The sequence below is a fragment of the Streptomyces sp. NPDC048392 genome, assembly GCF_043200575.1.
In the GTDB taxonomy this organism is placed as follows: domain Bacteria; phylum Actinomycetota; class Actinomycetes; order Streptomycetales; family Streptomycetaceae; genus Streptomyces.
The window spans coordinates 171,293-284,255 of record NZ_JBICYB010000003.1 but is presented as its reverse complement, the minus strand read 5'-3'; the positions used below and the strand labels follow the sequence as shown (position 1 = coordinate 284,255).

103 protein-coding genes and 3 pseudogenes (2 of these 106 cut by a window edge) are annotated in these 112,963 nt (G+C 72.4%); 79 read left to right on the top strand and 27 right to left on the bottom strand.

Annotated features, from left to right (window positions below; translation table 11 throughout):
- The 3 genes from metH to ACGFYH_RS07530 all read left to right on the top strand — a co-directional run.
- Positions 1–899, top strand: partial view of a methionine synthase gene (gene metH / locus ACGFYH_RS07540; RefSeq protein ID WP_393802179.1) — the 3' portion only. It extends 2,614 nt beyond the left edge of the window; the window shows 899 of its 3,513 coding nt (coding positions 2,615–3,513); its start codon lies beyond the left edge, outside the window; the stop codon is at positions 897–899.
- Between the two features lie 194 nt (positions 900–1,093).
- The gene (locus ACGFYH_RS07535; protein WP_393802178.1) at positions 1,094–1,795 is read left to right on the top strand and encodes an HAD family hydrolase; all 702 of its coding nucleotides are present in this window, start codon (positions 1,094–1,096) and stop codon (positions 1,793–1,795) included.
- A 444-nt stretch (positions 1,796–2,239) separates the two neighbouring features.
- Positions 2,240–3,844, top strand: coding sequence for an ABC transporter substrate-binding protein (locus ACGFYH_RS07530; protein WP_393802177.1), 1,605 nt, complete (start codon positions 2,240–2,242; stop codon positions 3,842–3,844).
- 109 nt (positions 3,845–3,953) lie between these two features.
- Here ACGFYH_RS07530 and ACGFYH_RS07525 read toward each other — a convergent pair whose 3' ends face one another.
- Positions 3,954–4,625: a response regulator gene (locus tag ACGFYH_RS07525; RefSeq protein ID WP_393802176.1), complete on the bottom strand. Its 672-nt coding sequence runs from the start codon at positions 4,623–4,625 to the stop codon at positions 3,954–3,956.
- 14 nt (positions 4,626–4,639) lie between these two features.
- Positions 4,640–5,662, bottom strand: a complete 1,023-nt coding sequence (locus ACGFYH_RS07520; RefSeq protein ID WP_393802175.1) for a RecB family exonuclease — start codon at positions 5,660–5,662, stop codon at positions 4,640–4,642.
- A gap of 329 nt (positions 5,663–5,991) precedes the next feature.
- On the opposite strand from ACGFYH_RS07520, the gene ACGFYH_RS07515 reads away from it, so the two are divergent.
- The 3 genes from ACGFYH_RS07515 to ACGFYH_RS07505 all read left to right on the top strand — a co-directional run bounded on the left by ACGFYH_RS07515 (position 5,992) and on the right by ACGFYH_RS07505 (position 9,471).
- A complete protein-coding gene (locus ACGFYH_RS07515) occupies positions 5,992–7,698 on the top strand; it encodes a site-2 protease family protein (protein ID WP_393802174.1) in 1,707 nt (568 codons plus the stop codon).
- A 59-nt stretch (positions 7,699–7,757) separates the two neighbouring features.
- Complete coding sequence (locus ACGFYH_RS07510) at positions 7,758–8,660, top strand: tRNA (adenine-N1)-methyltransferase (protein ID WP_393802173.1); 903 nt, start codon at positions 7,758–7,760, stop codon at positions 8,658–8,660.
- A 223-nt stretch (positions 8,661–8,883) separates the two neighbouring features.
- Entirely contained in the window at positions 8,884–9,471 is a 588-nt protein-coding gene (locus ACGFYH_RS07505) for a hypothetical protein (protein ID WP_393802172.1), read from the top strand.
- 73 nt (positions 9,472–9,544) lie between these two features.
- Here the strand turns inward: ACGFYH_RS07505 and ACGFYH_RS07500 are convergent, their stop codons facing one another.
- Positions 9,545–9,850, bottom strand: a complete 306-nt coding sequence (locus ACGFYH_RS07500; protein ID WP_393802171.1) for a ferredoxin — start codon at positions 9,848–9,850, stop codon at positions 9,545–9,547.
- Positions 9,851–10,095: 245 nt separating this feature from the next.
- Between ACGFYH_RS07500 and arc the strand changes: the two genes are divergently transcribed.
- The 6 genes from arc to prcA all read left to right on the top strand — a co-directional run bounded on the left by arc (position 10,096) and on the right by prcA (position 16,227).
- Positions 10,096–11,862, top strand: coding sequence for a proteasome ATPase (gene arc, locus ACGFYH_RS07495; protein WP_059299666.1), 1,767 nt, complete (start codon positions 10,096–10,098; stop codon positions 11,860–11,862).
- A 231-nt stretch (positions 11,863–12,093) separates the two neighbouring features.
- The gene (gene dop, locus ACGFYH_RS07490) at positions 12,094–13,605 is read left to right on the top strand and encodes a depupylase/deamidase Dop (RefSeq protein ID WP_393802170.1); all 1,512 of its coding nucleotides are present in this window, start codon (positions 12,094–12,096) and stop codon (positions 13,603–13,605) included.
- Positions 13,606–13,783: 178 nt separating this feature from the next.
- Positions 13,784–14,002 carry a ubiquitin-like protein Pup gene (locus tag ACGFYH_RS07485; RefSeq protein ID WP_053128307.1) on the top strand — a complete coding sequence of 73 codons (219 nt, stop codon included), beginning with the start codon at positions 13,784–13,786 and terminating at the stop codon, positions 14,000–14,002.
- Positions 14,003–14,011: 9 nt separating this feature from the next.
- Positions 14,012–14,602, top strand: a complete 591-nt coding sequence (locus ACGFYH_RS07480) for an endonuclease VII domain-containing protein (protein WP_393802169.1) — start codon at positions 14,012–14,014, stop codon at positions 14,600–14,602.
- The gene (gene prcB / locus ACGFYH_RS07475) at positions 14,554–15,399 is read left to right on the top strand and encodes a proteasome subunit beta (protein ID WP_393802168.1); all 846 of its coding nucleotides are present in this window, start codon (positions 14,554–14,556) and stop codon (positions 15,397–15,399) included. Before ACGFYH_RS07480 ends, prcB begins: the two co-directional genes overlap by 49 nt.
- 63 nt (positions 15,400–15,462) lie before the next feature.
- Positions 15,463–16,227 carry a proteasome subunit alpha gene (gene prcA / locus ACGFYH_RS07470; RefSeq protein WP_393802167.1) on the top strand — a complete coding sequence of 255 codons (765 nt, stop codon included), beginning with the start codon at positions 15,463–15,465 and terminating at the stop codon, positions 16,225–16,227.
- 51 nt (positions 16,228–16,278) lie between these two features.
- Here the strand turns inward: prcA and ACGFYH_RS07465 are convergent, their stop codons facing one another.
- Entirely contained in the window at positions 16,279–17,289 is a 1,011-nt protein-coding gene (locus ACGFYH_RS07465; RefSeq protein ID WP_393802166.1) for a LacI family DNA-binding transcriptional regulator, read from the bottom strand.
- Between the two features lie 129 nt (positions 17,290–17,418).
- Here ACGFYH_RS07465 and ACGFYH_RS07460 point away from each other — a divergent pair, with 129 nt between their 5' ends.
- From ACGFYH_RS07460 to ACGFYH_RS07385, 16 genes are all read left to right on the top strand, one after another.
- Complete coding sequence (locus ACGFYH_RS07460; RefSeq protein WP_393802165.1) at positions 17,419–18,678, top strand: MFS transporter; 1,260 nt, start codon at positions 17,419–17,421, stop codon at positions 18,676–18,678.
- A 9-nt stretch (positions 18,679–18,687) separates the two neighbouring features.
- On the top strand, positions 18,688–20,049 hold the full coding sequence (gene pafA / locus ACGFYH_RS07455) for a Pup--protein ligase (RefSeq protein ID WP_393802164.1): 1,362 nt from the start codon (positions 18,688–18,690) through the stop codon (positions 20,047–20,049).
- A 150-nt stretch (positions 20,050–20,199) separates the two neighbouring features.
- Complete coding sequence (locus ACGFYH_RS07450) at positions 20,200–21,207, top strand: FKBP-type peptidyl-prolyl cis-trans isomerase (RefSeq protein ID WP_393802163.1); 1,008 nt, start codon at positions 20,200–20,202, stop codon at positions 21,205–21,207.
- 60 nt (positions 21,208–21,267) lie between these two features.
- A complete protein-coding gene (locus tag ACGFYH_RS07445; RefSeq protein ID WP_055416063.1) occupies positions 21,268–21,639 on the top strand; it encodes an FKBP-type peptidyl-prolyl cis-trans isomerase in 372 nt (123 codons plus the stop codon).
- A 137-nt stretch (positions 21,640–21,776) separates the two neighbouring features.
- On the top strand, positions 21,777–22,754 hold the full coding sequence (locus ACGFYH_RS07440) for a helix-turn-helix transcriptional regulator (RefSeq protein WP_393802162.1): 978 nt from the start codon (positions 21,777–21,779) through the stop codon (positions 22,752–22,754).
- A gap of 18 nt (positions 22,755–22,772) precedes the next feature.
- The gene (locus ACGFYH_RS07435) at positions 22,773–23,825 is read left to right on the top strand and encodes a helix-turn-helix transcriptional regulator (RefSeq protein WP_393802161.1); all 1,053 of its coding nucleotides are present in this window, start codon (positions 22,773–22,775) and stop codon (positions 23,823–23,825) included.
- A 29-nt stretch (positions 23,826–23,854) separates the two neighbouring features.
- Positions 23,855–24,115, top strand: a complete 261-nt coding sequence (locus ACGFYH_RS07430; RefSeq protein ID WP_393802310.1) for a hypothetical protein — start codon at positions 23,855–23,857, stop codon at positions 24,113–24,115.
- 10 nt (positions 24,116–24,125) lie between these two features.
- On the top strand, positions 24,126–24,320 hold the full coding sequence (locus tag ACGFYH_RS07425; RefSeq protein ID WP_393802160.1) for a hypothetical protein: 195 nt from the start codon (positions 24,126–24,128) through the stop codon (positions 24,318–24,320).
- 277 nt (positions 24,321–24,597) lie between these two features.
- Positions 24,598–24,885, top strand: coding sequence for a Sec-independent protein translocase subunit TatA (gene tatA, locus ACGFYH_RS07420; RefSeq protein ID WP_393802159.1), 288 nt, complete (start codon positions 24,598–24,600; stop codon positions 24,883–24,885).
- A gap of 92 nt (positions 24,886–24,977) precedes the next feature.
- Complete coding sequence (gene tatC / locus ACGFYH_RS07415; RefSeq protein WP_393802158.1) at positions 24,978–25,862, top strand: twin-arginine translocase subunit TatC; 885 nt, start codon at positions 24,978–24,980, stop codon at positions 25,860–25,862.
- Positions 25,863–25,929: 67 nt separating this feature from the next.
- On the top strand, positions 25,930–28,782 hold the full coding sequence (locus ACGFYH_RS07410; protein WP_393802157.1) for a DEAD/DEAH box helicase: 2,853 nt from the start codon (positions 25,930–25,932) through the stop codon (positions 28,780–28,782).
- A gap of 364 nt (positions 28,783–29,146) precedes the next feature.
- Positions 29,147–30,766: a sensor histidine kinase gene (locus ACGFYH_RS07405; protein ID WP_393802156.1), complete on the top strand. Its 1,620-nt coding sequence runs from the start codon at positions 29,147–29,149 to the stop codon at positions 30,764–30,766.
- A 26-nt stretch (positions 30,767–30,792) separates the two neighbouring features.
- Entirely contained in the window at positions 30,793–31,170 is a 378-nt protein-coding gene (locus ACGFYH_RS07400; protein ID WP_167308645.1) for a roadblock/LC7 domain-containing protein, read from the top strand.
- A complete protein-coding gene (locus ACGFYH_RS07395) occupies positions 31,167–31,583 on the top strand; it encodes a DUF742 domain-containing protein (RefSeq protein WP_393802155.1) in 417 nt (138 codons plus the stop codon). The genes ACGFYH_RS07400 and ACGFYH_RS07395 overlap by 4 nt, the downstream gene beginning before the upstream one ends.
- Positions 31,564–32,184, top strand: a complete 621-nt coding sequence (locus tag ACGFYH_RS07390) for an ATP/GTP-binding protein (RefSeq protein WP_393802154.1) — start codon at positions 31,564–31,566, stop codon at positions 32,182–32,184. Before ACGFYH_RS07395 ends, ACGFYH_RS07390 begins: the two co-directional genes overlap by 20 nt.
- Positions 32,185–32,247: 63 nt before the next feature.
- Positions 32,248–33,744: a cytochrome P450 gene (locus tag ACGFYH_RS07385; RefSeq protein WP_393802153.1), complete on the top strand. Its 1,497-nt coding sequence runs from the start codon at positions 32,248–32,250 to the stop codon at positions 33,742–33,744.
- On the opposite strand, the gene ACGFYH_RS07380 is transcribed toward ACGFYH_RS07385, so the two are convergent.
- Positions 33,738–34,712, bottom strand: coding sequence for an RluA family pseudouridine synthase (locus tag ACGFYH_RS07380; protein WP_393802152.1), 975 nt, complete (start codon positions 34,710–34,712; stop codon positions 33,738–33,740). The genes ACGFYH_RS07385 and ACGFYH_RS07380 overlap by 7 nt on opposite strands.
- A gap of 106 nt (positions 34,713–34,818) precedes the next feature.
- On the opposite strand from ACGFYH_RS07380, the gene ACGFYH_RS07375 reads away from it, so the two are divergent.
- Positions 34,819–35,442, top strand: coding sequence for a GNAT family N-acetyltransferase (locus ACGFYH_RS07375; RefSeq protein WP_393802151.1), 624 nt, complete (start codon positions 34,819–34,821; stop codon positions 35,440–35,442).
- Positions 35,443–35,600: 158 nt separating this feature from the next.
- Here ACGFYH_RS07375 and ACGFYH_RS07370 read toward each other — a convergent pair whose 3' ends face one another.
- Together ACGFYH_RS07370 and ACGFYH_RS07365 are read right to left on the bottom strand one after the other, a co-directional pair.
- Positions 35,601–36,443: a siderophore-interacting protein gene (locus ACGFYH_RS07370; protein ID WP_393802150.1), complete on the bottom strand. Its 843-nt coding sequence runs from the start codon at positions 36,441–36,443 to the stop codon at positions 35,601–35,603.
- 105 nt (positions 36,444–36,548) lie between these two features.
- On the bottom strand, positions 36,549–37,454 hold the full coding sequence (locus ACGFYH_RS07365; protein ID WP_393802309.1) for a 5'-3' exonuclease H3TH domain-containing protein: 906 nt from the start codon (positions 37,452–37,454) through the stop codon (positions 36,549–36,551).
- A gap of 201 nt (positions 37,455–37,655) precedes the next feature.
- Between ACGFYH_RS07365 and ACGFYH_RS07360 the strand changes: the two genes are divergently transcribed.
- The 4 genes from ACGFYH_RS07360 to ACGFYH_RS07345 all read left to right on the top strand — a co-directional run bounded on the left by ACGFYH_RS07360 (position 37,656) and on the right by ACGFYH_RS07345 (position 43,086).
- Positions 37,656–38,744, top strand: a complete 1,089-nt coding sequence (locus tag ACGFYH_RS07360) for a glycine betaine/L-proline ABC transporter ATP-binding protein (RefSeq protein ID WP_393802149.1) — start codon at positions 37,656–37,658, stop codon at positions 38,742–38,744.
- The gene (locus ACGFYH_RS07355) at positions 38,737–41,355 is read left to right on the top strand and encodes an ABC transporter permease/substrate binding protein (RefSeq protein ID WP_393802148.1); all 2,619 of its coding nucleotides are present in this window, start codon (positions 38,737–38,739) and stop codon (positions 41,353–41,355) included. Before ACGFYH_RS07360 ends, ACGFYH_RS07355 begins: the two co-directional genes overlap by 8 nt.
- A gap of 431 nt (positions 41,356–41,786) precedes the next feature.
- Complete coding sequence (locus tag ACGFYH_RS07350) at positions 41,787–42,356, top strand: helix-turn-helix domain-containing protein (RefSeq protein ID WP_393802147.1); 570 nt, start codon at positions 41,787–41,789, stop codon at positions 42,354–42,356.
- A 10-nt stretch (positions 42,357–42,366) separates the two neighbouring features.
- A complete protein-coding gene (locus ACGFYH_RS07345) occupies positions 42,367–43,086 on the top strand; it encodes a helical backbone metal receptor (protein ID WP_393802146.1) in 720 nt (239 codons plus the stop codon).
- Here ACGFYH_RS07345 and ACGFYH_RS07340 read toward each other — a convergent pair.
- Entirely contained in the window at positions 43,013–44,173 is a 1,161-nt protein-coding gene (locus tag ACGFYH_RS07340; RefSeq protein ID WP_393802145.1) for a TDT family transporter, read from the bottom strand. The genes ACGFYH_RS07345 and ACGFYH_RS07340 overlap by 74 nt on opposite strands.
- 184 nt (positions 44,174–44,357) lie before the next feature.
- Between ACGFYH_RS07340 and ACGFYH_RS07335 the strand changes: the two genes are divergently transcribed.
- Positions 44,358–45,212 carry a LysR family transcriptional regulator gene (locus ACGFYH_RS07335; protein ID WP_393802308.1) on the top strand — a complete coding sequence of 285 codons (855 nt, stop codon included), beginning with the start codon at positions 44,358–44,360 and terminating at the stop codon, positions 45,210–45,212.
- On the opposite strand, the gene ACGFYH_RS07330 is transcribed toward ACGFYH_RS07335, so the two are convergent.
- Positions 45,195–45,929 carry a gamma-glutamyl-gamma-aminobutyrate hydrolase family protein gene (locus ACGFYH_RS07330; protein WP_393802144.1) on the bottom strand — a complete coding sequence of 245 codons (735 nt, stop codon included), beginning with the start codon at positions 45,927–45,929 and terminating at the stop codon, positions 45,195–45,197. The two genes, ACGFYH_RS07335 and ACGFYH_RS07330, sit on opposite strands and share 18 nt — an antisense overlap.
- Positions 45,930–45,993: 64 nt before the next feature.
- On the bottom strand, positions 45,994–46,728 hold the full coding sequence (locus tag ACGFYH_RS07325; protein WP_393802143.1) for a FadR/GntR family transcriptional regulator: 735 nt from the start codon (positions 46,726–46,728) through the stop codon (positions 45,994–45,996).
- A 74-nt stretch (positions 46,729–46,802) separates the two neighbouring features.
- Between ACGFYH_RS07325 and glnA4 the strand changes: the two genes are divergently transcribed.
- The 4 genes from glnA4 to ACGFYH_RS07305 are packed head-to-tail and all read left to right on the top strand — an operon-like array spanning position 46,803 to position 51,460.
- Entirely contained in the window at positions 46,803–48,167 is a 1,365-nt protein-coding gene (glnA4, locus tag ACGFYH_RS07320; protein WP_393802142.1) for a gamma-glutamylethanolamide synthetase GlnA4, read from the top strand.
- Between the two features lie 7 nt (positions 48,168–48,174).
- Positions 48,175–49,560: an aldehyde dehydrogenase family protein gene (locus tag ACGFYH_RS07315; RefSeq protein WP_393802141.1), complete on the top strand. Its 1,386-nt coding sequence runs from the start codon at positions 48,175–48,177 to the stop codon at positions 49,558–49,560.
- A gap of 6 nt (positions 49,561–49,566) precedes the next feature.
- Entirely contained in the window at positions 49,567–50,349 is a 783-nt protein-coding gene (locus tag ACGFYH_RS07310) for a 3-oxoacyl-ACP reductase (protein WP_393802140.1), read from the top strand.
- Between the two features lie 37 nt (positions 50,350–50,386).
- A complete protein-coding gene (locus ACGFYH_RS07305; RefSeq protein WP_393802307.1) occupies positions 50,387–51,460 on the top strand; it encodes a DUF2510 domain-containing protein in 1,074 nt (357 codons plus the stop codon).
- A gap of 29 nt (positions 51,461–51,489) precedes the next feature.
- On the opposite strand, the gene ACGFYH_RS07300 is transcribed toward ACGFYH_RS07305, so the two are convergent.
- Positions 51,490–52,692: an amino acid deaminase/aldolase gene (locus tag ACGFYH_RS07300; RefSeq protein ID WP_393802139.1), complete on the bottom strand. Its 1,203-nt coding sequence runs from the start codon at positions 52,690–52,692 to the stop codon at positions 51,490–51,492.
- 1,634 nt (positions 52,693–54,326) lie between these two features.
- On the opposite strand from ACGFYH_RS07300, the gene ACGFYH_RS07295 reads away from it, so the two are divergent.
- Together ACGFYH_RS07295 and mycP are read left to right on the top strand one after the other, a co-directional pair.
- A complete protein-coding gene (locus tag ACGFYH_RS07295; RefSeq protein WP_393802138.1) occupies positions 54,327–55,040 on the top strand; it encodes a hypothetical protein in 714 nt (237 codons plus the stop codon).
- On the top strand, positions 55,037–56,218 hold the full coding sequence (gene mycP / locus ACGFYH_RS07290) for a type VII secretion-associated serine protease mycosin (RefSeq protein WP_393802137.1): 1,182 nt from the start codon (positions 55,037–55,039) through the stop codon (positions 56,216–56,218). Before ACGFYH_RS07295 ends, mycP begins: the two co-directional genes overlap by 4 nt.
- Here the strand turns inward: mycP and ACGFYH_RS07285 are convergent.
- Complete coding sequence (locus ACGFYH_RS07285; protein ID WP_393802136.1) at positions 56,203–57,174, bottom strand: serine hydrolase; 972 nt, start codon at positions 57,172–57,174, stop codon at positions 56,203–56,205. The genes mycP and ACGFYH_RS07285 overlap by 16 nt on opposite strands.
- Before the next feature lie 117 nt (positions 57,175–57,291).
- Here ACGFYH_RS07285 and ACGFYH_RS07280 point away from each other — a divergent pair, with 117 nt between their 5' ends.
- Positions 57,292–58,026 (top strand): SseB family protein, encoded by a 735-nt coding sequence (locus ACGFYH_RS07280; protein ID WP_393802135.1) that lies wholly within the window; start codon positions 57,292–57,294, stop codon positions 58,024–58,026.
- A 96-nt stretch (positions 58,027–58,122) separates the two neighbouring features.
- Here the strand turns inward: ACGFYH_RS07280 and ACGFYH_RS07275 are convergent, their stop codons facing one another.
- The gene (locus tag ACGFYH_RS07275) at positions 58,123–58,479 is read right to left on the bottom strand and encodes a DUF1844 domain-containing protein (RefSeq protein WP_393802134.1); all 357 of its coding nucleotides are present in this window, start codon (positions 58,477–58,479) and stop codon (positions 58,123–58,125) included.
- 387 nt (positions 58,480–58,866) lie between these two features.
- On the opposite strand from ACGFYH_RS07275, the gene infC reads away from it, so the two are divergent.
- The 9 genes from infC (at position 58,867) to ACGFYH_RS07230 (ending at position 68,828) form a co-directional block, all read left to right on the top strand.
- Positions 58,867–59,547, top strand: a complete 681-nt coding sequence (gene infC, locus ACGFYH_RS07270) for a translation initiation factor IF-3 (protein WP_393802306.1) — start codon at positions 58,867–58,869, stop codon at positions 59,545–59,547.
- A gap of 106 nt (positions 59,548–59,653) precedes the next feature.
- The gene (gene rpmI, locus ACGFYH_RS07265) at positions 59,654–59,848 is read left to right on the top strand and encodes a 50S ribosomal protein L35 (RefSeq protein ID WP_159325346.1); all 195 of its coding nucleotides are present in this window, start codon (positions 59,654–59,656) and stop codon (positions 59,846–59,848) included.
- A gap of 89 nt (positions 59,849–59,937) precedes the next feature.
- Complete coding sequence (gene rplT, locus ACGFYH_RS07260; RefSeq protein ID WP_003977226.1) at positions 59,938–60,321, top strand: 50S ribosomal protein L20; 384 nt, start codon at positions 59,938–59,940, stop codon at positions 60,319–60,321.
- A 182-nt stretch (positions 60,322–60,503) separates the two neighbouring features.
- Positions 60,504–61,352 carry a TrmH family RNA methyltransferase gene (locus tag ACGFYH_RS07255; protein ID WP_393802133.1) on the top strand — a complete coding sequence of 283 codons (849 nt, stop codon included), beginning with the start codon at positions 60,504–60,506 and terminating at the stop codon, positions 61,350–61,352.
- 50 nt (positions 61,353–61,402) lie between these two features.
- Positions 61,403–62,542: an ATP-binding protein gene (locus tag ACGFYH_RS07250; RefSeq protein ID WP_393802132.1), complete on the top strand. Its 1,140-nt coding sequence runs from the start codon at positions 61,403–61,405 to the stop codon at positions 62,540–62,542.
- Positions 62,543–62,690: 148 nt separating this feature from the next.
- Positions 62,691–63,812: a phenylalanine--tRNA ligase subunit alpha gene (gene pheS / locus ACGFYH_RS07245; RefSeq protein WP_393802131.1), complete on the top strand. Its 1,122-nt coding sequence runs from the start codon at positions 62,691–62,693 to the stop codon at positions 63,810–63,812.
- Positions 63,812–66,334, top strand: a complete 2,523-nt coding sequence (gene pheT, locus ACGFYH_RS07240; RefSeq protein WP_393802130.1) for a phenylalanine--tRNA ligase subunit beta — start codon at positions 63,812–63,814, stop codon at positions 66,332–66,334. The genes pheS and pheT overlap by 1 nt, the downstream gene beginning before the upstream one ends.
- A 465-nt stretch (positions 66,335–66,799) precedes the next feature.
- Entirely contained in the window at positions 66,800–68,140 is a 1,341-nt protein-coding gene (locus ACGFYH_RS07235) for a transcriptional regulator (protein WP_393802129.1), read from the top strand.
- 118 nt (positions 68,141–68,258) lie between these two features.
- Complete coding sequence (locus ACGFYH_RS07230) at positions 68,259–68,828, top strand: NUDIX hydrolase (protein ID WP_393802128.1); 570 nt, start codon at positions 68,259–68,261, stop codon at positions 68,826–68,828.
- A 93-nt stretch (positions 68,829–68,921) separates the two neighbouring features.
- On the opposite strand, the gene ACGFYH_RS07225 is transcribed toward ACGFYH_RS07230, so the two are convergent.
- A complete protein-coding gene (locus ACGFYH_RS07225; protein ID WP_393802127.1) occupies positions 68,922–69,794 on the bottom strand; it encodes a 3-hydroxybutyryl-CoA dehydrogenase in 873 nt (290 codons plus the stop codon).
- Between the two features lie 176 nt (positions 69,795–69,970).
- Here ACGFYH_RS07225 and ACGFYH_RS07220 point away from each other — a divergent pair, with 176 nt between their 5' ends.
- Entirely contained in the window at positions 69,971–71,212 is a 1,242-nt protein-coding gene (locus tag ACGFYH_RS07220) for a glycoside hydrolase family 10 protein (protein ID WP_393802126.1), read from the top strand.
- Between the two features lie 31 nt (positions 71,213–71,243).
- On the opposite strand, the gene ACGFYH_RS07215 is transcribed toward ACGFYH_RS07220, so the two are convergent.
- Positions 71,244–71,438, bottom strand: a complete 195-nt coding sequence (locus ACGFYH_RS07215) for a DUF1918 domain-containing protein (RefSeq protein WP_393802125.1) — start codon at positions 71,436–71,438, stop codon at positions 71,244–71,246.
- A gap of 31 nt (positions 71,439–71,469) precedes the next feature.
- A complete protein-coding gene (locus ACGFYH_RS07210) occupies positions 71,470–72,438 on the bottom strand; it encodes a DMT family transporter (RefSeq protein WP_393802124.1) in 969 nt (322 codons plus the stop codon).
- Here ACGFYH_RS07210 and ACGFYH_RS07205 point away from each other — a divergent pair.
- The 3 genes and pseudogenes from ACGFYH_RS07205 to ACGFYH_RS07195 all read left to right on the top strand — a co-directional run bounded on the left by ACGFYH_RS07205 (position 72,437) and on the right by ACGFYH_RS07195 (position 75,169).
- Entirely contained in the window at positions 72,437–73,876 is a 1,440-nt protein-coding gene (locus ACGFYH_RS07205; RefSeq protein ID WP_393802123.1) for a PLP-dependent aminotransferase family protein, read from the top strand. The genes ACGFYH_RS07210 and ACGFYH_RS07205 overlap by 2 nt on opposite strands.
- A 163-nt stretch (positions 73,877–74,039) precedes the next feature.
- Positions 74,040–74,475: pseudogene (locus ACGFYH_RS07200) on the top strand (GNAT family N-acetyltransferase).
- Between the two features lie 73 nt (positions 74,476–74,548).
- On the top strand, positions 74,549–75,169 hold the full coding sequence (locus ACGFYH_RS07195) for a histidine phosphatase family protein (RefSeq protein ID WP_393802122.1): 621 nt from the start codon (positions 74,549–74,551) through the stop codon (positions 75,167–75,169).
- Here ACGFYH_RS07195 and ACGFYH_RS07190 read toward each other — a convergent pair.
- Positions 75,132–75,584 (bottom strand): DUF6314 family protein, encoded by a 453-nt coding sequence (locus ACGFYH_RS07190; protein WP_393802121.1) that lies wholly within the window; start codon positions 75,582–75,584, stop codon positions 75,132–75,134. The two genes, ACGFYH_RS07195 and ACGFYH_RS07190, sit on opposite strands and share 38 nt — an antisense overlap.
- A gap of 142 nt (positions 75,585–75,726) precedes the next feature.
- Between ACGFYH_RS07190 and ACGFYH_RS07185 the strand changes: the two genes are divergently transcribed.
- A complete protein-coding gene (locus tag ACGFYH_RS07185; RefSeq protein ID WP_393802120.1) occupies positions 75,727–78,201 on the top strand; it encodes an alpha-L-arabinofuranosidase C-terminal domain-containing protein in 2,475 nt (824 codons plus the stop codon).
- 65 nt (positions 78,202–78,266) lie between these two features.
- On the top strand, positions 78,267–78,794 hold the full coding sequence (locus ACGFYH_RS07180) for an ATP-binding protein (RefSeq protein ID WP_393802119.1): 528 nt from the start codon (positions 78,267–78,269) through the stop codon (positions 78,792–78,794).
- Between the two features lie 66 nt (positions 78,795–78,860).
- On the opposite strand, the pseudogene ACGFYH_RS07175 reads toward ACGFYH_RS07180, so the two are convergent.
- Positions 78,861–79,097: pseudogene (locus ACGFYH_RS07175) on the bottom strand (TetR/AcrR family transcriptional regulator C-terminal domain-containing protein); the annotation flags it as partial.
- Between the two features lie 90 nt (positions 79,098–79,187).
- On the opposite strand from ACGFYH_RS07175, the gene argC reads away from it, so the two are divergent.
- The 5 genes from argC to ACGFYH_RS07150 are packed head-to-tail and all read left to right on the top strand — an operon-like array spanning position 79,188 to position 84,054.
- Complete coding sequence (gene argC / locus ACGFYH_RS07170) at positions 79,188–80,228, top strand: N-acetyl-gamma-glutamyl-phosphate reductase (protein ID WP_393802118.1); 1,041 nt, start codon at positions 79,188–79,190, stop codon at positions 80,226–80,228.
- On the top strand, positions 80,225–81,376 hold the full coding sequence (argJ, locus tag ACGFYH_RS07165; protein WP_393802117.1) for a bifunctional glutamate N-acetyltransferase/amino-acid acetyltransferase ArgJ: 1,152 nt from the start codon (positions 80,225–80,227) through the stop codon (positions 81,374–81,376). The genes argC and argJ overlap by 4 nt, the downstream gene beginning before the upstream one ends.
- Positions 81,373–82,281, top strand: coding sequence for an acetylglutamate kinase (argB, locus tag ACGFYH_RS07160; RefSeq protein ID WP_393802116.1), 909 nt, complete (start codon positions 81,373–81,375; stop codon positions 82,279–82,281). The genes argJ and argB overlap by 4 nt, the downstream gene beginning before the upstream one ends.
- 17 nt (positions 82,282–82,298) lie before the next feature.
- Positions 82,299–83,507 (top strand): acetylornithine transaminase, encoded by a 1,209-nt coding sequence (locus ACGFYH_RS07155; protein WP_393802305.1) that lies wholly within the window; start codon positions 82,299–82,301, stop codon positions 83,505–83,507.
- A gap of 7 nt (positions 83,508–83,514) precedes the next feature.
- Positions 83,515–84,054 (top strand): arginine repressor, encoded by a 540-nt coding sequence (locus ACGFYH_RS07150; protein WP_007447727.1) that lies wholly within the window; start codon positions 83,515–83,517, stop codon positions 84,052–84,054.
- Between the two features lie 150 nt (positions 84,055–84,204).
- Here ACGFYH_RS07150 and ACGFYH_RS07145 read toward each other — a convergent pair whose 3' ends face one another.
- The 5 genes and pseudogenes from ACGFYH_RS07145 to ACGFYH_RS07125 form a co-directional block, all read right to left on the bottom strand.
- Positions 84,205–84,942: an FAD:protein FMN transferase gene (locus ACGFYH_RS07145; protein WP_393802304.1), complete on the bottom strand. Its 738-nt coding sequence runs from the start codon at positions 84,940–84,942 to the stop codon at positions 84,205–84,207.
- A 64-nt stretch (positions 84,943–85,006) separates the two neighbouring features.
- Positions 85,007–85,444, bottom strand: a pseudogene (locus tag ACGFYH_RS07140) (FMN-binding protein); the annotation flags it as partial.
- 27 nt (positions 85,445–85,471) lie between these two features.
- Entirely contained in the window at positions 85,472–86,854 is a 1,383-nt protein-coding gene (locus tag ACGFYH_RS07135) for a ferric reductase-like transmembrane domain-containing protein (RefSeq protein WP_393802115.1), read from the bottom strand.
- Between the two features lie 88 nt (positions 86,855–86,942).
- Complete coding sequence (locus ACGFYH_RS07130; protein ID WP_393802114.1) at positions 86,943–87,659, bottom strand: L,D-transpeptidase; 717 nt, start codon at positions 87,657–87,659, stop codon at positions 86,943–86,945.
- 3 nt (positions 87,660–87,662) lie between these two features.
- Complete coding sequence (locus ACGFYH_RS07125) at positions 87,663–88,250, bottom strand: pyridoxamine 5'-phosphate oxidase family protein (RefSeq protein WP_393802113.1); 588 nt, start codon at positions 88,248–88,250, stop codon at positions 87,663–87,665.
- Between the two features lie 288 nt (positions 88,251–88,538).
- Between ACGFYH_RS07125 and argH the strand changes: the two genes are divergently transcribed.
- The 4 genes from argH to ACGFYH_RS07105 all read left to right on the top strand — a co-directional run bounded on the left by argH (position 88,539) and on the right by ACGFYH_RS07105 (position 93,221).
- Positions 88,539–89,972, top strand: coding sequence for an argininosuccinate lyase (gene argH, locus ACGFYH_RS07120; protein WP_393802112.1), 1,434 nt, complete (start codon positions 88,539–88,541; stop codon positions 89,970–89,972).
- Between the two features lie 106 nt (positions 89,973–90,078).
- Positions 90,079–91,050: an aldo/keto reductase gene (locus ACGFYH_RS07115; RefSeq protein ID WP_393802111.1), complete on the top strand. Its 972-nt coding sequence runs from the start codon at positions 90,079–90,081 to the stop codon at positions 91,048–91,050.
- Between the two features lie 90 nt (positions 91,051–91,140).
- Positions 91,141–91,692: a TetR/AcrR family transcriptional regulator gene (locus ACGFYH_RS07110; protein WP_393802110.1), complete on the top strand. Its 552-nt coding sequence runs from the start codon at positions 91,141–91,143 to the stop codon at positions 91,690–91,692.
- Positions 91,689–93,221: an MFS transporter gene (locus tag ACGFYH_RS07105; protein WP_393802109.1), complete on the top strand. Its 1,533-nt coding sequence runs from the start codon at positions 91,689–91,691 to the stop codon at positions 93,219–93,221. Before ACGFYH_RS07110 ends, ACGFYH_RS07105 begins: the two co-directional genes overlap by 4 nt.
- Positions 93,222–93,316: 95 nt before the next feature.
- On the opposite strand, the gene ACGFYH_RS07100 is transcribed toward ACGFYH_RS07105, so the two are convergent.
- Entirely contained in the window at positions 93,317–93,988 is a 672-nt protein-coding gene (locus ACGFYH_RS07100) for a lysophospholipid acyltransferase family protein (RefSeq protein WP_393802108.1), read from the bottom strand.
- Between the two features lie 454 nt (positions 93,989–94,442).
- Here ACGFYH_RS07100 and ACGFYH_RS07095 point away from each other — a divergent pair, with 454 nt between their 5' ends.
- From ACGFYH_RS07095 to ACGFYH_RS07085, 3 genes are all read left to right on the top strand, one after another.
- On the top strand, positions 94,443–95,633 hold the full coding sequence (locus ACGFYH_RS07095) for a glycerophosphodiester phosphodiesterase (RefSeq protein WP_393802107.1): 1,191 nt from the start codon (positions 94,443–94,445) through the stop codon (positions 95,631–95,633).
- Positions 95,634–95,707: 74 nt separating this feature from the next.
- Positions 95,708–96,226 carry a sigma-70 family RNA polymerase sigma factor gene (locus ACGFYH_RS07090; protein WP_393802106.1) on the top strand — a complete coding sequence of 173 codons (519 nt, stop codon included), beginning with the start codon at positions 95,708–95,710 and terminating at the stop codon, positions 96,224–96,226.
- Between the two features lie 45 nt (positions 96,227–96,271).
- Positions 96,272–96,769, top strand: a complete 498-nt coding sequence (locus ACGFYH_RS07085; RefSeq protein WP_393802303.1) for a GNAT family N-acetyltransferase — start codon at positions 96,272–96,274, stop codon at positions 96,767–96,769.
- Between the two features lie 23 nt (positions 96,770–96,792).
- On the opposite strand, the gene ACGFYH_RS07080 is transcribed toward ACGFYH_RS07085, so the two are convergent.
- Both ACGFYH_RS07080 and ACGFYH_RS07075 read right to left on the bottom strand, forming a co-directional pair.
- Positions 96,793–97,209, bottom strand: a complete 417-nt coding sequence (locus ACGFYH_RS07080) for a hypothetical protein (protein ID WP_393802105.1) — start codon at positions 97,207–97,209, stop codon at positions 96,793–96,795.
- A 1-nt stretch (position 97,210) separates the two neighbouring features.
- Positions 97,211–97,570, bottom strand: a complete 360-nt coding sequence (locus tag ACGFYH_RS07075; protein ID WP_393802104.1) for a hypothetical protein — start codon at positions 97,568–97,570, stop codon at positions 97,211–97,213.
- A gap of 105 nt (positions 97,571–97,675) precedes the next feature.
- Between ACGFYH_RS07075 and ACGFYH_RS07070 the strand changes: the two genes are divergently transcribed.
- From ACGFYH_RS07070 to ACGFYH_RS07030, 9 genes are all read left to right on the top strand, one after another.
- On the top strand, positions 97,676–98,326 hold the full coding sequence (locus ACGFYH_RS07070; RefSeq protein ID WP_393802103.1) for an HAD family hydrolase: 651 nt from the start codon (positions 97,676–97,678) through the stop codon (positions 98,324–98,326).
- A gap of 448 nt (positions 98,327–98,774) precedes the next feature.
- Positions 98,775–99,830, top strand: a complete 1,056-nt coding sequence (locus ACGFYH_RS07065) for a methionine ABC transporter ATP-binding protein (RefSeq protein ID WP_393802102.1) — start codon at positions 98,775–98,777, stop codon at positions 99,828–99,830.
- Positions 99,827–100,564, top strand: coding sequence for a methionine ABC transporter permease (locus tag ACGFYH_RS07060; RefSeq protein WP_393802101.1), 738 nt, complete (start codon positions 99,827–99,829; stop codon positions 100,562–100,564). Before ACGFYH_RS07065 ends, ACGFYH_RS07060 begins: the two co-directional genes overlap by 4 nt.
- A gap of 84 nt (positions 100,565–100,648) precedes the next feature.
- Complete coding sequence (locus ACGFYH_RS07055) at positions 100,649–101,476, top strand: MetQ/NlpA family ABC transporter substrate-binding protein (protein ID WP_393802100.1); 828 nt, start codon at positions 100,649–100,651, stop codon at positions 101,474–101,476.
- Between the two features lie 146 nt (positions 101,477–101,622).
- On the top strand, positions 101,623–102,258 hold the full coding sequence (locus ACGFYH_RS07050) for a GNAT family N-acetyltransferase (protein ID WP_393802099.1): 636 nt from the start codon (positions 101,623–101,625) through the stop codon (positions 102,256–102,258).
- 121 nt (positions 102,259–102,379) lie between these two features.
- The gene (gene cbiE / locus ACGFYH_RS07045; protein WP_393802098.1) at positions 102,380–103,606 is read left to right on the top strand and encodes a precorrin-6y C5,15-methyltransferase (decarboxylating) subunit CbiE; all 1,227 of its coding nucleotides are present in this window, start codon (positions 102,380–102,382) and stop codon (positions 103,604–103,606) included.
- A 365-nt stretch (positions 103,607–103,971) separates the two neighbouring features.
- Complete coding sequence (cobT, locus tag ACGFYH_RS07040; protein ID WP_393802097.1) at positions 103,972–107,835, top strand: nicotinate-nucleotide--dimethylbenzimidazole phosphoribosyltransferase; 3,864 nt, start codon at positions 103,972–103,974, stop codon at positions 107,833–107,835.
- Between the two features lie 224 nt (positions 107,836–108,059).
- A complete protein-coding gene (cobA, locus tag ACGFYH_RS07035) occupies positions 108,060–109,292 on the top strand; it encodes a uroporphyrinogen-III C-methyltransferase (RefSeq protein ID WP_393802096.1) in 1,233 nt (410 codons plus the stop codon).
- Position 109,293: 1 nt separating this feature from the next.
- The gene (locus ACGFYH_RS07030) at positions 109,294–110,112 is read left to right on the top strand and encodes a TrmH family RNA methyltransferase (protein ID WP_393802095.1); all 819 of its coding nucleotides are present in this window, start codon (positions 109,294–109,296) and stop codon (positions 110,110–110,112) included.
- Between the two features lie 73 nt (positions 110,113–110,185).
- Here the strand turns inward: ACGFYH_RS07030 and ACGFYH_RS07025 are convergent, their stop codons facing one another.
- A complete protein-coding gene (locus ACGFYH_RS07025) occupies positions 110,186–111,592 on the bottom strand; it encodes a protein kinase (protein WP_393802302.1) in 1,407 nt (468 codons plus the stop codon).
- Positions 111,593–112,180: 588 nt separating this feature from the next.
- Here ACGFYH_RS07025 and ACGFYH_RS07020 point away from each other — a divergent pair.
- Together ACGFYH_RS07020 and ACGFYH_RS07015 are read left to right on the top strand one after the other, a co-directional pair.
- Positions 112,181–112,363: a hypothetical protein gene (locus ACGFYH_RS07020; protein WP_393802094.1), complete on the top strand. Its 183-nt coding sequence runs from the start codon at positions 112,181–112,183 to the stop codon at positions 112,361–112,363.
- Between the two features lie 244 nt (positions 112,364–112,607).
- On the top strand, positions 112,608–112,963 hold the 5' portion of the coding sequence (locus ACGFYH_RS07015) for a phosphotransferase family protein (protein ID WP_393802093.1). The gene runs 577 nt beyond the window's last position; 356 of the gene's 933 nt are visible here — the first part of the coding sequence; its start codon is at positions 112,608–112,610; its stop codon lies beyond the right edge, outside the window.

Below are 112,963 nucleotides of genomic sequence, written 5' to 3'. Positions count from 1 at the left end.
AGCTGCCCGAGCTGAGGCAGCGCCGGGTGCGGGCCGCCACCGTCGAGGTCGACGAGCGGCCGGAGGAGGGGCACGTCCGCTCCGACGTCGCCACCGACAACCCCGTCCCCGAGCCGCCCTTCCGGGGCACCCGCGTCGTCAAGGGCGTCCAGCTCAAGGAGTACGCGTCCTGGCTCGACGAGGGCGCCCTCTTCAAGGGCCAGTGGGGCCTCAGGCAGGCCCGCACCGGCGAGGGCCCCTCGTACGAGGAACTGGTCGAGTCCGAGGGCCGCCCGCGGCTGCGCGGCCTGCTCGACCGGCTCCAGACGGAGAACCTGCTGGAGGCGGCCGTGGTCTACGGCTACTTCCCGTGCGTCTCCAAGGACGACGACCTGATCGTCCTCGACGACGACGGCAACGAGCGCACCCGGTTCACCTTCCCGCGCCAGCGCCGCGGCCGGCGGCTGTGCCTGGCCGACTTCTTCCGCCCGGAGGAGTCCGGCGAGACCGACGTCGTCGGATTCCAGGTCGTCACCGTCGGCTCCCGGATCGGCGAGGAGACGGCCCGGATGTTCGAGGCCAACGCCTACCGCGACTACCTGGAGCTGCACGGCCTGTCCGTACAGCTCGCCGAGGCCCTCGCCGAGTACTGGCACGCTCGCGTGCGCTCCGAACTCGGCTTCGCCGGGGAGGACCCCGGCGCGATGGAGGACATGTTCGCCCTCAAGTACCGGGGCGCCCGCTTTTCCCTCGGCTACGGTGCCTGCCCCGACCTGGAGGACCGCGCCAAGATCGCCGCGCTGCTGGAGCCGGAGCGCATCGGCGTGCACCTGTCGGAGGAGTTCCAGCTGCACCCGGAGCAGTCCACCGACGCCATCGTCATCCACCACCCCGAGGCGAAGTACTTCAACGCCCGCTAGCTAGGTCCTGTCGTCGAACTCGCTTCGTCGTCAGGAGGGCAGACGGAAGTTTGACGACAGGGCCAAGGAGCTCCGCGGCCGCTCCACTGGCCACATCAGACGTTCCCGTCCCGCACGTCGTACACTGGTCGGTCCACTGCAGGCCGGCTTCCTTCGTGGGAGCCGGCCTGATCGTCCCTCAAGGAGGTATGTGGATGACCAGTACGGTCCCCGCGCTCGGAACCCGTACGGCCGAAGGCTCCGCCCTGCAGGCCGTGCTCCTCGACATGGACGGCACCCTGGTGGACACCGAGGGCTTCTGGTGGGACGTCGAGGTGGACGTCTTCGCCTCCCTCGGCCACACCCTCGACGACTCCTGGCGCCACGTGGTGGTCGGCGGCCCCATGACCCGCAGCGCCGGCTTCCTGATCGAGGCCACCGGCGCCGACATCAATCTCGCCGAACTCAGCGTGCTGCTCAACGACGGCTTCGAGGAGCGCATCGGCCGCGACCTGCCGCTCATGCCCGGAGCCGCCCGGCTGCTGGCGGAACTGTCCGCGCACGAGATCCCCACGGCCCTGGTCTCCGCCTCGCACCGGCGCATCATCGACCGCGTCATCGCCTCCCTGGGCCCCCGGCACTTCGCCCTCACCGTCGCCGGTGACGAGGTACCGCGCACCAAGCCCCACCCCGACCCGTACCTGGCCGCCGCGGACGGACTCGGTGTGGACCCGGTCCGGTGCGCCGTCATCGAGGACACCGCCACCGGGGTCGCCGCCGCCGAGTCCGCGGGCTGCCACGTCGTGGCGGTGCCCTCGGTCGCCCCCATCACCCCGGCCGCCCGGCGCACGGTGGTCGCCTCCCTGGAAGAGGTCGACCTGCCATTCCTGCGCGGCCTGATGACACAAATGCGCTAGCCGTTCACCGAACGTGCGGCGGCGTTGACACGGCAATTCCGTGAAGAGCCGCCGGGGACGCCCCGACGGGCGTTCGCGGGCTATTTCCGCCGCCTCGGCCGACCGAATTCCGTTACGGATGACGGAAGTTCAACTGTGATGTTCGCCACTGCGCAGGGGGTCGACATGGATGTGTGGTTGTGCTCCTTCCGGCTTGGCGAACGTTGTCGAGGAGTCTTTGTGTCCTGATTGGTGAAACCCTGCACGAATCCTTCCACTGTCGGGTTTTCGGTGTGTCCACACCCGGTTTCACTCTGTGATGAGCCCTCAGCTCCGGTGGCTGCGAGCGCCCGTGCGGGCGCGGACTAATCTCGTCGACGAGAACATCGGCCACTACCCCCGTGATCCGCCGCGACACCCCTGCATGCCGGATACACGGACCGACAGCTCTGGAGAAACTCGAGCATGAACCGCAAGACTTTGGTGCTGCCGGCCGTCGTCGGCCTGCTCGCGCCGGTGCTCGCCGCCTGCGGTGGGTCGGACAGCGGCAGCGGCGGCGGGGACCCGATCGTCGTCGGCACCACGGACCGGTTCAGCGTCTCGAAGGAGGCGCCCGCGCCGCTCGATCCGGCCTACGCCTACGACGTCGGCCTCTGGAACGTCCTGCGTCAGACCACGCAGACCCTCATGGTGCAGCCGCGCGGCGACGGGGAACCGGTGCCCGAGGCCGCAGAGAAGTGCGGGTTCACCGACACCGGAAACGAACGGTACGCGTGCACGCTGCGGGACGGTCTGCAGTTCGCCAACGGCGACCCGATCACCGCGGAAGACGTCAAGTACTCCATCGAACGCGCGCTGAACATCAAGGACGAGAACGGTGTGTTCGCACTGCTGTCGACGGTGGACACCGTCGAGACGCAGGGCGACCGCGAAGTCATCTTCCACCTCAAGACGGCTGACGCCACCTTCCCGTTCAAGCTGTCGACCCCGGTGGCGGGCATCGTCAACCCGGACCAGTACCCCAAGGACAAGCTGCGGGACGGCTGGGAACTGGACGGCTCCGGCCCCTACACCATGAAGGCCGAGGTCAAGGACAACGAGCTGACCAAGGCCGTGTTCACCAAGAACCCCAACTACAAGGGGAGTCTCAAGGTGAACAACGACAAGGTGGAGATGGTCTTCTTCGACGACGCGGAGGCCATGGGCGCCGCGATCGAGAAGGGCGACATCGACGTGATGACCCGCGCGATGACGCCCGACCAGATCCAGAGGCTCGCCAAGGCCACGGACAGCGACGTCGACCTCGTCGAGGTCTCCGGTCTCGAGATCCGCTACCTGGCCTTCAACACGACCGCGCCGACGGTGAAGGACAAGGCCGTCCGCAAGGCGATCGCCCAGCTCATCAACCGCAGCGAACTCGTCTCAGAGGTGTACGGCTCGCAGGCCGAGCCGCTGTACTCGATGGTTCCGGCCGGCATCACGGGCCACTCCAACTCGTTCTTCAACAAGTACGGCGACCCGAACCTCCAGAAGGCCAAGGCCATGCTCGAGGACGCGGGCGTCACCACGCCGGTCAAGCTGACCTTGGACTACACGACGGACCACTACGGTGCCGCCACGGAGCAGGAGTTCGAGCAGCTCCAGAAGCAGCTGAACGACAGCGGTCTGTTCGACGTCGACATCAAGGGCACGCCCTGGGACAAGTTCCGCAAGGCGGAGCTGAAGGGCAAGTACGACGTCTTCGGCATGGGCTGGTTCCCCGACTTCCCGGACGCCGACAGCTTCATCGCGCCGTTCCTCGACAGGGACAACACCCTCAACTCGCCGTACGCGAACCAGAAGATCATCAACGACCTGATCCCCCAGTCCCGGGGTGAGGCCGACCGGCTCTCCGCCGTGGACAGCCTCACCGAGATCCAGGACATCACCGCCACCGACGTCCCGTTGATCCCGCTGTGGCAGGGCAAGCAGTACGTCGCCGCCCGCGACGACGTCACGGGCACGGCCTACGTCCTCAACTCGTCCTCGACGCTCCAGCTGTGGGAGCTGGGCCGGGGCGTGAGCGACTGACACCGGCACCGGACAAGCCCGAAGGGCGCCCTCTTCTCGTCGGAAGAGGGCGCCCTTCGGCGTTACGGGGCAGCACGCGCGCGGCGACGAGCGGCCCCGCGGCGAGCGGCTACTGAGCGCCCGGACGGACCAGGCCGCTCTCGTACGCGTACACCGCGGCCTGCACCCGGTCGCGCAGTCCGAGCTTGGTCAGCACATGGCCCACGTGCGTCTTGACGGTGGTCTCGCTGACGAAGAGGTCGGCGGCGATCTCCGCGTTCGACAGCCCGCGGGCCACCAGCTTCAACACCTCGACCTCACGCTCCGTCAGCGTGTGCAGGGTGTCCGGCACCGGCTCGTCCCCGGAGGGCAGATGCGTGGCGTACTTGTCGAGCAGCCGCCGGGTGATGCTCGGCGCGAGCATCGCCTCGCCGCTCGCCACCACGCGGATCGCCTGCACCAGCTCGTTGGCGGGGGCGTCCTTGAGCAGGAAGCCGCTGGCGCCCGCCTTGAGCGCCTCCACCACGTACTCGTCGAGGTCGAACGTGGTCAGCACCAGCACCTTCGCCGGGCCGTCCCGCTCGGGCCCGGTGATCTGCCGGGTCGCCTCCACACCGTCCATCCGCGGCATGCGGATGTCCATGAGCACCACATCGGGCTGCAGCGCCCGTACCTGGTCGAGTGCCTGGAGGCCGTCTCCGGCCTCGCCGACGACCGCGAGGTCCTGCTCCGCCTCCAGAATCATCCGGAAGCCCGTGCGCAGCAGCGGCTGGTCGTCGACCAGTAGGACGCGGATGGCCACGTGAGTCTCCTTCGCTAGTCCGGCCCCATTCTGCCCTGCCCGGTGCCGCCGGAGCCGGCCGCCCTCACCGGCAGCGGATACGGCGGGGGAGTGCCGCCGAACTCCGGACAGTGCGCCTGGTGGTCGCACCAGCCGCACAGCTTGGTGGGCCGCGGCCGCCAGTCGCCGGTCTCGGTCGCCAGCCGGATCGCCTCCCACAGCGCGAGCAGCTTGCGCTCCACCCGCTCCAGGTCGGCCGGGACCGGGTCGTAGGTGAGCACGTCACCGCTGCCGAGGTAGACCAGCTGCAGGCGCCGCGGGACGACCTTCCTCAGCCGCCACACCACCAGCGCGTAGAACTTCATCTGGAACAGCGCGCCCTCCGCGTACTGCGGCCGGGGCGCCTTGCCGGTCTTGTAGTCGACGATGCGCACCTCGCCGGTGGGGGCCACGTCGACCCGGTCGATGATGCCGCGCAGCCGCAGACCGGAGTCCAGCTCTGTCTCGACGAACATCTCCCGCTCGGCGGGCTCCAGTCTGCTCGGGTCCTCCAGGGTGAACCAGCGCTCGACGAGCCGCTCCGCCTCGGTGAGCCACCGCGCCAGCCGCTCACCCTCCGGGTCGTCCGCGAACAGCTCACCGACCTCCGGCCTGCTCTCCCGCAGCCGGTCCCACTGGCCCGGGACCAGTGCCTTCGCCCGCGGTGCCGTGCGCTCGGCCGCCGGCGCGTCGAAGAGCCGCTCCAGCACCGCGTGCACCAGGGTGCCCCTGGTCGCCGCCTCGCTGGGCTTCTCCGGCAGCCGGTCGATGACCCGGAACCGGTACAGCAGCGGGCACTGCATGAAATCGCCGGCCCGGGAGGGCGAGAGCGAGGCGGGCGCTGTCGCCACGGAAGCGGGAGCGGGAGTGGGTGCCGGAGTGGGTGCGGGAACCGCGGCCGCCGTGTCCAGCGCCGTGGCCGTCGCTTCCACTGCCGCGTCCGCCCGGTCCGCCACCGTCGCCGCCGGTCCGGCGGGTCCGTCGGCGCCCTCCGCGACGTCCTCGGTACTCGTCTCCATGCCCACAGACCTTACGGCCCGCCACCGACAAGTGGCCCAGCCCGCTGCCGTGACCTCCGTGACGGACGGGAAGCACAGGGGTGCCGGGGCGGAAAGGGCCGGGACGGACGCATACCATCGACACGAGACCCTCCCGTCCGGCAGGTGGGAGACGCTTCGAACGAGGGGACACCGTGGACGTGAGCGGCGGGAGCGGGCAGCCGCGGTCCGGCAACGACGAGTCGGCCGAGCCCCAGGCGCATCCCACGGCCCCGGCCGCCGGCTCCGCACAGCCGGGCCCCGGGAGGCCGGGCCCCGAGGTGCCGGGTCGCGGGACGGCAGGTCGCGAGGTGCCGGGTTCCGCGACGCCGAGCCCCGGGACGCGACACTCCGAGACGCCGGGTCCCTCGTCATCCGGAGCCGAGACGCCGGGTTCCGAGACGCCGGGTCGTGGGACGCCGGGTTCTGCGACGCCGGGTCCCGTCACGCCGGCTTCCGAGGCGCCGCTGCCCAGGACCCCGGTGTCCCCGAGCCCGGGGGAGAGCCCCGCCGAAGCCTCCGCCGCCCACGGCGGGCCCGGCCGGGAGGGCACCCCGGACGACGCGACCGGGGACCCGGACCCGGGCGCCCATCCCGGTTCCGGCGCCGGCCCCGGTGCTCACCCCGCCCCGCAGAGCTCACCCCGTCCGGGCAGTCCTCCCGGCTCCACCCCGCCCCCCGGCGACGGCGACGGCGCCGACGGCGACACCGGCCCCTGGTCGAAGCCGCCCTCGCACGGCGACCGTCCCTCCGACGCGACCGAGGGCCCCGGGCACGCCGCTCACGGCACCGAAGCGCCACATCACCGCACCGAGGCCCACACCGGCGGCGCGGGCGGACCCGGGCGGCCGCCGCGGCGACGCCCGGAGCCCGGGGGCGGGCTCCTGATGGGCCGGCCCTTCGGCGTACCCGTGTACGTCGCCCCCAGCTGGTTCCTGGTCGCCGCCCTGATCACCTGGGTGTTCGGCGGCCAGCTCGACCGCGTGCTGCCCGAACTGGGCGCCGCCCGCTACCTGGTCTCCCTCTTCTTCGCCATCGCCTTCTACGCCTCCGTCCTCGTCCACGAGCTGGCCCACACCGTCGCCGCCCTCCGCTTCAAGCTCCCGGTGCGCCGCATCCAGCTCCAGTTCTTCGGCGGCGTCTCCGAGATCGAGAAGGAGGCCGAGACCCCCGGCCGCGAGTTCGTGCTGGCCTTCGTCGGCCCCCTGCTCTCCCTGGTCCTCGCCGGTGTCTTCTACGCCGCCCTGCTGCCCGTCGAACCCGGCACCGTCCCCGGCGTGCTGCTGGCGGGCCTGATGTTCTCCAACCTCATCGTGGCCGCCTTCAACCTGCTGCCCGGCCTCCCCCTCGACGGCGGCCGCATGCTCCGCGCCATCGTCTGGAAGATCACCGGCAAGCCGATGCACGGCACGATCGCCGCCGCCTGGATCGGCCGGGCCCTCGCCGTCTCCGTCCTGATCGGGCTTCCGCTGCTCACCCAGTCCGGCGCCCTCGGCACCGACGCCGTGGACAACGTCGGCATGGACACCGTCATGGACGCCCTGCTCGCCGCGATCCTCGCCGCGATCATCTGGACCGGCGCCGGAAACAGCCTGCGCATGGCCCGCCTGCGTGAACACCTCCCCGAGCTGCGGGCCCGCGCCCTCACCCGGCGCGCCGTCCCCGTCCCGGCCGCCACCCCGCTCTCCGAGGCCCTGCGCCGCGCCAACGCCTCCGGCGCCCGTGCCCTGGTCGTCGTCGACGGCGAGGGCACGCCCGCCTCGCTGGTCCGCGAGGCCGCCATCGTGGGCGTACCCGAGCACCGCCGCCCCTGGGTAGCGGTCAGCACCCTCGCGCAGGACCTCACCGACGGCATGCGCGTCTCCGCCGAACTGTCGGGCGAGGAACTCCTGGACGCCCTGCGCGCCAACCCGGCGACCGAATACCTGGTGGTCGAGGAGACCGGCGAGATCTACGGCGTCCTGTCCGCGGCCGACGTGGAGCGCGCCTTCGTCAAGGCCATGGCCCGCCCCTCCTGATCACCGCGGCGGACACCGGCGTGGTCGGCGCCCCCGCCCGGGACCGGTAGGCTGGTCACATGTCCGAACCGACCGGTGCCGCCCGCAGGCGCGGGCCCTTCACGGTCGGGGACCAGGTTCAGCTGACCGACCCCAAGGGCCGCCACTACACGTTCACGCTCGAGGCCGGGAAGAACTTCCACACCCACAAGGGTTCCTTCCCCCACGACGAACTGATCGGTGCTCCCGAGGGCAGCGTTGTCCGCACCACCGGGAACGTCGCCTACCTCGCGCTGCGCCCCCTGCTCCCCGACTACGTCCTGTCCATGCCCCGCGGGGCAGCCGTCGTCTATCCGAAGGACGCGGGGCAGATCCTCGCCTTCGCCGACATCTTCCCCGGCGCCCGCGTCGTGGAGGCCGGTGTGGGTTCGGGCTCCCTGAGCAGCTTCCTGCTGCGCGCAATCGGCGACCAGGGCATGCTGCACTCCTACGAGCGCCGCGAGGACTTCGCCGAGATCGCCCAGCAGAACGTGCAGCGCTACTTCGGCGGCCCGCACCCCGCCTGGCAGCTCACCGTCGGCGACCTGCAGGACAACCTGTCCGACACCGACGTCGACCGCGTCATCCTCGACATGCTCGCTCCCTGGGAGTGCCTGGAGGCCGTCTCCAAGGCCCTGGTGCCCGGCGGCATCCTGTGCTGCTACGTCGCGACCACGACCCAGCTCGCCCGCACCGTCGAGTCCATCCGCGAGATCGGCTGTTTCAACGAGCCGACCTCCTGGGAGTCGATGATCCGCAACTGGCACGTCGAGGGTCTCGCCGTCCGTCCGGACCACCGGATGATCGGACACACCGGCTTCCTGCTCACCGCCCGCCGCCTCGCCGACGGCGTCGAGCCGCCCATGCGCCGCCGCCGCCCCGCAAAGGGCGCCTACGGCGAGGACTACGACGGCCCCAACGCAGGCGGGGGCCCCGGCCGCTGAGGCGGCCCCCTGCCGCGGTCAACGTACAGACGCCGTGGTGAAGTTCCCGGACACCGCCGGAACTCCACCACGGCGTCGTCGTGTTGACGGGCACCACCCGCCACCGGTCGAGGCGGGGCAGGGCAATCCGAACGAGTACCCACCCCGCCGTTCCCTCGCACTGTGACGTGTGGCACGATGCTGGCCACCCCCACCGGCACAGCCCTCACAGGAGACACTCCTCGTGCAGCACCCCGCCGTTCCGGACCTGTCACACACGCACACCCGCCCGATCCACTGGGTCGCCACCGCCACGGCCGTCGCCGGAGTGGTCGCCCTGTCCTCGGTCCTCCAGCCCGACGCCGCGACAGCGGCCCAGACCACCGGCCAGGCGGCCGCCGGACCGAAGAGCGCGCCGGTACACATCGCGCCGCCCGACCCCGCCGCCGTGGCATTCCCCCTGGAGTGCGGCCCGGTCAAGGCCGTCGTGCAGAAGAAGGCCTCCGGAGACCTCGACGGCGACGGCCGGCCCGAGACCGTGGCCGTCGTGCACTGCGACGCGCCCATGGGCACGCCGCCCGACGGGGCGTACGTCATCACGCGGGACGCCCACGGCGGCAGGCCCCGGGTCGTGGCCACCCTGGTGGACCCGAAGGAGCGCCGCACGGCCACCGCACTGTCGGTGCGCGACGGCGTCGTCCGCGCCACACTTCTCGGCTACTCGTCGGCCGACGTGCCCAGTTGCTGCCCCGATCTCACCGACGACGTGAAGTGGCGGTGGAAGGACGGCGCGTTCATCAGCGACACGCCCTCACAGGCGCGCAGCGTGTGACGGCGATGCCGGGGCAGACGGTGTGCCACACCGAGTGGCAGTCACGGAACGTGCGCGGTGCATCACGATTTGGTCACTCTGAGTCCGGACCGTAGACCTCGGCCCTGTCCGAAACGCGACGTACGTGGATGCACTCGCCCGGACACTCCTTCGCGGAGTCGACCACGTCCGTGAGAAGCGGCAGCGGCACGGGTGTTGTCGCTCCCCTGGCCTGCAGCAGCTCGTCGTCCCCGCCCTTGACGTAGGCCAGACCGTCGATGTCCAGCTCGAACACCTCGGGCGCGTACTGGGCGCAGATGCCGTCGCCGGTACACAGGTCCTGGTCGATCCAGACCTCCAGAGCCCCGCCGTCGACTCCGGCCTCCTGCTGCACGCTCATCTCTCCTGCCGTTTCCTGCGTCGAGCCGCTCGGGAATCCGGCCAGCTCTGACGGGTGTTGAACACTCCGACCCTACCCTCGCCTGGGTTCCACTCACGTTCGGTGGGTATTCCCCTGGCGTGAGGGAGAGCGCAAGGGTGAAGATCGGACACACCCCGACAGTCTTTGTGATCTAGGGGTTTCAATCGACACCCACCCAGGTAGGGTCTGGAAGCGTCCAGCTCCCCTTGGAGGAGGTGAGGACCGTGGCAGCCCACGACGACGACATGAACCGCGGCATCCGCCCGGGACGCGGGTCCGAGGACCCGGCCGGGCAGGTGGCCTACCTTGAGCAGGAGATCGCCGTCCTGCGACGCAAGCTCGCCGAATCACCGCGACACACGAGAATCCTCGAAGAGCGGATCGTCGAACTGCAGACCAACCTGGCCGGCGTGTCCGCCCAGAACGAGCGACTCGCCGGAACGCTCCGCGAGGCCCGCGACCAGATCGTGGCCCTCAAGGAGGAGGTCGACCGGCTGGCCCAGCCACCGGCCGGCTTCGGCGTCTTCCTGCAGGCCAACGAGGACGGCACCGCCGACATCTTCACCGGCGGCCGCAAACTCCGGGTGAACGTCAGCCCGAGCGTCGAGCTCGACGAGCTCAGGCGCGGCCAGGAAGTGATGCTCAACGAAGCACTCAACGTGGTCGAGGCCATGGAGTACGAGAGCGTCGGCGACATCGTCACCCTCAAGGAGATCCTGGAGGACGGCGAGCGCGCCCTCGTGCTCGGGCACACCGACGAGGAGAGAGTGGTACGGCTCGCCGAACCGCTGCGCGGCCTCACCATCAGGCCCGGCGACGCCCTCCTGCTCGAACCCCGCTCCGGCTACGTCTACGAGGTCGTTCCCAAGAGCGAGGTCGAGGAACTCGTCCTCGAAGAGGTCCCCGACATCGGATACGAGCAGATCGGCGGCCTCGGCGGACAGATCGAGGCCATCCGCGACGCGGTCGAGCTCCCCTATCTCTACCCCGACCTGTTCCGGGAACACGAGCTCCGTCCGCCCAAGGGCGTCCTGCTCTACGGCCCCCCCGGATGCGGCAAGACGCTCATCGCCAAGGCGGTCGCCAACTCGCTGGCCAAGAAGGTCGCCGAGGTGACCGGCCAGGCCGCCGGCAAGAGCTTCTTCCTCAACATCAAGGGCCCCGAGCTCCTCAACAAGTACGTCGGCGAGACCGAGCGGCAGATCCGCCTGGTCTTCCAGCGGGCCCGGGAAAAGGCCAGCGAGGGCACACCCGTCATCGTCTTCTTCGACGAGATGGAATCCCTCTTCCGAACCCGCGGCTCCGGTGTCAGCTCGGACGTGGAGAACACCATCGTCCCGCAGCTGCTCGCCGAGATCGACGGTGTGGAGGGCCTGCAGAACGTGGTCGTGATCGGTGCCTCCAACCGCGAGGACATGATCGACCCCGCCATCCTGCGGCCCGGCCGGCTCGACGTGAAGATCAAGATCGAGCGTCCGGACGCCGAGGCGGCCAAGGACATCTTCGGCAAGTACCTCACCGAACGCCTCCCGCTCCACTCCGACGACCTCGCGGAGCACGAGAAGGACAAGGCGGCCACCGTTCAGAGCATGATCCAGACGGCGGTGGAACACATGTACGCCGAATCCGAGGAGAACCGCTTCCTGGAGGTCACCTACGCCAACGGCGACAAGGAAGTTCTCTATTTCAAGGACTTCAATTCCGGCGCCATGATCGAGAACATCGTGGGCCGCGCCAAGAAAATGGCGATCAAGGACTTCCTCGACAAGAACCAGAAGGGCCTTCGCGTCTCCCACCTGCTCCAGGCCTGCGTGGACGAGTTCAAGGAGAACGAGGACCTGCCCAACACCACCAACCCGGACGACTGGGCCCGCATCTCCGGAAAGAAGGGCGAACGGATCGTGTACATCCGTACGCTCGTCACCGGAAAGCAGGGCGCGGACACCGGACGCTCCATCGACACGGTGGCGAACACCGGTCAGTACCTGTAAAAGGCGGGGCGGCTGCGGGTGCCCTCAGCGGGTACCCGCAGCCGACTGCTTTCCGGAGCCCCGGTGGAGCAAGGCAATGACGCAAATGATCTCCCCGCCAGCGCATTGGCGTTCTAGGCTCTTCCGTACCGCCGAGTCGCGCACTGCGGGGACGGGCACCGCACACGCATCGGAGCGCCAGCGGTACTTGAGCGGCGCCCACTACGGGCGCCGCCGGGCAAGGAGGGCCGCATGACCGTACGGCGAGTAATGGGTATCGAGACCGAGTACGGGATCTCCGTCCCCGGCCACCCGAACGCCAATGCCATGCTCACCTCGTCCCAGATCGTCAACGCCTACGCGGCGGCGATGCACCGGGCCCGCCGGGCCCGCTGGGACTTCGAGGAGGAGAACCCGCTCCGGGACGCGCGAGGCTTCGACCTCGCCCGCGAGGCCGCCGACAACAGCCAGCTCACCGACGAGGACATCGGCCTCGCCAACGTGATCCTCACCAACGGAGCACGGCTCTACGTCGACCACGCCCACCCCGAGTACAGCGCTCCCGAGGTCACCAACCCGCGCGACGCCGTCCTGTGGGACAAGGCCGGCGAGCGCATCATGGCCGAGGCCGCCGACCGGGCCGCCCAGCTGCCCGGTGCCCAGCCGATCCACCTCTACAAGAACAACACCGACAACAAGGGCGCCTCCTACGGCACGCACGAGAACTACCTGATGAAGCGGGAGACCGCCTTCTCGGACATCGTGCGCCACCTGACGCCCTTCTTCGTCTCCCGACAGGTCTTCACCGGCGCCGGCCGCGTCGGCATCGGCCAGGACGGCCACGAACACGGCTTCCAGCTCAGCCAGCGCGCGGACTACTTCGAAGTCGAGGTGGGCCTCGAGACGACGCTGAAGCGCCCCATCATCAACACGCGCGACGAACCGCACGCCGACGCCGAGAAGTACCGGCGGCTGCACGTGATCATCGGCGACGCGAACCTGTCGGAGATCTCGACCTACCTCAAGCTGGGCACGACGGCCCTGGTCCTGTCCATGATCGAGGACGGCTTCATCGCCGTCGACCTGGCCGTGGACCAGCCGGTGCGCACCCTGCACCAGGTCTCCCACGACCCGACGCTCAAGCACCTCGTCACCCTGCGCAGCGGCCGCACACTGACCGCCGTGCAGCTCCAGATGGAGTACTACGAGCTGGCCCGCAAATACGTCGAGGAACGGTACGGCTCGGACGCCGACGACCAGACCAAGGATGTCCTGGGCCGCTGGGAGGACACCCTCAACCGGCTCGAGAACGACCCCATGAGCCTCGCCGGCGAGCTGGACTGGGTCGCCAAGCGGGAACTCATGGAGGGCTACCGGCGCCGCGACGACCTGGACTGGGACGCCGCCCGGCTGCACCTCGTCGACCTCCAGTACGCCGACGTACGACCCGACAAGGGCCTCTACAACCGTCTCGTGGACCGCGGCCGCATCAAGCGGCTGCTGGACGAGAACGAGGTCGAGCGGGCCCGTACGAAGCCGCCGGAGGACACTCGCGCGTACTTCCGCGGGCGCTGTCTTGAGCAGTACGCGGACGACGTCGCGGCGGCCTCCTGGGACTCCGTGATCTTCGATCTGCCGGGCCGGGACTCGCTCCAGCGGGTCCCAACCCTGGAACCGCTTCGCGGAACGCGTAATCACGTCAAGGAGCTCCTGGACCGCTGCCGCACCGCGGACGACCTGGTCAGGATCCTGTCCGGCGGGTGAGCGGCCCGAGCGGGCACCGGGGAGCAGACGGCCGGAGAGGGTGGAAAATCCCGGGTCCGGGAATCATGGAGATGGTCCCCGTACGTTGGAGGAAGTGCGGGGCCGATGTCGGACCCGGCTTGTAGGGTCTGATCTTGACCGAGCAACTGTGTCGGGCGAACCGAGCGGGGTGAGGGTTATGGCGACCAAGGACACCGGCGGCGGACAGCAGAAGGCCACACGGTCCACCGAGGAGGTCGAGGAGCAGGCGCAGGACGCGCAGGCCTCCGAGGACCTCAAGGAACGCCAGGAGAAGCTGAACGACGACGTGGACTCCGTCCTGGACGAGATCGACGACGTCTTGGAGGAGAACGCGGAGGATTTCGTTCGATCGTTTGTTCAAAAGGGTGGACAGTAGTTCGCATACATGAACGATCCGGACTCGAAGAAGTGCTCGACGTGTCAGAGGGTGCTTCAGGCCGGCGCATTCGCGAGCAATCGGTCGCGGCCCGACGGGCTACAGACCACCTGCCGCGAATGCGCCGCCGAGTACTACAGGCGTCGGCAGGAAGCTCGGGGCAGGACGGTCCGCGTCAAAGTCCCGGTTCCGCCGGGTCACAAGCGCTGTCCACAGTGCGAAGAGGCGAAACCGCACTCCGGGTGGGAGCGCAACAAGTCCTCCTCGGGCGGCTGGTCCAGCTATTGCCGTGAGTGTCGTGCCGAGCGGAACCGCACGGGCTATTTCAAGCGCAAGTACGGCCTTGCTCCTGCGGAGTTGGATGCGATGGTCACAGAGCAGCGGGGGGTCTGTTGCATCTGCCTCGCGGCTTCCGCCGAACATGTGGATCACTGCCACGAGACGGGTAGGGTCCGTGGCGTACTGTGCTTCAGCTGCAACGCTGCGCTGGGGCAGTTCAAGGACCGGCCCGATGCCATAAGACGGGCTGCCGCTTACGTGGAAGGAATCGCGTGGAAGCCAACACTCGTAGCACCGGGCGTCTACCGGCTGCCTTCCTGACGCCCGGGTCCTCCTCCTTCATGGACTTCCTCGGTGAGCACCAGCCGGACATGCTCCCGGGCAACCGGCAGCTGCCGCCGGTGCAGGGCGTCATCGAGGCACCGCACGGCACCACGATCGTGGCGGTCACGTTCCCCGGTGGTGTCGTCCTCGCCGGTGACCGGCGGGCCACCATGGGCAACATGATCGCCCAACGGGACATCGAGAAGGTCTTCCCGGCCGACGAGTACTCGGCGGTGGGCATCGCCGGCACGGCGGGTCTGGCCGTGGAGATGGTGAAGCTGTTCCAGCTGGAGCTGGAGCACTTCGAGAAGGTCGAGGGGGCGCAGCTGTCCCTGGAGGGCAAGGCGAACCGCCTGTCGACCATGATCCGGTCGAACCTGGGCATGGCGATGCAGGGGCTGGCCGTGGTGCCGCTCTTCGCCGGGTACGACGTGGACCGTGGCAGGGGCCGCATCTTCTCGTACGACGTGACGGGCGGGCGCTCCGAGGAGCGGAACTACGCGACCACCGGGTCGGGCTCGGTCTTCGCGCGCGGCGCGATGAAGAAGCTGTTCCGTGACGACCTGACCGAGGCGGAGGCCACGACCCTCGTGGTCCAGGCGTTGTACGACGCGGCTGACGACGACTCGGCGACCGGTGGTCCCGATGTCGCCCGCCGGATCTACCCGATCATCACTGTGATCACCGAGGACGGCTTCCGCCGGCTCGACGACGACGAATCCGCGGAGCTGGCCCGCTCGGTCCTGGAGCGCAGGCTGGAGCAGCCCGACGGTCCGCGGGCCGCGCTGCTGTAGCGCCGGCCGTTGTTCGAGTTGTCAGGTGGTCCAGTGTTTTCTCCAGAAAGGGACGGATAACCGGTGTCGACGCCGTTCTACGTATCTCCCCAGCAGGCGATGGCCGACCGGGCGGAGTACGCCCGCAAGGGCATCGCCCGTGGTCGCAGCCTGGTCGTGCTGCAGTATGCCGACGGCATCGTGTTCGTCGGTGAGAACCCGTCCCGTGCGCTGCACAAGTTCAGCGAGATCTACGACCGGATCGGCTTCGCGGCCGCCGGCAAGTACAACGAGTACGAGAACCTGCGGATCGGCGGCGTGCGCTACGCCGACCTGCGTGGCTACACATACGACCGTGACGACGTGACGGCGCGTGGTCTGGCCAACGTCTACGCCCAGACGCTGGGCACGATCTTCTCCAGCCAGGCCGAGAAGCCGTACGAGGTGGAGCTGGTCGTCGCGGAGGTCGGTGAGGGCCCCGAGAGCGACCAGATCTACCGGCTGCCGCACGACGGCTCCATCGTCGACGAGCACGGCTCGGTGGCGGTCGGGGGCAACGCGGAGCAGATCAGCGGGTACCTGGACCAGCGGCACCGGGACGGCATGACGCTGGCCGAGGCGCTGAAGCTGGCGGTGCAGGCGTTGTCCCGCGACACGAACGGCAGTGAGCGGGAGATTCCGGCGGAGCGGCTGGAGGTCGCGGTTCTGGACCGTACCCGTCCGCAGCAGCGGAAGTTCAAGCGGATCGTGGGCGGTCAGCTGTCACGGCTGCTGGACGCGGGTGCGGGTGCCGATGTCGCCAAGAGGCCCGAGGCGGACGAGGACGGCACCGGGGCGGACGGGGAGTAGGAGGGGCCGGGGCTGTCCGGGCCCTCCCTCCTCCCTCAGACTCCGCCCGGCTCACCTCGGCGGTGCCGTGGAGCCCCGTACCACCAGGGTCACCGGCAGGTCCCCCTTTTCGGGGGATCTGCCGTCCAGGACCGCCAGCAGCGCCCGCATGCCCCGCTCGCCGAAGGCCTCCGCGTCGAGGCGGACCGTGGTGAGCTCGGGGTCGATGGCCGTGGCCAGGCCGAGGTCGTCCAGGCCGGTGACGGACAGGTCGTCGGGGACGCGGAGCCCGGCCCGCCGCACCGCCTTGTACGCGCCGGCCGCCAGTTTGTCGTCGTCGCAGACCAGCGCTGTGGGCCGGGGTCCGGGAGCGGCGAGCGCGGCCTCCGTGGCCGTACGGGCGCCGTCGATCGAGATGGGCGCCCGGATCGTGCGGAGGTCGGTGCCGGGGGCGCTGGCCAGCCGTGCCGCCAGTTCACGGGCGCGAACCTCGAAGGTCCAGGACGGGATGTCCGCCGCGAGGTGGAGAAAGCTGCGGTGGCCCAGGGCGAGCAGGTGCTCGGTGACCTGGCGGATGCCGTCGGTGATGTCCAGGTTGACCGTGGCGGCGCCGAGGCTGCCCTCGGGGTCGCTGTCCAGCATGACCAGGGGGAGCTGGTCGCCCCGGATGGCGGAGAGGGCGTCGGCGGCCATGGAGGACGCGATGACGCCGTCCAGTGCGGCCTGTGCGGAGGCGAAGGGGTCCCTGGCCGGGCCCACGCCCTCGGGGGAGGGGTAGAGCACCACGCCGAAGCCGTGCTCGGCGGCGACCCGTGCGGCGCCCGTGTACACCTCCGCGAAGAACTCCGTGGTCAGCGCGGGGACGACCAGCAGGACCGTGCGGGTGCGGCCCAGCCGGAGGTTGCGCGCGGCGAGGTTGGGGCGGTAGCCCAGTTCGAGCGCGGCTTCGCGGACTCGCCGGGCCGTCGGCTCCGACACGCGGCCTCGCCACTTGTCGCCGAGCACCAGGGAGACCGCCGCCTGGGAGACACCGGCGGCCTGGGCGACGTCCCGGCTCGTGGGGCGGGTGCTGCCTCGTGCCACCGTTCGCCTGCGCTTTCGTCTGGACTGCTGGACAGGCGACATGGTACGTATGACACAGGTAGTTATACGTACAACGTCATGGGACGTTCCAGAGAAGGCCGTGAGCCTCACCGGAGAAGGGGGTGGATCGTGGTCGCCGGATATCTGGACATTCTCCGGGCGCGGCATGCCGTACGGCTGCTCGTCGGCACGCTCGTCGGGAGGCTGCCCAACGCCACCGCGGCGATCGCGATCGTGTTGTTCGTGCGGGCCGAGGGCGGCTCGTACAGCCTCGCGGGAGCGCTTGCCGCCGTGTACGGCGTCGCCAACGCCGTGGGGCAGCCCGTACTGGGGCGGCTCGTCGACCTGTACGGACAGCCGCGGGTGCAGTTGCCGGCCGCGGTGCTGTCGGCGCTGGCCATGGCCGCGTTCGCCTTCGCCGGTACCGGGGCGGCCGTGCTCGCGTACGTGGCCGTCGCAGCCGCCGGGCTGTTCACGCCGCCGCTGGAGGGTGGGCTGCGGGCGCTGTGGCCGAGTGTGCTCCGCAAGGAGGGCCAGGTGCACACGGCGTACGCCATGGACGCCGTGGCGCAGGAGGTCATGTTCACCGTCGGCCCGCTGCTGGTGACGGTGTGCGTGTCGCTGTGGTCGCCCCGGGCGGCCCTGCTCCTGCTCAACGGCCTCGGTGTGCTGGGCGCGCTCTCCGTGGTCGTGTCGCCCCCTTCGCGCGCGTGGCGGTCGGCACCCCGTGAGGCGCACTGGCTCGGTGCGCTGCGTTCGGGCGGGCTGCTGGCGCTGCTTGGCTCCTTCCTGTTCATCGGGATGGCGCTCGGGTCCATCACCGTCGCCTCCGTGCCGTACGCCGACGAGCACGGCGGTGACGCCGTCTACGGGTGGCTGATGGCCGCTCTGGGGCTCGGCGCGCTGGCCGGGGGAGCCGTCTACGGGGCGCGGCAGTGGTCCGGTGAACCGGCCCGGAGACTGCGGGTGCTGGTGGCCCTGCTGGCGGTGTGTTACCTGCCGCTGACTCTGATGCCGGGCGCGGCCGCCATGGTGCTGCTCACCGTCCTCGCGGGCGTCTTCCTCGCGCCGTGCATCACCTGTGCGTTCGTCCTCGTCGATCTGCACGCGCCGCGCGGCACGGTGACGGAGGCGTTCTCGTGGCTGGTGACGACCTTCACCGTGGGCGCCTCGGTGGGCACGGGTCTCGCGGGGCCCGTCGTGGAGCACGGCGGGGCCCTGTGGGGCTTCGTCCTGCCCGGGGCGGCGGGGTGCGTCTCCCTGCTCGTGCTGGCGTGCACCGGGCGGGTCCTCGCAGCTCCCGCGCGGGGAGAGGTGATTGCGGCTTCATCGGAAAATGATCCAAACCGTGCCGTCGAACCCCGTTTCAGTTCGGGTCATCAGGCGTAATGTTCAGTCATGGACCGCCGCATTTTCGGGCTGGAGAACGAGTACGGCGTCACGTGCACGTTCAGGGGACAGCGCCGCCTGTCGCCTGACGAGGTGGCGCGGTACCTCTTCCGCCGTGTCGTGTCATGGGGCCGCAGCAGCAATGTCTTTCTGCGCAACGGGGCCCGCCTGTATCTCGACGTGGGATCACATCCGGAATACGCCACACCCGAATGTGACAATGTGACCGAACTCGTCACCCACGACAAGGCGGGCGAGCGCATTCTCGAAGGACTCCTGGTGGACGCCGAACGACGCCTGCACGAGGAGGGAATCGCGGGCGACGTCTACCTCTTCAAGAACAACACCGACTCCGCCGGCAACTCCTACGGCTGCCACGAGAATTACCTCGTGGCCCGGCACGGGGAGTTCTCGCGGCTCGCGGACATTCTCATTCCGTTCCTGGTGACCAGGCAGCTGCTGTGCGGTGCCGGCAAGGTGCTGCAGACGCCGCGCGGTGCCGTGTACTGCGTCAGCCAGCGGGCCGAGCACATCTGGGAGGGCGTCTCCTCGGCGACCACCCGCTCCCGGCCCATCATCAACACGCGCGACGAGCCGCACGCCGACGCCGAGCGCTACCGGCGCCTGCACGTCATCGTGGGCGACTCGAACATGTCCGAGACGACCATGCTGCTCAAGGTCGGCGCCACCGACCTGGTGCTGCGCATGATCGAGGCGGGCACGGTGATGCGCGATCTCACCCTGGAGAACCCGATCCGGGCGATCCGCGAGGTCAGCCACGACATCACGGGGCGCCGCAAGGTGCGCCTGGCCAGTGGCCGGGAGGCGTCCGCGCTGGAGGTGCAGCGGGAGTACTACGAGAAGGCCGTGGACTTCTGCGAGCGCCGCGGCATCCGCACCGGCACCGTCGAGCGGGTGCTGGAACTGTGGGGCCGCACCCTGGACGCCATCGAGGCCGAGGACCTCGACCGCATCGACACAGAGATCGACTGGGTCATGAAGTACAAGCTCATCGAGCGGTACCGGGCCAAGCACAACATGACCATGTCGCACCCGCGGGTCGCGCAGATAGACCTCGCCTACCACGACATCCACCGCCGGCGTGGTCTGTACTACCTGCTCGAGAAGAAGGGCCAGGCCGCCAGGGTCGCCAACGACTTGAAGATCTTCGAGGGCAAGTCCGTTCCGCCGCAGACCACTCGGGCCCGGCTGCGCGGCGACTTCATCCGGCGGGCCCAGGAACAGCGCCGGGACTTCACCGTCGACTGGGTCCACCTCAAGCTCAACGACCAGGCGCAGCGCACGGTGTTGTGCAAGGACCCGTTCCGGTCGGTGGACGACCGGGTGGAGAAGCTGATCGCCGGAATGTGATCCGGACGGGGTGAGACACGCGTCTTCGCACGGAAGGGCGGAACGCCACACGGGCACCGTACGTTAGCCGTGCGGTGCCCTTCTCACGCCGTAGAGTTGCGCGCACGCCAGCAAGCAGGACCGACCCGATACCGATACGAGGCCCCCACCGTGCGCCGACGCTCCCTCCTCATCGCCGTCCCCGCGGGACTGGTCACGCTCGCCGCCTGTGGTGACGACGACGACTCCGGCTCATCGAGCAACGCGAGCGACAGCGCTTCGCCCGAGGCGTCGGCCACCTCGGCACCGCCGCCGCCGAAGATCGTCGACGGTCCGCTGCCGGCGATCACCGCGGGGACGAAGTTCGGCGAGAAGCCGACCGTCGCCAAGGGCAGCGGCGAGCCCTCCAAGGACCTCGCGGTCAAGACGGTCGTCGCCGGCGGCGGCAGGGCCGTCGCGGAGAACGACTTCCTCTCGGCTGACTACCTCGGCCAGGTCTGGCAGAGCGCGAAGGTCTTCGACAACTCCTACGACCGCAAGACCCCCCTGATCATCCAGCTCGCCCAGGGCAGCATCATCGACGGCTGGCGGTACGCGCTCACCGGCAAGAAGACCGGCAGCCGCGTCGAGTTCTCCGTCCCGCCCGCCTGGGGATACGGCGAGCAGGGCAACGAGCAGGCGGGCATCAAGGGCGACGACACGCTGGTCTTCGTGGTCGACATCAAGGACACCTTCAACGCCAGGAGCAGCGCCGAGGGCAGCAAGGTCCCCCAGGACGACGCCGCCCTGCCGAAGGTCGGCACCAACACCGACGGCAAGGCGCCCTCCATCGACGTGCCGGAGGCCGACGCGCCGAAGAAGCTCGTGGCGGAGTACGTCCTGGAGGGCGACGGCGCCGAGGTCGGTGCCCAGGACAGCGTGCTCGTGCAGTACGAGGGCGTGTTGTGGGACGGCGGCAAGGAGTTCGACTCGACGTACGGCAGGAAGCAGCTGACGTCGTTCTCGCTCCAGCAGGTCGTCAAGGGCTGGGCGCAGGGTCTGACGGGCAAGAAGGTCGGCAGCCGCGTCCTCATCGTCATCCCGCCCAACCTGGGGTACGGCGACAGCCCGCCGGAGGGCAGCGGCATCGAGAAGGACTCCACACTCGTCTTCTCCGTCGACATCCTCGCGAAGATGTGACGCCTCGGGGATGTAAGACTTGGACCGTTGCCTTTTCGTAGACAAGCAGGAGCTGAACACGTGAGCATCGACAAGCCCGAGGTCGACTTCCCGGGCGGCGAGCCCCCGGCGGACCTCGAGATCAAGGACATCTGGGAGGGCGACGGTCCGGTTGCGCAGGCCGGTCAGACCGTGACCGTCCACTACGTGGGCGTGGCCTTCAGCACGGGCGAGGAGTTCGACGCCAGCTGGAACCGCGGTACGCCGTTCCGCTTCCCGCTCGGTGGCGGCCGTGTCATCGCGGGCTGGGACCAGGGCGTGCAGGGCATGAAGGTCGGCGGCCGACGTCAGCTGACCGTCCCGGCCCACCTCGCCTACGGCGACCAGAGCCCGACCCCGGCGATCAAGCCCGGCGAGACGCTGATCTTCGTGGTCGATCTGCTCGGAGTCTGACCGACGTCCGAACGGACGGCGATCAGAGCCGGTCATCCGGGGTCCATGCCTGTCCGGGCATGGGCCCTCGGCTTTTGCCGCGCCACCGCGGGACGGTACGGTCATCCGTCGTAAGCACCACAGGGAGAAGGGCGTCGATGGCCATTGCCAAGGCCGAGCGGCTGATGAACCTGGCGCTGTGTCTGCTCGGGACACGGCGGCCACTCAGCAAGCGCGAGCTGCGCGATTCGATCGAGGCCTACGTCGAGACCGTCGGACCGGGCCAGAGGGCGGCGGGCTCCGACGACTCCTTCAACCGCATGTTCGAGCGCGACAAGGACGACCTGCGCGAACTCGGACTGGTCATCGAGACCGTGGAGAGCCTCGACGGAGAGATCGGCTACCTGGCCCGCCGGGACAGCAACCGGCTGCCGCCCATCACCCTGGACGCCGAGGAGGCCGCCGCGCTCGGGCTCGCCGCCAAGGTGTGGCAGCAGGCGCGCCTCGCCGGCGCCGCGAGCGGCGCGCTGCAGAAGCTGCGCGCGGCCGGACTGCCCGAGGACGTCGACCCGTACGAGGCGCACAGCGCGCTGGAGCCCCGCATCCCCGTGCACGAGGCGGCCTTCGAGCCGCTGATGCTGGCCTGCCGCGACCGCCGGCCGGTCCTCTTCGACTACCGCAAGGCCAACGCGGCCCAGCCCGGGCCCCGGCACGTGGAGCCCTGGGCGCTGGAGTGCTGGCGCGGCCACTGGTACCTGGCGGGCTTCGACCGCGACCGCGGCGCCGAGCGGGTCTTCCGGCTGTCCCGGATCACCGGGAAGGTCCGCTCGCGCGGTGCGCGGTTCACCGCGCCCGTCCCCGACGTCGTCACCGTCCGGGAGACGGTCGCGAGCTGGGCGGGGGAGACCGCCGACCGCTCCGCGCGGATCCGGCTGCGTAGGGGCGCGGGGTACCCCCTTCGGGCGAAGGCCACCGGGATGCGGGAACTAGGCGACGGCTGGGACGAGTTGGAAATTCCGTACGGGCACGGACTGGACGCCTGGCTGGTGGAGTTCGGGCCGGACGTGGTGGTGCTGGAGCCCGCGGAGCTGCGTGCGGACGTGGTGGACCGGCTGCGTGCCGTGGCCAAGGGCTGAGGGGGAGCGGACAACACAGTGGCAGGCAAACCGGTCAGGCCAGTGAACGCCATCGACCAGACCCGACGGATGCTGTCCCTGGTGACGTATCTGCGCGAGCGACCAGGCGCCAGGGTCGAGGACGTCGCGCGGGCCTTCGGCATCACCGAGGACGAGCTGGTCTCCGACCTCGACGTGCTCCCCATGTGCGGAACCAGCTTCCGCGGCGGTGATCTGCTCGACATCGACACCGACGGCGAGCGCATCTGGTGGCACAACCCCGCCGCCCTCGGCGCGGACGCCGCCGAGCCGCTGCGGCTCGCCGCCGACGAGGCCACCGCGCTGCTCGTCGCCGCCCGCGCGGTGGCGACCCTGCCCGGTCTGCGCGAGAGCGACCGCCAGGCGCTGCTGCGGGCCACGGCCAAGGTGGAGACCTCGGCCGGCGAGGCCGCGGGCGCCAGCTCGCGCCTGTCCGTCACCTTCGAGTCGGAGGGCGGCGTCTTCGCCGACGTCGACCGGGCCATCTCGGAGCGCCGCCGGCTGTGGATCCGCTACTACTCACCGGCCCGCGACGAGGTCACCGAGCGCGAGATCGACCCCATCAGGCTGGTCAGCGTCGGGCACACGTACGTGGAGGCCTGGTGCCGCCGCTCGGAGGCCCGGCGCACCTTCCGGCTCGACCGGGTCGCCGAGATCCGCATCCTGGACGAGCCCTCCGCACCGCCCGAGGTGGAGCTGCGGGACCTGTCGGAGGGGCTGGTGCAGCCCGCCGCCGAGGACCCCGAGGTCGTCGTGGAGGTCGGCCCCGGCGGGCGCTGGGTCGCCGAGTACTACCCGCACGACAGCGCGGACGAACTGCCCGACGGCGGCCTGCGTATCACCCTGCGCACCCCCGACCCGACCTCCCTGCGGCGGCTGGCGTTGCGGCTCGGGCGCGACGGCCGGATCGTCTCCCCGTCCGCGCTCGCCGACAGCGCCCGCAGGGCCGCCCGCGAGGCGCTGGCCGCCTACGACGGGATCGAGGCGGCCGGGGCGCACGGCGGCGGGACCGAGACGGTCGGGCAGCACGACAGGCAGGAGCTGGGACTGTGAGCGAGCCCCTGGGGCCGGGACTGCCGGGCATGACCGCGGCGTCCGCGTTCGCCGGCATGAGACGCGTGTCGCCGGTCTTGTTCAAGGCGGGCTGCCCGGACTGCCGGGGCCGCTTCGAACTCGCCGCGAGCGCCCTGCGCCTGGCCATCGGCGCCACGAGCCGCACCACCTTCTACTCCTTCACCTGCCCCGAGTGCGGGTCCGCCGTGCGCAAGCCGGCGGGGGAGCGGGTCGTGGAGCTGCTCACCGGGGGCGGGGTCAGGACCCTGCGGCTGCACTCCACCGTCTAGTCTCGACGTCATGTTCTGGCCGATGTTCGCGGTTGCCGTGGGTTTTCTGGGTCTCGCCGTCCTCACGGTGTTCGCCGTGAAGGTGTTCGTGGAGGCGCAGCGCCTCGGTCGGCAGGTGACGGACTCCGCCGACCGGATCAGCCGGGCCGCGGAGGACCTGGAGCGCGCGACCGAGAGCGCCGCCCGTGCCGTGGACACCTTGTGACCGTCCGGGGCCCGGCGCCGGGCCGCGTCGGTGACCGGACGCACCGGTGTGACTCGCGTGGGGGGCGCTTCGCCCTGTCACCTCACGGGTCACGGGCGGTACGCTGCTGGTCGCGGCCAGGAAAACGAGGCCCGGTCGCGGACGGGAGTACGCACGGGGATTGCCTCACGTTTACCCCCGAGCGTTACGATCGCTGCACAAGACGATCGGTCGGACGTGCGTCCGACCGGTCGGACAGCACCCCCACCCAGCCGCCTCGGTGAGAAGGTAAAGACTTATGTTCGGAAGGCTCGGCGCCCCCGAGATCATTCTCATCCTCGTCGTCATCATCCTGCTGTTCGGCGCGAAGAAGCTTCCGGACATGGCGCGGTCGCTCGGAAAGTCGGCGCGCATCCTCAAGAGCGAGGCCAAGGCCATGAAGAGCGAGGGCAAGTCCGACGAGGCCGCCCCCGCCGACCCGCCGACCCCCGAGCAGTCCGCTGCGCAGCGCACCATCCAGGCCGCTCCCGGCGACGTGACCAGCTCCCGCCCGGTCACCGAGCCGACGGACACGACCAAGCGCTGACGCAGGGCCGGTGACCTCCGGCCTGCCGCACGAGATGGGAACGTGGGTTGCCGAAGCCTGCCCGCAAGAAAGAGAAGGATCCCGAGGGGCGGATGCCCCTCGTGGAGCACCTGCGTGAGCTGCGCAACCGGCTTGCGAAGGGCATGCTGGCGATCACGGTCGTCACCGTGGTGGCCGCGTTCTACAGCCAGCAGCTGATGAGCTTCCTCATGGACCCCGTGCCGCGCTGCACCGACGGTCTGGGCGAGTCCACCGGTGGCGCCTGCGCCGTCATCGCCTACACCGACCTGCTGTCCCCCTTCACCACGACGGTGAAGGTGTGCCTGATGGCGGGCATCGTCGTCTCCAGCCCGTTCTGGCTGTACCAGCTCTGGGCCTTCGTGGCCCCGGGCCTGCACCGGCACGAGCGGCGCTACACGTACTGGTTCGTGGGCGCGGCCGTACCCCTTTTCGTGGGCGGTGGCTGGCTCGCGTACACGATCATGCCCATCAGCATGCGCGTGCTGCTGGGGATCACGCCCGAGGGTTCGGCGAACATCCTGCCGATGGACAAGATCCTGGACTTCATCGTCCGGATGATCCTGATCTTCGGCGGCGCCTTCGAGCTGCCGCTGGTCCTGGTCATGCTCAATCTCGCCGGCGCGGTGACCGGCCGCCGGATGATGGGCTGGTGGCGCGGCGTCGTCATGGGCGTCTTCGTCTTCGGTGCCGTGGCGACACCCACCACCGACCCCATCGGCATGATCGCCCTCGCCGGGCCGATCGTCGTCCTGTACTTCCTGGCGGTCGGCTTCGCCCTGCTCAACGACAGGCGCCGCGCTCGCGCCGACCGCGACACCGCCCTGGACGACGACGAGGCGTCGAGTCTGGACCTCACTCCCGAGCCCATCGGCGGGGTCGAGTCCGTGACCACCGCCCGCGCCCTGCCCGAGCAGGCCACCAGGGACCGGGTCAACGGCTACGACGACGTGACCTGAGCACCGCCCGGACCGTGACGGCGGGCGTAGGCGCTCCCGCGGAGCCTCCACACGGCCGATCCCGATAATGATCGTCCTGTTGTCAGTGCGGCCCGGTACGCTCGAAAGCACGATGACAGAGGATCTCTCACCGGCCGAGCGGTACGCGGCAGCCCGTCAGCGCGCTGTCGAGCAGGCCACCGCGCTCGCCTCCTTCCGCGAGATGTACGACTTCGCCCTCGACCCCTTCCAGATCGAGGCCTGTCAGGCGCTCGAGGCGGGCAAGGGCGTACTGGTGGCCGCGCCCACCGGCTCCGGCAAGACGATCGTCGGCGAGTTCGCCGTTCACCTCGCCCTCCGGCAGGGCAAGAAGTGCTTCTACACGACGCCCATCAAGGCGCTGTCGAACCAGAAGTACGCCGACCTGTGCCGCCGCTACGGCACGGACAAGGTGGGCCTGCTCACCGGCGACAACAGCGTGAACTCCGAAGCCCCCGTGGTCGTCATGACCACCGAGGTCCTGCGGAACATGCTGTACGCGGGCTCGCAGACCCTCCTGGGCCTCGGCCACGTGGTGATGGACGAGGTGCACTACCTCTCCGACCGCTTCCGCGGCGCCGTCTGGGAAGAGGTGATCATCCACCTCCCCGAGTCCGTGACCCTGGTCTCACTGTCGGCGACCGTGTCGAACGCGGAGGAGTTCGGCGACTGGCTCGACACCGTGCGCGGCGACACCCAGGTGATCGTCTCCGAGCACCGGCCGGTCCCGCTGTTCCAGCACGTGCTGGCCGGGCGCCGGATGTACGACCTGTTCGAGGAGGCCGAGGGCCACAAGAAGGCCGTCAACCCGGATCTCACCCGCATGGCACGCATGGAGGCGAGCCGCCCGTCCTACCAGGACCGCAGGCGCGGCCGCTCCATGAAGGAGGCCGACCGGGAGCGGGAACGCAGACAGCGCTCCCGCGTGTGGACGCCGAGCCGCCCCGAGGTCATCGAGCGGCTCGACTCCGAGGGGCTGCTGCCCGCGATCACCTTCATCTTCAGCCGTGCCGCCTGCGAGGCCGCCGTCCAGCAGTGCCTGTACGCCGGCCTGAGGCTCAACGACGAGGACGCACGGGACAGGGTCCGCGCCCTCGTCGAGGAGCGCACCGCCTCCATCCCGACCGAGGACCTCCACGTCCTGGGGTACTACGAGTGGCTGGAGGGCCTGGAGCGCGGCATCGCCGCCCACCACGCGGGCATGCTGCCGACGTTCAAGGAGGTCGTCGAGGAGCTGTTCGTCCGCGGGCTGGTGAAGGCCGTCTTCGCGACCGAGACCCTCGCCCTCGGCATCAACATGCCCGCCCGCTCGGTCGTGCTGGAGAAGCTCGTCAAGTGGAACGGCGAGCAGCACGCCGACATCACTCCCGGCGAGTTCACCCAGCTCACCGGCCGGGCCGGCCGGCGCGGCATCGACGTCGAGGGCCACGCAGTCGTGCTCTGGCAGCGGGGCATGAACCCCGAGCACCTCGCGGGACTGGCCGGTACCCGCACATACCCGCTGCGCTCCAGCTTCAAGCCCTCGTACAACATGGCGGTCAACCTGGTCGAGCAGTTCGGCCGGCACCGTTCGCGCGAGCTCCTCGAAACGTCCTTCGCGCAGTTCCAGGCGGACAAGTCGGTCGTCGGCATCTCCCGGCAGGTGCAGCGCAACGAGGAGGGTCTCGAGGGCTACAAGGCCTCCATGACCTGTCACCTCGGCGACTTCGACGAGTACGCCGGGCTGCGCCGCGAGCTGAAGGACCGGGAGACGGAACTGGCCCGGCAGGGCGCCCACGAGCGTCGCGCCGAGGCCGCCGTGGCCCTGGAGAAGCTGAGGCCGGGCGACGTCATCCACGTGCCGACGGGCAAGTACACGGGCCTCGCCCTGGTGCTCGACCCGGGCCTGCCCGCCGGGCGGTCCAACGGCCACCGCGGCTTCGACCACCACGACGGGCCCCGTCCGCTGGTGCTGACCGCCGAGCGGCAGGTCAAGCGGCTGGCGTCGATCGACTTCCCGGTGCCCGTCGAGGCGCTGGACCGGATGCGGATTCCGAAGTCCTTCAACGCGCGCTCGCCGCAGTCCCGCCGGGACCTCGCCTCCGCACTGCGTACCAAGGCCGGGCACATCCCGCCGGAGCGGGCCCGCAAGAAGCGGTCCCAGGCGGCCGACGACCGGGAGATCGCCCGGCTGCGCAAGGCCATCCGCGCGCATCCCTGCCACGGCTGCGACGACTGCGAGGACCACGCCCGCTGGGCCGAGCGCCACCACCGGCTGCTGCGCGACACCTCGCAGCTGGAGCGGCGGATCGAGGGCCGGACGAACACCATCGCCCGCACCTTCGACCGGATCGTCGCGCTGCTGACGGAGCTCGACTACCTGCGCGGCGACGAGGTCACCGAGCACGGCAAGCGCCTCGCCCGGCTCTACGGCGAGCTGGACCTGCTCGCCAGCGAGTGTCTGCGCGAGGGCGTCTGGGAGGGCCTGTCCCCGGCCGAGCTGGCCGCCTGCGTCTCGGCGCTGGTCTATGAGTCCCGGGTCGCCGACGACGCGATGGCGCCCAAGGTGCCCTCGGGCAGGGCCAAGGCCGCCCTCGGTGAGACGGTACGCATCTGGGGCCGCCTCGACGCCCTGGAAGAGGATTTCCGGATCAGCCAGACCGAGGGTGTCGGCCAGCGCGAGCCCGACCTCGGCTTCGCCTGGGCGGCGTACATGTGGGCCTCCGGCAAGGGCCTCGACGAAGTGCTGCGCGAGGCGGAGATGCCGGCCGGCGACTTCGTGCGCTGGTGCAAGCAGGTCATCGACGTCCTCGGGCAGATCTCGGCCGCCGCGCCCGGCGCGGGCTCCACCGTCCCGAAGAACGCGCGCAAGGCGGTCGACGAGCTGCTGCGCGGAGTGGTGGCCTACTCGTCCGTCGGCTGACCCCGACACCTCGGAGGCCCGGCGGGAGGCCCGCCGGGCCTCCGTGCGTCCCGGGCGTTCCCCGGCACTCCCCGTCGCTCATCACGGTGAGTCACACGCGTACACCCATAGGGTGTTACTCCATGTGTTCGAACCACTGCTCGGCGTGCAAATGGGCTCGACCGTACTCCAGTCCCCGTGCCCGTTTCAGGTGCTTGCTGAATATGACACGGCGATGATCCCCTCGGACTAAGCTCGCCCGCAGCGCACCGAGTTGAGGTGTAATCGCGCGTTTGTTCCCTATGCGCCGAAGATCCCGACAACTCCCAGACATACCCCGCCGCGCGCTCCCCCATCCCTGCCGATTCGTTTTCAGAGGGCCTACATGGTGAGTGTTGATTCCCCTCCAGGTCGCCGTGAACTTCCCTACGCGCGAACGCTGTTGCTGCCCGCCATACTGATGGCCGCGGCCACCGGGGCCGCCGTCGCCCTGGTGACGGAACCGGCCCGGCTCGCCGTCGGCCTGTGCGGTGCCGTCGCCACGCTCCTGGTGATCACCGCGGCCGCCGAAGCGGTACGCCGCGGCCGTACCCTGCGGGCCCTGCGCGCCGAGCACGCCCGTCACACCGCGTATCTGGAACACCGGGCCGCGAGCCACCACGAGGAGATGGTCCGCCTCGGCGGCGAGGTCATCCCCAACGTCCTGGAAGCCATGCGCACGGGGAGCACACCCGCGGAGGTGATGCGCCGCATCGGCGAGGTGGACCCCTCCTACACCGAGCTGGGCGAGCCCCAGCGCAAACTGATCCGCATGGTCTGCGACATCGTCGACCACCAGGACTCCATGCGTGAGTCCGCCGAGCGCTCCTTCGTCGACATCGCCCGCCGCGTCCAGGCGATCGTCCACCAGCAGAACAAGGAACTCCGCGAGATGGAGGAGGACCACGGGCGCAACCCCGAGGTCTTCGACGACCTCCTGCGCATCGACCACGGCACCTCGCTGATCGGCCGCCTCGCCGACTCCATCTCCGTGATCGGCGGTGGCCGGCCCGGACGCCAGTGGCCCGAGCCGGTCGCCCTCTACAGCGTGCTGCGCGGCGCCATGTCCCGGATCCTGGAGTACCGCCGGATCAACCTGGCCTCCATCGCCAAGGTCAACATCAAGGGCACCGCGGTCGAACCGGTCATCCACGCCGCCGCGGAACTCCTCGACAACGCCACCCGCTACTCGCCGCCCGCCTCCAAGGTGCACGTCACCGCGACCGAGGTGCAGAGCGGTGTGTGCATCGAGATCGAGGACGCCGGCGTCAGCCTCAGCGAGGAGTCCCGCGCCCGTATCGAGGGTCTGCTGGAGCAGGCCAAGCGCGGAACCGACGTCCAGGACCTCGCCCACCACCCGCGCCTGGGCCTCTCCGTCGTCGGCCGGCTGTGCACGCAGTTCGGCATGGACGTCTCGCTGCGGGCCTCCGCGTACGGCGGAGTCCGCGCCATCCTCATCGTGCCCGGCAAGATGATGACCACCGAGCCCGGCGTCGGCCTCGCCCACGGCATCGGCGCGACCTCGATCCCCACCCCGGGCCCGGACGCCCTGCCCGGACCGCAGCGCAAGCCCAAGAAGCGCCGTCCCACCAGCCCCCGCATCCCCGCCACGGTCTCCCTGGAGGACGACGTTCCCGAGGTGACCGAGTGGACGGCGGGCGGCCTCCCGCAGCGCCGCAGCCGGGTCAAGATGCCCCTGAGCCAGCGCCTCGCCGAGCAGGCGGTGTGGGAGCGGGAGGACGCCGAACGCGAGGCCCGCCTGGCCGCCGAGCGCGCCCGCGACGGCATCCCGGCACCCGCGGAGCCGGAGCCCGTGCCGGAGGACCGGGGGCTCCCGCCGGGGCACTTCATCGGCGCCTTCTGGGAGGGGCTCAAGCAGCACCCGGGCAGCTCCCAGGTCCACCAGCAGTCCAGCAGCAACGAGCCGGCCCACGCCCCGGCAGACGACGAGGGGAACCTCAAGTGATCGAGCAGCAAGGCAAGTTCGACTGGATGCTCAGGGATCTCTACGACGGCGTCCCGGGCATCGAGATGATCGTGGTGCTCTCCGCCGACGGCCTGCGCATCGCCCGCTACTCCGGGGACCCGGACGCCGCGGACCGGGTCGCCGCCGCCTGCGCGGGCCTGCAGAGCCTGGCGAGTGCCGTCAGCCAGGAGATCCCGACCAGCGACGGCGACATGAAGATGGTGCTCATCGAGATGAACGGCGGCTACTTCTACCTGATGGCCGCCGGACCCAACGCCTACCTCGCGGTGCTCTCCGACGTCCGCTGCGAACCCGGCCGGATGGGCCTGAGCATGGCCGACCTGGTCGCCCGTATCGGCCCCCACCTCACCAGTCCCGCACGGCGCAACGGGCAGACCGTATGACTCCTCCCCAACGCCAGAGGCGATCTCCCGGGCCGGACCGGCCCACCGCGCCAGCCACCTCCGGCCCACCCGCCAAGGAGGGCGAACTCCGCAATCCCGAGCGGCTCTTCGTCATCGGTGGGGAAGGGAACGGCGAGCGCGCCGACATCGACCTCGTCACTCTGATCGTGGCCCGCGCCGACCCCCCGGTGTCCGCCACGCCGGAACAGGCCGCCCTGCTGCGGCTGTGCGCCGCCCCCCTGTCCGTGGCCGAGCTGTCGGCCTACCTGAGCCTGCCGTTCAGTGTGGTGACCGTGCTGCTCACCGACCTGCTGGCGACGGAGATGGTGCGGGCCCGCGCCCCGATCGTCCGCCAGAAGGTCGCCGACCGAAACCTCCTCGAAGCGGTGATGCATGGACTTCAAAAGCTCTGACACGATCCCGGGCCCACGGACCGAGGACCGGCTGCCGCACACGGCCGAGGCCGCCGTGAAAATCGTCATCGTCGGCGGCTTCGGCGTCGGCAAGACCACCATGGTCGGTTCGGTCAGCGAGATCAGACCGCTGACCACCGAGGAGACGATGACCCAGGCCGGAATCGGCGTCGACGACAACTACGGCTCCGCCTCCAAGACGGCCACCACCGTCGCCATGGACTTCGGCCGCATCAGCATCACGGACCAACTGGTGCTGTACCTCTTCGGCACGCCCGGCCAGGAGCGCTTCTGGTTCCTGTGGAACGGCCTGTTCGAGGGCGCCCTCGGCGCGGTCGTCCTCGTCGACACCCGGCGACTGGAGGTCAGCTTCGACGTCATGGGGCGCCTGGAGGAGCGCGGCGTGCCCTTCGTGGTCGCCGTCAACACCTTCCCGGACGCTCCCCGTTACCCCGTCGCGGAGCTGCGGACGGCGCTCGACCTGTCCGAGGAGATTCCCATCCTCGACTGCGACGTGCGGCGCCGCGCCTCCAGCCGGGACGTCCTGATGACCCTGATGCGCCTCCTGCACTCCCTCGCCATGAAGGGCGCGCTCACCTGACCCGCGCGGCCGCCCACCGACACTCCCTTGACGTGACCCACACCCTTTTTGCGGAGCGAGACTGTGACGCCTGAACGCCCATCCCCGGCCGGCACTGGCGACCCCCTGCTCGAACCACCGCCCGGCTGCCCGGCACACGGCCTCGGGCCGGGCGGACTGCACCGCCTGCACGAGGCGGACGACCTGGAGGAGCTGTACGAGAGACTGCGCGAAGAGCACGGGCCGGTGGCGCCCGCGCTGCTCCACGACGACGTACCGGTGTGGGTGGTGCTCGGGCACGCCGAGAACCTCCACATGGTGAGCGCCCCCGCCCAGTTCTGCCGCGACAGCCGTATCTGGACCCCGCTCAACGAGGGCATGGTCAAACCCGACCACCCGCTGATGCCGCACATCGCCTGGCAGCCCATCTGCTCCCACGCCGAGGGCGACGAACACAAGCGGCTGCGCGGAGCGGTCACCAGTGCCATGTCCGACCTGGACTTCCGGGAGCTGCGCCGGCACATCAAGCGGTACACCCAGCGCATCGTCAACCGGTTCTGCGAGGAGGGCCGCGCCGACCTCGTCGGCCAGTTCGCCGAGCACCTGCCGATGGGCGTGATGTGTCATCTCCTCGGCATGCCGGACGAGTACAACGACCGGATGGTGGAGGCGGCCCGCGACACCCTCAAGGGCACCGAGACGGCGATCGCCAGCCACGCCTACGTCATGGAGGCCCTGAGCCGGCTCACCGAGGCCCGCCGGGCCGGCCCCGAGGACGACATCGCCGGCCACCTCGTCACCCACCCGGCCGGGCTCAGCGACGACGAGGTCCGGGAGCACCTGCGGGTCGTCCTGCTGGCCGCCTACGAGGCGACCGTCAACCTGATCGGCAACGTGCTGCGCGTGGTGCTCACCGATCCCGGCTTCCGCGCCCAGCTCAGCGGCGGCCAGATGACGGTGCCCGAGGCGGTCGAGCAGTCCCTGTGGGACGAGCCGCCGTTCAGTACCGTCTTCGCCTACTTCGCCAAGCAGGAGACGGAACTGGGCGGTCAGCGCATCCGTGCCGGGGACGGACTGCTGTTCGGCATCGCCCCGGGCAACGTCGATCCTCGCATCCGCCCGGACCTGGCCGCGAGCATGCAGGGCAACCGGGCCCACCTCGCCTTCGGCGGCGGCCCGCACGAGTGCCCCGGGCAGGACATCGGGCGTGCCATCGCCGACGCCGGCATCGACGCGCTGCTGATGCGGCTGCCCGACGTCCAGCTCGACTGCGACGAGGACGAACTGCGATGGCGGTCGTCGATCGCCTCACGGCACCTGGTGGAGCTGCCGGTGCGGTTCGAGCCGAAGGCGCAGCAGGACATCAGGCAGCAGCCGAGCCACGCTCCCGCCCCGGCGCGGCGCGAGACCTGGCACGTCGGCATCCCGAAGCCGGAACGGCGCACGGAGCCGCCCCTGCCGCCCCGCCCGCCGCAGCCCGTGTCGGTGACGGCCGCCGCGCCCCAGCAGGTGCCGGGACCGGAGCGTCCCCGTCCCCGCGGTGCCTGGCAGCGCTTCCTGCTCTGGTGGCGCGGCTACTGACGGCCGGCCCGGTCCTCGTCCGCCGCCCAGTCCTCGTACGCCGTCCAGGCGTCGAGGGAGCGTCTGCTGCGGAAGCGGTGCTCGCGTCCCGTGACCGGATCGGTGAACCCCAGCTCCCGCGCGAGCAGTTGCAGCGGGCGCCGGAAGTCGCCGGCCGGCACGGGGGCGGCCACCTCGGGATAGAGGGGATCGCCGAGGATCGGCACGCCGAGCGCGCTCATGTGCACGCGTAGCTGGTGGGTCCGGCCGGTTCCGGGCACCAGCCGGTACCGCCCGAGCCCCCGCTCCGGCCGGTGTCCGAGCAGCGCCACGCGGGTCAGGGCGTTCGGCTCGCCGTCCACCTCGCGGGCGGCGAGCACCCCGCGCTCCTTCAGAACGCGGCTGCGGACGGTCCTGGGGAGGGTGAGCGCCGGATCGTACGGGGCCACGGCCTCGTATTCCTTGCGCACCCGCCGGTCGGCGAACAGGCCCTGATACGCGCCGCGTTCCTCGGGGCGCACGGTGAACAGGACCAGCCCCGCGGTGAGCCGGTCCAGCCGGTGCGCGGCGCCGAGCGCCGGGATGTCCAGCTCCCGGCGCAGCCGTGCCAGCGCGGTCTGGGCGACGTGGCCGCCGCGCGGGGTGGTGGCGAGGAAGTGCGGCTTGTCGGCGACGACGATGTGCTCGTCGCGGTGGACGACCTCCAGCGGGAAGGGCACCGGAACCTCGGCGGGCAGCTCGCGGTGGAACCACACGAACATGCCCGGCTCGTACGGCGCGTCGTCCGGTACCGACCGCCCGTCCGCCCCGAAGAACAGCCCGGCGTCGAACATGCCGTCGACCACACCGGCGCCCGCGCCGGACAGGCGCTCGGTCAGGTGCTCCCGCACCGTGGACCACGGCCCTTCCGCGGGCAGCCGCACACGCACCGCGTCGATGCCGTCGCGCTGCGGCAGGGGCGAGGGCGGGGGAGGGGAACGGCGTCTCATCATCTCCCAGCCTACGAGGCGGTGGGTCGCGATGGTGGGCCGAGGCGGCGGGGCCGCACCGGAAAACCGCTGGGCGCCGCCCGGCCCCGCTGGCAGGATGCCGCCCATGCCCTACCTGACGCGCCCGGTCCTCGCCGCCGGTACCCTCTCCCGTGCCCCGCAGCCCACGCTCCGGACCGGCGACGGGCTGTTGCTGCGCCCGTGGCGCACCGAGGACGCGCCCGCCGTGCACGCGGCCTTCCAGGATCCGGTGATGCACCAGTGGCACGTTCGCGCCGCCGACTCCGAGGAGGAGGTGCGGGGCTGGATCACCGAGTGGCAACAGGCCTGGGAGCGGGAGCGCGGCGTCCAGTGGGCGGTCGCCGACACGGCCGACGACCGGCTGCTGGGCCGGGTCGCGCTGCGGGAGGTGGTGCTCGGCGACGGGGTGGCCGAGGTCGCCTACTGGACGACGGCGGGCGCCCGTGGCCGGGGCGTCGCCGCGCGTGCCACGCGGGCACTCGCGTACTGGGCCCTGGACGAGATCGGCTTCCAGCGCCTGGAACTCCTGCACGCCGTCGTCAACGCGGCGTCGTGCCGGGTCGCGCAGAAGACGGGCTTCGCCCTGGAGGGCACCAAGCGCAGCGCCCTGCTCCATCCCGACGGGTGGCACGACATGCACCTGCACGCGCGCGTACGCGGCGACTGGGACGGGCCGTGCGGCAGCGGGCCGGCGGAACCCGCTGCGTGACCCGGGCGGCGCTGACGGGCGGGCGCCTGCCCACGGCTCCTGGCGGCGCTGACCTGGAAGCTTCTGCGTGCCTGCGCCGGTGCGGTCTCGGGCCGGGGGTGTCCAGGAGGTGGGCGGTTCGCGTGGGTGGCGCGCGGCGCGGGCCGCGACAGGGCGCGCTACGCCGCCGGTGGGCCCTCCTGCTCGGCCTCGATGCGGGCGTTCCACTCCCGCTTCGAGGCCTGCCAGCCGTCCTCGTTGTGGCCGAGCCGCCAGTAGCCGGAGATGGACAGGTCCTCGCGGGCTATCTCGCGCTCCATCCGCAGGTACCGGCGCAGTTCCTTGACACAGGCCGCCTCGCCGTGGACGAACGCGTGCACCCGGCCCTCGGGGAAGTCCAGCGTGCGCACGGCCTCGGCCAGGGCCCGGCCCACCGGCCGGTCGCCGCGGTGCAGCCAGACGACCTCCACGTCGGAGTCGATCTTCTGCTCCTCCTCGGGCCCCGCGACCTCGACGAAGGCGAACGCGCGGGCGCCGTCGGACAGCGCCTCCAGGGAACGGGCGATGGCGGGCAGCGCGCTCTCGTCGCCGGCGAGCAGATGCCAGTCGGCGGCGGCATCGGGGGCGTACGCACCGCCCGGGCCCATGAAGTGCACGGTCTCGCCGGGCCGGACGCGCCTCGCCCACGGTCCGGCCAGCCCCTCGTCGCCGTGGATGACGAAGTCCAGCGTCATCTCGCGGTGCTCGGCGTCCCAGTGCCGAACGGTGTACGTCCGGGTCACCGGCCACTGCTCGCGCGGGAACTCCGCACGGATCCGCTCCATGTCGAAAGGCTCCGGGTAGGTCGCGCCCCCGGCGGGGAAGAGCAGCTTCACGTAGTGGTCGGTGCAGGTGTCCGCCGAGAACGCGGAGAGTCCCTCGCCGCCGAGCACCACGCGCTGCATGTGCGGGGTCAGCCGCTCGGTGCGGACGACCTGCGCGGTGTGCGGCTTGCGCGGCTTGCGTGCCGGTCGGTCTGCCATGAGGGCCTCCCTGTTGCCTGCGTGCGATTCCCCGAGTTAGGTAAACCTAAGCTAGCATCCCGGTCTTGCCCGCCGCCCAAGGAACGGGTGCCCGCGCCGCACGGTTCAGGCGGTGAGGGTGGTCAGCAGCCGCTGCAGTGACCCGCCGAGCCCCCACCGGGCCGCCAGCGCGTCCAGCGCCGCGGCATCGCGCGGACCGTGCGGCAGCGCGGTGTCGACGTCCGGCAGCGGGACGTCGTCCGCCACCCGGACGACCTTCGGGGCGACCGCGAGATACGGCCGTGCCTCGGTCAGCCGCTTGCGCTGCGAGGGGGTGAGCCTCGCCTTCGGGTCGTCGACGGCGGCCTGGATCCCGGCCAGGTCCCCGAACTCGGCGAGCAGTTTGGCCGCCGTCTTCTCGCCGATGCCGGGAACGCCCGGCAGGCCGTCGCTGGGGTCTCCCCGCAGCAGCGCCAGATCGGCGTAGCCGCGCCCGTCGACGCCGTACTTCTCGCGCAGCGCGGCCTCGTCGACGAGGTTGAGCGTGCCGACGCCCTTGACCGGGTAGAGCACGCGCACGCCCCGGGCGTCGTCGACGAGCTGGTAGAGGTCCCGGTCACCGGTGACGATGTCGACCGGGCCGGTGGCCCGCGCGGTGTAGGTGCCGATGACGTCGTCCGCCTCGTACCCGGCCACGCCGACGCGGGCGATGCCGAGCGCGTCGAGGACGGCCTCGATGACCGGCACCTGCGGGGACAGCGTGTCGGGCACCTCCTCCTCGTCGGGGCCGGCCGGGCGCTCCTCGGCGACTCGGTGCGCCTTGTAGGAGGGGATCAGTTCCACCCGCCACTGCGGGCGCCAGTCGGCGTCCATGCAGGCCACCAGGTGGTCGGGCCGGTGGTCCTTCACCAGGCGGTCGATGAAGTCGAGGAGTCCGCGCACGGCGTTCACCGGCGTGCCGTCGGGAGCCCTCACCGAGTCCGGCACGCCGAAGTAGGCGCGGAAGTAGAGGGAGGCGGTGTCGAGAAGCATCAGTCGTCCGGTCACGCCCCGCATCATGCCGCAGGCCGCGTGGACGAGTGGGGGAGGGTCTGTGAACTGGGTCACTCGAATGTTTGGCGCACAGGGATCGGGGCAGGCGCGCAGCCGGGCCGAAGCTGGTTGATGCATTCAACTGTTAGCCGAAACAACGAGTCTTCCCCCTTGCCCCTGTCCCCGACCCAAGAGGTAAGCGTGTCAGCCAGACTAGAGGCCGAGAACCTGTACAAGGTCTTCGGCAGGAAACCGGACAACGCGGTCGAACGACTGCGCCAGGGAACCGACCGGGAGGAGCTGCGGGCCGACGGCACCACGGCCGCCGTCGTCGACGCGTCCTTCACCGTGGAGTCCGGCGAGATCTTCGTGGTCATGGGACTGTCCGGATCAGGCAAGTCCACGCTGCTGCGCATGCTCAACGGTCTGTCGGAACCGACCGCCGGGCACGTCCGCTTCGGGGGCCAGGACCTCACCGAGCTCAGCGACCGCGCGCTGCGCGAGGTCCGTTCCAAGAAGATCAGCATGGTCTTCCAGCACTTCGCGCTCTTCCCCCACCGCAGCGTCCGTGACAACGCTGCCTACGGTCTTGAAGTGCAGGGCGTGCCCCGCGCCGAGCGCGACCGCCGCGCCGACGAGGCGCTCGCCCTGTGCGGCCTGGCCGGCTGGGAGACGTCCTGGCCGGACGAGCTGTCCGGCGGCATGCAGCAGCGCGTCGGCCTGGCCCGCGCGCTCGCCACCGACGCCGACCTGCTGCTGATGGACGAGTCCTTCAGCGCCCTCGACCCGCTGATCCGGCGCGACATGCAGGACCAGCTGCTCGACCTGCAGAAGACCCTGAAGAAGACCATCGTCTTCATCACCCACGACCTCAACGAGGCCATGCGCCTGGGCGACCGCATCGCCATGATGCGGGACGGCCGGATCGTGCAGATAGGCACCGCGCAGGACATCCTGATACGTCCCGCCAACGACTACGTCGCCTCCTTCACCAAGGACGTCGACCGATCCCGCGTCCTGACCGCCGGCGCCGTCATGGAGACCGACGTGCGCGGCGACGAGGCCGACTGCGACTGCGAGACCGCCACGCCCGACACGCCGTTCTCGGAGCTGTGCGCCATCAGCGCCCGTGTGCCCCACGCGGTGGCGGTGCTCGACGGCGACCGCAGGCTCGTCGGCGTCGTCCCGGCCCAGCGCCTCATCGGCTTCCTCGGCGACGAGGAAGTCGAGCCCGGCGTCTGCCAGTCCCCGCGGGACAAGGGCGGCAAGAAGGTGATCAGCCGTGCCTAGGATCCCCCTCGGTGACTGGGTCAACAGCACCGTCGACTGGCTGCTCGACAACGTCTCCTGGCTCTTCACCTTCCTCAAGGGCATCTTCACCGGCGCCTACGACGGCATCAACGCCGTCCTCCAGGCCCCCGAACCGCTGCTGCTCGCCGGTATCTTCGCCGTGATCGCCTTCTGGCTGCGCGGTACCTTCGCCGGCATCCTCTCGTTCGCCGGATTCGCCTTCATCGACTCCCTCGAACTGTGGGGGAACGCGATGATCACCCTGGCGCTCCTGCTGGTCGCCACGATCATCGCCCTGGTCGTGGCGGTTCCGGTGGGCATCTGGGCGGCACGCTCGGACCGGGTGAGCGCGTTCGTGAGGCCGATCCTGGACTTCATGCAGACGCTGCCCGCGATGATCTACCTGATCCCCGCGATCCTGTTCTTCGGGACCGGTTCCGCCCCGGGCATCGTGGCCACGCTGATCTTCGCGCTCGCCCCCGGCGTCCGCATGACCGAGCTGGGCATCCGCCAGGTCGACAAGGAACTGGTCGAGGCCGCGGAGGCGTTCGGCACCACGCCCCGCAACACCCTGCTGCGCGTCCAGCTCCCGCTGGCGCTGCCGACGGTGATGGCGGGCGTCAACCAGGTCATCATGCTCGGCCTGTCCATGGCCGCGATCGCCGGCATGGTCGGTACCGGCGGCCTCGGCGGCGACGTCATGGAGTCCATCGGCCAGCTCAACGTCGGCCTCGGCGCCGAGGCCGGTCTCGCCATCGTGATCCTGGCGATCTACCTGGACCGCATGACCAGTGCGCTGGGCACCCACGTCTCCCCGCTGGGCCGCCGTGCCGCCGCCAAGGCACGCGCCGCCAAGGGCCTGAAGATCTGGTCCTACCGCCCCCAGCCGCAGGTCGCCGTGATCGGCATCGTGATCCTCGGCCTGGTGGCCGGTGGCATGGGCATGTTCGGCGGCAGCTCCGACGACGTCGACACCGCCGGCGGCGGCAAGAAGGTCGGCGACGGCAAGAAGGTCTCCATCGGCTACATCCCCTGGGACGAGGGCGTCGCCTCCACGTTCCTGTGGAAGGAGATCCTCGAACAGCGCGGCTTCGAGGTCGAGACCAAGCAGTTCGAGGCCGGCCCGCTCTACACCGCGCTCGCCCAGGGCAACATCGACTTCCAGACCGACTCGTGGCTGCCCACGACCCACGAGCAGTACTGGAAGAAGTACGGCAAGCAGCTCGAGGACCTCGGCTCCTGGTACGACGAGACCTCGCTGGAGCTGACCGTCCCGGCGTACATGAAGGACATCAACTCCCTCGAGGACCTCAAGGGCAAGGCCGGCCTCTTCGACGGGAAGATCACCGGCATCGAGTCCAGCGCCGGCGAGACGAACCTCCTCAAGACCAAGATCCTCAAGGAGTACGGTCTCGACAAGGAGTACAAGGTTGTCGACAGCTCCACGCCGGCGATGCTGGCCGAGCTGAAGCGGGCCTACAGCAAGAAGGAACCGATCGTCGTCCCGCTGTGGTCCCCGCACTGGGCGTACAACGACTACGACCTGAAGAAGCTGAAGGACCCCAAGGGCGCCTGGGGCAAGGGCGACGGCGTGCACACGCTGTCCCGCAAGGGCTTCTCGAACGACAACCCCGTCGTCACCAAGTGGCTCAAGGACTTCTCCATGACGGAGAAGCAGCTCACCAGCCTCGAGGCCGAGATCAACAAGGCCGGCAAGGGGCAGCAGCAGAAGGCCGTCCGTACCTGGCTCAAGGCCAACCCGGGCGTCGTCGACAAGCTCGCCCCGGTCGAGAACGCCACCGGCGGCACCCCCGCCGAGGCCAGGCGCACCCTCGACGTGGCCTGGTTCCCGTGGGAGGAGGACGTCGCCGTCACCTACCTGTGGAAGAACGTCCTCGAGCGCCGCGGCTACGAGATGAACCTGAAGCAGATGGACGTCGGCCCGGTCTACACCGGCCTTGCCTCCGGCGGCATCGACCTCAACTTCGACGCGTGGCTGCCCTACGCCCAGAGCAGCTACTGGAAGAAGCACAAGGACGACCTCGTCGACCTGGGCACCTGGTACGAACCGACCTCCCTGGAGATCGCCGTCCCCTCGTACGTGAAGGACGTCAAGTCCCTCGCCGACCTCAAGGGCAAGGGCGACCTCTTCGACGGGAAGATCATCGGCATCGAGCCCGGCACCGGTGAGATGCAGCTGCTGAAGAACGAGGTCGTGCCGGGCTACGGCCTGGAGGACGAGTACAGGGTCGTCGACGGCTCCACGCCCGCGATGCTGGCCGAGCTCAAGCGCGCCCTCGCCAAGAAGGAGCCGGTCGCGGTCACCCTGTGGTCGCCGCACTGGGCCTACAGCGACTACGAGCTGACCAAGCTGAAGGACCCGAAGAAGGCCTTCGGCGAGGGCAACACGATCCGCACCATCTCCAGCAAGAAGTTCCCGGAGCAGTACCCGCAGCTCACCGAGTGGATCAGGAACTTCCACATGAGCGAGGACGAACTGGGCAGCCTGGAGGCCGAGATCAAGGACCGCGGTCAGGGCCACGAGGAGCAAGCCGTCGCGGCCTGGCTCAAGGAGCACCCGGACATGGCAGGCCGGATGACCCCGCAGTAGCACGACACACGCGAGACCGGTGCGGCACCGCCGTACCGGCCACCCCGAGGGGTGGGTCCGCGGCGCCCCCTGACAGGGCGCCGCCGGGCCCACCCCTCGGGTCGTCCCCGTCCCGGGCACGGTAAGGATTCGGCCAACCACGGAGCGCCAACCCCGCGCCCGAGCATGGTCCCGCCGGGGCGGGAGCGGCCGACGGGAACACGGAGGGCCACCCAGGCCTTGAACCGGTAGGGCCTCCCGCACGGCGGACGGAGCGGCCCGCCGGTGGCGAGAACCGTGAGGTCGCGGCCACCGCGGCGTGACACCGATGTGACGGCCGCGTGAAACGGTTTGCCGAACATGCGTAGGGTGCAGAGAACTCATCAGGAGGACGGCGCCCAGAACAGGGCACGGCGACGGTACGACGACGGGTGAAGGAGGGAGCCGGAGCGATGGGCGACCACAAAGATCAGCACCTGCGGGTGGGCGCGGCCGTACGGCGGCGGCGCCGGGCCCTGGAACTCACCCTCGCCGTGGTGGCAGAGCGCAGCGGCCTGTCCGTGCCCTTCCTGAGCCAGATCGAGAACGACCGGGCGCGGCCCAGTCAGAGCTCCCTGGAGAAGGTGGCCGACGCCCTGCGCACCACCGCCGTGGAGCTGCTCGCCGCGGCCGACCCCGCCTGCAGCGTCGACGTGGTCCGCGCCGAGGAACCCGACCCCGAGCTGGCGCCCAGGGTGCGCTCCCTGGTGCGCGGACACCACCAGATGCACGCCTCCGAGTTCACCGGCGACCACGACGCGGGCCGGGAACTGCAGCACCGCAACGATCAGTTGATGTTCGTCGCCGAGGGCGCCGTGGAGATCGAGGCCGAGGGCCGCGCCTACCGGCTCGGGCGCGGCGACACGCTGTACCTCACCGGCGGGGTGCGGCACCGCTGGCGGGCCACGGTGCCCGACACCCGGCTGATCGTGGTCGCCGTCGCCGAGCACATCGAGGCGGTCCGGGAAGGGCCCCGCCGGTGAGGACGCGCGGGTGAGAGTGGTCTGCCTGGTTCCGTCCCTGACCGAGGCGGTGGCCCGCACCGTCCCCGGCGCCCTGGTCGGCGCGACCGACTGGTGCACCCGTCCGGCGGGCCTCGACGTCCTACGCGTCGGCGGCACCAAGAACCCGAAGACCGACCGGATCCTCTCCCTGGCCCCCGACCTGGTGATCGCCAACGAGGAGGAGAACCGCGCCCCCGACCTGGACGCCCTGCGTGCGGCGGGTGCCGAGGTGCTGGTGACCGAGGTGCGCACCGTGCCCCAGGCCCTCACCGAGCTGGACCGGGTGCTGACCGCCTGCGGATCGCCCGCCCGGCCCCGGTGGCTGGACGAGGCGGAGGAGGCCTGGGCCCACCCGCCCTCCCCGGCGCGGCGCACGACGGCCGTCGTGCCGGTCTGGCGCAGGCCCTGGATGGTGCTGGGCCGCGACACCTTCGCGGGGGACGTCCTGGCCCGCCTCGGCATCGACCACCTGTACGCCGGACACGCCGAGCGCTACCCGAAGGTCCCGGTGGACGAGCTGCGGGCGGCCCGTCCGGACGTCGTGGTCCTGCCGGACGAGCCGTACCGCTTCACCGCCGACGACGGCCCGGAGGCCTTCCCCGGCCTGCCCTGCGCCCTCGTCGACGGGCGTTACCTCACGTGGTACGGGCCGTCGCTGGCCGAGGCGCCCCGGGCGCTGGCCGCGGCCCTGCGAGCAGCGTGCCGCTGAGCAGGCCGCGCGCGGTGTGCACGGCGGCGACGGCCCAGGCGGCGACGAGGAGGGCGTAGAGGGCGACGGTGAGCCCGTCGTAGACCGCGAGCCCCGTGTGCCGGGCGAGCGCCTCGGAGCCGGTGACGCAGGTGCCCACCGGGAAGGTGAACGACCACCACGTCATCGAGAAGCCCATGCCCTCCCGGCGGGCCCGCACGACGTGTGCGACGGCGAAGGCCAGCCACATCAGCGCGAAGCCCGTCACGGGCACCCCGTACAGCACGGCGAGGACCGTGAAGCCGTCGGCGTACGGTTCCGGTACGACCCCCGGCGCCACGTCCGCGAACCTCCCCACGGCGGTCGTCGACTGTCCCAGCGGGCCCAGCACCAGGAACAGCGACGGGGTGAGCACGAGCGGCAGCGGACCTCCGGTGAGCAGCCGGCCGAAGATCACCGGGAGGGTCATCAGGGTCGCGAGCAGGCTCAGCCCGAACATCGCGACGCACGCGAGCAGCAGCGTCCTGCGGGGCTGCCCGGGCGGGAGGTGCGGCACCAGCAGCGGCCCGACGGCCGCGGACACCATCGGCGCGACCAGCGGCAGCAGCCACACCGGGCTGGCCTGCCCCGGCTCGATCCGGTGGCGCGCGGCCATCAGGTACGGGACGGCGACCGCCGCCGCGAGCCCGACGGCCGTACCGGCGGTGAAGAGCGCGGTGTCCAGGGCGACCGCGGCGGGGACGCCGATCCAGTCCCGTCCGAGGGACAGGGCGCCGCCGCCGACGGCCAGCAGGGCCATGGACAGGCAGCCGTAGAACGGGGCGGCGGCCGGGTCGAGCAGCTGGGCGCGGACCTGGTCGCGGTGGTGGAGCCAGTGCAGGGACCGGGCGGCCAGCAGGGCGGCCAGCAGGACGAGGGACAGGGCCCAGACCGCGACGCACACGGCGCGCGGCACGGGCGCGTGCCCGGGCAGCGCGGCTCCCGCGGTGCCGACGACGGCGGTGCCCATGACGCAGGCGTACCAGTTGGGCCCGAGATGACGGACGGCCGGGACGCGCCGGGCGAGTGGGGGGACGGCGGGGGAGCGGGGCCGGGCTGCGGTGACCATGACTCCACGGTTCCGGCGGCCGGGGCCCCTGACCAGGGACCACGTTCCTATGACGGCATAAGCTGGGGTTATGAGCGGCGGTACGGGCAGCGACGGCGGTACGGGCGGTGCGCAGGAAGGGCACCCGCGACGGGGGCGGCACCTGGCGGGCTCGCTGGCGCACCGGGTCCCCGACCTCGGGGCGATGGAGCTGTTGCTGGCGGTCGCGCGCCTGGGCAGCCTCGGCGGGGCCGCGCGCGAGCTGGGCATCACCCAGCCGGCCGCGAGCAGCCGCATCCGCTCGATGGAACGGCAGCTGGGCGTCGCCCTGGTGGACCGCTCACCGCGCGGCTCCCGGCTCACCGACGCGGGCGCGCTGGTCACGGACTGGGCGAGGCGGATCGTGGAGGCCGCCGAGGCCTTCGACGCGGGCGCGCAGGCCCTGCGGGACCGGCGGGACTCGCGACTGAGGGTGGCGGCGAGCATGACCATCGCCGAGTACCTGCTGCCGGGCTGGCTGGTCGCGCTGCGCGCCCAGTTGCCGGACACCGCGGTGTCGCTGCTCGCGGGCAACTCGGCGGCGGTCGCTGAGCGCCTGCTGGCCGACGACGCCGACCTCGGTTTCGTGGAGGGTCTGAGTGTGCCGGCCGGCCTCGACTCCGCGGTCATCGGCCACGACCGGCTCATCGTCGTGACCGCACCCGGTCATCCCTGGGCCCGCCGCAGGCGCCCCCTGGCGGCGGCGGAGCTGGCGGCGACCCCGCTGATCCTGCGGGAGAAGGGCTCGGGCACCCGGCAGGTCCTGGACGCGGCGCTGGGCGGTCTCGCCCGCCCCCTGATCGAACTGTCGTCGACCACGGCGGTGAAGGCGGCCGCGGTGGGCGGCGCCGGCCCCTCCGTCCTCAGCGAACTCGCCGTCGGCGAGGAGCTGACCACCCGGCGCCTGGTGCGCGTCCCCGTGGCGGACGTCGTCCTCGCCCGTCACCTGCGAGCGGTGTGGCCCACCGGTCACCGTCCCACGGGTCCGGCCCGTCGACTGCTGTCACTGACCCGGGGGTAGGTCCGCTCTCTCCGCGGGTCCGGTTCGGCCCGACCGCGCCGCGTCCACCAGCGCCCGCATCACCCGTACGTCCTCGCCCATCTCCGGATGCCACTGCACACCCAGGACCCAGCCGGTGCCCGACGGCAGTTCCAGGGCCTCCACCGTGCCATCGGCCGCGTGGGCCGACGCGACCAGGCCCGTGCCGAGCCGGTCCACCGCCTGGTGGTGGTACGTCGGCACGAACGTCCCCTGAGGCACCGCACCGGCGTACAGCGTCCCCGGCACCGGCTCGACCGGGTGGCCGCCGAACACACCCACCGCCTCGGCGTGCCCATCGATGTGCTGGACAAGGGTGCCGCCCAGGGCGACGTTGAGCAGCTGCATGCCCCGGCAGACGCCCAGCAGCGGGACGCGCGCGGCCAGGGCCGCCTCGATCAGCGCCAGCTCCCACGTGTCCCGGGCCCGGTGCGGAGGGCCGGTGCGCGGACCGGGCTCGGCGCCGTAGCGGACCGGCTCCACGTCCGGGCCGCCCGCGATCACCACCCCGTCGAGGCGGGCGACGGCCGCGGCGGCGTGCTCCGGCGCGTCCGGAGGGAGCATCACGGCCAGTCCGCCCGCCCGCTGCACCAGCCGCGGGTACCCGGCCGGCAACAGCGCCGCCTCCAGCTCCCACACGCCCCAGCGGGCCCCGGCCTCCAGATACGTACTGACACCGATCAGCGGCCTGTCCGCCATCCGTCCTCCCGGGAATGGATTGTTCCCATACCTTTGCCGCAAGGGCGCTGTCACGGTAGGACGCTCACGCGAGAAACCCCCGCAAGAGCGCCGCCGTCCCCGCGCAGTGCTCCCGCGTGATCTCCCGCGCCCCGTCGGCGTCCCCGTCCAGGACCGCGTCCACCAGCGCCGCGTGCTGACGCTGGGAGTGCTCCAGGTTGCGCACCAGCAGCGGGATGCAGTCCAGCAGGTCGTTGAGGGCGGCGCGGACCGCCGCGTACTGTGCCGCCAGGGCCGGTGAGCCGCACAGCTCCGCCAGGGTGAGGTGCAGCATCGTGTCCAGCCGCCGGTACTGCGTCAGCGGCGCGTCCCGCGTACCGGCCAGGGCCTCCCGCAGCCGCGCCGCCCGCGCGTCCGACAGCCCGTGTGCGGCGCACAGCCCGGCCGCGCCCACCTCCAGCACCTCCCGGAAGCGCAGTACGTCCTCGATGTCGACCCCCGCCACCCGGCGCCGCAGCTCGTCCTCGCCGACCGCGTCCGCGCGGGGCAGCACGAACGTTCCGCCGTACCGGCCGCGCCGCGCTTGGACCAGCCCCTGGTCCTGGAGCACCCGCAGCACCTCGCGCAGCATCACCCGGCTGATCCCCAGCCGCTCCGCCAGCTCCCGCTCGGCCGGCAGCCGCTCACCCCCCGCCACCAGGCCCAGCCTGACGACCTGGAGGATCTGCTCCAGCGCCTCCTCGAAGCCGTTGCCCGCCCGCACCGGACGCAGCACCGGCGCCAGCCGGTCCGCCACACTCCCGTCGGATTCCTCCCGCACGCGGCCGCGCCCCCTTCCCAACCAAAGGTTCCCGGCAATACCTTATGGCTCCCGGCCAGAAGGAGGCTCTCCCCGTGGCAGACCGCACACCCCCGCTCGGGGTCGAGGAACTGCACGCCCTCGTCGCCGCCGGTGACATCGACACCGTCGTCCTCGCCTTCCCCGACATGCAGGGCCGCCTGCAGGGCAAGCGGTTCGCCGCGCGCTTCTTCCTCGACGAGGTCCTGGAACACGGCACCGAGGGCTGCAACTACCTCCTCGCCGTCGACGCCGACATGAACACCGTCGACGGCTACGCGATGTCCTCCTGGGACCGCGGCTACGGCGACTTCGCCCTGCACACCGACCGTGCCACCCTGCGCCGGCTGCCCTGGAACGAGGGCACCGCGATGGTCGTCGCCGACCTCGCCTGGGAGGACGGCTCCCCGGTGCTCGCCGCGCCCCGCCAGATCCTGCGCCGCCAGCTGGAGCGGCTCGCCGGGCACGGGTACACCGCACGGGTCGGCACCGAGCTGGAGTTCATCGTCTTCCGGGACACCTACGAACACGCCTGGGACGCGGACTACCGCGGCCTGACCCCGGCCAACCAGTACAACATCGACTACTCGGTGCTCGGCACCGGCCGCGTCGAACCCCTGCTGCGCCGCATCCGCAACGAGATGGCCGGAGCCGGCCTCACCGTCGAGTCCGCCAAGGGCGAGTGCAATCCCGGCCAGCACGAGATCGTCTTCCGCTACGACGACGCCCTGGTCACCTGCGACCAGCACGCGGTCTACAAGACCGGCGCCAAGGAGATCGCCGCCCAGGAGGGCATGTCCCTCACCTTCATGGCCAAGTACAACGAGCAGGAGGGCAACTCCTGTCACATCCACCTCTCGCTCGCCGACGCCGACGGCAGCAGCGTCATGGCGGGCGACCGCGAGGGCGGCATGTCCGACGTCATGCGGCACTTCCTCGCCGGACAACTGGTGGCGCTGCGGGAGTTCTCCCTCCTCCACGCCCCCCACATCAACTCCTACAAACGGTTCCAGCCCGGCTCCTTCGCCCCGACCGCGGTCGCCTGGGGGCACGACAACCGCACCTGCGCCCTGCGCGTGGTCGGCCACGGCCGCTCCCTGCGCTTCGAGAACCGGCTCCCCGGCGGTGACGTCAATCCCTACCTCGCGGTGGCGGGCATGATCGCGGCCGGACTGCACGGCGTCGAACAGCGGCTGGAACTGCCCGAACCCTGCCGGGGCAACGCCTACACCGCCGACTTCGCACACGTCCCGACCACCCTTCGCGAGGCCGCCGAGCTGTGGGGGAACAGCGCCCTCGCCAAGGCCGCCTTCGGGGACGAGGTCGTCGCCCACTACCGGAACATGGCACGCGTCGAACTGGACGCCTTCGACGCCGCGGTCACGGACTGGGAGCTGCGCCGCTCCTTCGAACGGATGTGAGGCCCACTTGTCCGCCGAGTCCTCCCGCGAGCCGCACGAGCTGACCGTACTCAACCCCGCCACCGAAGAGATCGTCGCCACCGTCCCCGCCGCCTCCGCGGCCGACGTGGACGCCGCCGTCGCGCGGGCCGCACGGGCGCAGACCGCCTGGGCGGCCCGCGCCCCCGGCGACCGGGCCCGGCTGCTGCGCCGCTTCGCCGCCACCGTCGACGAGCACCTGGAGGAGCTGGCCCGACTGGAGGTCCGGGAGGCCGGGCACACCCTCGGCAACGCCCGCTGGGAGGCCGGCAACGTCCGCGATGTGCTCGACTACGCCGCCGGGGGAGTGGAGCGGCTCACCGGACGCCAGATCCCGGTCGCCGGCGGCCTGGACGTCACACTCCTCGAACCACTGGGCGTGGTCGGGGTCGTCGCCCCCTGGAACTTCCCGATGCCCGTCGCGGCCTGGGGCACCGCACCGGCCCTCGCGGCGGGCAACGCGGTCCTCCTCAAGCCCGCCGAGACCACCCCGCTCACCGCCCTGCGCCTGGCCGGACTCGCCCTGGCGGCGGGCCTGCCCGAGGGACTGTTCCAGGTGCTGCCCGGGCGCGGGCCCGTCGCGGGCGACGCGCTCGTCGCGCACCCGGGCGTCGCCAAGATCGTCTTCACCGGGTCGACGGCGGTGGGACGCCAGGTGGCCGCCAAGGGCGCTGCCCTCCTCAAGCCCGTCACCCTCGAACTCGGCGGCAAGAGCCCCAACATCGTCTTCGCCGATGCCGACCTCGATGCCGCCGCGGCCGCCACCCCCATGTCCTTCCTCGACAACTCCGGCCAGGACTGCTGCGCCCGCAGCCGCATCCTCGTCCAGCGGTCCGTGTACGACCGCTTCCTCGCCCTCCTCACCCCGGCGATCGAAGCCGTCCGCGTCGGCGACCCGGCCGACGAGGCCACCGAGATGGGCCCGCTGATCTCCCGCGCCCAACTGGACCGGGTCCGCTCCTACGTCCCCGACGCCGCCGCCGGCATCCGCGGCAAGGCGCCCGAGGGCCCCGGCTTCTGGTTCGCGCCCACCGTCCTCACCGGCGTCGAGCCGCACGCGCGCGTGGCCGTCGAGGAGGTCTTCGGGCCCGTCGCCGTCGTCCTGCCCTTCGAGGACGAAGCCGACGCGATCCGCCTGGCCAACGCCACCGACTACGGCCTGTCCGGCTCACTGTGGACCCGGGACGTCGGCCGCGCCCTGCGCGTGTCCGGTGCGGTGCGCGCCGGGAACCTGTCCGTCAACTCCCACGCCGCCGTCCGCTACTGGACGCCGTTCGGCGGGCTCAAGCAGTCCGGCCTCGGCCGCGAACTCGGCCCGGACGCGCTGACCGCCTTCACCGAGACCAAGAACGTCTTCATCAGCACGGAGGCATAGCCACCCATGACCGAGGACATCATCTGCCGCCGCCTGGTGGACCGCACGGCCGTCGTCACCGGAGCGGGCAGCGGCATCGGCCTCGCCACCGTCCGCAGGCTGGCCTCCGAGGGCGCCCACGTCGTCTGCGGCGACATCGACGAGACCCGGGGCAGGGCGGCGGCCGAGGAGACCGGCGGGACCTTCGCCAAGGTCGACGTCACCGACGCCGAGCAGGTCGAGGCGCTGTTCAAGACGGCGTACGACACCTACGGCAGCGTCGACGTCGCGTTCAACAACGCCGGTATCTCGCCGCCCGACGACGACTCCATCCTGGAGACCGGCCTGGAGGCGTGGAAGCGTGTCCAGGAGGTCAACCTCACGTCCGTCTACCTGTGCTGCAAGGCCGCCATCCCCTACATGCGGCGCCAGGGCAGGGGGTCCGTCATCAACACCGCGTCCTTCGTGGCCCGGATGGGCGCGGCCACCTCGCAGATCTCGTACACCGCGTCCAAGGGCGGCGTCCTCGCCATGTCCCGAGAACTGGGCGTGCAGTTCGCGCGCGAGGGCATCCGCGTCAACGCCCTCTGTCCCGGCCCGGTCAACACCCCGCTGCTGCGGGAGCTGTTCGCCAAGGACCCGGAGCGGGCCGCGCGCCGCCTCGTGCACATCCCCCTCGGACGGTTCGCCGAGGCCGCGGAGATCGCCGCCGCAGTCGCCTTCCTGGCCAGCGACGACTCCTCCTTCGTCAACGCCACCGACTTCCTGGTGGACGGCGGGATCTCCGGGGCGTACGTCACACCGCTGTAGCACGCCGGGTACGGCGTCCTAAAGTGCCGGGATGAGCATGACGCCGCCGCCCGGCTGGTACCGCGACCCGAAGGCCCCGCACCAGGAGCGGTGGTGGGACGGCACCGCCTGGACGGAGCACCGGCGCGTGCCCGGACCCCCCGGCTCCGGTCCGGCCGTGGACCGGGGCCCGCGGGCGGAGCGATGGGCGGTGCACTACCAGGCACAGCCCGGCCGTGCGGCGACCGTGCCGCTGTCCACCGGCGGACCGGGACAGTCGGGCGAACCGGGACAGTCGGGTGGGCCGGGACGGTTGGGCGGGCCGAGGCAGTCAGGTGGGCCGGGACAGTCCGGGGGCGGACGCGGGAGGGCAGTCGCCTTCACCGCAGCCGCGGCCGTGCTGGCCGCGGCCGTCGTCACCGGCGCGTCCGTCCTGGGCGAGGACGACGGCGGCAGCCCCGGGACGCAGGCCCCACCGGTCACGTCGACCGCCACCGGCCCCGCACCGGTGAGCGATTCGCCGTCCCCCTCACCCACTCCCCCCGAACCCGCGGCCGACGACCCGGCCGTGGTCGAGGACCAGCTCAACGGCGTCACCTTCCCGCTGCCGGACGGCTGGGTCCTGCCGAGGTACGTCGCCGAGGACGACGTCATGATGACCACGGACGGCACCTACGACTGCCCCGCCGACGGCAGCGTGTGCCGGCACGGCCTCGTCATCTCCCGCACCGTCACGGCGAACGCGGAGTCCTCCCCGAAGGTCCTCGCCCGGCAGGACATCGCGGACGCGGCCGACGACGCCTACGACCGCGACCTGATCGGCAGCAGGCCCTTCGGCGGCATCGAGTCCCACGAGGAAGTGGCGTCCGGTCCCGTCGCGGTCGCCGGGCGCGCCGGGTACTACGTCCGCTGGCGGGTGAGGACCGCCGAGGGACCCGGCGGCTACGTGCAGTCGCTGGTGTTCCCCTCCACCGTCGGCACCGAGTCCCCGATCCTCGTCCGCTATGTCTTCGACGCGGGCGAGGACGGGCCGCCGCTCGCAGACATGGACCGGATCACCAAGGGCGTCCGGCCCGTCGGCGACGCGGACACCGGCGGCGGAGTGGGCAGCGGCATCGGCCCGGCGGACTGACCCGCCCCGGGCCGGAAGGGCGGCCCGGGCTACAGGAAGGTGTGTCCCTCACCCCGGTACGTCGGAACCGTCGCCGTCACCGCGTCCCCCTCCACCAGGTGCAGCGCGTCGAACCGCTCGCACAGCTCACCGGCCTTGGCGTGCCGGAACCACACCTTGTCGCCGATGAGCAGATCGTCGGCGGGCGAGCCCAGCAGCGGCGTCTGCACCTCGCCGGCGCCTTCCTGGGGGTCGTAGCGCAGCCCCTCGGGGAGGTACGGCACCGGCAGCCGGTCGGCGCCGGCCGCGCCGGAGGCCGGATACCCGCCACCGAGCACGGTCACGGCCCCGACCCCCGGCCGCCGTACGACGGGCTGCGCGAACAGCGCCGCCGGACGGCCGCGGAACGACGTGTAGTTGTCGAACAGCCGCGGCACGTACAGTCCGGACCCGGCCGCGATCTCGGTCACCGCGTCCTCGGCGGCGGTGTACTGCACGCTGCCCGTGCCACCGCCGTTGACGAACTCCAGGCCGGGCGCGACGGCCCGGACGGCCCGCACCACGGCGGCCCGCCGCTCGGCCAGTTCCCTGCGGGCGGCGGCCTGCATCAGCCGCACCGCCCGAGACCGCAGCGGCCGCCCGGCCACCGCGTCCCCGACGCCTGCGACGTGCCCCTCGTACGCCATGATGCCGACGACCTCGAAGCCCGGCCGGCGGGCCACCGCGCGAGCCAGGTCGGCGACCTCGGCGGGGGAGTGCAGTGGGGAGCGCCGGGCCCCGACCCGCACGCGCCCGCCGAACAGCCTGAGCGAGGTGTCCAACTCCAGGCAGACCCGCACGACTTCGCGGCCGCCGTCGCGCGCCGCGTCGATGAGGTCCAGCTGTGCCGGATCGTCGGTCATCACGGTGACGGCGGAGGCGAGCTTCGGATCGGCGCTCAGTTCGGCGTAACCGGCGCGGTCCGCGGACGGATAGGCGAGCAGCACGTCCTGGAAACCGGAGCGCGCCAGCCACAGTGACTCGGCCAGCGTGAACGACATGACGCCTGCGAAGCCCTCCCTGGCCAGGACCCGTTCCAGCAGAGCACGACAGCGTACGGACTTGCTGGCGACCCGGATCGGTTTGCCGGCGGCCCGGCGGACCAGGTCGTCCGCGTTGGCGTCGAAGGCCTCCAGGTCCACGATCGCCACGGGGGCGTCCAGATGGGCGGTGGCCCGGTCGTAACGGGCCCGGTCGGCGGCGCGCGCAGTCATGCACGCAGCCTGCCAGACGTGTTTACCCCAGGGTAGGGGGACGATCCGGGCCAATGCCACGGGCGTGCGGACTGGTTCCCCCTCGAGCGGGGTCACGCCGTAGAGTGACGCGCACGCACGGCGGACCCGACCCCGGCGGCAGGGCCCCGGAGCCCGCGCCGGGATGGCGGCCCTCCCGTGCGGGTATGCGTGCCCGGGACGGACCGTTCCGCGCCGGGCCGGGGCAGGAGACCACATCACCGGCCCGCGTCGGAGAAACGGGCCGGGCCCGAGGAAACGGGGGGTGCATGAGCACGGAAGCGCGCCGCACCTCCCTCCCCCCGCACCCCGAGACGCCGCCCTGCCCGGGGGTGCCGCCCCGCTCCGAGGGGCAACCCCGCCCAGAGGCGCCACGCCGCCCGGATGCCGCGCCCCGCCCAGAGGTGCCGCCCCGCCAGGAGTCCGCGCCGTGGCCGGAGTCCGCGCCGGGTTCCGGTACGGCTCCCGGTCCGGTGATCCCGTCCCGCCCGGAGTCCATGCCCCGCTCCGAGGTGCGGCCGTGGCCGGAGTCCGCGCCGGGTCTTGGCGCGGCCCCCCGGTCGGCGACCCCGTCCCGCCCGGATGCCGCGCCCCGCTCGGAGGTGCCGCCCCGCCCGGAGACTGCGCCGCGCTCGGGGTACGTGCCGCGTTTTGCCACGGCTCCCGGCCCGGAGTGTGAGCCTGGCCCCGGGCCCGCGCCGGGTTCGGGGAAGGCTCCCGGCTCGGCGACCCCGCCCCGATCGGATGCCGCGCCCCGCTCCGAGGTGCCGCCCCGCCAGGAGTCCGCGCCGTGGCCGGAGTCCGCGCCGGGTTTCGGCACGGCTCCCGGTCCGGTGATCCCGTCCCGCCCGCAGACACCGTCGCGTCCGGGCACTCCGCCCCGCCCAGGTGTCCCGCCCCGCCCGGCGCGGGCGCCGGTGGAGCGCGGGGGCGGCCCGGAAGGCGCGCATTCCGGTTCCCGACGGCACACCGACGCGGCCGCCACCCCGGAGCGCCGCGACGCGCCGGGGCCCGGTACGGCAGCGGGGGACGGCCGCGCGGGCGCGACCGCCGCCTCCTCGGACGACGGCCCGGACGACGGCCGCGAAAACTCCGGGGCCCGGACCCGCTACCCGCGCTTCCGGCTCCGCGAGCCCCGGTTCACGGACCCCGCGCACCCACCGCCCCCCGCATCCGCCCGTTTCCCCGACACCGCGCCGGGTGTCGGCCGCGAGGTCCCGGGCCGGAGCGGGGTACCGCAGGCGCCGCCCCACCGCACCGGCGTCCCCGCGCAGACCCCGACGGAGACGACCGCGCGCCTTCGCCCGATACCGGCGGAGCCGGAACCGGAAAGGGAACCCCCCGCACCCGCCGTGGAGCCGGGACCGCGGACGGACGTACGCACGCCGCGACCGGGAACCGGCCCGGCGAACCGGTGTCCGGCCCCCGCCGCCCCCGACCCCGCGTTCTCCTGGAGCACGCCGAGCACGCCGAGCACGCCCGGCACCCCCACTCCCGCGGGCGACGGGCGGCCCCGGATCACGTTCGGAGCACCCGAGGGATACGACGGGCCGGCCCGGCCGCGTCCACTCGGCGGGCGTCCGCGGCCCCAGGTCGTCGCCGCGGCCGTCTGCCTCGTGCTCGGGGTGGGCCTGCTCACCGGAGCCGTCACCGGCAGCTGGCTCGCCGGGGACTCCGGGGACGAGGGCGCGCGCAGTGCGTACACCGAGGCCGGGGAGATGTGGCACAGCGTGCCCGTCGACCAGTTGTTCCCGCGCACCGTCCAGGGACAGGGCGCGGGACCGGGCGGAGCCGACCGCGCCTGGACGCGGGTCGCCGTCGCCCCGGACAGCGACTGCGCCGGCGCCTTCGACCGGCTGCTGGCCAAGGTGCTCGAACCGGTCGGCTGCTCGCGCCTGCTGCGCGCCACCTACACCGACGCCACCCAGAGCTACGTCACCACCGTCGGCCTGCTCTTCACCAAGGCCGACGCCGCCGCCATGACCTCGCTGGCGGGCCGGTTCGAGAAGGAGGGCCTGGGCCGCCGCGACGACCTCATGCCGTTGCCGTACGCGGCGAAGGACACCGTCGCCGAGGGCTTCGGCGCAGGACAGCGGGGCTCCTGGACCGTCTCCGTGCTCACCGACGCCCCCGTCGTCGTCTACGCGGTCTCCGGCTGGGCCGACGGCCGTACCGTCGACGAACCCGAGCCCGCCGCGGAGGCCACCGAGTCCGGCGCCACCTCGGCCCCCGCCCAGGCCGGCCTCGGCCACGAGGCGCAGGGCCTGGCCGACCGCGTCGAACGCGCCCTGCGCAAGAACGTCGGCCCCGCCACGGAGCACCCCTCGTGAACGCCCACCGCACCCGCCGGGCAGGCGGCGGCCTGAGCCTGCTCCTGGCCGCCGCCCTCGTCCTCTTCCCGGCGCCCGCCGCCCACGCCGACGGCATACGCGCCCAGCAGTGGGCCCTGGACGCCATGCACACCCAGGACGCCTGGCGCACCACCAAGGGCGCCGGCGTCACCGTCGCGGTCCTGGACACCGGCGTCGAGGCCGACCACCCCGACCTGGCCGGCAACGTCCTCACCGGCAAAGACCTGGTCGGCTTCGGCGCGAGCGAGGGTGACCGCTCCTGGGCCCGGCACGGCACCGCCATGGCCGGAATCATCGCCGGTCACGGGCATGGCGCCGGCAACGCCGAGGGCGTCATGGGCATTGCCCCGGAGGCGAAGATCCTGCCCCTGCGGGTCATCCTGGAGGACGGCGACCCCTCCCGCGCCAAGGCCCGCAAGACCCGCGGCAACGCCCTGGCCGAGGGCGTCCGCTGGGCCGCCGACCACGGCGCCGACATCATCAACCTCTCCCTCGGCGACGACTCCGCCTCCGCCCACCCCGAGCCCGCCGAGGACGAGGCCATCCTGTACGCCCTGAAGAAGGGCGTGGTCGTCGTCGCGTCGGCCGGAAACGGGGGCGAGAAGGGCGACCACATCTCCTACCCGGCCGCCTACCCGGGCGTGATCGCCGCGACGGCCGTCGACCGCTACGGCACCCGCGCCGCCTTCTCCACCCGACGCTGGTACGCCACCGTCAGCGCGCCCGGCGTCGACGTGATCATCGCCGATCCCGACCACCGCTACTACGAGGGCTGGGGCACCAGCGCCGCCTCCGCCTTCGTGTCCGGCGCCGCCGCCCTCGTGAAGGCGGCCCACCCGGACCTCACCCCGGCCCAGGTCAAGGCTCTCCTGGAGGACTCCGCCCGCAACGCCCCCGCCGAGGGCCGCGACGACTCCCGCGGCTTCGGCTTCGTCGACCCGGCCGCCGCCATCGAGGCGGCCGGACGCCTGAGGCCCGAGGGCCTGAAGGCGGCGGCCTACGGGGACAAGTACTTCGGCCCGGGACCGGACGCCCCCGCCTCCGACGACGACATCTCGGCCTGGGCGGCCCCACTGGCGGGCGGCGCGGGCGGCGTCCTGGTGGTCGCGGCCGTGGTCCTGTGGCGGGGCCGCCGCGAACGCTACGACGGCTTCTGACCACCGGCGCGGTCCTCGTCGGCGAACACCGACACCGCGGCCCGCGCCGCCGCCTCGGTCAGCGAGATCCCCTCCGCCCGCGTGGCGCTGCCCCGCGACACCACCGCCACCAGGTAGCCGTGGCCGCCGGCCTCGACCCGCCCGATGCTGTTGACGACCCACAGCCCGGTGGTGCTACGCCGCAGCCAGCCGTTCTTCAACGCCCATGCCGAACCCCCGGCACCGTCGGCCGCCGCCGACACGCCCCACCGCTGACCGTCGGCGATCCGCCCCATCAGATCCCGCACATACGCCCGTGAGGCCTCGCTCAGCGCCGAGCCGTCCGCCACGAACACCTGCCTCAGCAACGCGACCTGGTCGGCGGCCGTGGTCCGCGTCAGCCCCCACAGCGGACCGGTGCCGCCCGCGGTCCCCGTCAGCCCGAAGCGCTCGTTCGCGGCGTCGAGTCCCGCCGCCGTCCCGATCGCCCGCCAGAGCGCCGACGCCGAGTCGTTGTCGCTGTTCTCGATCATCGCGACGGCGTACGTCTTCTCCGCGGCGCTCAGCGAACGTGCCGCGTCCTGTGCCTGGAGCAGCAGGGCCGCCAGGATGTCGACCTTGACGATGCTCGCCGTGTCGAAGGCGCCCGTACCGTACGCGGCGTTCTCGCCGGAGTCCGGATCGAGCACCGCCACCGACACCTCGGCGCCGTCCGCCACGGTCACCGACGCCATGGCCGCGGCCAGCCGCGCGTCACCGTCCACCACCGGCCCGACCGTCTCCACCGACGCCTCCCCGCCCGAGGGTGCCGAGACCGACGACGATACGGTGCCGCCCGCATCCGGGCGGGCGTGGCCCTGCCAGTACACCGCGCCGGTGGCCGTGGCGCCGACGACGGCGAACGCGAACAGGGTGGGCCACACCGGGGCACGCCGCCGAGGGGACCGCCGGGACCGCCGGTCTGTGGAGTTCTCCATGGCGGCGACGCTTCAGGCGGTTGCTGTGCGCTTCGTCGGCGGGACGTCTAATCCGGCTCAGAATTCCCTGAGAGGCCGGTGAGGAGCGCCGTACGCACCCCGATAGGGTCGGGGACCGTGGCGAACAAGAAGATCCCCGACTCCGCCTTCTCCGACGACGACGGCTCCGCCGATCCCCTGCTGGGCGCGGCGCTCGCCGCCTGGGCCGAGGACCGCACCGCGGTGGCCCCGGTGCTGGAGGCGCTCAGGGGCGCCCGGCTGCTGGTGCCCGTCGTGGCCGTCCTCGGTGAGGTGGAGGAGGAGGAGGGGGACGGGCTGCGCCGCGAGAAGACCAGTGACATGGCCGTACCGACCCTGAAGGCCGGCGACCGCACCGCGCTGCCCGCCTTCACGTCCACGGAGTCGCTGGCCCGCTGGGACCCCGCGGCCCGCCCCGTCGCCGTACCCGTGCACCAGGCGCTGCAGGCCGCCGCGCACGAGAAGGCGGACACCGTCGTACTGGACCTGGCCGGACCGGTGCCGTTCGAGCTGACCGGAGCCGTGCTGCTGGCGCTGGCCGAGGGGCGTACGACGACCGACCCACTCGCGGACCCGGCCGTGGCCGAGGCCGTCCGCGCCGTCCTGGCCGCCGAGCCCGCCGTGCTCCGGGCGCACCTCGGGCCGGGACGGGCCGACGGCACCCTGGCGCTGGTGCTCGACGCGGAGGCCGACGCGGCGACGGCCGCCCGCGCCGTCGCGGGGAGGCTCGCCGCCGACGAGACACTGAGGGCCCGCCTGGTGCGCGGCCTCGACCTGGCACTGCTGCCGGCCGGTGCGACGCCGCCGGGCGAGCCCCTGTACGTGCGCGGATAGCTCTTGTCCCGCCCGGGGGCAGCCCTGGTACGGGCGGGGGCGGCCCTGTACGGGCGGGGGCGGCCCTGTACGGGCGGGGACGGGGGCGGCCGGGACTCAGCCGTAGACCGCGCCCGTGTACTTCTCGCCCGGGCCCTGGCCCGGCTCGTCCGGGACGAGCGAGGCTTCGCGGAAGGCCAGCTGGAGCGACTTCAGGCCGTCGCGCAGCGGCGCCGCGTGGAACGAGCTGATCTCGGTCGCGGTCGCGTCCAGCAGACCGGCCAGCGCGTGCACCAGCTTGCGTGCCTCGTCCAGGTCCTTGTGCTCGTCGCCCTCATCCGTCAGGCCCAGCTTCACGGCGGCGGCGCTCATCAGGTTGACGGCGACCGTCACGATCACCTCGACCGCGGGGACCTCGGCGATGTCGCGGGTCATGGCGTCGAAGTCGGGCGTCTCAGGAGGGGTCTCACTCATGCCGCACACGATAGGCGCAGCGGGAGGACGGGCCCCACTCGGCGTCGGTTCGCCCTTCCCTCGCCGAGCTGCTAACCTTGTGTAACGACCGGTCGGACACGTACGCCCACGGCGGCGGTTCCGGCCCACAAGTGGAGGCTCCGAACTCCCACCTGGCCGTCCTCTGGACGGCGGGTCACCGGTCAGGCGGTTCCGTCCCAGCGGCGGCGACCAGCCCGAAAGCGCGCCCCGCGGCCATCGCGGCGGTTGCTCCGGTAGCAGTTCCCAGGAGCCCCGCCTGTGATCGTCCGGGGCATTTTTTGTGCGCCGGTCCGGTTAGGTCTATTCGAACAGAGACGTTACGCGGCTGTCCGCCAGACCGTCGCGTGGTGCTACCGAGGAGGATCCATCAGCGCCGAGCCCCGCATCAACGACCGGATTCGCGTTCCCGAGGTGCGACTTGTCGGTCCCAGCGGCGAGCAGGTCGGGATTGTCCCGCTTGCCAAGGCCCTGGAGCTTGCGCAGGAGTACGACCTCGATCTCGTCGAGGTCGCGGCGAACGCCCGTCCGCCCGTGTGCAAGCTCATGGACTACGGGAAGTTCAAGTACGAGTCGGCCATGAAGGCCCGTGAGGCGCGCAAGAACCAGGCGCACACGGTCATCAAGGAGATGAAGCTCCGGCCGAAGATCGACCCGCACGACTATGACACCAAGAAGGGTCACGTCGTCCGGTTCCTCAAGCAGGGCGACAAGGTCAAGATCACGATCATGTTCCGTGGTCGCGAGCAGTCCCGGCCGGAGCTCGGCTACCGGCTGCTGCAGCGTCTCGCGGAGGACGTGGCCGACCTCGGGTTCGTGGAGTCGAACCCGAAGCAGGACGGCCGGAACATGATCATGGTCCTCGGTCCGCACAAGAAGAAGACCGAGGCGATGGCCGAGGCCCGCCAGGCGCAGGAAGCGCGCAAGGCGGACGCGAAGGCCAACCCCGGCAAGTCGCAGAACGCCGCGGAGGCCGACGAGGACGCCGACATCGAGGCCGACGTCGACGTCGACGTCGAGGCACCCGCCGAGGCCACTGCCGAGGCGTGACCCCGGGGGACCCCGTCCCCAGGACACAACCGATACCAGCGACATTCCGCCGTGCCCGGTTTCACGACCGGGCACCGGAGTGTCATCGACGAGGAGAGACGGCACCATGCCGAAGAACAAGACGCACAGTGGCGCCAAGAAGCGGTTTCGGGTGACCGGTTCGGGCAAGATTCTGCGCCAGCGTGCCAACCGCCGCCACTACCTCGAGCACAAGTCCTCGACGCTGACCCGCCGCCTGGCCGGCACCGTCGAGCTGGCGCCGGGCGATGCCGCCAAGGCCAAGAAGCTCCTCGGAAAGTAGCGCGCCACCCTGCTGGGCAGGGCGCAGCTGATAACCGGGACCAAGCCGTTCTCGGGTCACTGAGTGACCCAGCTACAAGGAGTTAACAAGTGGCACGCGTCAAGCGGGCAGTCAACGCCCACAAGAAGCGCCGGGCGATCCTCGAGCAGGCCTCCGGCTACCGCGGTCAGCGCTCGCGCCTGTACCGCAAGGCCAAGGAACAGGTCACCCACTCGCTGGTCTACAACTACAACGACCGCAAGAAGCGCAAGGGTGACTTCCGCCAGCTGTGGATCCAGCGCATCAACGCCGCTGCCCGGGCCAACGGCATCACGTACAACCGCTTCATCCAGGGCCTGAAGGCCGCCAACGTCGAGGTCGACCGCAAGATCCTCGCCGAGCTGGCCGTCAACGACCCGAACGCGTTCGCCGCGCTCGTCGAGGTCGCGCAGAAGGCGCTGCCCAGCGACGTCAACGCGCCGAAGGCCGCGTGACGCTGCGCCGGCTCGGGCCGACGTGACCGGACCCGCAGGTTGTGAGCCTGCGGGTCCTGGTGTTGCCGCCGGGGCCGTGGTTCTCCGGCCGCGGATGCGGTGTGGCTCGTCGCGCAGTACCCCGCGCCCTTTCGGGGGCGCGTCGCCGTCCGCGTCGTTCCCCATGTGAAGGTGAGCCAAGAGTGCGTCCCGCCGGCCCCGAGCTGATCTCTCCCCGTTCTCCCCGTGTCGCTGCCGCCCGGCGGCTGGGGAAGCGGAACTTCCGGGGAAAGGAGCGGCTGTTCCTGGCCGAGGGACCGCAGGCCGTGCGGGAGGCCGCCGGGCACGGGGACACGCTGGTCGAGCTGTTCGCCACCGCCGAGGCCGCCGAGCGGTACGCCGACATCGTCGGTGCCGCCCGTGACGCCGGGGCCCGGGTCCACCTCGCCGCCGAGCAGGTGATCGAGGACATCTCCACCACCGTCACCCCGCAGGGCCTGGTCGGGACCTGCCGGTTCCTGGACACGCCGTTCGAGGAGATCCTCGCCGCCCGCCCCAGGCTCGTCGCCGTCCTCGCGCACGTCCGAGACCCCGGCAACGCCGGCACCGTGCTGCGCTGCGCCGACGCCGCCGGCGCCGAGGCCGTCGTGCTCACCGACGCCTCCGTCGACCTGTACAACCCCAAGGCCGTACGCGCCTCCGTCGGCTCTCTGTTCCACCTGCCGGTCGCCGTCGGCGTGCCCGTCGAGCGGGCCGCCGCCGGGCTGCGGGACGCCGGTGTCCGCGTCCTCGCCGCCGACGGCGCGGGCGAGCACGACCTCGACGCCGAGCTGGACGCCGGCACCATGGGCGGCCCCACCGCCTGGGTCTTCGGCAACGAGGCCTGGGGGCTCCCGGAGGAGACCCGCGCCCTCGCCGACGCCGTCCTGCGCGTCCCGATCCACGGGAAGGCCGAGAGCCTGAACCTGGCGACCGCCGCCGCCGTATGTCTCTACGCGTCGGCGCGTGCACAGCGCGCCGCCGGAGGGTGCCGCTCCGTCACCGAGAGCTAGTAGGGTGACCAGCTCAGGGCCCCCGCGCGGCTGAGAGGTGGGGTACGGGGATGAGCGTCGGCACGAGCAGCGCACCGGGTGCACGGGGGGCGCCGCGGCCGCCCGCGCCCCGCCCGCCCGGCGATCTCGCCGGCCTCGGCATCGACCCGGACCAGTTGCCCGACGGCCTGGTCGTCGCGGACGAGCACGGCCGCGTGATCTGCTTCAACGCGGCCGCCGCCCGCATCAGTTCCACCCCCGCCACCCAGGCCCTCGGACAGCACTTGGACACGGCTCTGCCCCTGGAGGACCTGGAGGGCCGGCGCTGGTGGCAGCTCACCGACCCCTACGGCGGCCTCGCCATCCGCGTCCGCCAGCCCGAGCGCAACCTCCTGCTCCCCGGCGGCCGGGAGGTCCTCGCCGCCGCCCGATACGTCCGCACCGAACGCCTCGGCCCCGTCCACCGCGTCGTCGTCACCCTGCGCGACACCGAGGCCCGCCGCCGCACCGAGCGCAGCCACGCCGAGCTGATCGCCACCGTCGCCCACGAACTGCGCTCCCCGCTGACCTCCGTCAAGGGCTTCACGGCCACGCTGCTGGCCAAGTGGGAGAGGTTCACCGACGACCAGAAGCGGCTGATGCTGGAGACCGTCGACGCCGACGCCGACCGGGTCACCCGCCTCATCGCCGAGCTGCTGGACATCTCACGGATCGACTCAGGGCGGCTGGAGGTGCGCCGCCAGCCCGTCGACATCGGAGCCGCCGTCGGCCGCCACATCCAGGCGTACGTCGCCGCCGGGCAGGAGGCCGACCGCTTCCTGCTCCGCCTCGCCCAGCCGCTGCCCGACCTGTGGGCCGACCCCGACAAGATCGACCAGGTGCTCAGCAACCTGCTGGAAAACGCCGTGCGGCACGGCGAGGGAACCGTCACCATTGACGTCACGCCCGCGGCGTCCCCCCGCGAAGGGGAGGACACCGGCACGTCGGTCACGGTGAGCGACGAGGGGGCGGGCATCCCGGAGGAGTCCATGAACCGCGTCTTCACCCGCTTCTGGCGGGGCAGCAAGCGCGGTGGCACCGGCCTGGGGCTGTACATCGTCAAGGGCATCGTGGAGGCCCACGGCGGCACCATCACGGTCGGCCGCGCCCCCGGCGGCGGCGCCGAGTTCCGATTCACGCTGCCCGTGGCGGCACCGGCGTACCTCACCTGAGGCGGCCGACGACCCCGCGGGCGTGATCCGCGTTCCACAGCCCCGTTAGACTCGGTCTTTGGCACCTTTGCGTCCAAGATCCCAGGACGAGACGTCCTGGGACCGTAGACGGGGCGTTCCAGCCAGCCAATCGGAAGCACGGGAAGAGATGTCGGCACCGAATAAGTCGTACGACCCGGTCGAGGTCGAGGCGTTGAAACCGGAAGAGATCGAGCGCATGCGGGACGAGGCGCTCGCCGCCTTCGCCGCCGCGGACTCCCTCGACGCGCTCCAGGAGGCCAAGGTCGCCCACACCGGCGGCGCCTCTCCGCTGGCGCTCGCCAACCGCGAGATCGGCGCCCTGCCTCCGCAGGCAAAGGCCGAGGCCGGCAAGCGCGTCGGCATGGCCCGCGGCGCCGTGAACAAGGCGCTGGCCGCCCGCCAGGAGGAGCTGGAGGCCGAGCGCGACGCGCGGGTCCTGGTCGAGGAGGCCGTGGACGTCACGCTGCCCTACGACCGGGTGCCGGCCGGCGCGCGCCACCCGCTCACCACGCTCTCCGAGCGCATCGAGGACGTCTTCGTGGCCATGGGCTACGAGGTCGCCGAGGGCCCCGAGGCCGAAGCGGAGTGGTTCAACTTCGACGCCCTCAACATCGGCCCGGACCACCCGGCCCGCGGGGAGGCCGACACGTTCTTCGTGGAGGGCCCCGGCGGCGGCACCGAGTCCGGCGTCGTGCTGCGCACCCACACCTCGCCCGTGCAGATCCGCTCCGCGCTCGACCGCGAGGTGCCGGTCTACGTGATCTGCCCCGGCCGCGTGTACCGCACCGACGAGCTGGACGCCACGCACACCCCCGTCTTCCACCAGGTCGAGCTGCTCGCCGTCGACGAGGGCCTGACCATGGCGGACCTCAAGGGCACCCTGGACCACATGGTCCAGTCGCTGTTCGGCGCGGAGATGAAGACCCGGCTGCGGCCGAACTTCTTCCCCTTCACCGAGCCGTCCGCCGAGATGGACATGCTCTGCTACGTCTGCAGGGGCGCGTCCGTCGGCAACCCCGACCGGCCCTGCCGCACCTGCTCCAGCGAGGGCTGGATCGAGCTGGGCGGCTGCGGCATGGTCAACCCGCGGGTGCTCACCGCCTGCGGCGTCGACCCGGAGAAGTACAGCGGTTTCGCCTTCGGGTTCGGCATCGAGCGGATGCTGATGTTCCGCCACAACGTCGAGGACATGCGAGACATGGTCGAGGGTGACGTCCGGTTCACCCGGCCGTTCGGGATGGAGATCTGATGCGGGTCCCGCTTTCCTGGCTGCGGGAGTACGTCGACCTGCCGGCCACCGAGACCGGCCGCGACGTGCAGGCCAAGCTGATTTCGGCCGGTCTGGAGGTCGAGACCGTCGAGCACCTGGGCGCCGACCTCAAGGGCCCCCTCGTCGTCGGCCGGGTGCTGACCATCGAGGAACTGGAGGGCTTCAAGAAGCCCATTCGCTTCTGCACCGTCGACGTCGGCCGGGCCAACGGCACCGGTGAGCCCCAGGAGATCGTCTGCGGCGCCCGGAACTTCGCCGTCGGCGACAAGGTCGTCGTGGTCCTCCCCGGCGCCACCCTCCCCGGCGGCTTCTCGATCTCCGCCCGCAAGACCTACGGCAAGACCTCCCACGGCATGATCTGCTCCAGCGACGAGCTGGGCATGGGCGACGACGGCACCCACGGCATCATCGTGCTGCCGCCGGAGACCGAGGTCGGCAAGGACGCCGTCGAGCTGCTCGAACTGGTCGACGAGGTGCTGGACATCGCCGTCACCGCCAACCGCGGCGACTGCCTGTCCATCCGCGGCGTCGCCCGCGAGGCCGCCATCGCCTACGGCCTGCCGCTGCGCGACCCGGCCCTGCTCGACGTGCCCGGTCCGAACGCCTACGGCTACCCGGTGAAGATCGCCGACCCCGCCGGCTGCGACCGCTTCACCGCCCGCACGGTGACCGGCCTCAGCGCCGAGGCCCGCTCCCCGATCTGGCTCCAGCGCCGGCTCCAGAAGGTCGGCATGCGCCCGATCTCGCTCGCCGTCGACGTCACCAACTACGTGATGATGGAGCTGGGCCAGCCCCTGCACGCCTACGACCGCGGCCTGGTCCAGGGCACCATCGGCGTACGCCGGGCCGCGGAGGGCGAGAAGATCGTCACCCTCGACGGCGTCGAGCGGAAGCTGCACGCCGAGGACCTGGTCATCACCGACGACCGCGGTCCGATCGGGCTCGCGGGTGTCATGGGCGGCGCCAACACCGAGATCGCCGACCACGACGCCGCCGGCAACGGTGGGAAGTCGACCAGCGACGTGGTCATCGAGGCCGCCCACTTCGACCAGGTGTCCGTCGCGCGCACCGCCCGCCGGCACAAGCTCTCCTCCGAAGCCTCCCGGCGCTTCGAGCGCGGTGTCGACCCGCAGGCCGCCGCCGCTGCCGCGCAGCGCACCGTCGACCTGCTCGTGCTGCTCGCGGGCGGCACCGCGGAGGCCGGTGTCACGGAGATCAGCGCCCCGTCCGCGCCGCACACCGTCAGCGTCCCGGCCGACCACCCGGACAGGGTCGCCGGTGTCGTCTACGGCCGCGAGACCGTCGTGCGCCGCCTCCAGGAGGTCGGCTGCGACGTGTACGGGCAGGACGAGCTGATCGTCACCGTGCCGTCCTGGCGGCCCGACCTCACCGACCCGAACGACCTCGCCGAAGAGGTCATCCGGCTGGAGGGCTACGAGAACCTGCCCTCCACGCTGCCCAGGCCCTCGGCGGGCCGCGGCCTGACCGCACGGCAGCGGCTGCACCGCCGTGTCGGGCGGGTCCTGGCCGGCGCCGGATACGTCGAGGCGCTCAACTACCCGTTCGTCGGCGAGCGGATCTTCGACCAGCTCGGTCTCGGCGCCGACGACCCGGCCCGCCGTGTCGTCAAGCTGGTCAACCCGCTCAGCGACGAGGAGCCCGCGCTGCGCACCTCGCTGCTCCCGGGCCTGCTCGGGGCGCTGCGCCGCAACGACGGCAGGGGCGCGCACGACCTGGCCCTCTTCGAGACGGGCCTGGTCTTCCACCCGCGCGACGAGCAACGCGTCGCCACGAACCTGCCGGTGGACCGGCGACCCGGCGCTGACGACCTCGCCGCGCTGGACGCCGCGCTGCCCGACCAGCCCCGGCACGTCGCCGTCGTGCTGACCGGCGCCCGCGAGCAGTCCGGCTGGTGGGGCAAGGGCCGTCCGGCCGACTGGGCCGACGCGGTCGAGGCCGCCCGGACCGTCGCCCGCGAGGCCGGCGCCGCACTGGGCGTCCGCAAGGGCCAGTACGGCCCGTGGCACCCGGGGCGCTGCGCCGAGCTGACGGTCACGGTGGGCGGTGAGGACCGGGTCGTCGGGCACGCGGGTGAGCTGCACCCGCGGGTGCTCAAGACGCTGGGTCTGCCCGCGCGCACCTGTGCGATGGAGCTTGACCTGGACGCCGTGGAGCGGGTAGGTGACGACACCCCGCAGGCGCCGGGCATCTCCACGTTCCCGGTCGCCACGCAGGATGTCGCGCTCGTCGTCGACGCGTTCGTCCCGGCCGGCGACGTCGAGGCCGCGCTGCGCGAGGGCGCCGGTGAACTCCTCGAGTCCATCCGGCTGTTCGACGTCTACGACAACGCGGAGCAGCTCGGTGAGGGGCGCAAGTCCCTCGCGTACGCGCTGCGCTTCCGGGCGGGCGACCGGACGCTGACGGTCGACGAGGCGTCGGCCGCCCGCGATGCCGCGGTCGCTCTCGCGGGTGAGCGGGTCGGAGCAGTGCTCCGGAGCTGACGGTTCGCCCGAGGGGCGTGGGGGCCGGCCGCTTGGCGGCCCGCGATTACGTCGTGGTCGCTCGCGCGGTTCCCCGCGCCCCCCGGGTGGCGTGGGAACGACGCCCCCGCGAGGGGCGCGGGGCTGTGTGACGGCTGGGCCGCGTGGGCGCGACCGGCCACGGCGCACCGCGGCCGAGAAGGCACCCACCCTGAACGGCGAGCAGCCGAACCGCGGCGCCGGCGGAGCCGTCCGCCCCGCCACGGAGTGTCGGGCAGGCAGCCGGGCGGACGGCGTGAACTCGGGCCGCCGCACTGTACGAGGGGGGAGCCGGCGGCCCGGCCGGCCTCTTTCGAGGCCCTTCAGTCAAGCGGTCCGGGACTCTCCGCGACAGCGCGCACACGCTGCGGATGCGCGTACTCCGTTCACACCCCGTGTGAAGGCCGACGCACTAGGCTGTCGGCACGGAGTCACCGGGGGGCACCCATGCAGCCCAACACCCTGCTCGACGCGATCCTCGACGAGGCCGGGATCTCGCACGCGGGACTGGCCGCGCACGTCAACCAGGCGGGGCGGACACGCGGGCTGGCGCTGCGTTACGAACACACCGCCGTGGCACGGTGGTTGAAGGGGCAGCGGCCGCGCGGTCAGGTGCCCGACCTGATCTGCGAGGTCCTCGCGTCCCGGCTGCACCGCCCGGTCACGCTCGACGACATCGGCCTCGGCGTGCCCGGCGAACCCGCCGCGCCGCACACGGGTTCACTGTCCGGATTCGTGGAGCGCGCGACCGCCCTGTGGCGCTCCGACCAGCAGCAGCGTCCGCACGTCCTCGGCGCCCCGGCCCTCACCGGCACGCCCGCCGTGATGCCGGTGTGGGAGTGGGAGAACCCGCCCGAGGACACGGACGTCTCCCGCGGCGGGCGGCACCGGGTCACCCCGGCCGACCTGGAGATGGTGCGCTGCGCCCGCACGCACTACGAGCAGATGTACCGCAAGGCCGGTGGCATCGCGACCCGCGCCCGCATAGTCGGCTTCCTCAACTCCGAGGCCGCCCCCCTGCTGCGCGGCGGCTACACCGACGCGACCGGACGGCAGCTGCACCGGGCCACCGGGGGCCTGCTGGCGGTCGCCGGCATCTGCGCGTACGACTCCGACGCGCACGGCCTCGCGCAGCGCTACTTCCACCAGGCGCTCCGGCTCGCCAAGGCCAGCGGCGACCGGGGGCTCGGCGCCTATGTCATCGCGCTGCTGGTCAACCAGGCGCTGTTCATGCGGGAGTACCGGCAGGCCGTCGCCTTCGCCGAGGCCGCGCTGCGTGCCGCCGGCCGGCACATCACCCCGGCGCTCGCCTCCGACCTGTACGCGATGCAGGCGAAGGCGTACGCGCATCTGGGCGACGGCAGCAGCGCGCTGTCCTGCATCCGCCGGGCCGAGCAGGCGGCCGAGCGCATCCGGCGCGGGTACGAGCCCGACGAGACCGGCTACGTCCAGCCCGGCCTGGTCAACGTCCAGGTGGCCGAGGCCCTGCTGAGCCTCGGTGAGCTCGCGGCGGCCGGGGAGCACGCGGCGGCCGCCGTGGACAACCCCGCGCACGACCGGGGGCGCGTGCACCGGCTCGCCATGCTCAGCACGATCGAACTGCGCCAGGGCCACGCCGACAAGGCGGTGGCCACCGCCGTGCGGATGGCCGAGCAGGCCCGGGGGATGGAGTCCCGACGCCTGCGCGACAGACTGCGCGAGGTACGCGAGCACCTGGTGGGCAGTGGGTGCGCGGGCACGGCCGAGGCCGCCGAACTCATCGACGGCGCACTGCGCGTACCGCTGTAGGCGGCCGGTCCCCGCGGACCCTTGCGCCACCCCTGCGCCGTGAGCGGCCGCCGTACGCCTGCTACCGGAACACCGCTGCTGCGATATTGCCACCTACTCGAAGAAAGGTGGCAGAACCGTGCAGTGGGCGAAACAGAGCGAACAAAATGTGTACTCAAATCGCTGGTTCAGCGTCAATCTCGCCGATGTCGAGCTCCCGGACGGTCGGCATCTCGACCACTTCCTGATACGGATGCGCCCCGTGGCCGTGGCCACGGTGGTGAACGGGGCCAACGAGGTCCTCCTGCTGTGGCGGCACCGCTTCATCACCGACAGCTGGGGCTGGGAACTGGCGGCCGGCGTCGTCGAGGACGGTGAGGACGTCGCGGCGGCGGCGGCCAGGGAACTGGAGGAGGAGACCGGCTGGCGGCCCGGACCGCTGCACCACCTGATGAGCGTGGAGCCGTCCAACGGCCTCACCGACGCCCGGCACCACGTCTACTGGTCCGACGAGGGCGCCTACGTCGGACACCCCGTGGACGACTTCGAGTCGGACCGCCGCGCATGGGTCCCCCTCAAGCTCGTCCCCGACCTGGTCGCCCGCGGCGAGGTCCCGGCCGCCAACATGGCGGCCGCGTTACTGCTGCTGCACCACCTCAGGCTCGGGCAGGACACCGCGCACGGCCCGGGCGGCAGGCCCGCGGCCTAGCGCCTGACGGAGACGCCGCCGGAGACGCCGACGAGGCCGCCGCCCGTGACCCGGGTGGCGGCCCCGCCGGCGGGGGAGTGGCGACGGCGCGGGTCAGCCGTAGGAGTAGAAGCCCGAGCTGCTCTTGCGGCCGAGGCGGCCCGCGTCGACCATGCGCTGGAGCAGCGGGGGAGCGGCGTACAGCGGTTCCTTGTACTCCTCGTACATCGAGTACGCCACCGAGGCGACCGTGTCCAGGCCGATCAGGTCGGCCAGCTTCAGCGGGCCCATCGGGTGGGCGCAGCCCATCTCCATGCCGTTGTCGATGTCCTCGCGGCTGGCGATGCCCGACTCGAACATCCGGATCGCGGAGAGCAGATAGGGGATCAGCAGCGCGTTGACCACGAAGCCGGAGCGGTCCTGGGCGCGGATCGCGTGCTTGCCCAGCACCTTCTCCGTGAACAACTGGGCGCGGCTGAGCGTGCCCTCGGAGGTGGTGAGCGCCGGGATCAGCTCGACGAGCTGCTGCACCGGGGCGGGGTTGAAGAAGTGGATGCCGATGACGTGGTCGGGCCGCGAGGTGGCGACCGCCAGCTTCACCAGCGGGATCGAGGAGGTGTTGGAGGCCAGGATCGCGTCCGGCCGGGTCACGACCTGGTCGAGCACCTGGAAGATCTCGGTCTTGACCTGCTCGTTCTCGACGACGGCCTCGATCACCAGGTCACGGTCGGCGAACTCGCCCAGGTCGGTGGTGAAGCTGAGGCGCGCCTGCGTCGCCTCCCGCTCCTCCTCGGTGATCTTGCCGCGCTCGGCTGCCTTGGCCAGCGAGTTGTACAGCCGGGTGCGGCCGATCTCCAGAGCCTCACCGGTGGTCTCGGCGACCATCACCCCCAGACCGGAGCGGGCGCACACCTCGGCGATGCCCGCCCCCATCTGACCGCAGCCCACCACGCCGACGCGTGCGATATCTCCCGAGATGCCGGTCACATCGTCCCTTTCGCTGACTCCACGGCTGGCAGCAGGCACGCCGGGATCCCCGGCGTCTGCTCCGATCGAGCACGTTACCCCCGAATGGTCACGGATCCGTCCCCCGGGTCGGGCATGCTGAGGCCCCGTACACGATCCGTGACCCTGCGGATCCACAGCGTTCAGGAGGTCTTCCCATGGGCGGTGTCTCGCGCCGTGCCTTCACGGTGGCGGCGTTGTCGGCGTTCACGATGGCGCCCCGGGCGTCCGCGGCCCCGGGCCCCGCGAAGCCGTCCCCCTCGCACAGTGCCGCCGCCGCGATGCGGGGGATGTGGCTGGCCACCGTGGCCAACCGCGACTGGCCCAGCCGCGCGGGCCTGCGCGCCGCCGAGCAGCGCGCCGAGCTGATCGAGCACCTCGACAACGCGGTCCGGCACCGCCTCAACACGGTGTTCTTCCAGGTGCGCCCGACGGCCGACGCGCTGTGGCCGTCGGCGTACGAGCCGTGGTCGCAGTACCTGTCAGGCAGCCAGGGCCGGGACCCGGGCTGGGACCCGCTGGGCACGGCCGTGCAGGAGGCCCACGCCCGCGGCCTGCAACTGCACGCCTGGTTCAACCCGTACCGCGTCGCCACCCACGACAACCCGGCCCACCTGGTGCCCTCCCACCCGGCCCGGAAGAACCCGGGCTGGGTGGTGCCGTACGGCGGGAAGCTCTACTACGATCCCGGGCTGCCCGAGGTCCGGGCCTTCGTCCAGGACGCGATGATGGACGCGGTGGCGAAGTACGCCGTGGACGGCGTCCACTTCGACGACTACTTCTACCCCTATCCGGTCGCGGGCCAGAGCTTCGACGACGCCGGGACCTTCCGCACGTTCGGCACCGGCTTCGGCACGAAGGCCGCCTGGCGGCGGGACAACATCGACCGGCTGGTGCGCGAGACCGCGGAGCGTGTCAAGAAGGTCCGGCCGGCCGCCCGCTTCGGCGTCAGCCCGTTCGGTGTGTGGCGCAACGCGGCCACCGACGAGCGCGGCTCGGACACCCGGGCGGGCGTGCAGACGTACGACGACCTGTACGCGGACACCCGCACGTGGGTGCGCGAGGGCTGGCTCGACTACGTGGTGCCCCAGCTGTACTGGAACATCGGCCTGGACGGCGCCGACTACGCGAAGCTGCTGCCCTGGTGGGCCGAGGTGGCCAGGGGCAGCCGCACCCAGCTGTACGTGGGGGAGGCGCTGTACAAGTCCGGGGACCCGGCGCAGCCCGCGGCCTGGCAGGACCCGGACGAACTGTCCCGCCACCTTTCACTGGCCGCGCGTCACCCCGAGGTCCGCGGACACGTCTTCTTCTCCGCGAAGGACGTCGCCGACGACCGCGGTGGCGCGATGGCGCGGCTGGCCGCCGACCACTACGGGCAGCCGGCCGCCGTCCCGCGCTGAACCGCCCTCTCGCCCGGCCGCAGCCACCGGGTCAGAGCTGGATCTCCCTGTGCCGGATCTCCGAGTCGGGGCCGGGTGAGCACACGGCTTCGTGCCCGTCCTGGAACCGGACCCGGTACGGGGGAGTCCCCTTCTCGCCCATGACTTCGACGATCTCCGCCACCTTGTCGTGCTCGCCGACCACCCGGCCGTGCTGGACCAACTGGTCGCCCTTGGTTGCGTGCATCCGTGAGGCCTCCTCACCCGTGTGGCGCCGGTCAGCCCTGCCCCCGGGCCCGCTGGGTGACCGCGATGCACACCAGTACCGCCGCGGCCGTCAGCGGAGCGGCCACCGTCAGGTGCTCGCCCAGGAGAAGTACCGACCACACCAGTGTGAGCAGCGGCTGCGCCAGCTGCAACTGGCTGGCCCTGGGGATGCCGATGGCCGCCATGCCCCGGTACCAGACGACCAGGCCGAGGAACTGCGAACCCACCGCCACCCACAGCAGCCCCGTCACGCTGTGCGCCGTCAGACGCGCCGGCTCGGACGAGAGGGCCACCGCCGCCATCGGCACCGTCAGCGGCAGACACAGCACCAGCGCCCAGCCGATGACCTGCCAGCCGGGCATCACCCGGGCCAGGCGGCCGCCCTCCGTGTAGCCGGCCGCGCACACCAGCAAAGCCGCGAAGAGATAGGCGTCGGCCGAAGTCAGCGCGCCGCCGCTCTGCTGCACCGTGAACGCGATCACGGCCGCCGCACCCGCCAGGGCCGCGATCCAGAAGGTGCGCGAGGGCCGGGTGCCGATACGCAGCGCGGACAGCAGCGCGGTGGTCAGCGGGAGCAGGCCGACCACCACGGCGGCGTGCGCTGTGGTCGACGTCCGCAGGGCGAGCGTGGTCAGCAGGGGGAAGCCCAGCACCACCCCGGCGCCGACCACCGCGAGGCCCGCCCAGTGCCGCCGCTCGGGCGGTGCCACGCTCCCCCACGCCCGGCTTCGCTCGCGCGGGGCGACCCCCAGTACCAGCAGGCAGGACCCGGCGACCACGGCGGCGAGGACACTGCGCACGGCGATCAGGGACCAGGGGCCGAAGCCCTCCAGACCCCAGGCGGTGGCGGGGAAGGTGAGGGAGAAGGCGACGACACCGAGGGCGGCCTGAACGGTGCCGAAGGACCTGCCGCCGGTGTCCGGGACCGTCGCGCCGACTGCTTTCCCGGTCGGCGCGGTAGCGCTACTCTGTGCTCTCATGCAGGAGCGTAGCAGTGTCGCTGACCTGGTGGCCGTGTTGCGGCGGGAGCTCGACCGCTACTCACCCGGAGGAAAGCTCCCGTCCAGCAGAGTTCTCGTCGACCGGTTCCGCGTGAGCCCGGTGACGGTCTCCCGCGCCCTGGCCCACCTGGCCGCCGAGGGGCTGGTGGTCACCCGGCCCGGTGCCGGCGCCTTCCGCGCCCGGCCGCGCCCCTCGGCCGCACCGACCGGGGACACCTCGTGGCAGGAGGTCGCCCTCAGCGCCGACGGCGCCGCCGACCTCGTACCGCGCTCGGTCGACGCCTCCGGGGTGCTGGTCTCGCTGGCCGCCCCGCCGCCCGGGGTCGTGGAGTTCAACGGCGGCTATCTGCACCCGTCGTTGCAGCCGGAGCGGGCGATGGCGGCGGCCCTGGCCCGGGCCGGGCGGCGGCCCGGTGCCTGGGGCCGGCCGCCGGTGGAGGGACTGCCGGATCTGCGGGAGTGGTTCGCGCGCGGCATCGGCGGCGCCATCACGGCGGCGGAGGTGCTGATCACCGCGGGCGGTCAGTCCGCGCTGACCACCGCCCTGCGCGCGCTCGCCCCGCCCGGCACCGCCGTCCTCGTCGAGTCCCCCACCTATCCCGGCATGCTGGCCATCGCGCGGGCGGCCGGCCTGCGCCCGGTACCGGTCCCCGTGGACGCCGACGGGGTGCGGCCGGCACTGCTCGCCGACGCCTTCCGCGCGACCGGCGCCCGCGTCTTCGTCTGCCAGCCACTGTTCCAGAACCCGACCGGTGCCGTGCTCGCCCCCGAACGGCGCGGCGAGGTACTGCGCATCGCCCGCGCGGCCGGTGCCTTCGTCGTCGAGGACGACTTCGTACGGCGGCTCGTGCACGAGGACGCGGGTCCGCTGCCCGCTCCGCTCGCCGCCGACGACCCGGACGGCGTCGTCGTCCACGTCTGCTCGCTGACCAAGGCGACCTCTCCCAGCTTCCGGGTGAGTGCGCTGGCCGCGCGCGGGCCGGTGCTCGAACGCCTGCGGGCCATTCAGGTCGTCGACACCTTCTTCGTGCCCCGGCCGCTCCAGGAGGCGGCCCTCGAACTCGTCGGCTCGCCCGCCTGGCCGCGTCATCTGCGGGCGGTCTCGGCAGAGTTGAGGGCCCGCCGGGACGCGATGACGTCCGCGCTGCGGCTGCACCTGCCCGAGGTGTCGCTGCCCCGCATCCCGTCCGGCGGCTACCACCTGTGGCCGCGCCTGCCCGAGGGTGCCGACGAGAGCGCCCTGACCGCGGCCGCACTGCGCGCGGGCGTCGCGATCACCCCCGGCCGGCCGTACTTCAGTGCCGAACCCCCGGCCGCCCACTTCCGGCTGAGCTTCGCGGCGGTCGCGAACGCCGGGGAGATCGCGGAAGGGGTACGGCGCCTGCGCACCGCCTGCCTGGAGGTGTGCGGCGGCTGAGGGGCGGCACGTCCGGTCGGCGCGCTCCAACCGCCCCGCGAACACCCCGGGCACGACCGGCACGCCGGGACGCCCCGAGGGCTGCGGCACGCCGGGACTCCCCGAGGGCTGCGGCACGCGGGGACTTCCCGAGCGCTACGGCACGCCGGGACTCCCCGAGGGCCTGCGCGGTCTCCACAGATCCGCACCGCGTCGACGCCGGACGCGTCCGCCCCCGCGCCCACCGACGCGTCCGCCCCTGGCCGTCCACCGACGCGTGACGGGCCCCGGGGCCACGCCGCGGGAAGCGGGGCCGGGCGATCGAGGGCTCGCTCGGCTTCACGGTGTACGACGTGGCGCGGGGGGAGCAGGTGGCGTAGGCCCGGGTGACGACCGACCCGGCCACCCCCGCCCGGCTGTGCGACGGGCACGTCGCCCCCGGCGCGTGCAAAGGGCCTCGGCACGGCGCTGGTCGCGGCGGTGCGCGGGCACCTGCGGCCCCCTGCGGACCGCGCCGCGTCCTGCCGGCCACCCACGACGCGCACGGGGTCTACGGGAAGCCCGGGCTCACCGCGCTCGACCGGCCGGACCGGTGGACGGCGTACACATTCGGCCGGTGAGCCGTGGCGCACCCTGGGTAGCCCACAGGTAACACCCCTTGACCTGGACACCTTCGAGCTCCACCATCACCGCATGGCGCTTCGGGTCACGTTCCTCGCGGCTGCGCGCAGTTCACCGCTGCTCGCGGAGCGCTTCGACGACGACCGGCCGCTTGACCAGGCCGGATGGGACGAGGCGCTGCGCGCCGCGGGCGTTCTCCTGCCGCTCGCGGCGGCCGAGCTGCGCTACTGCTCACCCACGCCCCGCAGCCGCGCCACCGGGGACGCCCTCGGCTGCGCGCCGCTAATCCAACTCGCCCTGCGGGAGTGCGACATGGGCCGGTGGCGCGGTCTGACGCTCGGCGAGGCCATGGCCCGGGAGCCGGCGGCCGTGGACGCCTGGCTCGCCGATCCGTGGTCGGCCCCGCACGGCGGGGAGCCGCTGCTGGGTTTCATCACCCGGGTCGGCGGCTGGCTCGACACCCGTCCCGGTGAGGACGGGGACCGCATCGTCGCCGTGGCCGAGCCCTCCGTGATCCGGGCCGCGCTGGTCTACGCGCTGAAGGCACCGCCCGCGACGTACTGGAACCTGGACGTCCGCCCGCTGTCCACGACCACGCTGACGGGCCGCGCGGGCCGCTGGAGCCTACGCTTCGAAGGGGCTCCGGGCCAGGGCGCTACGCCTCCGGGGTCTCGCGACGGTAATCCGTGGTGAGCAGCAGGTCCTTGGCCGGCCCGCCCACCCGCCACACGGTCCGCCAGCGGCCCGGTCCCCGGACGGTGAACTCGCCGCGATACAGGTCGGCGGCGCAGGGATGGTCCGCGACATGGCGCCCGGAGGTCAGGTCCAGACCATGGAAGGGGCGGCCGTCCGCGAAGCGCACGTCCGCGCGGCCCGGCACGCTCCCCGGTTCGTAGCGCAGCGTCCGCTCGGCGGGGCGGGTCACGCCCTGCCAGGTGAAGGCGCCCGACTCCCGGCCGAGCAGCCCGCCGCCGTCGAGCGCGTCGAACGCCGTGCTCCCCTCGAAGTGGCCCTCCAGGCCGTTCGCCAGATCCCGCACCGACCGCTCGGTGCGCCACCGTCCCGCGAGATACACCAGCACGTCGGGCACCGGCCACAACTCGCCCATTTCCACTCGCTTTCCCGCTCCGGCCCACTGGTTGCCGCGCGACCCATTGACGCGCCAGGACCCCCTCCCTATCTTGCCGTTCGAAGTGCTGACCAACGTCCGATATCCCGAACGACTACCTGGTGAGAGCCGCGGAGTATCCATGTCACGCACCCGCTGGAGACTCGGTCTCAGCGTCACCGCCCTCCTGACGGCCTCGGCCCTGCTGCCGTCCCCGGCACACGCGGAGGCCGCCGCCGACTACACGATCACCGTCGACCCGTCCGCCCGGGGCGCCGCGATCGACGACACGATGTACGGAGTCTTCTACGAGGACATCAACCGGGCCGCCGACGGCGGTCTGTACGCCGAACTCGTGCAGAACCGGTCCTTCGAGTACTCCACCGCCGACAACGCCTCGTACACACCGCTCACCTCCTGGACGGCCGACGGCGCCGCCCGGGTGGTGAACGACGGCGGGCGGCTCAACGAGCGCAACCGCAACTACCTCTCCCTGGCCGCCGGCGCCACCGTCACCAACGCCGGTTACCACCCCGGCATCCGCGTCGAGAAGGGCGAGAGGTACGACTTCTCGGTGTGGGCCCGCGCCGGGAGCGGCAGCACGCTCAGCGTCACCCTCAAGGACGCCGCGGGCACGCTCGCGAAGGTGCGCGAGGTGGCCGCGAAGGGGGAGTGGCGCAAGTACGCCGCCACCTTCACCGCGACCCGCACCAGCGACCGGGGACGCCTCGCCGTCGCCACCACCGCACCCGCCGCCCTCGACATGGTGTCCCTGTTCCCCCGCGACACCTACCGGCATCAGCCGAACGGTCTGCGCAAGGACCTCGCGGAGAAGATCGAGGCCCTGCACCCGGGCTTCCTCCGCTTCCCCGGCGGCTGTTTGGTCAACACCGGGTCCATGGCGGACTACAGCGCGGACTCCGACTGGCAGCGCAACCGTTCCTACCAGTGGAAGGACACCGTCGGCCCGGTCGAGGAGCGCGCCACCAACGCCAACTTCTGGGGCTACAACCAGAGCTACGGCCTCGGCTACTACGAGTACTTCCGCTTCGCCGAGGACATCGGCGCCATGCCGCTGCCCGTCGTCCCCGCCCTGGTCACCGGCTGCGGCCAGAACAGGGCCGTCGACGACGACGCGCTGCTGCGGCGGCACATCGAGGACACCCTGGACCTCATCGAGTTCGCCAACGGCCCCCGCACCAGCGAGTGGGGCGGGAAGCGCGCCGAGATGGGCCACCCGAGGCCCTTCCACCTCACCCACCTCGAGGTCGGCAACGAGGAGAACCTCCCGCGCGAGTTCTTCGCGCGCTTCGAGCAGTTCCGCGCCGCCATCGAGGCGGAGTACCCGGACATCACCGTCGTCTCCAACTCCGGTCCCGACGACTCCGGAGCCATCTTCGACACCGCCTGGCAGCTCAACCGCGAGGCCGGCGTCGAGATGGTCGACGAGCACTACTACAACAACCCGCAGTGGTTCCTGCAGAACAACGACCGCTACGACACCTACGACAGGAACGGCCCCGAGGTCTTCCTCGGCGAGTACGCCTCCCAGGGCAACGCCTGGAGGAACGCGCTGTCCGAGGCCGCGTTCATGACCGGCCTGGAACGCAACGCGGACGTCGTCAAGCTCGCCTCCTACGCTCCGCTGCTCGCCAACGAGAACTACGTGCAGTGGAGCCCGGACCTGATCTGGTTCAACAACCACGCGTCCTGGGGCTCGGCCAACTACGAGGTCCAGAAGCTGTTCATGAACAACACCGGCGACCGCGTCGTGCCCTCGAAGGCGACCGGCACCCCCGCCGTCAGCGGCCCCGTCACCGGCGCCGTCGGACTGTCGACCTGGGCGACCAGCGCCGCGTACGACGACGTGAAGGTGACCTCCGCCGGCGGCGAGACGCTCCTGTCCGACGACTTCTCCGGTGACGCCTCGCGGTGGACCCACTCGGGCGCCGGCAGCTGGACCGTCCAGGACGGCCAGTACGTCCAGACGGACGCGGCGGCCGAGAACACCCTGGTCACGGCGGGTGATCCGGCCTGGCACGACTACGACCTGCACGTGAGGGCCACGAAGAAGTCGGGCAAGGAGGGCTTCCTCGTGGCCTTCGGCGTCAAGGACACCGGCACCTACTACTGGTGGAACCTGGGCGGCTGGAACAACACCCGGTCCGCCGTGGAGCAGGCCTCCGAAGGCGGCAAGTCGACGCTCCTGTCGAAGGCCGGGTCGATCGAGACGGGCCGGGCCTACGACATCGACATCAAGGTCCGGGGCCGCCAGGTCACCCTCTACCTCGACGGCGAGGAGTGGGGCAGCTTCACCGACGACAAGCCGGCCGAGCCGTTCCGCCAGATCGTCACCCGCGACGACCGCACCGGCGAGCTGATCGTCAAGGTCGTCAACGCCCAGGACACGGCGGCCCGCACCGCCGTCGACCTCGGCGACGCCAGGGTCGCGCCCCGGGCCCGTGTCACCACGCTGGCCGCCGGCCAGGACGCGGTCAACACCGAGACGGACAGCCCGGTCACCCCGGTGACGTCGACCTTCACGGGGGCGGCGAGCGAGTTCACGTACACCTTCCCGGCGAACTCGGTGACGTTCCTGCGGATCAGGCAGCGGTAGCCCGCGGCCGGGCCGGCGACGACACCACCGCGCCGTCGCCGGCCCGGGCGCTAACGTCGGGACGCGTGATCGTATGGCTCAACGGCACCCACGGCGCGGGCAAGTCGACGGCCGGCGCGCTCGTGCAGCGGCTGATCCCGGATTCCCGGGTGTCCGACGCCGAGAAGGTCGGCGAGGCACTCATGGACATCAGACCGGGGCTGCCCGGGACGGACAACTTCCAGCACTGGCCGCCGTGGCGGCCGCTCGTCGTCGAGGCCGCCCGCCGCGTACTGGACTACACGGGCGGCACCCTGGTGATGCCTATGACGGTCCTGGTGGAGGAGTACTGGCGCGAGATCGGCACGGGCCTCGCCGAGCACGGCATTCCCCTACGGCACTTCGTCCTCCACGCCGACCAGGACACCCTCCGCCGGCGCATCGCGGAGGACACCGTGGTGGGACCGGACTCCCCGTTCCGTCTCCGACACCTCGAGCCCTACGCCGAGGCGACCCGCACCTGGCTGCACGCCGAGGCCGAGGTCGTCGACACCACGCAGCTCACGCCCGCCCAGACCGCGCTGCGGATCGCGGAGGCCGTCAAGAGCTCGTGACACGGCGTGGCAGGGGGGCCCGAGAGGCGAGGGCGTGCCGCGGGCGCCGCCCGGACGAACCGGGCGTCACACCGGCGGCCGGGCGAGTTTGGCGGCCACGGCGTCGAGGACCCACTCCAGGCCGGTCGTGAAGGAGGTCTCGGTGTCCACGTCCGTGCCGTCGTACACGGCCCTGGCCAGCGCCGGGAAGCGGCCCGTGGCCAGCATCGCCGTCACGTGCGGACCGGAGGCGCGCTGCCAGTCGTGCTTGGACAGGCCCGTGGCACGCTCGGCGCGCAGATTCGTGATCTCACGCCTGATCGCGCAGGAGCAGCCGAGGGCGTTCCGCCTCCACTGGATTGCATAAACGTGCAGAGAAACGTATAGTCATGCCATCCAGGAGGAGGGTTTTCCATGGCGGTACGTGCGGCGGTGGCCGGAGCGAGTGGGTATGCGGGCGGTGAGCTGCTGCGTCTGCTCCTGACCCACCCCGAGGTCGAGATCGGCGCCCTGACCGGCGACTCCAACGCGGGGCAGCGGCTGGGCGCGCTCCAGCCGCACCTGCTGCCGCTGGCCGACCGGGTCCTGGAGCCGACCACGGCGGACGTTCTCGCGGGGCGGGGCCGACGGCACGACGTGGTCTTCCTCGCGCTGCCGCACGGGCATTCCGCGGCCGTCGCCGAGCAGCTCGGACCGGACGTGCTGGTCGTGGACATGGGCGCGGACTTCCGGCTCGCGGACGCGGCCGACTGGGAGACGTTCTACGGCTCCCCGCACGCCGGCACCTGGCCCTACGGCCTCCCCGAACTTCCGGGGGCCCGCGCCGCGCTGGAGGGGTCCAAGCGCATCGCGGTGCCCGGTTGCTACCCCACCGCCGTGTCCCTGGCCCTCTTCCCGGCCTACGCCGCGGGCCTCGCCGAGCCCGAGGCCGTGATCGTCGCCGCCTCCGGCACCTCCGGCGCCGGCAAGGCGGCCAAGCCCCATCTGCTGGGCAGCGAGGTCATGGGCTCCATGGCGCCGTACGGCGTCGGCGGCGGCCACCGGCACACCCCCGAGATGATCCAGAACCTCGGCGCGGTCGCCGGTGAGCCGGTCACCGTCTCCTTCACACCGACCCTCGCGCCGATGCCCCGCGGCATCCTCGCCACCTGCACCGCCAAGGCCCGCCCCGGGGTCACCGCCGAGTCGCTCCGCGCCGCCTACGAGAAGGCACTGGCCGACGAACCGTTCGTGCACCTGCTGCCCGAGGGCCAGTGGCCCGCGACCGCCTCCGTGTACGGCTCGAACGCCGTCCAGGTCCAGGTCGCGTACGACGCCGCCGCGGGCCGCGTCATCGCCATCAGCGCCATCGACAACCTGGCCAAGGGCACCGCGGGCGGTGCCGTCCAGAGCATGAACATCGCCCTGGGTCTCGACGAGACCACCGGACTGACGACGATCGGAGTTGCGCCGTGAGTGTGACGGCAGCGAAGGGATTCACGGCGGCCGGAATCGCGGCCGGAATCAAGGAGAGCGGCAACCCCGACCTGGCCCTCGTGGTCAACACCGGCCCCCGCCGCACCGCCGCGGGCGTCTTCACCTCCAACCGGGTCAAGGCCGCGCCGGTCCTGTGGACCGAGCAGGTGCTCAAGAGCGGTGAGCTGTCGGCGGTCGTCCTCAACTCCGGCGGGGCCAACGCCTGCACCGGACCCAAGGGCTTCCAGGACACGCACGCCACCGCCGAGAAGGCGGCCGAGGCGCTGGGGACGGGCGCGGGAGAGGTCGCCGTCTGCTCGACGGGGCTGATCGGCGTCCTGCTGCCCATGGACAAGCTGCTCCCGGGCGTGGAGGCGGCCGCCGGGCAGCTCTCCGAGCACGGCGGCGAGAAGGCCGCCATCGCCATCAAGACCACCGACACCGTGCACAAGACGTCCGTGGTGACCGAGGACGGCTGGACCGTCGGCGGCATGGCCAAGGGCGCCGGGATGCTCGCCCCCGGCCTCGCCACCATGCTCGTCGTCCTCACCACCGACGCCGACCTCGGCGGCGATGTGCTCGACCGGGCCCTGCGCGCCGCCACCCGCGTCACCTTCGACCGGGTCGACTCCGACGGCTGCATGTCCACCAACGACACCGTGCTGCTGCTCGCCTCCGGCGCCTCGGGCGTCACCCCGGGGTACGCGGCCTTCGCCGAGGCCGTACGCGCCGTCTGCGAGGACCTCGGGCAGCAGCTCATCCGGGACGCCGAGGGCGCCAGCAAGGACATCAAGGTCGAGGTCGTGAACGCCGCGACCGAGGACGACGCCGTCCAGGTGGGCCGCACGATCGCCCGCAACAACCTGCTCAAGTGCGCCATCCACGGCGAGGACCCCAACTGGGGCCGCGTGCTGTCCGCGATCGGCACCACCTCCGCCGCCTTCGAGCCCGACCGGCTGAACGTCGCCATCAACGGCGTCCGGGTCTGCAAGAACGGCGGCGTCGGCGAGGACCGCGAGCTGGTCGACATGCGTTACCGCGAGGTGCACATCGTCGCCGACCTCGCCGCAGGCGACGCCACCGCCACGATCTGGACCAACGACCTCACCGCCGACTACGTCCACGAGAACAGCGCGTACTCGTCATGAGCAGCGGACCCACGCGGAAGCACACCGCGCTCCCCAAGGCCCAGATCCTCATCGAGGCGCTGCCCTGGCTGACCCGGCACCACGGCAAGACGGTCGTCATCAAGTTCGGCGGCAACGCCATGGTGGACGAGGACCTGAAGGCCGCCTTCGCCCAGGACGTCGTCTTCCTGCGCCACGCCGGACTCAAGCCCGTCGTCGTGCACGGCGGCGGCCCGCAGATCAGCGCCGCGCTCGACAAGCACGGCATCGTCAGCGAGTTCAAGGCCGGCCTGCGCGTCACCACCGAGGACGCCATGGACGTCGTACGGATGGTGCTGGCCGGGCAGGTCCAGCGCGAGCTGGTCGGGCTGCTCAACCAGCACGGACCGCTCGCCGTCGGCCTCACCGGCGAGGACGCGCACACCATCACCGCCACCAGGCACCAGCCCGAGATCGACGGCGAGTTCGTCGACATCGGGCGGGTCGGCGAGATCACCGAGATCGACACCGGCGCCATCGAGGCGCTGCTCGCCGACGGCCGCATCCCGGTCGTCTCCTCGATCGCCCGTTCCCAGGACGACGGACATGTCTACAACGTCAATGCTGATACGGCGGCTGCGGCACTCGCTGCGGCGCTCGGCGCCGAGACTCTCATGGTCCTCACCGACGTCGAGGGCCTCTACGAGGACTGGCCGAACTCCGACGAGGTGATCAGCCGCCTCACCGCGACCCAGCTCGAGAAGCTGCTGCCCGACCTGTCGTCCGGCATGGTGCCGAAGATGGAGGGCTGCCTGCACGCCGTACGGGGCGGCGTCACCACCGCCCGCGTCATCGACGGCCGGGTCCAGCACTCGATCCTGCTGGAGATCTTCACCGACGAGGGGATCGGCACGATGGTCGTGCCGGACGGACAGGGGGAGCCGTGAACAACACCGGGGGAGCCGTGAGCAACGCGGAGCTGACCGAGCGGTGGCAGGGCACGCTCATGAACAACTACGGCACGCCCCGCCTGCCCCTGGTGCGCGGCGAGGGCGCCCGGCTCTGGGACGCCGACGGCAAGGAGTACCTCGACTTCGTCGGCGGCATCGCGGTCAACGCGCTCGGCCACGCCCATCCGGCGGTGGTGGAGGCGGTGAGCCGGCAGATCGCCTCCCTCGGCCACGTCTCCAACCTCTTCATCGCCGAGCCGCCCGTCGCCCTCGCCGAACGGCTGCTCCAGCACTTCGGCCGCGACGGCAAGGTCTACTTCTGCAACTCCGGGGCCGAGGCCAACGAGGGCGCCTTCAAGATCGGCCGGCTGACCGGGCGGCCGCACATGGTCGCCACCCACGGCGGCTTCCACGGCCGCACCATGGGCGCGCTGGCCCTCACCGGCCAGCCCGGCAAGCAGGAGCCCTTCCTGCCGCTGCCCGGCGACGTCACCCACGTGCCCTACGGCGACCCGCGGGCGCTGGCCGCCGCGGTCACCGAGGAGACGGCGTTGGTGATCATCGAGCCGGTCCAGGGCGAGAACGGCGTGGTCGTGCCGCCGCCCGGCTATCTGAAGGCGGCCAGGGCGATCACCGCCGCCACCGGTGCCCTGCTCGTCCTCGACGAGGTGCAGACCGGCGTCGGCCGGACCGGCCACTGGTTCGAGTACCAGGCCCACGAGGGCGTCCTGCCGGACGTCGTCACCCTTGCCAAGGGCCTCGGCGGCGGACTGCCCCTGGGCGCGACGGTCGCCTTCGGACGCGCCGCCGACCTCCTCCGGCCCGGCCAGCACGGCACGACCTTCGGCGGCAACCCGGTCGCCTGCGCGGCCGGACTCGCCGTCCTCGACACCATCGCGGACGAGGGACTGCTGGACAACGTCAAGCGGCAGAGCGAGAAGCTCCGCGGCGGGGTCGAGGCTCTCGGCCACCCGCTGATCGGCCACGTCCGGGGTGCGGGCCTGCTCCTGGGTATCGTGCTCACCGAGCCGCTCGCACCCCGGGTGCAGCAGGCGGCTCAGGACGCCGCAATCCTGGTGAACGCGCCCGCGCCCGATGTCGTACGGCTGATGCCCGCGCTGAACCTCGGCGACGACGTGGTGGAGGCGTTCCTCGGGGTGCTGCCCGGCATCCTTGACCAGGCCGCCGACGCGGCCCACGGGGACGGACGATCCGGAGAATGAGACGACGATGAGCCACGCGCAGGAGCACGAGCAGACGGCCGGGCCCGCCCTGCCGCAGACCCGCACCGCACGCCACCGCCGGATCGTGGACATCCTCAACCGGCAGGCGGTGCGCTCGCAGAGCCAGCTGGCGAAGCTGCTCGCCGACGACGGCCTGACCGTTACCCAGGCGACGCTCTCCCGCGACCTGGACGAGCTGAACGCGGTGAAGATCCGCAACACCGACGGCGACCTCATCTACGCGGTGCCCAGTGAGGGCGGTTTCCGCACCCCGAGGGCGCCGCTCGGTGAGTCGGCCAAGGAGGAGCGGATGCGGCGGCTCTCCGCAGAGCTGCTGATCTCCGCGGAGGCGTCCGCGAACCTCGTGGTCCTGCGCACCCCGCCGGGGGCGGCGCAGTTCCTCGCCTCGGCGATCGACCAGGCGGAGCTGCACGACATCCTGGGGACGATCGCGGGCGACGACACACTGATGCTGATCAGCCGGGAGCCGGCGGGCGGGCAGGCGTTGGCGGACCATCTGCTGCGGTTGGCCCAGAACGGGGGCTGACCGCCTCGGCGGCTTCTCACCTCCCGAGCCCGCGGGCCGTGGGCGGCCGGTCGCGCAGCCTCCCGCGCCACCGGGGGGTGCGGCCGGGCAGGCCGCAGCGGGCCCCCGCGAACGCGGCCGGCGGAGCGCCCGCACGTCAGCCGCGGCCGCTCACCCCAGCCACCCCGCCAAGCCCCCGGTGCACCGCACCTCGTCCCCCGCGGTGATCAGCAACGCCTCCACCCCGTCCAGCGCCTCCAGCCACCCCAGCCCCTCCCGCGCCCCCATCGCGAACGCCGCAGTCGCCCAGCAGTCCGCCCAGGTCAGCCGAGGCGCCACCACCGTCACGGACAGCAGGTCGGTCACCGCGGAGCGCCCGGTGCGCGGATCGACGACATGCGCACCCCGTTCCGCGCTGCCGGAGGTCGCGACGGCCAGTTCCGCCGCCCCCGCCGCCGAGACGACCGCCGCCAGCCCGCCCGGACGCAGCGGATCCGACACACCGACCCGCCACGGCCGCGCCGCACCCGGCGTCCCGAGCAACTGCACGTCCCCGCCCCCGTTGACGCTGACGCCGCTCGCACCCGCCGCCGCGATCCGCCGCGCGGCGCGCTCCACGGCCCAGCCCTTGACGATCCCGGTCGGATCGAGCTGCCCCCGGTACCGCGTGCTGAACCAGCCGCCGCTCACCCGCTCCGCCTCGGCCGCCAGCTCCAGCACCTCGGCGACCTCGGGCACGCACCCGGCGACGGTCAGCTGCCCGCACGCCAGCCGGGAGATCTGGCTGCCGTCCCGGTAGGTGCTGAACACCTCGTCGACCCGGCGCAGTCCGGCGACCGCCTCGTCCAGCGCCGCCCGTACGGCCGCGGGTTCCCCGCCGCGGACGTCGAAGGAGAAGACGGTCCCCATGGTCTCCTCCACGTGACGCACCGCGGCGGGAGTCTGCGCGGGCTCGGCCACGGCGTCAGCCACCGGCCCGGTCCAGAGCCGACTGGAGGGACTTCACGTACCCGGCGCTGGTGTAGGTGGCGCCGGAGACCGCGTCGATGTCGGCGGTGCCTGCGGCGACGGCGGCCCGGTTGAGCTTGGGGACCGCGTCGGCGGTGACCCGGTCGCTCTGCCCGCCCCTGGGCGCCTGCACGGCCTCGGCCCTGGTGATCCTGCCGCCGCTCACGGTGAGCCGGACCTGCACGGGACCGTACTGGGTACTGGCCGCGTCACCCGTCACCGTGCCGGCCCCCGCGCCCCGGCCGCCCTGCGGCGACTGCGCGGCCACGGGCGGAGCCGCGCCGCCCGCCGCCGAGGCGGAGCCCGGGTCGGACGCCGGTTTCAGCGACAGCAGCAGCACGATCCCGGACACGGTGGCGGCCCCGGCGAGCACGGCACGCCGAACGGGGTGGCTTTTCCTCATCTGTCCTGGACTCCCGATGTCCGTCGCTCACATCTCGAACGACTCGTGGTGGATGCGGCGAGCGGGGACCCCCGCGCCGCGCAGTGCCTCGTACACCGACTGGGCGAACCCGGGCGGCCCGCACAGGAAGACGTCGTGGCGCTCGACGTCCGGGATCTTCCGGGCCAGGGTCTCCGCGGAGATGTCCGGGCGCTCCCCGTCCGGGCTGTTGACCGCGTACATCAGCCGGGCCCCGCGCTCGTCGGCGATACCGGCCAGCTCGTCCCACAGCGCCAGGTCGTGGGTGCTGTTGGCCCGGTAGAGCAGCGTGATGTCGCCGGACGCGCCCGGCAGCGTCTCGAACAGTGCCCGCATCGGCGTGATCCCCACCCCGCCCGCCACCAGCAGCACCTTGCCGCGGCTGCGGCGCTGGGCGGTCAGGGCGCCGTACGGGCCCTCCGCCCACACCCGGGTGCCGGGCGTCAGCTCGCGCAGCCGGGCGCTGTGGTCGCCGATCGCCTTCACGGTGATCCGCAGCATGTCCGGGCGCGCCGCCGCCGACAGCGAGTACGGGTGCGAGCTGAACCGCATCCCCGGCGCCAGGAACCGCCAGCGGAAGAACTGTCCGGCCTCCGCGCCCATCCGGTGCAGCCGGCGCCCGCCGATCAGCACCGACACGATGCCGGGCGTCTCCTCGATCACCGCCTCGACCCGCATCCGGTGCCGCAGGTTGAGACGGAGCGGGGTCAGGACCCGGTACCAGAGCACCAGCGCGGTCACGGACCCGTACAGGACGTACCAGACGGTCCTGGCGACCGGTTCGACGGCGAAGTCGTTGCCGGTGGTCAGCTGGTGCCAGAAGGTCAGGAAGACCGCCGCGTAGGTGAGCAGATGCACGTGGTACCAGGCGTCGTAGGGGATCCGGCGGCGCACCGGACCGACGGACAGCAGCCCGATGACGACCAGCAGACCGGTGCCGATGGCGGCCTTGCCCAGGTCCGGCAGCTGGTTCACCGAGTCGGCCGCCTGCGCGACGATGTCGCCGAGGCCCCGGCCGGCCTGCGCCGCGTAGCCCCACATGATCAGGAAGACGTGGGCGAGGACCAGGCAGAGGGTGTAGCGGCCGGTCATGGCGTGCCAGCGGGCGACCCGGTCGGATCCGACGCGCCGCTCCAGCGCCGGCACCCGGGCCATCTGGAGCACCACCAGCGCCATCAGGTATCCGGCGAGCAGACCGGTGATCCGGCCCGCGCCGAGGATCTTGCCGGTGTCGTCGGAGATGGCGGGCGTGTTGCGCCACCACAGCCACAACACGCCCGCCGCGCCCGCCCACACGGCGAGCAGCAGGGGGACGGCGGGGGAGCGGCGCGGACGGATGCGCCGCATCGTCTGACGGCGGGCGGCACGGCCGCCGGCGAGCGTGGTGGTCACGGTTCCTCCGTGGGGACTTGACCCTTGGCCCACAGATACGCGCCGTGCCCGCCGAGCGTTCAGCCCCTGGCGGTAATGCCGTCCGCGGTCAGTAGCGGGTGACCGCCGTCGCCCCGTCCGAGGTGCCGATCGCGAGGTGCGGTCGTTCCGCCGGCTCCGCCCACCGCAGGATCCGCCGCATCGCCTCCGCAGGCACCGACACACAGCCGGCCGTCGCCCCGCGCCCGTTGACGTGCAGGAAGATACCCGCGCCGCGTCCGCGCACCGGCCGGTCGTAGTTGAAGCCGACGACCAGGGCGTGCGCGTACTGCGCCCGGTAGGCGGCCAGGTGCTCGGCCTCGGTGGCCCGGCAGTCGGCGGGGCGCGGCTCGGTCCAGCGGTTGTAGGACCGGGAGGCGTTGTCCTGGCACCACCAGGAGTCCGGGCGCACCGGACGGTACCGGTACTCCGTGCCGTGCGGCGCCGCCGCGATGCCGAAGGCGTACGGCAGGTCGTACAGCCCGGTCGGCGTGGTGTTCGTGCCCTGGACGCGCGTCGCCCCGTCGGTGAGTCCGCCGGACCCGAAGCGGGCGGGTGCGGAACCGGCCCTCACCCACCGGCCGTCGCTCCCGCGCCCGCGGTCCCACCAGGTGACGGTGCCCGTCGTCGAGCCGGTGTCCGGTGCGACGGCGGTGATCAGCTGGGCCCCGCCGCCGGTGTCCGCCATCCGGGCCGGCAGCGGCCGGGGAGCGGGCCCGCCGGCGGGGGCGGCGCCGGGCAGGAGGAGCGAGGCGGACACGAGGACGGCGGCGGTACCGGAGCGCATGGCTCAGACGGTAGAGGGGGGCAGCGGCAACGGCAGCCCGGGGAGGCCGTCCATGCTCGTGGCGATGTGGTCCTTCTTGGCGAAGTACGCGCTGAGCGAGGCGTCGTCCTCCCGTGCGAACCGCTTGCCGTGCAGGTCCCGGTCGCTCTCGTAGGCCATGAGGGGGACGGCGTAGCCGCAGGTGTCGCGGATGAGTCCGGCGGTGACGACGATGATCGCCCGCAGTCCGTGCGCGGTGGTGTCGATGTCCGGGAAGTGGGTGAGCAACTCCGTGAAGCGGGGGTCGTCGCGGAAGACCGGCTCGCCGCGGCCGTGCACCCGGACGATGTTCGGCGGCCCCTGGAAGGCGCACCACATCAGGGTGATCCGCCCGTTCTCCCGCAGATGGGCGATGGTCTCCGCGTTGGAACCGGCGAAGTCGAGGTAGGCCACGGTGAGTTCGTCGAGCACGGCGAAGCAGCCCGTGAGGCCCTTGGGGGACAGGTTGACCGTGCCGTCGCCGGCCAGGGGAGCGGTGGCGGTGAAGAAGAGGGGCTGGGCCTCGATGAAGGTGCGGAGCCTGCCGTCTATGCGCTCATAAGTCTTTCCCATGTCTAACGATTATGGGTGCTGGTCGCGCCTCTGTCCGAGGAATGCGCGGCGGTCCCGCCATCCGGACGAAACCCGGAGCCGTGGCCGTCCCGGCCGGCGTTCCACGGGGCGGCCACGGCGCCTGCGCCCCACCGGAAGTACGGGAAGGCGGGGTCTCGTGTTCAGCCGCCTCCGGCCGACGGGCCAGATTGACGAATCATGCAGAACTCTGCATACTCATGCACACCGACCGTCGCGGGCAATCGTGCGGAGGCGGTGGCACATCAACGGCCCTGAGGAGCGACCCGAGTGAGCAGCAACAGCGGTGACGTCCGGCTGTGGGGCGGCCGTTTCGCCGACGGTCCCGCCGAGGCCCTGGCGAAACTGTCCGCGTCCGTCCACTTCGACTGGCGGCTCGCGCCCTACGACATCGCCGGATCGCGCGCCCACGCGCGCGTGCTGCACGCGGCGGGCCTGCTCACCGAGGACGAGCTGACCCGGATGACCGCCGGGCTCGACCGGCTGGAGTCGGACGTCGCCGACGGTTCCTTCACCGGCACCATCGCCGACGAGGACGTCCACACCGCCCTGGAGCGTGGGCTGCTGGAGCGGCTCGGCCCCGACCTCGGCGGCAAGCTGCGCGCCGGGCGCTCCCGCAACGACCAGGTGGCGACGCTCTTCCGCATGTATCTGCGCGACCACGCCCGGACCGTCGGCGCTCTGATCGCCGACCTCCAGGACGCGCTGATCGGCCTCGCCGAGGCCCACCCGGACGTGGCGATGCCCGGCCGCACCCACCTCCAGCACGCCCAGCCGGTGCTCTTCGCCCACCACGTCCTCGCCCATGTCCAGGCGCTGGGCCGGGACGCGGAACGGCTGCGCCAGTGGGACGAGCGCACGGCCGTCTCCCCGTACGGCTCGGGCGCTCTGGCGGGCAGCAGCCTCGGCCTGGACCCGGAGGCGGTCGCCCGCGACCTGGGCTTCGAGCACGGCAGCGCCGGCAACTCCATCGACGGGACCGCCTCCCGCGACTTCGTCGCCGAGTTCGCCTTCATCACCGCGATGATCGGTGTGAACGTCTCCCGGATCGCCGAGGAGATCATCATCTGGAACACGAAGGAGTTCTCCTTCGTGACCCTGCACGACGCCTTCTCCACGGGCTCGTCGATCATGCCGCAGAAGAAGAACCCCGACATCGCCGAGCTGGCCCGCGGCAAGTCCGGCCGCCTCATCGGCAACCTGACCGGCCTGATGGCCACCCTCAAGGCCCTCCCGCTCGCGTACAACCGCGATCTCCAGGAGGACAAGGAGCCGGTCTTCGACTCCATCGACCAGCTGGAGATCCTGCTCCCCGCCTTCACCGGCATGACGGCCACCCTCACCGTGCACCGCGAACGCATGGAGGAGCTGGCCCCGGCCGGGTTCTCGCTCGCCACGGACATCGCCGAGTGGCTCGTCAGGCAGGGCGTGCCGTTCCGTGTCGCGCACGAGGTGGCCGGCGAGTGCGTGAAGGTCGCCGAGGCCGACGGCAAGGAGCTCGACGAGCTGACCGACGAGCAGTTCGCGAAGATCTCCGCCCACCTCACCCCCGAGGTGCGCACCGTCCTCAACGTCCCCGGCGCCCTCGCCTCCCGCGACGGCCGCGGCGGTACGGCGCCCAGCGCGGTCGCCGTCCAGCTCGCCGAGGTGAAGGCGGACGTGGCGGCCCAGCACGCGTGGGCGACGGCGAAGAAGCAGGACTGACGCGGAGCTCCTGGCAGGGCCGGATCCGAGTCCCGGGGCGAGCCGGAGGACATCGCGGGTTACGTTGGTCGCAAGCCTCACCGGAGCCGACCGAACGGAGCCCGCGATGCCCTTCGCCCGACTGGCCACAGCAACGACCCCGACCTGCCACATCGGCCTCGGTCTCGCCGCCGTCGGGCGCCCCGGCTACATCAACCTCGGCCGGGACGCGGACCTGGGGGAGGACCGCAGCGTGGAGGCGCTGCGCACCCGCACCCACGACCTCCTCGACGCCGCCTACGCCCAGGGCGTCCGCTACTTCGACGCGGCCCGCTCCTACGGGCGCTCCGAGGAGTTCCTCGCCGACTGGCTCCGGGACCGCCCCGACGCCGACGACGTGGTCGTCGGCAGCAAGTGGGGCTACACCTACACCGCCGACTGGTCGACAGACGCCGAGCGGCACGAGGTCAAGGACCACGGCCCGGCGACGTACGAACGCCAGCGCGCCGAGACCGACGCCCTGCTCGGCGACCGGCTCGACCTGTACCAGATCCACTCGCTCACCCTGGACAGCCCGGCCCTCACCGACAAGGACCTGCACGCCAGGCTGGCGGAGGCCGCCGCGCAGGGCAGCAGCGTCGGCTTCTCCACCAGCGGCCCGGCCCAGGCCGACGCCATCCGCGCCGCACTCGCCGTGACCGTCGGCGGCGAGCCCCTCTTCCGTACCGTCCAGTCGACGTACAACGCCCTGGAGACCTCCGCCGGACCCGCGCTGGCCGAGGCGTACGAGGCAGGGCTCACTGTGATCGTCAAGGAGGGCATGGCCAACGGCCGTCTCGCGGCACCCCACGCGCCCGCCGCTCTGAAGGCGATCGCCGAGGAAACGGCCCTGGGCTGCGACGCGGTCGCCCTCGCTTTGGTCCTGCGGCAGCCCTGGGCCGGTGTCGTCCTGTCCGGCGCGGCCACCGTGAACCAGCTCGGTTCGAACCTGCACGCCGCCGCCGTCGACCTCGACGAGGACCAGGTGGCCCGCCTCGGCGCACTCGTCGAGGACCCGCACGCCTACTGGGAGCGCCGCGGGCGGCTGCCCTGGCACTGAGCACCGGAGTTCCCCGTGACCCACCACGAGAGGTGAGTCACGCATGCCCAGCGTGAGACAGCTATGTCTCATGTGGTCTATTGTTGTCTCATGGCTGTCGACCGTGACCTGGTACTGCGCACCGCCGCGGCCCTGCTGACCCGCAGAGCCACCGCGACCATGGACGAGGTCGCCAGGGCGGCCGGACTGAGCCGTGCCACGCTGCACCGGCACTTCGCCGGACGCGACGCCCTCGTCCGGGCCCTGGAGTCGCTCGGTATCGCCGAGTGCGAGGCAGCCCTCGACGCGGCCCGCCTCGACGACGGACCCGCGGCCGACGCGGTGCGCCGGCTCGTGCGCGAGATCGAGTCCGCCGCCGGTCTGCTCGCCTTCCTCTACACCGAGAACCAGCTGTTCGAGGGCGAGAAGCAGAACGAGGGCTGGGCCCGTATCGACGCCCGGCTGGCCGCGGTCTTCCGCCGAGGCCAGCAGAGCGGCGAGTTCCGCATCGACCTCACGCCCGCCTGGCTCACCGAGGCGCTCTACGGCCTGCTGGCCTCCGGCGCGTGGGCCGTGACCGAGGGGCGCGTGGCCCGCAACGACTTCACCCACATGATCGTCGAGCTGCTGCTCGGCGGCGCACTGAGGAGAGAGGAACCATGACCCGCACCCTGCGGCCGGCCCGGACGACCGAGGCGGTGAAGCGTCCCGGCCGCTGGCTGGCGCTGTCCGTCCTGGTGCTGGCCGTGCTGCTGGTGGCCGTCGACGCGACCGTCCTCGGTCTCGCGACCCCCTACATCAGCGAGGACCTCGCCCCCTCCGGCACCCAGCTGCTCTGGATCGGCGACGTCTACTCCTTCGTCATCGCCGGCCTGCTCGTCTCCATGGGCAGCCTCGGCGACCGCATCGGCCGCAAGCGGATCCTGCTCCTCGGCGCCACCGCGTTCGGCGCGATATCCGTCCTCAACGCCTACGCGCACACCCCCGAGCTGATGATCCTCGCCCGGGCGCTGCTCGGCGTCGCGGGCGCGACCCTGATGCCCGCCACCCTCGCCCTGATCCGCAACCTCTTCCACGACCCGCGCGAACGCAGCCTCGCCGTCGGCATCTGGGGCGCCACCGCCTCCGCGGGCACGGCGGTCGGCCCGATCGTCGGCGGATTCCTGCTGGAGCACTTCTGGTGGGGCTCGGTCTTCCTGATCAACCTGCCCGTGATGGCCGTCCTGGTCGTCGTCGGCGTCAAGCTCCTGCCGGAGTCCCGCAACCCGGACCCGGGCCCCTGGGACCTGCTCAGCGTCACCCTCTCCCTGGTCGGGATGGCCGGTGTCGTGTACGCCGTCAAGGAGGCGGCCACGCACGGGTTCGCGTGGGCCACGCTGGCCGCGGGCCTGCTGGGCGCCGCCGCGCTCCACGGCTTCGTCCGCCGTCAGCTGACCATGCCGACCCCGCTGCTCGACATGCGGCTGTTCCGCAGCCGGGGCTTCAGCGGAGCGGTCCTGGCCGACCTGCTCACCGTCCTGGGTCTGTCGGGGCTGGTGTTCTTCCTCTCCCAGTACCTGCAACTCGTGCAGGGCAGGCGGCCCTTCGAGGCGGGCCTGGCCGAACTGCCCGCCGCCGTCGGCGCGGTGGTGGCCGGCCTGATGGCCGGCCGAGCGGCCCGGCGTTTCTCGGTGCGTGCCGTGGTCTGCGGCGGACTCGCCGCCGTCGGGCTGGCGCTCGCCGCGCTGACCGTGATCGGCCGGCACACGGCCTATCCACTGCTCGGCACGGCCCTGCTGGTCGTCGGTGTCGGCGCCGGGCTCTCGTTCACCGTCACCGCCGACGTGATCCTCTCCAGCGTTCCCGAGAAACAGGCGGGCGCCGCCTCCGCGGTCTCCGAGACGGCGTACGAACTCGGCGCCGCCCTCGGCATCGCCGTGCTCGGCTCCATCGTCACCGGCGTCTACCGCGACTTCACCGGCCCCGCGGGCACCCCGCCCGCCGCACACGAGTCACTGGGCGGTGCGGTGGAGGCCGCCGCCGGGCTCCCGGCCCAGACCGGCGAGGCGCTGCTCGACTCCGCCCGCCAGGCCTTCGTCGACGGCCTGGCCCTCGCGGCGGGCGTCGGCGCCGCCGTACTGCTGGCCGCCGCCGCGGCATCCTGGTTCCTGCTCCGGGGCCGGCGTCTGGAGGACGGTGCCAAACACCCGTAGCCGCGCGAGCCCGCGTGGCCGCACGGGGCCGGAACGCGAACGGCGGGCCGCTCCCCGAGCGGCCCGCCTTACTGCGTGCGCGGATCCCCGCGGCCCTACGCCGCCTTCGCCTTGCTCGCGTACATGTCCACGTACTCCTGCCCGGACAGCCGCATGACCTCGGTCATCACGGAGTCGGTCACGGCGCGCAGGACGTAGCGGTCGCGGTCCATGCCCTCGTAGCGGGAGAACTCCATCGCCTCGCCGAAGCGGACCGTGACCTTGCCCGGCCGGGGCAGGCCGGTACCGCCCGGCTGGAGCTTGTCGGTGCCGATCATGGCGAACGGGACCACCGGGGCGCCGGTCATCAGGGTGAGCCGGGCGATGCCGGTGCGGCCCCGGTAGAGGCGGCCGTCGGGGGAGCGGGTGCCCTCCGGGTAGATGCCGAAGATCCGGCCCTCGTCCAGCACCCGGCGTCCGGTCATCAGCGCAGCCACACCGCCCCGGCCGCCGTCGCGGTCGACCGGGATCATGCCGACGCCGGTGAAGAACCAGGCCATCAGCCGGCCCTTGAAGCCCTTGCCGGTGACGTACTCGTCCTTGCCGATGAAGACGACCTGCCGGTCGCAGACCAGCGGCAGGATCATCGAGTCGATGAAGGTGAGGTGGTTGCCGGCCAGGATCACCGGGCCCTCGCCCGGGATGTTCTCCACACCCTCCACCCGAGTGCGGAACATCAGGCGCATGATCGGACCGAGCACTGCCTTGATGAACACGAAGCGGGACAACGGGTCCTCCGGTGTCGGGGATGCGGTATGAGTCTGTGCAGGTGAGGACATTACTCGCGGCCCGGGGGATCACGCACCTCGGGCCACCCGGGTCCTGCACGGTGTTGACGCGTGTTCACCTGCGCCGCCGTGGTGCCGACCGGCCGTGACGCCCTCACGGGATGTGAGGCAGGTCGCGCCCGTGGGGCCCCGGTGCCCTCGGTCCCGGGACGCGGGCCCGGCCCGGAGCGAAGCACGGACTCGGCGCGGAACGCGTGAGGCGCGCCGCCCGAGAAGCGCCACGATCCCGGTGACCTACGCCTACCCCGCTCCGCCGCCGCCAAGCCGACGGCACGTCAGGCATCCGTCCGGTGCGACATCTCCCCGCACCCGCGTGTTCCGGCCGCGGTCTCCCGCTCGTCATGTACGCACCCCTACGATCGGCGCGCACCGACGGTCAACGACAGGAGACCCCATGGGAACGCAGGAGTCGGACGAGCGGGCGGGCGGCGGCACCGGACGGCGGGCGCTCCTCGGCGCGGCGGTGCTCGGCGCGGGCGGAGCCGCACTGGGCCTGTCCGGCACGGCGAGAGCCGCCGGCCCCCGGCAGGCCACCCGGCACGGCGGCGGACACGGCGGCGGCCTGAAGGGCCTGCCCGTCCCGACCGTCATCGGCCACCGCGGGGCCGCCGGCTACCGCCCCGAGCACACCTTCGGCTCCTATGAGTTGGCCCTCGACCTCGGGGCAGACATCGTCGAGGCCGGTGACCTCGTCCCGACCCGGGACGGTCACCTCGTCTGCCGGCACGAACCGGAGATCGGCGGCACCACCGACGTCGCCGACCACCCCGAGTTCGCCGACCGGAAACGCACCAAGCTGCTGGACGGCGTCTCCACCACCGGCTGGTTCACCGAGGACTTCACGCTCGCCGAGCTCAAGACGCTCCGCGCGACCGAGCGCATCCCGGCCAACCGCCCGCACAACACCCTCTACGACGGCCGCTGGGAGATCCCCGCCTTCGAAGAGGTGCTCCGCTGGCAGGACGAGCAGACCCGCAGGCGCGGCAAGCAGGTCTGGATCTACCCCGAACTCAAGCACCCCACCTACTTCCGCAAGCTGGGCCTGGGCACGGAGGAGCGCCTGGCACGGCTGCTGCGCAAGTACGGCAAGGACCGGAAGAACTCCCCCGTCATCATCCAGTCCTTCGAGCCCACCAGCATCCAGCGGATGAACAAGCTGGTCGGCAACCCTCTCGCCGTCCTGCTGTCCGGTGCGAGCAGCCGCCCCTGGGACTTCGTCGAGACCGGCGACCCGCGCACCACGGCCGACCTCGTCACGCCGAGAGGGCTGAAGGAGATCGCCTCCTACGCCCAGGGCATCGGCCCGACCCTGGACCTGATCATCCCGAAGGACTCCGCCGGCCGGCTCACCGCGCCGACCACACTCGTCCGCGACGCCCACCGCGCGGGCCTGATCCTGCACCCGTACACCATGCGCAACGAGAACCCCTTCCTGCCCGCGGAGTTCCGCAAGGGCGGCGACCCCGACGCCTACGGTGACGTGTTCGGCGCGTTCCGGACGTACTTCGCCACCGGCATCGACGGCGTCTTCACCGACAATCCGGACGCCGGTGTGCTGGCCCGCGAGGATTTCGTCAACAGCTGAGCGCCCGGAACCGGTTGGGGTGACCTTCGGCCGTCCGGGCAACCCGCCGTCCGGGCGGCCGCGTCGCTGTGCGTATGACGCACGATCTGGTCGCCTCCCTGCGCCCCCTGCTCACCGCCGAGGCGTCGGCCGAGGCGTACGCATCCGGAGCCGAGCCGGGCGACCTCGAACAGGCGGTCTGGCTGCGCCTGCTGGAACGCCTGGAGGCCGACGGCCCGCCCCCCGACCCGCACCGCTGGCTGCGCAGCGCCGTCCGCACCGAGGCCCGCCGCGCCCGCCGTACGGCCCGCGACGAGCGGCCGTACGGGACCGAACCCGCCGGTGCCGCCGACTGGGAACAGACGCACGAGCCCGAGCGGCTCGCGCTCACCGCGGCCCGGCACCGCGCGCTGCGCGAGGCGGTGCGCCGGCTGCCGGGCCGCTGCCCCCGGCTGATGGAGGCGCTGTTGTCGCCGCGGGACCTCACATACCGGGAGATCGCGGGGGAGTTGGGTATCTCACAGGGCAGCCTTGGCCCGGAACGTTCCCGATGTCTGGGATGTCTGCGTCGATTGCTGACGCCGGAGGTTGCGGCCCGCCGAGGACGGGGATAGGAGTGGGGGACCACAGGTGATCAGGTGAGCGGGAGGCATGCGCACATGGGCATGAGCGTGACCATCTCGGCGGCGACCGCACAGGATGCCGAGCAGATCTTCCGGCTGCAGTACCTCTGCTTCCAGAGCGAGGCGGCGCTGTACGGCAACTACCGCATCGACCCGCTCGTCCAGACCCTGGACTCCGTGCGCGAGGAGGTCGCCGCCGACTGCGTCTTCGTGGCGCGGCTCGGCGACGAGGTCGTGGGCTCGGTGCGGGGCCGGGTGACCGAGGACGGGGCGGCGTCCATCGGCAAGCTGTGCGTCCACCCCCGTCTCCAGGGGCACGGCATCGGGGCCCGGCTGCTGCGGGCCGCCGAATCCGCCCTGGGCGGGGAGCGCGGCGCCAAGCGCTTCCGGCTGCACACCGGGCACCGCAGCGAGAACAACCTGCGGTTGTACCGGCGGGTCGGCTACGAGACGGTGGGGACCGCCGAGGGGGCGGACGGCGTACCCATGATCGTCCTGGAGAAGCAGGCGGGGGCTTACGCGGCCACGGCCTGAGGGCCGCCGGGCCCGCGAAGAGGCTAGGCGGTGCGGGCCCGGCGCAGCCAGTACAGGGCGGACAGCGGCAGCAGCACGGGAATGAAGAGGTACCCCATCCCGTAGTCCGACCACACGGTCGCGTCGGGGAAGGCGGACGGCTCCACCAGCGTCCAGGTGCCGACCGTCAGGACGCCCACCAGCTCGGCGGCGCAGCACACCAGCGCCGCCCTGCGGGCCGTCTCACCGCCGCGCACCAGGGTGTACGTGATGAACCCGTAGACCACGCCGGCGACGGCCGACAGCGTGTAGGCGAGCGGCGCCCGGTCCAGCTCGGTCGCGATCTGGTACACGGACCGCGACACGGCGCCCACGACCATCACGCCGTACAGCCACACCAGCAGGATGCCGGGCCCGCTGATCAGCCGCCTGCGGGCGGGTTTCTCCTCCGTGGCCGCCATGTCAGCCTCCCCAGATGTCATACAGCCGCACCTCCAGGACGGCGAGGACGACACCGCCCGCGGCGACCGTCACCGAGCCCCAGCGGGTGCGCTCGGCCAGCGACATGAACCCCGCCGCGGGCACGCAGGCGAAGGCGCCCAGCAGATACGCCACGAAGATCGTCGTGCCCTGCTCCGGTTCCTCGCCCCGCGCCAGCCGCACGACCCCGACCACCAGCTGGAGCAGCGCCAGCGCCGTGACCACGGCCATGCCGATGAAATGCCAGTCCTTCGTCGGCTGGTCACGGTAGGCGGCCCAGCCGCACCAGGCGGCGAGCAGCAGCGCGGCGACGCCGGTCACCAGCGTCAGGACGTCAAGCATGGCAGCGAGCCTATTACGGCCCGCGGGCCCCGGTGGCCCCGGCCCCGCTCCGGGCCCCGCCCCGGCCCCGGCGCCGTGGTGCGGCGGCGCCGTAGGGCTGGCGACATGAGGATCCACGCCCAAGCGCTCCTGTTCGGCAACGACGGAACCCTCGTCTCCTCCCTCGCGTCCGTGCGCCGCTGCCGGACGCGGTGGGCCGTCGAGTACGGGATCACGGCGGAGCGGTTCGGGCGGGCCGAGCTGCACGGGCGCCCGGCCGGGGAGACAGCCGCCGACCTGCTGCCCGCCGGTGTGGTGCCGCAGGCCGTCGCGCGGATCGAGCAGCTGGAGGTCGAGGACGTGCCGAACGGGGCCGTGCATCTGCTGCCCGGTACCCGGGCCTTCCTCGACGCCCTCCCGGCGGACCGCTGGGCGGTCGTCACCTCCGCGGCCCGGCGGCTCGCCGAGGCCCGCCCCGACGCCGTCGGCATCCTCCCCGAGACCCTCGTCGCCGCCGACGACATCACGCACGGCAAGCCTCATCCCGAGCCCTACCTGCTCGGCGCCCGCGCCCTGGGCGTCGACCCGTCGGCCTGCGTCGTCTTCGAGGACGCGCCCGCCGGGCTCCGGGCGGGCCGCGCCGCCGGCATGACCACCGTGGCGTTGGCCACAACACACGGGGCCGGCGAACTCGACGCCGACCTGGTGGTCACCGACCTGTCGGCCTTGTCGGCACGGGGCACCGGCGAGGGACTCGGGATCACCGTCCGGGGCTGATCCGCGCCTCCGCGACCGGCCACCGTCCACGGCTGTCCAGTATCCGGACAGCCGTCTCCGGTCAGGACCGTACGTCTGCTTTACTGATCGCATGAGCACGACGAGCGACCGCACCCCTGCGACCGAGGCGACGACGACGCCCGGTGCTCGTCGCATGTCTCGTTGCACGTGTCGAATGTGCGCCTTCTAGAGGGCCCCCGCACCACCTGAGCCTCGCGCCCCGAAGCGAGCGCCGCCCGAGTCCGCCACCGCGCCCCCCGCGCACGCGGCCGAGCCGTGCCCCGCGCACACGTTTCTCCCCGACCTCGCGCCTTCCCGGTCCTTCCCGGCCGGACCCGCCACCGCGAGAACCGTGCCGTGTGCCGAAGGGCCCCAAGAACCCGAAGAACACCGCCCCGTGCCCGGCGCCCACCACGGTGCCGTGCACTCGACAGTGACGGAAACCCACGTGATCACCACATCGGGCCTCACCAAGGTCTATCGTTCACGCGGCCGCGAGGTGACCGCCCTGGACGGCGTCGACCTGCACGTCCGCGAGGGCGAGGTGTACGGCGTCATCGGCCAGTCCGGCGCCGGCAAGTCCTCCCTCATCCGCTGCGTCAACCTCCTGGAGCGCCCCACCGCCGGCACGGTCACCGTCGCCGGCCAGGACCTCACCGCGCTGGCCGGGCGCGGACCCCGCGCCGGCCGTGAGCTGCGGCAGGCGCGCAGCCGGATCGGCATGGTCTTCCAGCACTTCAACCTGCTCTCCTCCCGGACCGTGCAGGACAACGTCGAACTGCCGCTGGAGATCCTCGGCAAGTCGGGGAAGAAACGTTCCCGCAAGGCGCTGGAACTCCTCGACCTCGTCGGTCTCGCCGACAAGGCCAAGGCCTATCCCGCCCAGTTGTCCGGCGGCCAGAAACAGCGCGTCGGCATCGCCCGCGCCCTGGCCGGGGACCCCAGGGTCCTGCTCTCCGACGAGGCCACCAGCGCCCTCGACCCGGAGACCACCCGCTCCATCCTCCAGCTGCTGCGCGACCTGAACCGGCAGCTCGGCCTGACCGTCCTGCTCATCACCCACGAGATGGACGTCGTCAAGAGCATCTGCGACTCGGCCGCCCTCATGGACCGGGGCCGCATCGTCGAGTCCGGCACGGTCGGCGAACTCCTCGCCACCCCGGGCTCCGGACTGGCGGCGGCGCTCTTCCCGGTCGGCGGCGACGCCTCCGGGGACGACCGCACCGTCCTCGACGTCACCTTCCACGGCGAGGCCGCCACCCAGCCCGTCGTCTCCCGGCTCTCCCGCACCTACAACATCGACATATCGATCCTCGGTGCCGCCCTCGACACCGTGGGCGGCCTCCAGGTCGGCCGGATGCGCATCGCACTGCCCGGCCGCTACGAGGACAACGTCGTCCCCGTCGGCTTCCTGCGCGAACAGGGCCTGCGGATCGACGTCGTGAACGAGTCGGCGGACGCGGCGGACGCGCCGGCCCCGCTGGTGAAGGAAGGTGCCAAGTGACCTGGTCGCAGATGCAGCCGCTGCTGGAGCAGGCCTCCTGGGAGACCCTGGTCATGGTCGGCTGGTCCACCCTGATCGCCGTCGTCCTCGGACTTCCGCTCGGCGTGCTCCTCGTCCTCACCGACCGGGGCGGCCTGCTGCAGAACGTCGTGGTCAACAAGGTCATCGGCCAGATCGTGAACATCGGCCGCTCGATGCCGTTCATCATCCTCATGGTCGCGCTGATGAGCTTCACCCGCCGGGTCACCGGCACCACCATCGGCAGCGAGGCCGCGATCGTGCCGCTCGCCGTCGGCGGCATCCCCTTCTTCGCGCGGCTCGTCGAGACCGCCGTGCGCGAGGTCGACGCGGGGCTCGTCGAGGCCGTCCAGTCCATGGGCGGCAGCACCTGGACCATCGTCCGCAAGACCCTGGTCCCCGAGTCCCTTCCCTCGCTGATCGCCGGCACCACGACCACGGTCATCGCCCTCATCGGCTACTCCGCCATGGCCGGCACCGTCGGCGGCGGCGGCCTCGGCGACCTCGCCGTCCGCTACGGCTACCAGCGCTTCGAACCCGGTTTCATGTGGATCACCGTCGCGCTCCTCGCCGTCGCCATCTCGCTCATCCAGTTCGCCGGCGACTACGCGGCCCGCACCCTCCACCGCCGCGGGGGACGTGGCGGCGCGACGCCCGGGCTCCGGCTGCTCAAGGCCGACGGGCCCGCCGCGGCCGACGTGAGCAAGGCCGTCTGACCGCCCCCGCCCCGGGCTCCCGCCCCCCGAACTCCCCGTACCTCCCCGAGACGGGGTCGCACCACCTCAGGAAAGGCACTTTTCGTGCGTAACACCGCCAGGATCACCACCGCCGTCCTCGCCGCCGGAGCCCTCACCCTCGGCCTGACCGCCTGCGGCGCGGACCAGGACTCCGCCTCCGACACCTCCGGCCCGCTGGTCGTCGCCGCGAGCCCCGCCCCCCACGCCGAGATCCTCGACTACGTCAAGGACAACCTGGCGAAGGACGCGGACCTCGACCTCGAGGTCAGGGAGTTCACCGACTACGTCACGCCGAACACGGCGACCGAGGACGGCTCGGTCGGTGCCAACTACTTCCAGACCCAGCCCTACCTCGACGACTTCAACAAGAAGAACGGCACCCACATCGTGTCCGTCGTCGACGTGCACCTGGAGCCCCTCGGCCTCTACTCCCACAAGGTGAGGAAGGCCGGCGACCTGAAGAGCGGCGCGACCGTCGCCGTCCCCAACGACACCGTCAACGAGGGCCGCGCCCTGCAGCTGCTCGCGGCCGACGGGATCATCACTCTCAAGGACGGCGTCGGCACCGCGGCGACTCCCGCGGACATCACCGGGAACCCGAGGAAGCTGGAGTTCAAGGAGCTGGAGGCGGCCCAGACCCCGCGCTCCCTGGACGACGTGGACGCGGCGGTCGTCAACGGCAACTACGCCATCGAGGCCGACCTGCGGCCCGCCGAGGACGCCCTGGTCCTGGAGAGCGCCAACGGCAACCCGAACAGCAACCTCCTCGCCGTCAAGGAGGGCCATGAGGACGACCCGCGCGTCGAGAAGCTCGCGAAGCTCCTCAACTCGCCCGAGGTGAAGAAGTTCATCGAGGACAAGTACGCCGGCGCGGTCCTGCCCTCCTTCTGACCCTCCTTCCCCGCCGAGCCCCGTGTCACCCACCGGGTCCGCTCCGTGCTCACGGGGCGGACCCGGTGATGTGGTTGAGTGCTTTCATGCTGCATGCTGGGCAGTTCGAGCAGGCCCTGACGGTCACACAGGTTACGGAGCGGCGCATGACGAGCACCTTCCCCGACATCTCCATCAGCACGGAGCGGTTGGTGCTGCGCCCCCTCGACGAGGAGGACGTCCCCGCCCTGGCCGCGATGATGAACGACGAGCAGGTCGCCGCCTGGACCCACGTCCCCCAGCCCTTCACCGAGGCCGAGGCCGGCGCCTGGATCGGCGAGTACGCCCGCGCCGAGCGCACGGCGGGCCGGGGACTCGACCTCGCCGTCACCGAGTTCCTCACCCAGCGACTGGTCGGGGTCATCCGGCTGGCCAAGACCAACTGGCACGTGCGGTCCACCGAACTCTCCTACATAGTCGCCCCCTGGGCCCGGGGTGAGGGGTACGCCTCCGAGGCGGCGCTCGCCACCGCCCAGTGGCTTTTCGGCGACCAGAAGTTCGAACGCGTCGAGCTGCGCACCGCGGCCGACAACACCGCCTCCCAGCAGGTCGCCCAGAAGATCGGCTGCATCAGCGAGGGCGTCCTGCGCAACGCCTGCATGGCGCGCGTCCGCACCGACGACGGGTGGACGGACGTACGCACCGACTTCATCGTGTGGAGTCTGCTGCCGGAGGACCTCGAAGGCGCCGCCGGGCAACTGACGGACAACGACGGTTTCACCACCTTCACCGACTGGAACTGACACACGGGGACGGACGGCGCCACCGCCCCGTGCCCGGGCCGCCGCACCAGGTACCCTCACCGGGCGCGCCCCCGAACGGCTCCGCGACCACGATCTGCGAAAACCCTGGAGACTGACGACGATGGCCGACCGGGTCACGGTGATCGGCTGGGACGGTTCGCCGCTGACGGCCGCGGCACGCTCCGCACTGGGTGCCGCCACCCTGGTGGCCGGTGCCGCACACCACCTGGCACTTCCCGAGGTACCGCCCGCCGCCGAACGCATCCGCCTCGGCAGCGTCACCCTCGCCGCCCGCCGCCTCGCCGCGCACCGCGGCACGACGGTCGTGCTGGCCGACGGCGACCCCGGCTTCTTCGGCGTCGTACGCACCCTGCGGGCGCCCGAGTTCGGCCTGGAGGTCGAGGTCGTCCCTGCGGTCTCCTCGGTGGCCGCCGCCTTCGCCCGAGCCGGCATGCCCTGGGACGACGCTCATGTGGTCGTCGCCCACCCCCGCACCCTGCGACGCGCGGTGAACGTGTGCCGGGCCCACACCAAGGTCGCGGTCCTCACCTCACCGGGCGCCGGGCCCGCCGAACTCGGCCTGCTGATGGACGGAATCCACCGCACCTTCGTCATCTGCGAGGAACTCGGCACCACGCGCGAGCGGGTCACCGTCGTCACCTCGGACAAGGCCGCCGACCACACCTGGCGCGACCCGAACGTCGTCATCGTGGCCGGCGGGAGCGCAGGCCCGGCCGCCGGCGGCGACGGCGCCGGCTGGATCGCCGGCCGCGACCCCGCCACCGGGCCGCGCGGCTGGTCACTGCCCGCCGCGGCCTACGGCGGTGAACTGGGCGAGGGCGAGACCGACCTGCTCCGCGCGGCCCAACTCGCCCGGCTCGGACCGCGCCTCGGCGACCTCGTGTGGGACATCGGCTGCGGCAGCGGCGCCTTCGCCACCGAGGCCGCCCGCGCCGGCGCCGCCGTCCTCGCGGTCGACCGCGACGCCGACGCCTGCGCCCGCACCGAGGCCACCGCACGTCACTTCGGCGTCCAGCTCCAGACCGTGCACGGCACCGCCCCGCACATCCTGGAGAACCTCCCCGAACCGGACGTCGTCCGGGTCGGCGGCGGGGGAGCGGCCGTGGTCTCCGCGGTCGCCGACCGACGCCCGCAGCGCATCGTCGCGCACGCCGCCACCCGCGACGCGGCCGAACTCGTCGGCAGGGACCTGACGGAGCACGGTTACCGCGTCGAGTGCGCGCTGCTGCAGTCCGTCGGACTCGACACCCGGGCCTGGACGGAGACGGAGCGGAGCGTCGCGTTCCTGCTCAGCGGAGAGATCGTGCGGCGGGAAGCGCCCCGTTGAGACAGCGCCCGGTGATCGGTTGGTCATACCGCGCGGGGTAGGCTGGCGGATTGTTGTACCGCACTCGGACACCTGGCGGTTCGTGGGTCAATGTCCGTAGAAACCCGCTCCTTCCGGGCCGGCGGGCGCGGTACGGCAGAACCGGAGGACGCGCAACGTGGCGCAGTCCACAGCGGGCCGTCGCGGATCAGGCTGTCGTGGCGGGGGAACGACCGCGACAATGCCACTCAATGGCTTTGTCGTCTTTTCCGGCGGGTCGTTCGTGCCGCTGGGCACGCACGCTCGTTCTCCACTACGGGGCGGTCGGTGCGCCGTCCCGGGTGAGCTGGTCGTAGAAGCACTAACCGATGGGCGAGGGGTTACGCATGACCGACACCGGCCAGATCCCGGACGAGGGGCTGCCGGAGAACGCAGGCATGGTGGAGCAGCCGGGCGTCCCCGCACCCGGTGCGTACACCTACCTCTCCGAGGCCACTGCCGAGGACGAGGACCTGTTGTTGCTGCCGGGAGCCCAGAGTGCCTGGGGCAACGAGGTCGCGCCGCCCGCGCCTGAGCCGGTCGTCGAGACCGTGCACCAGCCGGGCCCGCACGAGATGTCCGGCCGTGACAGCGGCTCGGTCGACCTCGGCGGCGTCCGTCTGCCCGAACCGGCGCGGGACCCGTCGTCCGCCCCGGCCCCGGCGCGCAGGCCCCTGCACCTCGGTCCGCCGATCCCGGACGCCTCCGCCAGCCCGGTCCGCTCCCTCGCCGACCGCGGCCCCGCCGACGCGCCGTCACGGCACCCCGTCCCGCCGGTCGCGGGGCCCGAGTACCTCGACGTCCCGCAGGCCGCCGCGGCGCCTCCGCAGGCGGCGGCACCCTGGGGAGCGCAGCAGGCCCCGCAGGCCCGGGAAGCTCAGGTGAGTGCCGGGGCGGGACATGCGGAAACGGTTGTTCCGGTACCGGACCCGGGGTCCGAGCCGGTGGGCGCGGCCCAGGCCCTCGTGGCCCGGGTGGCGACGGAGGCCGTGGCGGCGACGGGCGGGGCGGCCGGGGGCGCCGACGACTCCGGCGAACCACGCGAGGCATCCGCATCTGAGGCATCTGAGGCATCTGAGGCATCTGAGGCATCTGAGGCACCTGAGGCACCTGAGGCACCTGAGGTGCCGGAGGCGGCGCAGGCCGTGCAGGCCGTGCAGGAGGTCTCGGCGGTGCCGCCCGTCCCGGACACCGACGCGGGTCAGGCCGCCGGCCCCGTGGAGGAAGCCGCACCGGCTCCCGAGGCGGTCGCCGCGGAGCTCATGGCCGAGGCAGCCCAGGAGTTTCGGGGCGACGCGGAGGCCGCGCCCGCCCCGGAGATCCACGAGGCCCTGGAGATCCCGGGGGCTGCGGAGATCCGAGCGAGCGCCGAGCAGCCGACGTCCGAACAAGCGCCGGCAGAAGTACCGGCCGAGGCACCGGCAGAAGCACCGGCAGAAGCACCGGCCGAGGCGTCGTCGGCAGAAGTACCGGCCGAGGCACCGGTGGGGCTCGAAGAACCCCGGGTGGCCGCCGCCACGGAGGCGGCCGCGCCGCCGGAAGTCCCGCCCTCCGAGGCGCCCGAGCCCGAGGGCGTGCGGGCGCCGGACGTATCCGCGGTCGTCGAGGAGCCCGTAGCGGCCGTACCCGACGCAGCCGAACCCGAGCCGTTCCCGGTCCCGGAGACCCCGGAGCGTCCCACGCCGGTGCAGGAGCAGCCCACGCCACCGGTGCAGGAGCAGCCCGCGCAGCCACAGCCGGTGGCGCAGCCCGTCCCGCAGGAGGCGCCGCACCCGCAGCCGGACGCCCGGCCCGGGCCGCGGTCCGCGGTGCCCCCGCAGGATCCGGAGCCCGGTCCGCAGGCCCCCGTGCCTCAGCCGGTCGTCCAGGCCGCCCCGCAGGCAGCCGCACCGCAGCCGGTCGTCGAGCCCGCCGCCGAGGTGCGCGCCGAGGTCCGGCCCGTCACCGACGACCAGTCCGACGACCAGTCCGACGACCAGGCCGGCGGTCGGCCCGGCGTCCACCCCGCCGCCGAAACCCCCTCGGTCCCGCACGCACCGCAGCCCGCTCAGGGCCCTCAGTCCCTCATGGACGTCGACGTACCGCAGGAAGTGGCCGTGACCGACAGCACGCCAGAGCCCGCGGGCCGGTTCACGCCGGTCGACGGCGGTCAGGTGCCCATCACCCCGCACCTCGCGCCCACGCCCCCCGAGGCCGTCCTGGTCCCGCCGGAGGCCGTCCGGGCACCGGAGCCCATTGCCGCGGACCCGGCAGGCGCGGTACCGGCACCGCGCGAGGCCGACCCCGAACTGGTCCAGAACGCCGACGACCTGGACACGCGCGGCGCCGACCAGGAGGACCAGGCGGCCGAGGAGGCGGACGTGGCTCACCTGGAGCCGGCGCCCCACGCGGAGCCCGCGCCCCAGGAAGCCACCGCAGCGCGGGAAGACCCGCACGACGCGAGCACGGCCGCGGTGGCGGAAGTACGGCAGCCCACCGGCCCGGCGGCCCCCGCCTACGCCGATGCCGAACGCGAGGCCGTACTGAAGGTCATGCGCGAGCGCCGGGACATCCGCAACGGCTTCCGCAGCGACCCCATCCCGCACGAGGTCCTGCTCCGGGTCCTGGAGGCCGCCCACACCGCGCCCTCCGTCGGCCACTCGCAGCCATGGGACTTCGTCGTCATCCGCTCGGCCGACACCCGCCGGGCGATGCACGAGCTGGCGACGCGTCAGCGCGACGCCTACGCGAAGTCGCTGCCCAAGGGCCGGGCCAAGCAGTTCAAGGAACTGAAGATCGAGGCCATCCTCGACACCCCGGTCAACATCGTCGTCACCGCCGACCCCACCCGTGGCGGCCGGCACACCCTCGGCCGCCACACCCAGCCGCAGATGGCGCCGTACTCCTCCGCGCTCGCCGTCGAGAACCTCTGGCTCGCCGCCCGCGCCGAAGGCCTCGGCGTCGGCTGGGTCAGCTTCTTCGACGAGCGCGAGATGGTCCGCGCCCTCGGTCTGCCCGAGCACCTGGACGTCGTCGCCTACCTGTGCGTCGGGTACGTCGACGAGTTTCCGGACGAGCCCGAGCTGATGCAGGCCGGCTGGTCCAAGCGCCGCCCGCTGTCCTGGGTCGTGCACGAGGAGACGTACGGTCGGCGCGCCCTGCCCGGCGAGGCGCCGCACGACCTGCTCGCCGAGACCGTCGCCCAGATCCGCCCGCTGGACGCCAAGGCGCTCGGCGAGGCCTGGGAGCGGCAGAAGCGCATGACCAAGCCGGCCGGCGCGCTCGGCATGCTGGAGATCATCTCCGCCCAGCTGTCCGGACTGTCCCGGCAGTGCCCGCCGCCGATCCCGGAGCCCGCGGCCGTCGCGGTCTTCGCGGGCGACCACGGGGTGCACGCCCAGGGCGTCACCCCCTGGCCGCAGGAGGTCACCGCCCAGATGGTGGCCAACTTCCTGGGCGGCGGAGCGGTCTGCAACGCCTTCGCCACCCAGGTCGGCGCCGAGGTCTGCGTCGTGGACGTCGGTGTCGCCACCGACCTGCCCGCCACGCCGGGCCTGCTGCCCCGCAAGGTCCGCGCGGGCACCTCCGACATGACCACCGGCGCCGCGATGACCCGAGAGGAGGCCAAGCAGGCCATCGAGGTCGGCATCGAGACCGCCCGCGACCTGGTGGCCGCCGGCAACAAGGCGCTGCTCACCGGGGAGATGGGCATCGCGAACACCACCGCGTCCGCCGCGCTCATCTCCGTGTTCACCGGCGCGGACCCGGCCGAGGTCACCGGCCGCGGCACCGGCATCAACGACGAGACGCTGGCCCGCAAGACCGAGGTCGTCCGCCGCGCCCTCGAAGTCCACCGGCCGGACCCCGCCGACCCGATCGGCGTGCTCGCGGCGATCGGCGGCTTCGAGCACGCGGCGATGGTCGGCCTGCTGCTCGGCGGCGCCTCCCTGCGCACCCCGGTGATCCTGGACGGCGTCAGCGCCGGCGCCGCCGCCCTGGTGGCCCGCGCGATCGCCCCCGAGGTCCTCGCGGCCTGCATCGCCGGTCACCGCAGCGCCGAGCCCGGCCATGTGGCCGCGCTCAACAAGCTGGGTCTGCGCCCGCTGGTCGACCTCGACCTCCGCCTCGGCGAGGGCACCGGCGCGCTGCTCGCGCTCCCGATGGTGCAGAGCACCGCGCGGGCCATGCACGAGGTGGCGACGTTCGACTCGGCCGGCGTCACCGAGAAGTAGCCCGGCGGGGGAGGAGCGGGGCGGCGCGCATCCGCCGCCCCGCTCCCGCCGCGGGCGGCACCGTCCGCTGCCGCTCGCGGGACGCCCCCGCCGTATGCCGGACGCTTCTCGTGCCGCCCCCGCGCGTCTCCTAGAATCCGCACGTATCCGCACGTCAGCCACGTCAGGGCCGCTCCAGAGCCGTAGCGCCCTCCCCGCACCGCCAGGACGAGGAGCCCACCCTCATGGCCGAACACCCCGCCTACCCCGTAGGCCTCCGCCTCACCGGCCGCCGCGTGGTCGTCCTCGGCGGCGGACAGGTCGCACAGCGCCGCCTGCCCGCCCTCATCGCGGCGGGCGCCGACATCCGCCTCGTGTCCCCCGAGGCGACCCCGTCCGTCGAGGCCATGGCGGACGCGGGCGAGATCGTCTGGGAGAAGCGCCCGTACGCGGACGGGGACCTCGCGGACGCCTGGTACGCCCTGATCGCCACCAGCGACACCGAGGCCAACCACTCCGCGTCCGCCGAGGCCGAACGGCACCGCGTGTGGTGCGTCCGCTCCGACGACGCCGACCGGGCCACGGCGTGGACCCCGGCGACCGGCCACAGCGAGGGCGTCACCGTGGCCGTGCTCACCACCGACGCGCGCCACCGCGACCCCCGTCACACCGCCGCCATCCGGGACGCGGTGGTGGAGGGCCTGCGTGACGGCACCCTCGTCGCCCCGCACCGGCGCACCCGCACCGCCGGCGTCGCCCTGGTCGGCGGCGGACCCGGCGACCCCGACCTGATCACCGTCCGCGGGCGCCGCCTGCTCGCCGAGGCCGACGTGGTCATCGCCGACCGGCTGGGCCCCCGCGACCTGCTCGCCGAGCTGCCGCCGCACGTCGAGGTCATCGACGCGGCGAAGATCCCGTACGGGCGTTCCATGGCCCAGGAGGCCATCAACAACGCGCTGATCGAGCACGCGAAACAGGGCAAGGCGGTCGTACGGCTGAAGGGCGGCGACCCGTTCGTCTTCGGCCGGGGCATGGAGGAGGCGCAGGCGCTGGCCGAGGCGGGCATCGCGTGCACCGTCGTCCCCGGCATCTCCAGCTCCATCTCGGTCCCCGGCGCGGCCGGCATCCCGGTGACCCACCGGCGCGTCGCCCACGAGTTCACCGTGGTCAGCGGGCACGTCGCCCCCGACGACGAGCGCTCCCTGGTCGACTGGCCGTCCCTCGCGAAGCTCACCGGCACGCTGGTGATCCTCATGGGCGTCGACAAGATCGGCCGGATCGCCGAGACCCTCGTCGCGCACGGCAAGTCCCCCGACACCCCGGTCGCCCTGGTCCAGGAGGGCACGACGGCCGCCCAGCGCCGGGTGGACGCGACCCTCGCCACCGTCGCCGACGCGGTCGTCGCGCAGGAGGTCAGGCCGCCCGCCGTCATCGTCGTCGGCGAGGTCGTCGCCGTCGGCCCGCACGGAACGGCGTGACATGGGCGAGCTCGTCACCGTCGAGGACCCCGACGACCCGAGGCTGCACGACTACACCGGCCTGACCGACGTCGAACTGCGCCGTCGCCGAGAACCCGCCGAGGGCCTGTTCATCGCCGAGGGCGAGAAGGTCATCAGGCGGGCCGGCGAGGCGGGCTACGCGATGCGCTCGATGCTGCTGTCCGCCAAGTGGGTCGACCCCATGCGCGACATCATCGACGAGGCCCCCGCCCCGGTGTACGTCGTCGACCCGGTGCTCGCCGAACGGGTGACCGGCTACCACGTGCACCGCGGCGCGCTCGCCTCCATGGCGCGCAAGCCCCTGCCCACGGCGGCCGGTCTCCTCGCGGGCGCCCGGCGCGTCGTCGTCATGGAGTCGGTCAACGACCACACCAACACCGGCGCGATCTTCCGCTCCGCCGCCGCCCTCGGGATGGACGCGGTCCTGCTCTCCCCGGACTGCGCGGACCCCCTGTACCGGCGCAGCGTCAAGGTCTCGATGGGCTCGGTCTTCTCCGTGCCGTACGCCCGCCTCGACACCTGGCCGACCGGTCTGGCGACGGTCCGCGAGGCGGGCTTCACGCTTCTCGCCCTCACCCCCGACGAGCGGGCCGAGCCCCTCGACGCGGTCGCCCCGCACCGTATGGACCGGGTGGCTCTCATGCTGGGCGCCGAGGGGAACGGCCTGACCCGGCGGGCCCTGGCGGGATCCGACGTATGGGTCCGCATCCCGATGTCCCACGGGGTCGACTCCCTGAACGTGGGCGCGGCGGCCGCGGTCGCCTTCTACGCGGTGACGGCGGGACGCCCCTCGGCGTAGGCACGGCACGCGCCTCGGCGTCGGCACCGGCCGGACGGCTCCGCGGGGTAACCCGGCTGCCGGGGGCCGGTCGCTACCGCCCGGCCGCCCACTGCCCCTCAGCGCCGCCGCCTCCCGCATCCCCCCGCTCGTGCGGCTGCGCCGCCCGTACGCCGTCCCGCTCGCCGCCGAGCCCCCGGGAGGGTCCCTGGCAGCCCTGTGCGGCGGCGATACCCAGCGCGACCAGCAGCGTCACCACCACGAACACGAACAGGCGCTGCCGCAGCAGCCGCGGATTGGCGGGCCGCCGCCAGCCGGTCCCCGTGGTCCTCGGCGCGGAACGGCCGGTCCCGCTGCGCGGCGCGGACCGGCCGCCGCCGTTGGTGCGTGAGGTGTTCCCGCCGTTGCCGTCGCGGGACCCGGGCGTGGGCCGGGAGGCGGACCGCCCCCCGGCGCCGCCGTTGCGCGAGGACGTGCCGCCGCGCGACGGACCGGCACCCCGGGACGCCGGTCCACGCGCCCCCGACGTGCTCCTCGGCGCGGGAGTGCCCTGCCCGCCCGGACGGCCCTGCGGACGCCGCCGGTCACGCTCCGGGTAGGTGTCGGCGAGCCGCCCCGTGGGCAGGTCGGCGTCGGCGCTGCGCGGGGCGGGCGGCCGTACGTCGGCCATGCCCTGGGCCTCCCGGGCGGCGATCTCCTTCAGCCGCAGCGACAGTTGCAGGGTGCTGGGGCGCTCCTCGGGGTCCTTGGCCAGGCACGCCCGCACCAGCGGGGCCAGGGCGTCCGGGACGCCGTGCAGCTGGGCCTCCTCGTGCACCACGCGGTAGAGCATCACCTCGGAACTGCCGTGCCCGAAGGGCGAGTCGCCCATCGACGCGTACGCCAGCGTGGCACCGAGCGAGAACACGTCCGTGGCCGGGGTGACCGCGGCCCCGCGCACCTGCTCAGGAGCGAGGAAGCCGGGGGAGCCGACCGCGGTTCCGACGTGGGTGAGCGTGGAGGCGCCCGTCGCCCAGGCGATGCCGAAGTCGATGATCCGCGGCCCTTTCGGGGACAGCAGGATGTTGGACGGTTTCAGGTCCCGGTGCACCACCCCGGCCTCGTGCACGGCGACCAGGCCCTCGGACAGTGCCGCGCCCACGGCCGCGACGTCGGCCGCGACGAGCGGGCCCCCGTCGACGACCTTGTCGTGCAGGGAGGGGCCGGGCACGTACTGCGTGGCGAACCAGGGGCGTTCCGCCTCCAGGTCGGCGGCGACCAGCCGGGCGGTGCAGCCGCCCCGGATGCGCCGGGCCGCGGAGACCTCGCGCGCGAACCGCGACCGGAACTCCTGGTCCTCCGCCAGGTCCGGCCGGATGACCTTCAGCGCGACCCGCTGCCCCTTCTTGTCGGAGCCCAGGTAGACCACGCCCATTCCGCCCGCGCCGAGCCGCCTGTGAAGCCTGAACGAGCCGACGACGCGCGGGTCCTCGCGCCTCAGGCGCATCATCGCCATGTTCATCCCCGCTGCCCGGTCCCTGTGACGAGCCACAGCTTACGTTTCCACGGCCGCCCGCGCGCAGAGGCCGCGCCCTCCCGCGACGACGGATTGTCAGTGCCGGGCGGGAGAGTTGAGGGGCGGTCAGCGAACGCGCGGACGGGCGGGCCGTGCTCGGCCGGTGCTCCCAACCGGTGGCCGGGCACCGGGGATTGGACCGGGGAAGGGCGTCCGGCCGGGGGTGGCGAGGGGCCGCGCGGGGGTGGCCCGCGCCCAGGGCGTGGTGGCGCGCGGGGCGCGGCCCGGGACGGGCACGAGGGTGTGCGGGAAGGCGGCCGAAGTGAGCGAAGTCACCGGACAGCCCGGAGATACCGGGCCACGGTGGGCGCCCCGTCCGGGAAGACCCCGAGACCCGGGAGCCGGTCTCCACCCAGGGGAGTACTCGGCGGGTCACGGCTCATCCTCCGGGAGGCCCGGCAATCGGTACGAGGGCATGACGTCCGGCGACCGCCGGACCCCTAGATTTGAGGTCAAGCGGCGGGTGCAGCACTCGTCCCCCGAGGTCAGACACCCGCCGCTCCACAAGACAACGAAACGGTCAGGAGAGGGACCATGGCCCAGACGGTTCCGCGGACACTGCTCCGCACACGGGAAGGAAACCGTCAGGGCCGTCGCCACCCCGCGGTGGCGACGCTCATGGCCCTGCCCCTGGCGGTCCTGCTCCTCCTCGTCTTCGACGGGTGGGAGACAGTGGCCACACAGGCGTCGTCCGTGGGTGTGGTGCTGGGGCGCTGAGCGGCGACCCCAGGCCCGGAAGAGCGGTCCGGGCGGGGACATCCATCCATGAAACCCCGTGGGGACGGGGGTGCGGCGGACGGCAAAATGCCGGCGCAGCTGGGGAGCTGCGCCGGCATTGCCTCTGCTCCCGACAAGCCCGGCGGGGACGACGTCGAGGGTCCCGACGGGACGACAGGGGGACCGCGGCGAGGGGGACAGCGGGAACGGCGTGGGCGCCCCGCGCCCGCATACCCTCACCCACGTGACAACGGACGCCCTCCTCCCCGCCCTCAGGGCACGCGTCAGGGAAACGGCCCACGCCCGCACCCCGGCATGTCCCTGCGGCGCGGCCACCCTCGCCGACCGCCCCGACGCCACCGTCGTCCGGCACGCCGGCACCGTCGCCAAGGCCCACGCGGCGGACGCCGACCCCGCCGGGCTGTCCCTGCGCGTCACCGCCGCCGCCCGGCTCCCCGGCGTACTCCTGCCCCCGCTCGCCCCGGCGCCCGTCCTCCTGCACGGGCGGCTCGTCACCTACTGGCCCTACGGCACGCCCGTCGACCCCGAGGACCCGGACGCGGCGCCGTGGGAGGCCGCGGCCACCCTCCTCGCCCGCCT

What these genes read in the sequence shown, in the direction of transcription:
- ACGFYH_RS07535 (WP_393802178.1), top strand. Translation starts at nt 1,094, where the DNA reads ATGACCAGTACGGTCCCCGCGCTCGGAACCCGTACGGCCGAAGGCTCC.
- ACGFYH_RS07530 (WP_393802177.1), top strand. Translation starts at nt 2,240, where the DNA reads ATGAACCGCAAGACTTTGGTGCTGCCGGCCGTCGTCGGCCTGCTCGCG.
- ACGFYH_RS07520 (WP_393802175.1), bottom strand. Translation starts at nt 5,662, where the DNA reads ATGGAGACGAGTACCGAGGACGTCGCGGAGGGCGCCGACGGACCCGCC.
- ACGFYH_RS07510 (WP_393802173.1), top strand. Translation starts at nt 7,758, where the DNA reads ATGTCCGAACCGACCGGTGCCGCCCGCAGGCGCGGGCCCTTCACGGTC.
- ACGFYH_RS07500 (WP_393802171.1), bottom strand. Translation starts at nt 9,850, where the DNA reads ATGAGCGTGCAGCAGGAGGCCGGAGTCGACGGCGGGGCTCTGGAGGTC.
- dop (WP_393802170.1), top strand. Translation starts at nt 12,094, where the DNA reads ATGACCGTACGGCGAGTAATGGGTATCGAGACCGAGTACGGGATCTCC.
- ACGFYH_RS07485 (WP_053128307.1), top strand. Translation starts at nt 13,784, where the DNA reads ATGGCGACCAAGGACACCGGCGGCGGACAGCAGAAGGCCACACGGTCC.
- ACGFYH_RS07480 (WP_393802169.1), top strand. Translation starts at nt 14,012, where the DNA reads ATGAACGATCCGGACTCGAAGAAGTGCTCGACGTGTCAGAGGGTGCTT.
- pafA (WP_393802164.1), top strand. Translation starts at nt 18,688, where the DNA reads ATGGACCGCCGCATTTTCGGGCTGGAGAACGAGTACGGCGTCACGTGC.
- ACGFYH_RS07440 (WP_393802162.1), top strand. Translation starts at nt 21,777, where the DNA reads ATGGCCATTGCCAAGGCCGAGCGGCTGATGAACCTGGCGCTGTGTCTG.
- ACGFYH_RS07430 (WP_393802310.1), top strand. Translation starts at nt 23,855, where the DNA reads ATGACCGCGGCGTCCGCGTTCGCCGGCATGAGACGCGTGTCGCCGGTC.
- ACGFYH_RS07425 (WP_393802160.1), top strand. Translation starts at nt 24,126, where the DNA reads ATGTTCTGGCCGATGTTCGCGGTTGCCGTGGGTTTTCTGGGTCTCGCC.
- tatA (WP_393802159.1), top strand. Translation starts at nt 24,598, where the DNA reads ATGTTCGGAAGGCTCGGCGCCCCCGAGATCATTCTCATCCTCGTCGTC.
- tatC (WP_393802158.1), top strand. Translation starts at nt 24,978, where the DNA reads ATGCCCCTCGTGGAGCACCTGCGTGAGCTGCGCAACCGGCTTGCGAAG.
- ACGFYH_RS07410 (WP_393802157.1), top strand. Translation starts at nt 25,930, where the DNA reads ATGATCGTCCTGTTGTCAGTGCGGCCCGGTACGCTCGAAAGCACGATG.
- ACGFYH_RS07405 (WP_393802156.1), top strand. Translation starts at nt 29,147, where the DNA reads ATGGTGAGTGTTGATTCCCCTCCAGGTCGCCGTGAACTTCCCTACGCG.
- ACGFYH_RS07400 (WP_167308645.1), top strand. Translation starts at nt 30,793, where the DNA reads ATGCTCAGGGATCTCTACGACGGCGTCCCGGGCATCGAGATGATCGTG.
- ACGFYH_RS07395 (WP_393802155.1), top strand. Translation starts at nt 31,167, where the DNA reads ATGACTCCTCCCCAACGCCAGAGGCGATCTCCCGGGCCGGACCGGCCC.
- ACGFYH_RS07390 (WP_393802154.1), top strand. Translation starts at nt 31,564, where the DNA reads ATGGACTTCAAAAGCTCTGACACGATCCCGGGCCCACGGACCGAGGAC.
- ACGFYH_RS07380 (WP_393802152.1), bottom strand. Translation starts at nt 34,712, where the DNA reads ATGAGACGCCGTTCCCCTCCCCCGCCCTCGCCCCTGCCGCAGCGCGAC.
- ACGFYH_RS07375 (WP_393802151.1), top strand. Translation starts at nt 34,819, where the DNA reads ATGCCCTACCTGACGCGCCCGGTCCTCGCCGCCGGTACCCTCTCCCGT.
- ACGFYH_RS07370 (WP_393802150.1), bottom strand. Translation starts at nt 36,443, where the DNA reads ATGGCAGACCGACCGGCACGCAAGCCGCGCAAGCCGCACACCGCGCAG.
- ACGFYH_RS07365 (WP_393802309.1), bottom strand. Translation starts at nt 37,454, where the DNA reads ATGCTTCTCGACACCGCCTCCCTCTACTTCCGCGCCTACTTCGGCGTG.
- ACGFYH_RS07350 (WP_393802147.1), top strand. Translation starts at nt 41,787, where the DNA reads ATGGGCGACCACAAAGATCAGCACCTGCGGGTGGGCGCGGCCGTACGG.
- ACGFYH_RS07340 (WP_393802145.1), bottom strand. Translation starts at nt 44,173, where the DNA reads ATGGTCACCGCAGCCCGGCCCCGCTCCCCCGCCGTCCCCCCACTCGCC.
- ACGFYH_RS07335 (WP_393802308.1), top strand. Translation starts at nt 44,358, where the DNA reads ATGGAGCTGTTGCTGGCGGTCGCGCGCCTGGGCAGCCTCGGCGGGGCC.
- ACGFYH_RS07330 (WP_393802144.1), bottom strand. Translation starts at nt 45,929, where the DNA reads ATGGCGGACAGGCCGCTGATCGGTGTCAGTACGTATCTGGAGGCCGGG.
- ACGFYH_RS07310 (WP_393802140.1), top strand. Translation starts at nt 49,567, where the DNA reads ATGACCGAGGACATCATCTGCCGCCGCCTGGTGGACCGCACGGCCGTC.
- ACGFYH_RS07305 (WP_393802307.1), top strand. Translation starts at nt 50,387, where the DNA reads ATGACGCCGCCGCCCGGCTGGTACCGCGACCCGAAGGCCCCGCACCAG.
- ACGFYH_RS07300 (WP_393802139.1), bottom strand. Translation starts at nt 52,692, where the DNA reads ATGACTGCGCGCGCCGCCGACCGGGCCCGTTACGACCGGGCCACCGCC.
- ACGFYH_RS07285 (WP_393802136.1), bottom strand. Translation starts at nt 57,174, where the DNA reads ATGGAGAACTCCACAGACCGGCGGTCCCGGCGGTCCCCTCGGCGGCGT.
- ACGFYH_RS07275 (WP_393802134.1), bottom strand. Translation starts at nt 58,479, where the DNA reads ATGAGTGAGACCCCTCCTGAGACGCCCGACTTCGACGCCATGACCCGC.
- rpmI (WP_159325346.1), top strand. Translation starts at nt 59,654, where the DNA reads ATGCCGAAGAACAAGACGCACAGTGGCGCCAAGAAGCGGTTTCGGGTG.
- ACGFYH_RS07250 (WP_393802132.1), top strand. Translation starts at nt 61,403, where the DNA reads ATGAGCGTCGGCACGAGCAGCGCACCGGGTGCACGGGGGGCGCCGCGG.
- pheS (WP_393802131.1), top strand. Translation starts at nt 62,691, where the DNA reads ATGTCGGCACCGAATAAGTCGTACGACCCGGTCGAGGTCGAGGCGTTG.
- pheT (WP_393802130.1), top strand. Translation starts at nt 63,812, where the DNA reads ATGCGGGTCCCGCTTTCCTGGCTGCGGGAGTACGTCGACCTGCCGGCC.
- ACGFYH_RS07235 (WP_393802129.1), top strand. Translation starts at nt 66,800, where the DNA reads ATGCAGCCCAACACCCTGCTCGACGCGATCCTCGACGAGGCCGGGATC.
- ACGFYH_RS07220 (WP_393802126.1), top strand. Translation starts at nt 69,971, where the DNA reads ATGGGCGGTGTCTCGCGCCGTGCCTTCACGGTGGCGGCGTTGTCGGCG.
- ACGFYH_RS07215 (WP_393802125.1), bottom strand. Translation starts at nt 71,438, where the DNA reads ATGCACGCAACCAAGGGCGACCAGTTGGTCCAGCACGGCCGGGTGGTC.
- ACGFYH_RS07205 (WP_393802123.1), top strand. Translation starts at nt 72,437, where the DNA reads ATGCAGGAGCGTAGCAGTGTCGCTGACCTGGTGGCCGTGTTGCGGCGG.
- ACGFYH_RS07210 (WP_393802124.1), bottom strand. Translation starts at nt 72,438, where the DNA reads ATGAGAGCACAGAGTAGCGCTACCGCGCCGACCGGGAAAGCAGTCGGC.
- ACGFYH_RS07195 (WP_393802122.1), top strand. Translation starts at nt 74,549, where the DNA reads ATGGCGCTTCGGGTCACGTTCCTCGCGGCTGCGCGCAGTTCACCGCTG.
- ACGFYH_RS07190 (WP_393802121.1), bottom strand. Translation starts at nt 75,584, where the DNA reads ATGGGCGAGTTGTGGCCGGTGCCCGACGTGCTGGTGTATCTCGCGGGA.
- ACGFYH_RS07185 (WP_393802120.1), top strand. Translation starts at nt 75,727, where the DNA reads ATGTCACGCACCCGCTGGAGACTCGGTCTCAGCGTCACCGCCCTCCTG.
- argC (WP_393802118.1), top strand. Translation starts at nt 79,188, where the DNA reads ATGGCGGTACGTGCGGCGGTGGCCGGAGCGAGTGGGTATGCGGGCGGT.
- argB (WP_393802116.1), top strand. Translation starts at nt 81,373, where the DNA reads ATGAGCAGCGGACCCACGCGGAAGCACACCGCGCTCCCCAAGGCCCAG.
- ACGFYH_RS07150 (WP_007447727.1), top strand. Translation starts at nt 83,515, where the DNA reads ATGAGCCACGCGCAGGAGCACGAGCAGACGGCCGGGCCCGCCCTGCCG.
- ACGFYH_RS07145 (WP_393802304.1), bottom strand. Translation starts at nt 84,942, where the DNA reads ATGGGGACCGTCTTCTCCTTCGACGTCCGCGGCGGGGAACCCGCGGCC.
- ACGFYH_RS07130 (WP_393802114.1), bottom strand. Translation starts at nt 87,659, where the DNA reads ATGCGCTCCGGTACCGCCGCCGTCCTCGTGTCCGCCTCGCTCCTCCTG.
- ACGFYH_RS07125 (WP_393802113.1), bottom strand. Translation starts at nt 88,250, where the DNA reads ATGGGAAAGACTTATGAGCGCATAGACGGCAGGCTCCGCACCTTCATC.
- ACGFYH_RS07115 (WP_393802111.1), top strand. Translation starts at nt 90,079, where the DNA reads ATGCCCTTCGCCCGACTGGCCACAGCAACGACCCCGACCTGCCACATC.
- ACGFYH_RS07110 (WP_393802110.1), top strand. Translation starts at nt 91,141, where the DNA reads ATGGCTGTCGACCGTGACCTGGTACTGCGCACCGCCGCGGCCCTGCTG.
- ACGFYH_RS07105 (WP_393802109.1), top strand. Translation starts at nt 91,689, where the DNA reads ATGACCCGCACCCTGCGGCCGGCCCGGACGACCGAGGCGGTGAAGCGT.
- ACGFYH_RS07095 (WP_393802107.1), top strand. Translation starts at nt 94,443, where the DNA reads ATGGGAACGCAGGAGTCGGACGAGCGGGCGGGCGGCGGCACCGGACGG.
- ACGFYH_RS07090 (WP_393802106.1), top strand. Translation starts at nt 95,708, where the DNA reads ATGACGCACGATCTGGTCGCCTCCCTGCGCCCCCTGCTCACCGCCGAG.
- ACGFYH_RS07085 (WP_393802303.1), top strand. Translation starts at nt 96,272, where the DNA reads ATGGGCATGAGCGTGACCATCTCGGCGGCGACCGCACAGGATGCCGAG.
- ACGFYH_RS07080 (WP_393802105.1), bottom strand. Translation starts at nt 97,209, where the DNA reads ATGGCGGCCACGGAGGAGAAACCCGCCCGCAGGCGGCTGATCAGCGGG.
- ACGFYH_RS07075 (WP_393802104.1), bottom strand. Translation starts at nt 97,570, where the DNA reads ATGCTTGACGTCCTGACGCTGGTGACCGGCGTCGCCGCGCTGCTGCTC.
- ACGFYH_RS07070 (WP_393802103.1), top strand. Translation starts at nt 97,676, where the DNA reads ATGAGGATCCACGCCCAAGCGCTCCTGTTCGGCAACGACGGAACCCTC.
- ACGFYH_RS07050 (WP_393802099.1), top strand. Translation starts at nt 101,623, where the DNA reads ATGACGAGCACCTTCCCCGACATCTCCATCAGCACGGAGCGGTTGGTG.
- cbiE (WP_393802098.1), top strand. Translation starts at nt 102,380, where the DNA reads ATGGCCGACCGGGTCACGGTGATCGGCTGGGACGGTTCGCCGCTGACG.
- cobT (WP_393802097.1), top strand. Translation starts at nt 103,972, where the DNA reads ATGACCGACACCGGCCAGATCCCGGACGAGGGGCTGCCGGAGAACGCA.
- cobA (WP_393802096.1), top strand. Translation starts at nt 108,060, where the DNA reads ATGGCCGAACACCCCGCCTACCCCGTAGGCCTCCGCCTCACCGGCCGC.
- ACGFYH_RS07030 (WP_393802095.1), top strand. Translation starts at nt 109,294, where the DNA reads ATGGGCGAGCTCGTCACCGTCGAGGACCCCGACGACCCGAGGCTGCAC.
- ACGFYH_RS07025 (WP_393802302.1), bottom strand. Translation starts at nt 111,592, where the DNA reads ATGAACATGGCGATGATGCGCCTGAGGCGCGAGGACCCGCGCGTCGTC.
- ACGFYH_RS07020 (WP_393802094.1), top strand. Translation starts at nt 112,181, where the DNA reads ATGGCCCAGACGGTTCCGCGGACACTGCTCCGCACACGGGAAGGAAAC.